78 protein-coding genes are annotated in these 115,343 nt (G+C 50.6%); 13 read left to right on the forward strand and 65 right to left on the reverse strand.

Going from position 1 to position 115,343, the window contains the following annotated elements; all coding sequences use genetic code 11:
* Positions 1 to 156 precede the first annotated feature (156 nt).
* Complete coding sequence (locus tag KQJ23_RS07195) at positions 157 to 354, forward strand: hypothetical protein (RefSeq protein ID WP_216478180.1); 198 nt, start codon at positions 157 to 159, stop codon at positions 352 to 354.
* An 81-nt stretch (positions 355 to 435) separates the two neighbouring features.
* On the opposite strand, the gene trxB is transcribed toward KQJ23_RS07195, so the two are convergent.
* Entirely contained in the window at positions 436 to 1,395 is a 960-nt protein-coding gene (gene trxB / locus KQJ23_RS07200; protein ID WP_216478181.1) for a thioredoxin-disulfide reductase, read from the reverse strand.
* A gap of 192 nt (positions 1,396 to 1,587) precedes the next feature.
* Positions 1,588 to 3,537, reverse strand: coding sequence for a heavy metal translocating P-type ATPase (locus tag KQJ23_RS07205; protein WP_216478182.1), 1,950 nt, complete (start codon positions 3,535 to 3,537; stop codon positions 1,588 to 1,590).
* Positions 3,538 to 3,813: 276 nt separating this feature from the next.
* On the opposite strand from KQJ23_RS07205, the gene KQJ23_RS24160 reads away from it, so the two are divergent.
* Entirely contained in the window at positions 3,814 to 4,197 is a 384-nt protein-coding gene (locus KQJ23_RS24160) for a tetratricopeptide repeat protein (protein ID WP_430522288.1), read from the forward strand.
* Between the two features lie 209 nt (positions 4,198 to 4,406).
* Here KQJ23_RS24160 and KQJ23_RS07215 read toward each other — a convergent pair whose 3' ends face one another.
* The 12 genes from KQJ23_RS07215 to KQJ23_RS07270 form a co-directional block, all read right to left on the reverse strand.
* On the reverse strand, positions 4,407 to 5,699 hold the full coding sequence (locus tag KQJ23_RS07215; protein ID WP_216478184.1) for a homocysteine synthase: 1,293 nt from the start codon (positions 5,697 to 5,699) through the stop codon (positions 4,407 to 4,409).
* Between the two features lie 188 nt (positions 5,700 to 5,887).
* Positions 5,888 to 7,846: an FAD-dependent oxidoreductase gene (locus KQJ23_RS07220; protein ID WP_216478185.1), complete on the reverse strand. Its 1,959-nt coding sequence runs from the start codon at positions 7,844 to 7,846 to the stop codon at positions 5,888 to 5,890.
* 157 nt (positions 7,847 to 8,003) lie between these two features.
* Entirely contained in the window at positions 8,004 to 8,813 is an 810-nt protein-coding gene (locus tag KQJ23_RS07225) for a MerR family transcriptional regulator (RefSeq protein ID WP_216478186.1), read from the reverse strand.
* Between the two features lie 167 nt (positions 8,814 to 8,980).
* Positions 8,981 to 9,652, reverse strand: a complete 672-nt coding sequence (deoC, locus tag KQJ23_RS07230) for a deoxyribose-phosphate aldolase (RefSeq protein WP_249529580.1) — start codon at positions 9,650 to 9,652, stop codon at positions 8,981 to 8,983.
* Between the two features lie 75 nt (positions 9,653 to 9,727).
* Positions 9,728 to 10,309 carry a peptide deformylase gene (gene def / locus KQJ23_RS07235; RefSeq protein WP_216478187.1) on the reverse strand — a complete coding sequence of 194 codons (582 nt, stop codon included), beginning with the start codon at positions 10,307 to 10,309 and terminating at the stop codon, positions 9,728 to 9,730.
* A gap of 223 nt (positions 10,310 to 10,532) precedes the next feature.
* Complete coding sequence (locus KQJ23_RS07240; RefSeq protein WP_216478188.1) at positions 10,533 to 12,608, reverse strand: beta-galactosidase; 2,076 nt, start codon at positions 12,606 to 12,608, stop codon at positions 10,533 to 10,535.
* 32 nt (positions 12,609 to 12,640) lie between these two features.
* Positions 12,641 to 14,227, reverse strand: a complete 1,587-nt coding sequence (locus KQJ23_RS07245) for an ABC transporter substrate-binding protein (RefSeq protein WP_216478189.1) — start codon at positions 14,225 to 14,227, stop codon at positions 12,641 to 12,643.
* A 58-nt stretch (positions 14,228 to 14,285) separates the two neighbouring features.
* Positions 14,286 to 15,212 (reverse strand): carbohydrate ABC transporter permease, encoded by a 927-nt coding sequence (locus KQJ23_RS07250; protein WP_216478190.1) that lies wholly within the window; start codon positions 15,210 to 15,212, stop codon positions 14,286 to 14,288.
* Positions 15,213 to 15,230: 18 nt separating this feature from the next.
* Positions 15,231 to 16,154: an ABC transporter permease gene (locus tag KQJ23_RS07255; protein ID WP_216478191.1), complete on the reverse strand. Its 924-nt coding sequence runs from the start codon at positions 16,152 to 16,154 to the stop codon at positions 15,231 to 15,233.
* A gap of 139 nt (positions 16,155 to 16,293) precedes the next feature.
* Positions 16,294 to 17,880 (reverse strand): response regulator, encoded by a 1,587-nt coding sequence (locus KQJ23_RS07260; protein WP_216478192.1) that lies wholly within the window; start codon positions 17,878 to 17,880, stop codon positions 16,294 to 16,296.
* Between the two features lie 106 nt (positions 17,881 to 17,986).
* Complete coding sequence (locus KQJ23_RS07265) at positions 17,987 to 19,714, reverse strand: sensor histidine kinase (protein ID WP_216478193.1); 1,728 nt, start codon at positions 19,712 to 19,714, stop codon at positions 17,987 to 17,989.
* Positions 19,715 to 19,821: 107 nt separating this feature from the next.
* Positions 19,822 to 20,079, reverse strand: coding sequence for a YqkE family protein (locus KQJ23_RS07270; protein WP_216478194.1), 258 nt, complete (start codon positions 20,077 to 20,079; stop codon positions 19,822 to 19,824).
* 199 nt (positions 20,080 to 20,278) lie between these two features.
* On the opposite strand from KQJ23_RS07270, the gene KQJ23_RS07275 reads away from it, so the two are divergent.
* Both KQJ23_RS07275 and KQJ23_RS07280 read left to right on the forward strand, forming a co-directional pair.
* On the forward strand, positions 20,279 to 20,848 hold the full coding sequence (locus KQJ23_RS07275) for a type II toxin-antitoxin system PemK/MazF family toxin (protein ID WP_216478195.1): 570 nt from the start codon (positions 20,279 to 20,281) through the stop codon (positions 20,846 to 20,848).
* A 328-nt stretch (positions 20,849 to 21,176) separates the two neighbouring features.
* The gene (locus tag KQJ23_RS07280; RefSeq protein WP_216478196.1) at positions 21,177 to 21,809 is read left to right on the forward strand and encodes a LysE family transporter; all 633 of its coding nucleotides are present in this window, start codon (positions 21,177 to 21,179) and stop codon (positions 21,807 to 21,809) included.
* 18 nt (positions 21,810 to 21,827) lie between these two features.
* Here the strand turns inward: KQJ23_RS07280 and KQJ23_RS07285 are convergent, their stop codons facing one another.
* Positions 21,828 to 23,174 carry an amino acid permease gene (locus KQJ23_RS07285; RefSeq protein WP_216478197.1) on the reverse strand — a complete coding sequence of 449 codons (1,347 nt, stop codon included), beginning with the start codon at positions 23,172 to 23,174 and terminating at the stop codon, positions 21,828 to 21,830.
* Positions 23,175 to 23,452: 278 nt separating this feature from the next.
* Between KQJ23_RS07285 and KQJ23_RS07290 the strand changes: the two genes are divergently transcribed.
* Positions 23,453 to 23,755 carry a hypothetical protein gene (locus tag KQJ23_RS07290; RefSeq protein ID WP_216478198.1) on the forward strand — a complete coding sequence of 101 codons (303 nt, stop codon included), beginning with the start codon at positions 23,453 to 23,455 and terminating at the stop codon, positions 23,753 to 23,755.
* Here the strand turns inward: KQJ23_RS07290 and KQJ23_RS07295 are convergent, their stop codons facing one another.
* A complete protein-coding gene (locus KQJ23_RS07295; protein WP_216478199.1) occupies positions 23,756 to 26,002 on the reverse strand; it encodes an ATP-binding protein in 2,247 nt (748 codons plus the stop codon).
* Positions 26,003 to 26,226: 224 nt separating this feature from the next.
* Between KQJ23_RS07295 and KQJ23_RS07300 the strand changes: the two genes are divergently transcribed.
* Positions 26,227 to 27,495: an MFS transporter gene (locus KQJ23_RS07300; RefSeq protein ID WP_216478200.1), complete on the forward strand. Its 1,269-nt coding sequence runs from the start codon at positions 26,227 to 26,229 to the stop codon at positions 27,493 to 27,495.
* Positions 27,496 to 27,571: 76 nt separating this feature from the next.
* Here the strand turns inward: KQJ23_RS07300 and KQJ23_RS07305 are convergent, their stop codons facing one another.
* Positions 27,572 to 28,504, reverse strand: a complete 933-nt coding sequence (locus KQJ23_RS07305; protein WP_216478201.1) for a manganese-dependent inorganic pyrophosphatase — start codon at positions 28,502 to 28,504, stop codon at positions 27,572 to 27,574.
* Between the two features lie 285 nt (positions 28,505 to 28,789).
* Between KQJ23_RS07305 and KQJ23_RS07310 the strand changes: the two genes are divergently transcribed.
* Positions 28,790 to 29,476, forward strand: a complete 687-nt coding sequence (locus KQJ23_RS07310; protein ID WP_216478202.1) for a response regulator transcription factor — start codon at positions 28,790 to 28,792, stop codon at positions 29,474 to 29,476.
* Positions 29,473 to 31,041, forward strand: a complete 1,569-nt coding sequence (locus tag KQJ23_RS07315) for a sensor histidine kinase (RefSeq protein WP_216478203.1) — start codon at positions 29,473 to 29,475, stop codon at positions 31,039 to 31,041. The genes KQJ23_RS07310 and KQJ23_RS07315 overlap by 4 nt, the downstream gene beginning before the upstream one ends.
* A gap of 67 nt (positions 31,042 to 31,108) precedes the next feature.
* Here the strand turns inward: KQJ23_RS07315 and hflX are convergent, their stop codons facing one another.
* The 29 genes from hflX to KQJ23_RS07460 all read right to left on the reverse strand — a co-directional run bounded on the left by hflX (position 31,109) and on the right by KQJ23_RS07460 (position 81,263).
* Positions 31,109 to 32,389, reverse strand: a complete 1,281-nt coding sequence (hflX, locus tag KQJ23_RS07320; protein ID WP_216478204.1) for a GTPase HflX — start codon at positions 32,387 to 32,389, stop codon at positions 31,109 to 31,111.
* Between the two features lie 453 nt (positions 32,390 to 32,842).
* On the reverse strand, positions 32,843 to 34,441 hold the full coding sequence (locus KQJ23_RS07325) for a glycoside hydrolase family 43 protein (RefSeq protein ID WP_216478205.1): 1,599 nt from the start codon (positions 34,439 to 34,441) through the stop codon (positions 32,843 to 32,845).
* Between the two features lie 146 nt (positions 34,442 to 34,587).
* The gene (locus tag KQJ23_RS07330; RefSeq protein ID WP_216478206.1) at positions 34,588 to 43,869 is read right to left on the reverse strand and encodes a family 43 glycosylhydrolase; all 9,282 of its coding nucleotides are present in this window, start codon (positions 43,867 to 43,869) and stop codon (positions 34,588 to 34,590) included.
* Positions 43,870 to 43,985: 116 nt separating this feature from the next.
* Positions 43,986 to 45,875 (reverse strand): substrate-binding domain-containing protein, encoded by a 1,890-nt coding sequence (locus tag KQJ23_RS07335; RefSeq protein ID WP_216478207.1) that lies wholly within the window; start codon positions 45,873 to 45,875, stop codon positions 43,986 to 43,988.
* Positions 45,875 to 47,080, reverse strand: a complete 1,206-nt coding sequence (locus tag KQJ23_RS07340; RefSeq protein WP_216478208.1) for a response regulator transcription factor — start codon at positions 47,078 to 47,080, stop codon at positions 45,875 to 45,877. The genes KQJ23_RS07335 and KQJ23_RS07340 overlap by 1 nt, the downstream gene beginning before the upstream one ends.
* 18 nt (positions 47,081 to 47,098) lie before the next feature.
* Positions 47,099 to 48,868: a cache domain-containing sensor histidine kinase gene (locus KQJ23_RS07345; protein ID WP_216478209.1), complete on the reverse strand. Its 1,770-nt coding sequence runs from the start codon at positions 48,866 to 48,868 to the stop codon at positions 47,099 to 47,101.
* A 126-nt stretch (positions 48,869 to 48,994) separates the two neighbouring features.
* Positions 48,995 to 50,038, reverse strand: a complete 1,044-nt coding sequence (locus KQJ23_RS07350; protein WP_216478210.1) for an ABC transporter substrate-binding protein — start codon at positions 50,036 to 50,038, stop codon at positions 48,995 to 48,997.
* Positions 50,039 to 50,113: 75 nt separating this feature from the next.
* Positions 50,114 to 51,139, reverse strand: coding sequence for a galactofuranose ABC transporter, permease protein YjfF (yjfF, locus tag KQJ23_RS07355; protein ID WP_346779360.1), 1,026 nt, complete (start codon positions 51,137 to 51,139; stop codon positions 50,114 to 50,116).
* A complete protein-coding gene (locus KQJ23_RS07360) occupies positions 51,136 to 52,146 on the reverse strand; it encodes an ABC transporter permease (RefSeq protein WP_216478211.1) in 1,011 nt (336 codons plus the stop codon). Before KQJ23_RS07360 ends, yjfF begins: the two co-directional genes overlap by 4 nt.
* Positions 52,124 to 53,653 carry a sugar ABC transporter ATP-binding protein gene (locus tag KQJ23_RS07365; protein ID WP_216478212.1) on the reverse strand — a complete coding sequence of 510 codons (1,530 nt, stop codon included), beginning with the start codon at positions 53,651 to 53,653 and terminating at the stop codon, positions 52,124 to 52,126. Before KQJ23_RS07365 ends, KQJ23_RS07360 begins: the two co-directional genes overlap by 23 nt.
* Before the next feature lie 207 nt (positions 53,654 to 53,860).
* Positions 53,861 to 54,862, reverse strand: a complete 1,002-nt coding sequence (locus KQJ23_RS07370) for an aldose 1-epimerase (RefSeq protein WP_216478213.1) — start codon at positions 54,860 to 54,862, stop codon at positions 53,861 to 53,863.
* 64 nt (positions 54,863 to 54,926) lie between these two features.
* Complete coding sequence (locus KQJ23_RS07375) at positions 54,927 to 56,807, reverse strand: beta-L-arabinofuranosidase domain-containing protein (RefSeq protein ID WP_216478214.1); 1,881 nt, start codon at positions 56,805 to 56,807, stop codon at positions 54,927 to 54,929.
* A 52-nt stretch (positions 56,808 to 56,859) separates the two neighbouring features.
* Entirely contained in the window at positions 56,860 to 57,717 is an 858-nt protein-coding gene (locus tag KQJ23_RS07380; RefSeq protein WP_216478215.1) for an MBL fold metallo-hydrolase, read from the reverse strand.
* A 65-nt stretch (positions 57,718 to 57,782) separates the two neighbouring features.
* A complete protein-coding gene (locus tag KQJ23_RS07385; RefSeq protein ID WP_216478216.1) occupies positions 57,783 to 59,201 on the reverse strand; it encodes a family 43 glycosylhydrolase in 1,419 nt (472 codons plus the stop codon).
* Between the two features lie 23 nt (positions 59,202 to 59,224).
* Complete coding sequence (locus KQJ23_RS07390; protein WP_216478217.1) at positions 59,225 to 60,988, reverse strand: glycoside hydrolase family 2 protein; 1,764 nt, start codon at positions 60,986 to 60,988, stop codon at positions 59,225 to 59,227.
* 143 nt (positions 60,989 to 61,131) lie between these two features.
* Positions 61,132 to 62,070, reverse strand: a complete 939-nt coding sequence (locus KQJ23_RS07395; protein ID WP_216478218.1) for a carbohydrate ABC transporter permease — start codon at positions 62,068 to 62,070, stop codon at positions 61,132 to 61,134.
* A 14-nt stretch (positions 62,071 to 62,084) separates the two neighbouring features.
* Positions 62,085 to 63,056, reverse strand: a complete 972-nt coding sequence (locus tag KQJ23_RS07400) for an ABC transporter permease (protein ID WP_216478219.1) — start codon at positions 63,054 to 63,056, stop codon at positions 62,085 to 62,087.
* Positions 63,057 to 63,172: 116 nt separating this feature from the next.
* Positions 63,173 to 64,924, reverse strand: coding sequence for an extracellular solute-binding protein (locus tag KQJ23_RS07405; RefSeq protein ID WP_216478220.1), 1,752 nt, complete (start codon positions 64,922 to 64,924; stop codon positions 63,173 to 63,175).
* 396 nt (positions 64,925 to 65,320) lie between these two features.
* Positions 65,321 to 66,286, reverse strand: a complete 966-nt coding sequence (locus KQJ23_RS07410; protein WP_216478221.1) for a glycoside hydrolase family 43 protein — start codon at positions 66,284 to 66,286, stop codon at positions 65,321 to 65,323.
* Between the two features lie 21 nt (positions 66,287 to 66,307).
* A complete protein-coding gene (locus KQJ23_RS07415) occupies positions 66,308 to 68,071 on the reverse strand; it encodes a glycoside hydrolase family 2 protein (RefSeq protein ID WP_216478222.1) in 1,764 nt (587 codons plus the stop codon).
* A gap of 63 nt (positions 68,072 to 68,134) precedes the next feature.
* Positions 68,135 to 70,573: a family 43 glycosylhydrolase gene (locus KQJ23_RS07420; protein ID WP_249529581.1), complete on the reverse strand. Its 2,439-nt coding sequence runs from the start codon at positions 70,571 to 70,573 to the stop codon at positions 68,135 to 68,137.
* 4 nt (positions 70,574 to 70,577) lie between these two features.
* Positions 70,578 to 71,417 (reverse strand): carbohydrate ABC transporter permease, encoded by an 840-nt coding sequence (locus tag KQJ23_RS07425; RefSeq protein ID WP_216478223.1) that lies wholly within the window; start codon positions 71,415 to 71,417, stop codon positions 70,578 to 70,580.
* A gap of 31 nt (positions 71,418 to 71,448) precedes the next feature.
* Entirely contained in the window at positions 71,449 to 72,342 is an 894-nt protein-coding gene (locus KQJ23_RS07430) for a carbohydrate ABC transporter permease (RefSeq protein ID WP_216478224.1), read from the reverse strand.
* Between the two features lie 95 nt (positions 72,343 to 72,437).
* Positions 72,438 to 73,817 (reverse strand): ABC transporter substrate-binding protein, encoded by a 1,380-nt coding sequence (locus tag KQJ23_RS07435; RefSeq protein WP_216478225.1) that lies wholly within the window; start codon positions 73,815 to 73,817, stop codon positions 72,438 to 72,440.
* Positions 73,818 to 74,044: 227 nt separating this feature from the next.
* Positions 74,045 to 74,968, reverse strand: a complete 924-nt coding sequence (locus tag KQJ23_RS07440; RefSeq protein ID WP_216478226.1) for an ArsR/SmtB family transcription factor — start codon at positions 74,966 to 74,968, stop codon at positions 74,045 to 74,047.
* A 165-nt stretch (positions 74,969 to 75,133) separates the two neighbouring features.
* Positions 75,134 to 75,940 carry a carbohydrate ABC transporter permease gene (locus tag KQJ23_RS07445; RefSeq protein WP_216478227.1) on the reverse strand — a complete coding sequence of 269 codons (807 nt, stop codon included), beginning with the start codon at positions 75,938 to 75,940 and terminating at the stop codon, positions 75,134 to 75,136.
* A 1-nt stretch (position 75,941) separates the two neighbouring features.
* On the reverse strand, positions 75,942 to 76,829 hold the full coding sequence (locus KQJ23_RS07450; protein WP_216478228.1) for a carbohydrate ABC transporter permease: 888 nt from the start codon (positions 76,827 to 76,829) through the stop codon (positions 75,942 to 75,944).
* Positions 76,830 to 76,904: 75 nt separating this feature from the next.
* Complete coding sequence (locus KQJ23_RS07455) at positions 76,905 to 78,251, reverse strand: ABC transporter substrate-binding protein (RefSeq protein ID WP_216478229.1); 1,347 nt, start codon at positions 78,249 to 78,251, stop codon at positions 76,905 to 76,907.
* Positions 78,252 to 78,530: 279 nt separating this feature from the next.
* The gene (locus KQJ23_RS07460) at positions 78,531 to 81,263 is read right to left on the reverse strand and encodes a glycoside hydrolase family 2 protein (RefSeq protein WP_216478230.1); all 2,733 of its coding nucleotides are present in this window, start codon (positions 81,261 to 81,263) and stop codon (positions 78,531 to 78,533) included.
* Positions 81,264 to 81,406: 143 nt separating this feature from the next.
* Between KQJ23_RS07460 and KQJ23_RS07465 the strand changes: the two genes are divergently transcribed.
* Both KQJ23_RS07465 and KQJ23_RS07470 read left to right on the forward strand, forming a co-directional pair.
* Positions 81,407 to 82,342: an ArsR/SmtB family transcription factor gene (locus KQJ23_RS07465; protein WP_216478231.1), complete on the forward strand. Its 936-nt coding sequence runs from the start codon at positions 81,407 to 81,409 to the stop codon at positions 82,340 to 82,342.
* Between the two features lie 106 nt (positions 82,343 to 82,448).
* On the forward strand, positions 82,449 to 82,880 hold the full coding sequence (locus KQJ23_RS07470; protein WP_216478232.1) for a DUF2500 domain-containing protein: 432 nt from the start codon (positions 82,449 to 82,451) through the stop codon (positions 82,878 to 82,880).
* 105 nt (positions 82,881 to 82,985) lie between these two features.
* On the opposite strand, the gene KQJ23_RS07475 is transcribed toward KQJ23_RS07470, so the two are convergent.
* Entirely contained in the window at positions 82,986 to 83,867 is an 882-nt protein-coding gene (locus tag KQJ23_RS07475; RefSeq protein WP_216478233.1) for an SDR family oxidoreductase, read from the reverse strand.
* 125 nt (positions 83,868 to 83,992) lie between these two features.
* Between KQJ23_RS07475 and KQJ23_RS07480 the strand changes: the two genes are divergently transcribed.
* Positions 83,993 to 84,979, forward strand: coding sequence for a helix-turn-helix transcriptional regulator (locus tag KQJ23_RS07480; RefSeq protein WP_216478234.1), 987 nt, complete (start codon positions 83,993 to 83,995; stop codon positions 84,977 to 84,979).
* 3 nt (positions 84,980 to 84,982) lie between these two features.
* On the opposite strand, the gene KQJ23_RS07485 is transcribed toward KQJ23_RS07480, so the two are convergent.
* Positions 84,983 to 85,612 (reverse strand): TVP38/TMEM64 family protein, encoded by a 630-nt coding sequence (locus KQJ23_RS07485; protein ID WP_216478235.1) that lies wholly within the window; start codon positions 85,610 to 85,612, stop codon positions 84,983 to 84,985.
* A 400-nt stretch (positions 85,613 to 86,012) separates the two neighbouring features.
* On the opposite strand from KQJ23_RS07485, the gene KQJ23_RS07490 reads away from it, so the two are divergent.
* A complete protein-coding gene (locus tag KQJ23_RS07490; protein WP_216478236.1) occupies positions 86,013 to 88,733 on the forward strand; it encodes an S-layer homology domain-containing protein in 2,721 nt (906 codons plus the stop codon).
* Positions 88,734 to 88,805: 72 nt separating this feature from the next.
* Here KQJ23_RS07490 and KQJ23_RS07495 read toward each other — a convergent pair whose 3' ends face one another.
* From KQJ23_RS07495 to KQJ23_RS07520, 6 genes are all read right to left on the reverse strand, one after another.
* Positions 88,806 to 90,038: an MFS transporter gene (locus KQJ23_RS07495; protein ID WP_216478237.1), complete on the reverse strand. Its 1,233-nt coding sequence runs from the start codon at positions 90,036 to 90,038 to the stop codon at positions 88,806 to 88,808.
* Between the two features lie 29 nt (positions 90,039 to 90,067).
* Complete coding sequence (locus tag KQJ23_RS07500; protein ID WP_216478238.1) at positions 90,068 to 90,679, reverse strand: TetR/AcrR family transcriptional regulator; 612 nt, start codon at positions 90,677 to 90,679, stop codon at positions 90,068 to 90,070.
* A 143-nt stretch (positions 90,680 to 90,822) separates the two neighbouring features.
* On the reverse strand, positions 90,823 to 91,551 hold the full coding sequence (locus KQJ23_RS07505) for a ThuA domain-containing protein (protein ID WP_216478239.1): 729 nt from the start codon (positions 91,549 to 91,551) through the stop codon (positions 90,823 to 90,825).
* A 196-nt stretch (positions 91,552 to 91,747) separates the two neighbouring features.
* On the reverse strand, positions 91,748 to 93,514 hold the full coding sequence (locus KQJ23_RS07510) for an alpha-glycosidase (RefSeq protein WP_249529582.1): 1,767 nt from the start codon (positions 93,512 to 93,514) through the stop codon (positions 91,748 to 91,750).
* Positions 93,515 to 93,727: 213 nt separating this feature from the next.
* Positions 93,728 to 98,536 carry an S-layer homology domain-containing protein gene (locus KQJ23_RS07515; RefSeq protein WP_216478240.1) on the reverse strand — a complete coding sequence of 1,603 codons (4,809 nt, stop codon included), beginning with the start codon at positions 98,534 to 98,536 and terminating at the stop codon, positions 93,728 to 93,730.
* 213 nt (positions 98,537 to 98,749) lie between these two features.
* On the reverse strand, positions 98,750 to 99,763 hold the full coding sequence (locus KQJ23_RS07520; RefSeq protein ID WP_216478241.1) for a LacI family DNA-binding transcriptional regulator: 1,014 nt from the start codon (positions 99,761 to 99,763) through the stop codon (positions 98,750 to 98,752).
* A 227-nt stretch (positions 99,764 to 99,990) separates the two neighbouring features.
* On the opposite strand from KQJ23_RS07520, the gene KQJ23_RS07525 reads away from it, so the two are divergent.
* Positions 99,991 to 100,491, forward strand: coding sequence for a GNAT family N-acetyltransferase (locus KQJ23_RS07525; RefSeq protein WP_216478242.1), 501 nt, complete (start codon positions 99,991 to 99,993; stop codon positions 100,489 to 100,491).
* A 182-nt stretch (positions 100,492 to 100,673) separates the two neighbouring features.
* Here the strand turns inward: KQJ23_RS07525 and thrS are convergent, their stop codons facing one another.
* The 11 genes from thrS to KQJ23_RS07580 form a co-directional block, all read right to left on the reverse strand.
* Positions 100,674 to 102,590, reverse strand: a complete 1,917-nt coding sequence (thrS, locus tag KQJ23_RS07530) for a threonine--tRNA ligase (protein ID WP_216478243.1) — start codon at positions 102,588 to 102,590, stop codon at positions 100,674 to 100,676.
* A gap of 221 nt (positions 102,591 to 102,811) precedes the next feature.
* Positions 102,812 to 102,973, reverse strand: coding sequence for a hypothetical protein (locus KQJ23_RS07535; protein WP_216478244.1), 162 nt, complete (start codon positions 102,971 to 102,973; stop codon positions 102,812 to 102,814).
* A gap of 81 nt (positions 102,974 to 103,054) precedes the next feature.
* On the reverse strand, positions 103,055 to 104,311 hold the full coding sequence (locus KQJ23_RS07540; RefSeq protein ID WP_216478245.1) for a hypothetical protein: 1,257 nt from the start codon (positions 104,309 to 104,311) through the stop codon (positions 103,055 to 103,057).
* A gap of 216 nt (positions 104,312 to 104,527) precedes the next feature.
* A complete protein-coding gene (locus tag KQJ23_RS07545) occupies positions 104,528 to 106,744 on the reverse strand; it encodes an ATP-dependent helicase (protein WP_216478246.1) in 2,217 nt (738 codons plus the stop codon).
* Positions 106,745 to 107,051: 307 nt separating this feature from the next.
* On the reverse strand, positions 107,052 to 107,225 hold the full coding sequence (locus tag KQJ23_RS07550; RefSeq protein WP_216478247.1) for a hypothetical protein: 174 nt from the start codon (positions 107,223 to 107,225) through the stop codon (positions 107,052 to 107,054).
* 76 nt (positions 107,226 to 107,301) lie between these two features.
* A complete protein-coding gene (locus KQJ23_RS07555) occupies positions 107,302 to 108,123 on the reverse strand; it encodes a class I SAM-dependent methyltransferase (RefSeq protein ID WP_216478248.1) in 822 nt (273 codons plus the stop codon).
* Between the two features lie 41 nt (positions 108,124 to 108,164).
* Positions 108,165 to 109,115, reverse strand: coding sequence for a VanW family protein (locus KQJ23_RS07560; protein ID WP_249529583.1), 951 nt, complete (start codon positions 109,113 to 109,115; stop codon positions 108,165 to 108,167).
* A gap of 383 nt (positions 109,116 to 109,498) precedes the next feature.
* Positions 109,499 to 110,920: an alpha-amylase family glycosyl hydrolase gene (locus KQJ23_RS07565; protein WP_249529584.1), complete on the reverse strand. Its 1,422-nt coding sequence runs from the start codon at positions 110,918 to 110,920 to the stop codon at positions 109,499 to 109,501.
* A gap of 17 nt (positions 110,921 to 110,937) precedes the next feature.
* Complete coding sequence (locus KQJ23_RS07570; RefSeq protein WP_216478250.1) at positions 110,938 to 113,403, reverse strand: glycoside hydrolase family 31 protein; 2,466 nt, start codon at positions 113,401 to 113,403, stop codon at positions 110,938 to 110,940.
* Positions 113,404 to 113,520: 117 nt separating this feature from the next.
* Positions 113,521 to 114,405 (reverse strand): carbohydrate ABC transporter permease, encoded by an 885-nt coding sequence (locus KQJ23_RS07575; protein ID WP_044482328.1) that lies wholly within the window; start codon positions 114,403 to 114,405, stop codon positions 113,521 to 113,523.
* 18 nt (positions 114,406 to 114,423) lie between these two features.
* Positions 114,424 to 115,314, reverse strand: a complete 891-nt coding sequence (locus tag KQJ23_RS07580) for an ABC transporter permease (protein ID WP_216478251.1) — start codon at positions 115,312 to 115,314, stop codon at positions 114,424 to 114,426.
* Between the last annotated feature and the right edge of the window lie 29 nt (positions 115,315 to 115,343).

The raw sequence follows: 115,343 nt of genomic DNA on the forward strand, positions 1-115,343 counted from the left end.
TTTGAATACACAAATAAAACTGACGTTAAATTGACTTATTTTTCAAACCTGGGCATCCAAAAATGAAATCAGGTTTGGTATAATAAAAAAACAGTTCAATATTGTGATATATGTCATTGCTTAAATCATTTTCAAAGTTGGGGAGCGGTTACTGCCATGACGATTGTTGATCTTTCGGATATTTCCATCGAATTATTTATCGCCGTGATGTTCTTTCTCTTGATTATCGCACCTTTAGTCAGTCTGGGAATTCTCCGGCTATTTCAAGGAAAGAAAAAGGTCGGACTTGGCCTGATCGGCAGCGGCGTGATCGGATACTTTATGTTTCAACTGATCGTCGGCTTGCTCGTGTAAGTTACAGACTCGATGAATTCGGCATAAACAGGGCCGCACTCAAGAATCGGAAAATTCCATCTCTTGAGTGCGGCCTTTATTTTAACCTATAATGCTATTCTGAGCTACTGCTTGATGCTCCTTGCTCTCCAGAAACTTCTCGCAATCCAGCGCTGCCATGCATCCGCTGCCTGCTGCAGTAATTGCCTGCTTGTAGCGCGTATCCTGCACATCGCCGCAAGCGAATACTCCCGGAATATTAGTCTGCGAAGTGCCTGGCGTTACCAGAATATAACCATTCTCATCAGTCTCAATTTGGCCCTCCAAAAAGGCGGTATTCGGATGATGGCCGATCGCGACGAAAACGCCGGACGCGGAAATGAATTCTTCCTCTTCAGTAGCATTATTTCGAACCTTGAGTCCGGTCACCACCCCGTTCTCGTTCACCACAACCTCCAGTGGAGTGCGGTTCAGCGCCCATTCTACTTTTTCATTCAGACGTACCCGATCCTGCATAATCTTCGAGCCCCGCAGCTCATCCCGGCGGTGTACCAGCGTCACCTTGGAAGCAAAGCGCGTAAGGAATCCGGCTTCCTCCAATGCGGAATCTCCCCCGCCCACAACAATAATCTCTTTGTTCCGGAAGAAGAAGCCGTCACAGGTCGCACAGGTACTCACCCCGCGGCCTACATTTTCCTGTTCGCCAGGAATGCCAAGGTACTTAGCAGTAGCACCTGTCGAGAGCACCAGACTCTCCGCAAGCAATTCGCCGATTCCTTCCACTTGCAGCTCAAATGGACGACGGCTTAAATCCACTTGATTGACCCAACCTGTACGGAACTCCGCACCAAACCGCTCGGCTTGCTTCCGCATATTGTCCATTAACTCCGGACCCATAATTCCGTCTGGAAATCCCGGAAAATTCTCAACCTCTGTAGTAGTCGTAAGCTGTCCGCCAGGCTGCGGTCCTTCAATCACCAATGGATTCATATTGGCGCGTGCCAGATAGATAGCGGCAGTCAGACCCGCAGGTCCGGTTCCGATAATAATGGATTTATACATCATAGACTCCTCCTCAGAAGCGAAATACAGTTCATATACCCATGAATAGAATAAAATTAGCTGAAAGCTGACTTTCTGAACTTTCATTATAAGATTAATTATGTGGACTGTCTCCTGCAGTGTCAACAATTCCGGCTGTAAGGTTGGGTGAAGTTTACATGAAGGAATGATGAAATGTCTTGCACATTCCGATTAACGCAGCAAGCGCAGTCCGTTCAAGATCACCAGGATCGTACTTCCTTCATGGCCGATAACGCCGAGCGGAAGCGGAATGTCCTGAATGAAGTTACTGGTAACAAGCAGCAAAATCACGGTTCCCGCAAAAATCAGGTTCTGCATAACGACTCTGCGGGCCCTTGCTGCCAGCTCCATCGTATCCGCAAGCTTGTCGAGCTTGCCGTTCATAAGCACGATATCTGCGACATCAAGTGCGGCACCGCTGCCTCCCTCACCCATTGCAATTCCGACCGAAGCCGTCGCCAGCGCAGGGGCATCATTAACACCGTCACCGATCATGGCCACCTGGCCGATCCGCTGTCCCAGCTCTTTGACCCGCTCCAGCTTCTCTTCCGGAAGCAGATCACCATATACCTCATCGATTCCCGCAGCGGCCGCAATGAAGTCCGCCGTTACTTTTCGGTCCCCGGTCAGCATGACCGTCTTGATCCCCAACCGATGCAGCCTCGAGATGGCCTCCCTTGCTTCCGGCCTGATTTCATCCCGAATTCCAAGAATAGCTGCATAGTTCCCATCACAGCTAATAGCGGATACCGTGTTTCCTTGCTCTGTCAGTCCGTGGATTACTTCTCTCAGTTGATCCGGGAACAGCAGATCCTGCTCATTCGCTTTTTCAATGATCCATGTTCTTCCGCCGACACTTGCCTGAATCCCCCGCCCTGGAAGCGACAGGATATCTTCCGCCGCCGGCAGCTCCAAGTTCTCCTTTTTGGCCTCCGCAAGGATGGCACGGGCGAGCGGATGCCTTGACCATTGCTCTATCGAAGCGGCAGCAGCCAATACCTCGCCCCGCTCCCATCCTTCCAAGGTGATCATCTCCGTTACAATCGGATTGCCTAAGGTCAGCGTCCCTGTCTTATCGAAAGCGGCTACCTTGACACCTGCCAGCCGATCCATTGAAGCAGCCGCCTTGAACAGCACGCCCCGGCGCGCGCTTCTGGACATGGCCGACAGCATGACCGGCATCACTGAGGAGACCAGGGCACATGGAGAAGCAACCACCAGAAACACCATGGATTTATAGAAGCTCTGCTCCCAGGACCATCCCAATATTACAGGTGACAACAGCAGCAGAACTGCTGTAACCGCAAGAACGGCTTTAGCATAAGTGCCTTCAAGCCGCTTAATAAACTGCTGCGTTTTGGGGGTTTCCTTTTCCGCTTGTTCAACAAGCTTGATGATTTTGGCAAAAAGAGTCCCTTCAGCAGGTGATTCGACGGTAACATAAAGTGCGCCATCCTCATTGAGCGTTCCGGCATAGACCTCATCTCCCCTTCCCTTGCGGACGGGAACCGACTCACCGGTAATTGATGCCTGGTTGACATAGGAATCCCCATTTTGAATCAAACCGTCTGCGGGAATGACCTCATCGGGTCTGATCAACAACAGGTCTCCAACCTCCAATTCCTCAACCCGGACCTCTCTCCTTACTCCGCCCTCGATTTTTACAGCTGTCTCGGGGCGAAGCGCGGCAAGCGCTGAGATGTCTTTTTTGCTCTGTTCACTGGCATAGGATTCCAAGGCACCGCTAAGGGCAAAGATAAAGATCAACATCGCCCCTTCATTCCAATAACCGATCGCGGCTGCTCCGGCAGCAGCGGCAATCATTAGCAGATTCACATCCAAGTCCTTTTCGCGCAGCAATGTCGCAACACCGTCTCGCGCTTTCGCAAATCCTCCCAGCCCGTAAGCCGCAATATACATACCGGTTGAGAGCCAGCCCGGGAGAGCCCACTGTCCCGCTATCCATCCGATCAGCATCATAACTCCGCTGCCCAGCGCCATCATCATTTCCCGATGACGCAGCAGCCGGGCGAATGATCTCCGATGCTTGCCCCCCGGATCAGGATTGCCCGAAGTTTTCGCCGTTGCTTCCTTCGGCTTTAAATATGCTTTCGCTTCCATTGTGATCTCCTCCTCGTTGTTCCCTCTAGCTAATTGATAATGAATACCATTGTTAGCCCCCTAAAAATGGCACATGCTGCCCCGGAAACTCCGGAGCAGCATGTTATTGAGAATGATAATCATTTTTGTACTAATACAATAAAATTGCGCGTGGGAAACTTTTATTTAATTTTATTGTATTCCTAAGTACCTGCAATGTAAACCATCAAATAGAAATAAATGAAAAAAAGTGAGATTACGCCGTGCGTTGCGAAACAAGTGCCGAAAAGCACTAAAATGATTGGTGGGCGGCTCGGGCGGCGAAATAAATGCCAAAAGGCATTAAAATTGCTGGCATGGGCGTTCGTGCGGCGAAATAAGTGCCAAAAGGCATTAAAATCGCTGGCGTGGGCGTTCATGCGGCGAAATAAATGCCAAAAGGCATTAAAATTGCTGGCATGGGCGTTCGTGCGGCGAAATAAGTGCCAAAAGGCATTAAAATCGCTGGCGTGGGCGTTCATGCGGCGAAATAAATGCCAAAAGGCATTAAAATTGCTGGCATGGGCGTTCGTGCGGCGAAATAAGTGCCAAAAGGCATTAAAATCGCTGGCGTGGACGTTCATGCGGCGGAATCCGCTGCTGGAGCCGGACCGAGCTTATTTTAGTGACAAATGCAGCTAAAGCTTAGAGGTTTGCCAAAACCAGCAAGCATGGAGGTAGGACGGCTTTTCTCTCGCCCATAATTTGATTAAGAAAGCCGCAGTTGGACGCAAAAAGAAACCAAGGAATCAAGCGAGAGAAGGCCGCTTAGCTCCTTGGTTTCTAAATGAATATCACTCTGTTTTGTTATTAAGGGTGTACAAAATTTTAGGGACACCCTCTTAATTGGATTAGACTTGGCTGGCGGCGATCGCCTGTTCCAAATCATAGAGAATATCGTCAATGGCTTCTGTCCCGACAGACAGACGAATCAGCTCAGGATTAACTCCAGCCGCCTCCTGCTCCGCTTCGTTCAATTGCTGGTGCGTTGTGCTTGCCGGGTGAATGATCAGAGACTTCGAGTCACCGACATTGGCCAGGTGAGAGAACAGCTTCACGCTTTCGATCAGCTTGCGTCCTGCTTCCAGACCTCCCTTTATGCCAAAGGTAAGAATCGCTCCCTGACCCTTAGGCAGGTATTTCCGGGCCAAGTCATAGGAAGGGTGGCTTGGAAGGCCGGCATAGCTTACCCATTCCACGGCTTCATGCTGCTCCAGGTACTTGGCTACCTTGAGAGCATTCTCGCTGTGACGCTCCACGCGAAGATGAAGAGTCTCCAGCCCTTGAATCAGCAGCCATGCATTGAATGGAGACAAAGAGGCGCCCAGGTCGCGCTGCAGTTGAACCCGTGCTTTAATAATATAGGCAAGCGGGCCGACGGCTGCGGTATAGACAACACCATTATAGCTTGGGTCCGGCTGAGTCAGTCCCGGGAACTTATCATTCGCGGTCCAGTCGAACTTGCCGCTGTCGACGATGACACCGCCAATCGAAGTACCGTGTCCTCCGATGAATTTGGTCGCGGAATGCACGACTATATCTGCGCCATAATCAATCGGCCGAAGCAGATAAGGGCTCGGAAAAGTGTTATCCACGATCAGCGGGAGGCCGTTCTCATGAGCAATCGCCGCTACAGCTTCAATGTCGAGCACATCACCTTTGGGGTTTCCAATCGTCTCTGCGTATACAGCCTTGGTCTTGTCGGTAATTGCCGCACGGAAATTTTCCGGATTTGAGGCATCCACGAATTTCACGGTAATTCCCAGCTTCGCCAGAGTAATCGCGAAAAGGTTATAAGTTCCGCCATACAAGGTAGATGAGGACACGATCTCATCCCCTGCCCCGGCTATATTCAGAATCGAGAAGGTAATCGCCGCTTGTCCGGAAGCCGTTGCCAAAGCACCGACTCCGCCTTCAAGCGCTGCAATGCGTTTCTCAAAGACATCATTCGTCGGGTTCATGATCCGGGAATAAATGTTGCCGAATTCCTTCAGACCAAACAAATTGGCAGCATGCTCAGTATCATTAAATACGTAAGAAGTGGTCTGATACAACGGAACTGCTCGTGAATTTGTTACGGGATCCGGCTCCTGCCCTGCATGAATAGCTAGGGTTTCGGGGGCAAATTGACGTTCTTCGGACATAGGGTAATCCTCCTTTAATTTGGCTATAATCGACCCGTCGGTCAAGTTGTTTTCACTATTCTCTCACAGAATGTTCAATTTGGAAATAGTAAATCCGATAATTTTTGTATGAATTAAAAAAATAAAAAAACGGAGCCGATGAGAACACAATGATTCCCGCAGCTCCGGCGTTACAGTCATGCTATAAATTATTGATTCAAGGCACCTGCCGCTGCGCTTTCGCCTCCGAGTCTCCCCGAAGTAAAGGCATATCCAAGCCCGACGCCATTTCCTACATACGTATCGTTGAAGAGGACGCCTTCGGATTCCAACCCTACAGCATACAACCCCTTCACAGGGACCCGGCTATCATTAAGAACCTGGAATTTCGTATTCACGAGTAACCCGCCTACAGAGCCCAGGTTATTAATTTCAGCTACGACTGCATAGTAAGGGCCTTCCTCGCCCATCGGCTCCAAATATTCCTTCGCCTTGCCGAACTCGCTGTCTACGCCGCTCTCCGTTGCCTCCACGTAACTATTGAACGCATCCTTGAAGACCTCCACATCCATACCCGCGTTGGTCGCAAGCTCTTCAATCGTATTTCCCTTGAATCCGTCACCGCTGGCCACCATAGCGTCAAATACTTGCTCCGCATTAGTCCATGGATTCTCCAATGTGAACTGGTCCGCGAAATCAGCATAGAATTCCGGCGGCATGCCCGGAAGCTTAGGCGCGTTTACGCCTGTCATCCCTTTCGCTGCCAGCGCATCCAGCTGGGACTGCGATACGATAACCAGATGATATGCTCCATTGAAAGCACTTGTGTTAGCTGCTGCAACAGCCGTCAATGTAGCCGCCTCGTCCCGGAATCTCGCACCGGACGGGCCAACGTTCATGAAATTCGGCAAGTAGGTCGTCATCACCGGATAGCTTGCCTCAAAGGAGGTGAATTCCTTTTTCAGATTGCCGGTCGCTCTTGCCAAGGTCTGGTGAAGCATTTGTCCGCCGAAATTGTCCGGCACCTTGGCTCCAGCCTCCCAGGACATTTTCAAGCCTTCGCCAATGTTCTGTCCGAGGCCGCCATTGACCCCTTCAAATCCAAAGCTTTCTTTAACCATTTCCTTGTTCCCGGCATAGCCGCCAGTCGCCATGATGACACTCTTGGCCGAGATTTCCAGCGTTGTTCCGTCTTTCTTCTCGGCTACCACACCTGTAACAGCACCATCAGCGCCAGTCATCAGCTTCTTGGCTGTTGTCTCCGTCAGGACTTGTCCGTCATGCTGCTCAACCGACTCGGCGAGCATAGCCCGCAGCAAGGTTTCCCGTGTCTCATAAGCAGGAAGCATATGCAATTGCTCACCGCCGAAATTAATGAAGGTGGTATTATAGCCCTTTTGATTCAACCAATCATAGGTTTCACCGGACTTGGTCACATATTGCCGGATGGCGGCCGCATCGACTCTCCAGTGATTATCAACGATCCAGTCAGCGATCTCCGTCTCAACCGCAACCTTCACATCATTTTCAAGCGCAACCGAGGAATTATAGAACTTCCCTGCCCAGGACAGGTTACTCGCGCCCCCGATTACGGCCGTCTTCTCAATAATAATAACCTTGGCGCCCTTGTCGGCTGCGCTCACCGCTGCCGAGACACCCGAAGCGCCTGCACCCACGACGACAACGTCTGCTTCAAGCTGCTCGACCTTGCCTTCTCCGGCTTTGGCTACCGTTCCGGCCTTCAAAGCTGCCAGATCTCCGCCTGCTTGTTTAACTGCAGCTTCAACGGCAGCCAGAAGCGCGTTACTTGTCTCGCTCGCACCGCTCACTGCGTCGATGGTGAGAGTCTGATGCGTCAAAATTTGCTCTTTGATCTGCTCAATGGCCGAGTCCCCCAGACCCGCTGTCTCAGATTGGCTAACAATCTGAATATCCTTGATCTGATCGGCCTGGTCCATCGTGACCTCAACCTTGATAGTGCCTTCCTTCCCCTCGGCTTCCCCCGTGTAGGTTCCAGCCTTGAAGCCCGTCTCCTGCTGGTTTGATCCAGCTTCCGTATTCCCGTCATTTCCGTTTCCCTGACATCCGGCCAACAGCCCGGTGATCAGGATAAGGCACAGACCGAATGCCAGAAGCGATCTGAACCTTTTACCGTTCCGAATAAACATACTCTCTCTCCCCCAAACTCTATTGTATGGCGACTACCAATGTGAAGTTTTTCACTTTATATAATGCGACTAAACCTCGCTGACTCCTTCACCCGGCAAGCCTATATTCGGAGTATAAACCTTAGTCCAACACCAAGGTCAAGCGTGCAATATGCTGTTAGATTGAAATATTTACTTCCAGATAGGAGCGCTTCTTTCCCCGTTCCTGCTCATTCATAATAATTCTTCCTACGATATCACCAGTGACCTGATAGCCCGAGGCCGTCAATTCTTCAAACATAAACTCCAGCGTCTCCTTCGTGATCGGACTGGACTGGGATTTTACGATCGCAGCGGACAGGCACGGGGTCGGGGGAATATATTCGACCTGATCATCGATCTCGATGCCGAGCTTGTGCACATCCTCTTCCGTCAAGGTTAAGCCCCAGCTATGCTTCCAATTCTTCGAGCTGTCTGTGAGCAATTCCTCCTGTTCAATCCGGAAACTGAAAAAGGCGAACGGCAAACAGTCCATCCATTGATTGACCAAGCGATTCATGCGCTCATTTTTCAAAAGCCGGTTATTCACTGTCTGCTTCAGCCGATACCATCCAGGCCGCTGCTTGATCCTGCATTGGAACAGCTCCGCATCCAAGGTGCCGATCTCCTGCTCTATCTGATTCATCTTATCAAGCAGCATCGTCTTTCTGCGGATTTCTTCCTCTAATTGCTCCCGGCTCCTTGCTATTTCATGGTTCACCCGGTCGACAGAGGCATGCTTCATAAGCTCGGCAACCTCGGGCAGTGGAATCTCCATGCTGCGGTACCATCGGCTCATCAGTAAATTTCTGGCGTCCAGATCACTATAATAACGGTAGCTATTATGATTATCCTTCGCCGGCTCCACAATTTGATGCTTCTCATACAGCCTCAGCGTATCCTTCGTAATCCCCAGAATCGTTGAAAACTCACCTATGCAATATTTCATCTTCTTCCTCCTGGTTCATCTCATTCTCCCAATCATATCATTCAGTCATCCGGACCGGGTATAACCTGCTTCACACCCGGCTCAGACCCTATTCCCCATTCCATGAAAAAAAGCGCCGCCCCTTCATTGCTGAGGGGACAGCGCTTCTACATCCTAAATAGCTTCAATTAGTAATCGCCCTTGCTCGCAAGCCCTTGGGCAATCGCCACACCGGCGCTCGTTCCAAGTCGGGTAGCCCCCGCCTTGATCATGGCCTGCGCATCCTCCAGACTGCGCACACCTCCGGAAGCCTTAACGCCGAACTCAGGCCCCACGGTCTTCGCCATCAAGGCCACAGCTTCAATCGTTGCTCCGCCTGTAGAGAACCCTGTTGATGTCTTCACGAAATCAACGCCGGCCTGAACTGCCAGACGGCAAGCGCGAACGATCTCTTCTTCGTTCAGCAGGCAGGTCTCGAGGATGACCTTGACCAGCTTGCCCTGCGCACTCTTCACAACGCCTGCCATGTCAGAACGCACGGCTTCATCATCGCCATCCTTCAGCGCCCCGATGTTAATAACCATATCGATCTCACCCGCACCATCGGCAACCGCTTGTGTGGTCTCGAAGGCCTTCGCTTCAGGAGCGGACGCGCCCAGCGGAAAACCGATTACCGTGCACACCTTGACATCGGAGTCCTTCAATTGCTCTGCCGCCAGCTTCACCCAGTAAGGATTTACGCATACAGAAGCAAAGCTGTGCTCCTTCGCTTCCTCTACCAGCTTGAGAATCTCCTGCTTGCCGGCATTCGCCTTCAAAAGCGTATGATCGATCATACCCAGAATTGCTTTCGTGTCCATGCTAATTCCTCCATAATAAATATTCTCCATTTGAAATCCTTCGTGATCAAAAGATGACCCTTTGAACAGCCTCTATTAATATAGGCTGGAAATCTGCACTCCATCCGGAAGCTTGAATGGATGCTCCTTGTTAATCCGGTCATAGAACATGATTCCGTTCAAATGATCTATCTCATGCTGCATCACAATCGCATCATACCCCTTGAAGCGAAGCTTCAATTCCTTGCCTTCCGCATCGTAGGCCTTGATCTGAACCTTCTCGTAACGAGGCACGAAGCCTTGAATTGCCCGATCCACCGACAAGCAGCCCTCGCTTTCCGGCAAATAAGTCATCGCCGCCGAGTGGCTGATGATTTTCGGATTGAACAAGGCCACTTCACGGTCATTGCCTTCATCATCACTGAGCAGCGCGGCAAACATCCGCTTGTTCAGACCGATCTGATTCGCGGACAAGCCTACGCCGGGGCGTAATTTGTATTTCTTAGAGAGCTCCGGATCCTGGCTATTCTTCAAGAACTGCATCATAGCCGCCATCTCCCCGCGGTCTTCCTCGGTCGGGGGAATGCTGACCGGCTCGGTAACGGTTCGCAGAATCGGATCGCCTTCTCTAATGATATCGTCCATTAAAATGATATAGTCATGGTTAAATTTGCTCATGATATGAATCCTTCTTCCACCTTCATCTGAATTTTCAAGCGTTCTTTTTCAGCTTCAAAATACCAGCATCAGCGTAGCATGACGATGGTAAAAAGTCAAAGCCGGCGCACCATACGCCGGCTTCTTTGAAGGTGTTCCCACCCAAGGAAATTCAGTTAAAATTCAACCTGATTAAAATAGTCACTTTGCGTGCATATATCCTCGCCCAGACAACCGATTCGGATTACACGTTGACAATCGCCTTGCGTTTAAGCACCACCGAGCCATGTACCGGCAACTGAAGACGACGCTCCACGATCTGCCCGCCCTCCAGATCTGAATACGCTCTATCATCCAGATCTACAAGAGCCTCCTGGCCCGAAAAATTAAGAACAAACAAGTATTCATGAGTCCCGTCCGTTCTCATCTCCACGCTGACCCCTTTAGGCAAAGAACTGTCCAGACATTTTAATACGCTTGCCTCAGACACTATTCTGGCGTACAGCACTTCATAGAACTCGTCTTCCTTCACACGGGCCGCCAGGTAATAAGCCTTGCCTTCACCAAAGCGATTCACCGTAAGCACGGGGTCACCGGCATAGAAATCCGAACCATACGTAGCCAGGACCTCGGCACCCTCACAATGAATTCTTTCGCATAGCTCATGCACCGCATAGCTGCCCTTGAGCCCGAGCGGATTATCTTGCTGGAGGATAAGCTCATTGTGATCATGATCATGCAGGCTGTCGATCTCCTCCGCCCAAATTCCTGTTACCTCCCGGAGCGGCCCCGGGCAGCCGGTAAGATGGCAGAGATCATGCTCATCCACAACACCAGACCAGTACGTTACCAGCAATATTCCGCCTTGCTTCACATACTCCGTCAGCTTCCTGCCCGTCTCCTCCCGAAGCAGATATACCATCGGAGCAATCAGCAGCTTATATCGATTCAGGCTATCGAATGCGCCGATAATATCAGTCGGCACGCCGAGCTGCCACAGCGCCCGGTAGTGCTGAACCACCGTCTCCTCGTAGTGGATTCCGCCATTCCGGGGGCCCTGCGCATCGAGAACGGCCCACCGATTATCCCAGTCAAAGAGGATGGCAGCCTCTGCCGGCACCGTTGTTCCCAGAACCTCCGTCAGCTCGCCAAGGGTACGCCCAAGGCTGGCCACATCCTGAAATACCCGGGTATGCTCATGGCCCACATGGTCGACAACCGCTCCATGGAACTTCTCGCTGGAGCCTCTGCTCTTCCTCCATTGAAAATACTGTACGGTATCCGAGCCGTGCGCAACCGCCTGCAAGGAAGACAGCCGATGCATCCCCGGCCGCTTCAGCTTGCTTGTCCTCTGCCAGTTGGTCTGGCTCGGCGTGCTCTCCATCAGCATAAACGGCTTCTTCTTCAGGCTGCGGAACAAGTCATGGTTAAATGCGAACCACGAGGCCACACCCGTCTCTGAGGACTCTGAATGCCAGGTCGGATAAGCATCCCAGGATACCACATCCACAGCCTTGGCAAATTCACGGTAGTCCAGGCCGTAGAAAAGATCCATCATATTCGCAGTGCACGGCAAATCAGGATTCACTGCCTTCAGCGGCTGAATCTCATGGCGGAAGAAATCAATCGTCTGATCCGAGACAAATCTCCGCCAATCCAGATTATGTCCATGAACCATCATTTCCCCGTGAGGAGCAGGAGACTCCACCTGGGACCAGGAGGTAAAGGTATGGCTCCAGAAGGTTGTCCACCAGGTCTGGTTCAGTGCTTCGAGTGTGCCGTATTTCTGCCTCAGCCAGCTGCGGAATGCGTCCTGGCAATACTCACAATGGCATTCACCGCCATATTCGTTCGATACATGCCAGCCGAGCACGGCCGGATGGAACGAATAGCGCTCCGCCAGCCTGGAGTTCATAATTCTCACCTTCTCCCGATAGACGGGAGAGGTGAGGCAATGATTGTGCCGCATCCCATGCAGATTACGTTGTCTGTTCTTCTCCACCCGCAGCACTTCCGGATACTTCTCGGACATCCAGGCAGGACGAGCACCGCTTGGCGTAGCCAGCCAGACATAGATGCCATTCTTAACCAGCAGATCAAGCACCTGATCCAGCCAATCCCAGGTGAATACTCCCTCCTCCGGCTCCAGCTTTCCCCAAGAGAAGATGCCCACGGACATCACATTGCAGTTGGCAAGCTTCATCAGCCGGATGTCCTCTTGCAGGATAGCCGGATCGTGCAGCCATTGCTCAGGATTATAGTCCGCCCCATGCATGAATACGGGCAGCTTGCCGCTAATAGCCGGAAATTTTATCGTCATGTCGTGTGTCCCTCCGTTACAATGGTAGGTCATTATTGCAATGCGGCAAGGAAAGCATCAATTTGCGCTTGAAGCTCGGTTTGAATCTTGTCAATTCCGGCGGACTTGAGCTGCTTGTTCAGTTCCTCCTGGCCCTTATCCAGATCAGCGATTAATCCATATTCAAGCGGGATTGCATAGCGCAGCATAACATTGCCTACGTTGGCTACCTCATTCTTCACCTTGGAATCATCAAATACGAAAGTTTCCAGCGGGAAGTGGTATACCTTCTCCTGCCATCCGGCAAGAATCTCATCTGCTTCAACCGGATAGGATGCGTCCGAACGATTCAACTGCGAGTTCCATCCCCAGTTGGAGAATCCGGTATAGTTGGCGGCACTTGGACCCGCGTTGTATTTATCGTCGCCCACGGGTTCATAATGCTTGCCGGCGATCCCGTACATCGTCAAATCATGAATTTCCTTATCGTTTTGCAGTAAATCAATCAGCATCAAAGAGCGTTCAACATGCTTGGATGTAACATGGACCGCCATGCCATTCTGGGTCGAAATCGCTCCGATCTTCTTCTTGTCCGGTGTGAGATCTACAATGGCCGCTTCATATTCCGGCTTATCCCGGCGCATTTCAGCCAGGTTGAAGGCAACGGTTCCCAGGTTTTGCGCGTAGGACCCGGTCTTGCCGGCTTTGATGTCCTGCCAGACATCGTTTTTGTTATTCACAATGTTTTTGGACCAGCCCTTGTTATCTGCAAGGTCTTTATAATAGTCCAGCAGCTGTCTGAACTCGGATGTATCATACACATTGAATACCTTCGAGGATGCATCCTCCAGCTTGTAGGCCAGCGGCATGCTATAATCCACAAGATTCCACTCATTCTGCTGCTCCAGCAAAATCTGATCAAGCTCATGCCACTTCCAGCCATCTGCCGGCTTGGCGCCGAAGGCATTGAACCCGCTCTCATTTGCCGCAATCGTCTTGACGTAATCCGCATAGGTTTCCGGGCTGTTCACCGGGTCGAGGTTATACTTTTTGCGCAAATCCTCACGAATCAGCACCACCTTATCGGTCACTTCCGTATTGTTGTTCGGAACCATGTACAGCTTCCCTTCTACCTTGGCCTGCTCCCAGGACACGGCCGGCATAGCCGCCCAAGTCTGAGGCATGTACGCGGACAGCAACTCCTCACTCAGCTCCAGAAAGCCTCCTTTTCTTGCCTGGTCGTTGTAAAACGCCCAGTTCGCTGTGTAAGCGATGTCAAAATCCTCATTGGCTGCGAACTTCAAAGGATACTTCTGCGTCCAGTCGGACCAATCCAGAAATTCAGCTTCTACCGTGGCGTTAATTTTTTCTTTTAGCAGCTTGTTCAATTCGCCGAATACTTCGTCATAATCCGCGGGCTTGCCCCCGACCAGAAGCATCTTCAGCTTGACCTCTTCGGACAGGTCTGGTCCGTTATTCTCCTCTTTCACCGTATTGGCGGCAGTGCTGGAGTTATTCTCCGCCGGTTTGTTGGACTGAGCATTAGTGCTCTCGCCATTCCCGCCGCAAGCACTGAGAAAGGCGGACACAGCTACGATCATCGCCAATAAAAACATGAATTTCGTGTTCTTCCGTCTCATGACAAAGCTCCCCCTAATCATTTGGATGGAATCTATTGATAACCAGGTTCCCCTGTGGTCATCCTTTCACAGCACCAATCGTCAGCCCCTGCACGAAATAACGTTGAATAAACGGATATGCCAGCAAAATCGGCCCGGTAGCTACGACTGTCATCGCCATCTTGAGGCTTTCGGTAGGAATATTGAAATTGACAACGGCTCCGGATTCCATCATCGCCTTGCGCATGCCGTCCATGTTGCCTAACAAGCGGTACAAATAGTATTGCAGCGGCATCAAATCCGAATTGGATATGAACAGCAGAGCATTGTACCAATCATTCCAGTAGGCCAGCGCTATAAACAGTCCAATCGTAGCCAGCGCCGGCTTCGACAGCGGCAGAATAAACCGGAGATAGATCTGAAAATCGCCGGCCCCGTCGATCTTCGCGGATTCGATAATCGCCTCGGGAATGCTGCTCATGAAGGTCTTCATCACGATAATATAGAAGACGTTCATAAGCATCGGCAGGACCAGAACCAGCAAAGTGTCCTTTAATTGCAAGTAATTCACGATGAGGAGATACCAAGGAACGAGTCCTCCGCTGAACAGGGTGGTAAAGAAGAAGAAAAAGGAGAAGATGTTCCGCCATTTAAAATCTTTTCTCGCCAGCACATAAGCGGTCATCGAGGTCAGGAACAATCCGGCCAAGGTGCCCAGCGCCGTTACTGAAATCGTCACCCCGTACGCCTTGAGCATGTCCGTCGGAAATTCGAATAAAATTTGGTACGCCTCCAGCGAGAAACGGGTCGGAAAGATCTGAAATCCGTTCTCCACAATGGCGCTCTCTTCGGTAAGCGAGGAGGAGACGACCAGCAGAAAAGGAAAAATACAGAATACGGCCAGCAAGGTCAGCATGAAATAGCCGATAATCGCGAGAATCAAGCGGTCGTGCTGTGTTGCTTTACGCCGTTCCGGCTTTAGATTCTGAGACAGAATCACGTTCATTGCAGCACCTTCCTTTCGTTAGAACAACGCATGATCTTTGTCGTATTTGCGCACCGCGTAGTTGGCGAGCATAATGGTCGCGAACCCGAGGACAGACTGATAGAACCCAGCCGCTGCGGACATTCCGATTTCATTGGACGTGATCAGCAGGCGGAATACGAACGTATCGATGACATCCGTAGACGAGAACAGCAGTCCGTTATTGCCGACCATGTTGTAGAACATCCCGAAGTCTCCCCGGAAGATGTTGCCGATTGCCAGCAAGATCAGAATGATGACCGTAGGCATCAGATTGGGAATCGTAATCTTGCGGATACGCTGAAAGATGTTGGCCCCATCAATCTCGGCTGCTTCATACATCTCGGTATCGATGCTCGTAATCGCAGCCAGGTACATGATCGTTCCATATCCAAGCGCCTTCCAGGCGGATACCAGCACCAGTATGACCGGCCAGTAGGCTGCCGTATTGTAAATATCGATCGAATCCATGCCAATTTTGTGAAGCAGCATATTGATCGTACCCACATCATAATTGAACAGATTGTAGGCAATGGCCCCCACGACCACCCAGGAAATAAAGTAGGGCAGGAACATCACCGTCTGGGTTATCTTGCGGAACCATTTGCCAGCAACCTCAAACAGGAGGATTGCAGCGAAAATTTGCAGTCCGTTATTCACCACAATGAAAGCAATGTTATAGAGTGCCGTATTTCTTGTGACGCGCCAGGCATCTCCCGAATTAAAAAAGAACCGGAAGTTGTCGAATCCATTCCAGGGACTGCCGAAAATGCCCCCGCTGTAATTGAACTGCTTAAAAGCCAGAACAATGCCCCCCATCGGGATATAGGCAAACAGCAGGAAAAACAGTACACCGGGAACCAGCATCAGCAGCAGCGTCCGGTATTTCTTCACATCGCTCCAAAAGCCGCGGCTTCTTCTCATCTTGCAGTTCTACTCCCCTCTTGTTGCTTCTGCCTTAATTATAGAAGGCTCGCCCTTATGCAAGTAATCCAGCGAGCCAACAATTTTTAATACTTTTTCTACAAAAATAAGGCACCCTGCGGGGCACCTGATGATGCTACTATATATTCTGTTTCTTCCGATATTCTCCCGGCGTCATCTCCATAACCTGCTTGAACTGCCGATTGAAATACAGAATGTTCTTGTACCCCATTCGCTCTGCAATTTCATAGATTTTAAGGGTCGGGTCACAGAGCAGCTGACAGATACGCTGAATCTTCAAGCTGTTCAGATATTCGCTGAAATGCTCTCCGGTTTCTTCCTTGAACAGATACCCCAGATAGTTAGGTGTAAAATCAAACCGGGCTGCTACCTCCTTGAGCGTAAGCTTCTGCTCCAGATTCTGCTCTACATAGATCATAATATCTTCAATAAGCTTCCGCTTTTGCCGCTGCTTCTTGACGTACAGCACCTCGGAAAGCTCAAAGAACCGTCTTCTCAGCCAGGATTTTATATCTTGGACGGTCTCGAACTGGAAGAGGATGAGCGGCTGATAAGCATCCCACTTCAGCAGCTCATACAGACTTTCACCCATCTGTCTTAGATCGGCGTGAAGCTTGGTTGTAATTCTCAGAATCAAATCATAAACCTCGTTCTTCCGTCCAGGCTTCAGACGCGGGTTAAACATCTTCTCAATACAGTCATCGATCCTTACCAGATCGTAGGCCATAATCGCCTGGAGCATTTCATCCAAAATAGCGTCGACGCTGGGCACCGGCGTATTCGCATCCGGCACCCATTCCACCACATCCAGCGAGATCAACCGATCCTTGCCTACCAGCCATTTCATGCTTAACGCAGCTTGTGCCTGACGGCATGATTCCCGCAGCTGCTCTTCGTCCCGGGCCAGCTTGCCGATCCCGATCGTCACTGTAAAGGGCGAAGAGGACCGGATCGCCTGGACAAGACCCTCAAGCTGGAGCGGGAATTCCCGTTCGTGCAAGGAGGACAACACTAGAAACTGGTTCGGCTGGCTTTTGGAAAAGGTGCCGAGCATATTCTCCTCCACATAGCAGCGTATAAATCCTGCAAGCTGGTGAATCTGTATGCTTTTTTCATCCTCGCTTAATTCGGACGCTTTCCACTCCAGATCATCAATCTCAATGAGGGCAGCCACTGTACCGGTGCAAAGCAACGGATGCAGAATACTTTGAAGATGCTTTCCAACCCTGCTTCCGGAATCTTCATCCGTAATCCAGCGGATCAGCAGCTCCTCCATCACCACCGACCATGCTGCCGTTGCCGAGGTAGATGCCTCCCGTTCCTGCTGTACCGTCTCGCACAGCGATTGGAGCATGTCGGTTAACTCTGAATCCTCTACCGGCTTCAACAGATATCCTGATGCGCCAAGCTCGATCGCCTTTTTTGCATACCCGAAATCCTCATGCCCGCTGATAAAGACGATCTTGATCTCAGGCTTGATCTCCTTGGCCCGACGGGCAAACTCCATACCGGACATAATCGGCATCCGTATATCGGACAAGATAATATCGACTCTCTCCTGTTCCAGCAGCTTCAAGGCCTGAAAACCGCTGTTGGCCGTCCCAGCTATATGAAGCGGATAAGACAGCGGGCCCGCGGCAATTCGTCTGCGAAGCCATTCCAAATCGACCGCTTCATCATCCACCAGCAAGATATTGATATCCATACGAGGCTCCTCCGAAGTCAATCTATCCATGCATTGAGCATAGCCTAATCCCTATATCCTGAACATATCGCTTGTCAATGAAAATACATACTTTCCCAACGATTCCTTAATTGTCCTCGATCCCCTCGGCTGGAGCTTCTTCCCTGATCGGCAAGGCGATGCTTACCGTCGTCCCACCGCCATATATGCTTGCAATAGACACCCCATACTCCTCGCCATACCTCAGCTTAATGCGCTCATCCACATTCTTGATCCCGTAGCCGCCCGTCTGCTCTCCAGGAGCAAAGAGCGACTGAATCCGATCAAGCCGAATTCCAATTCCGTTATCGATCACCTTGAACAGAATGCGATCTCCTGATCTAACTGCTGAGATGCGAATAGCTATGCTGTCGCCGAACCAGGCGTGCTTGAACACATTTTCTACGAAGGGCTGCAAAATCAGCTTCATGACCGGCATATCCTGGATATCTTCCTCGACGTCTATATAGATTTGAAAGCTGTCAGCATATTTGACTCTCTGGATCTCCAGATAGGTCTGCACTTGCCTGATTTCATTTCGGAGCGGAGTAATTGCTTGTCCATCGTTAAGCGTAAGCCGGTAAAACCTTGATAATCCCTGCACCATTTGCGTGACCTTCTCCGTCTCACCCAGATTAGCCAAGCTGCTGATGGCAGACAAGGTGTTGTAGAGAAAATGCGGATTAATCTGGGCTTGAAGCGCTTCTAGCTCCGCCTGCTTTCGCTGGATTCCCTGGACATACACCCGGTCAATCAATTCCTGAATATTGCCTGCCATCACGTCAAAGGCATCGGCAATATGGACAAATTCATCATTTCCTTTAAAGGCGATCCGCTTCTTAAAGTTCCCTTCCTGGAAGGAGCGGACAAAACGCACGATGCGAGCCATTTTCCGCCCGGATAGCCGGGCCACCATAGAACCGATCAACGACATTCCTGCAAAGCTGATCGCACACACCGTCAGGATGGATCGCTGGAGCTTCAGAGTATCCTTGGTCAGATAAGCATTCGGAACAAAGGTCTGAATCCTAAACTCTGTTCCCGGAATCGGCTCCTCCAGCCGGAGATAGTCCTGCTCCAATTGCGTCTCGCTCACTTCCCCGCGTTGGTATAACACGGTTGCAGGATCAGCGCTATCAACCAAGGCCAGCACAATCCCCTCCTCTACCGGAAAGGTGGCGAAGTCGCCGAACAGATCATCTAACGGGACGGTGATTCGTACGTACCCGATCACTGTTTTGTAATCGCTATATGAGACCAGCTTTCGAATATGCGATATATTTCCCAGCCGCTGATCTGTATCAATCTGGAGCCAGATATTGTCCAGCTCCGAATTCCTGTAGGTCCGATACCATTCGCTCTGCTCAATCTCTTCCAATGGCAGTATGTAGTAATCACTATCCTCAATCGGCGCATTGAGGTCATCTCCGCTGACCAGATTCAAATCACTGTTCACCGTATACAGCAATAATCTGATGCTATTGCCGAACAGCTTCAGCGGAGCCGTAATTTGCGGAACGATCTCATCCAGCATGACCAGATAGATTTCATAAGGCTCTCCCTTCGTTTGAAGCGCACGCTGAAAGGGCAGGCTTCCGAACAGTGTGTCCGACATTCGCTGAATCTCGTCCATTTGATAACGTATATTGTTCCTTGCCTGCTCCATCCCGGTTCGGATATTGCTCTCGGCCATCTCGGTTCGCGATTGAACGAGCATGTTGTAAGAGATATAACCGATGATCATATCGGTCACCAGGACCAGGATCAAATAGGGAATTAACATTTTGTATGTAAAAGGCATATACTTCCGCTTCATAAGGTCACCATGCGCATACAGCCCTCTCCGTCAGTCTGCGAACGCTTACATCCAAGATCGAAAAAACCGGAAGCGTTCACCCAATGGCCCTGCTTCCGGCATATTTTTTATTTGAACTTTTTCCAATCCATGCTGCTGTTCTTCAGCAGATGCTCGAAATCATTGTCCAGCCTTTTCTGTTCTGCTTTCCGCGCTTGCTCCGCTTTAAGCCTTGCCTCTTCCTTGCGCTTATCCTCTTCTTGCTGCAGAGCGGCAGCCTGCTCCTTCAGCTTCGCAATCGTTGTCTCCCCAAGCAGATCCTTCAGTGTTGCCGGCTTGTCCGCCGCCGGGGCAGGACGTGTTCCCTGTGTCTTTTTCTTCGCCATCTCTTCATCACCTCGAATTCAAGTGTAAATTATCATGAGTCCCCTGGCTTGTCAACTCATAACCGGGTCATCGAATGAGAATGATTAGAGTTAGGAAAAAAAAGAAGGCCAGCTTGTTTTAACTGTATAGAAATACGTGTAATTTAACATATATACGTCTACGTCGATGATGATTCAGGTGAGCCGGGAGGAGAAGATTATGAACAAGGAACATGAGCATGGAGCCTTAGGAGCCCCAGTCGAGAAAAGAGAGCGTATTTCACGGACGGAATATGCCAAGAAGCTGAAGACAAAGCAAATCCATGACTGGTTGCCTCTACAGCTGGAGATGGCGCATCATTGGATTGAGCATGAAAAGACACAGACAAAACGGAATATGGCGAGAGGCTCCGTACACTTTTGCCAGTTTGGGGAAAATATCGGGTGTGAGCAAAACGAAGAGCGTCCTGTCGTCATCATTTCAAATAATACAGTTAATTCTACATCGGGCAATGTACTTGTTGTTCCGCTGACTAAAAACCTGAAGATCCGCACCTTTCCAAAAACAGGACAGCCTATCCTGACCAAGGAAGGCAATCCGATCCCACGATTTCAAAGTCATTATTTTTTATTCAAAAATAAATATGATTTCCTCGCGTTCGACTCGGCAGCCAAAACGGAAGAAACCACATCGGTAAGCAAAATACGTCTTAAAGATCATCTGGGCTCGCTCGACGAAGAAGACATCAGCCGACTGGAAACCCGGCTTAAGTGGTCATTTGGATTGTAGCACTCAAGAATAGGTTGACTTTTTCAAATCGACAGGGTAGAATGAATATAAATTGATTCATTACGTCATCCACCCCGTCGTGGATAAACTCACACGTGCCCGCGTGTCGTTGAGTCCGAGAAGGAGCCGAAAGGCTCCTTTTTTATGTTATCTCCACACTTCTAACCTTTTTCATCTCTACGTTGGTATCTTTAAATTCCCTCTTGCTACCATTTACCCGCTGGAACAGACTTTAACCATTTTTGGGCCTGCGTATTTTTGTTTTTGTGATACAAGCCCCTCCCGTCGAATAGGATGTACAAGTATCACGACGTTGGAGGTGCGGCTGTTGAATCAAATGCTTGGTTATATCGTGCTCGGGCTGTCGTTGTCGGCCCCGATCGGTCCCGTCAATGCCGCCCAGCTGTCCAAGGGCATTCGGGGCGGCTTTATGTCAGCATGGCTTGTCGGACTCGGCGCAATGACAGCGGATGTTATTTATATGCTGCTGGTGTTCTTTGGTGTAATTCACTTCTTGAATATTCCGTTTATGCAGACCTTCCTGTGGCTGTTCGGCGGCTTCCTGCTCATATACACGGGCATAGAAAGCCTTAAGGATGCGGGAAAGCTTCAAATGGCGGATATGCGAGGCCGGGAGCCGCTGCTGAAATCCTTCATGTCCGGCTTCTTTATGTCGCTGGGCAACCCGCTGTCCATTCTGTTCTGGCTCGGCATTTACGGCTCCGTGCTTGCCCAGACGGCTGCCCAGTCCGGATTAGGGGATCTGATCCTGAACAGCTTCTCGATTATTCTTGGCCTGCTGATCTGGGATCTGACCATGGCAGGGTTTGCCACGATTTTCCGCAATTATGTGAGCGTACGTTTGTTAAAAGGAGTATCCGTGCTGTCCGGGCTGTTCCTAATCGGCTTCGGACTATATTTTCTGTTTGAGGCCCTTCAACTGCTGCTGCAAAGGATATAGTCATGAAGAATGGCTCCTTCAGCTCTGTCTCCCCGCCTGCTGCTTGCTCCATACTTTGCGCTGCATGAACCAGGCCACAATAGCGATTACCGCCAAAAATCCAAGACTGCCCCAGAAACCCGGCCTTCCCGGCCCACGTGCCAATGTACCGAAGACGGCTAGTACAATGAGGGCCAGACCGGTCACCCGCTTGATCCGTCCCTTGCTTCCTTTCCTCAGTACTCTGCCTGCGGAGAGCAGAATAAAGACCCAATTATAGAGCAGCAGCAAGCCGGCAGCTATCGTAACCGTCTCATAGATCGTGCCGGGGATGAGGAGGGACAATACGATGGAGGCGGCAAGGCCTATGGCTGACATGCCTAGAGCATATATAGGCCGGTCTTTCATCGCGGTTCTGGAAAAGACCGCCGGCGCATCGCGTTCTTCCGAGAGGGTAACGAGCATGGTCACGACCGCATACAAGGAAGCAACCATCGTCGAGAAGCCGGCGATGATCAATACCGCATTGAATACATGGGGAATAAAGGGCAATTGAAACTGGTGCAGCGCAGAAATCAGCGGGCTTTCCTTCGGATTCAGCTTACCCGGTGCGATCAGGGACAACACCAGTCCGATGGTCAGGCCGTACAGAATCGTCAGGAGCAGCAGCATGACCTTGCCGGCCTTCGGCGCTTCCTTGGGCTCCTTCATCCGAAAGGCCATCATGCCCATGACCTCAATCCCGCCAAAGGCATAAAAGGCGAAAATGAGGCTGGACCAGGCGCCGATCCAGCCCCCAGGCAGCCAGTCGCGATAGGCCTCGAGCCCTCCCTTCGGCCGCTCCCCGTGGAGCCAGCCCATCCAGGCCGCGCCGGCTATGATGATAAACATCACCGTCGCCGCCAGCTTGGCGACAGACAGAATATTCTCGGTCGTATCAAATCCCCGGTTACCCAGAAAAATGATCAGCAGCGCCAGGACCGCGAAGGCCGTCGCGCACAACCAGAGCGGCAGATTCGGCAGCCAGAACCGCGCAAACATCGAGATCGCGGTCAACTGGCTTCCCATGATGAGAATCTCCGATGACCAATAGACCCAGCCGCTGCTGAAGCCGGCCCAGCGTCCGAATGCCTGCTTGGCATAGGTCCGGAACGATCCCTTCTCCGGCTGCTGGGCCGTCATCTTGGCGAGGGATTCGAATACGGTATAGGTAGCAAAAGAAGCGAGCAGCAGACCTGCCAAAAAAGCCGGACCAGCTGCCTTTAGCCCAATCGCCGAACCAAGGAAGAAGCCGGTGCCGACGGTCGACGCAACTCCCAGCAAAGCCAATTGCCACCAGGCCAATCTGCCCCTCTCCCGATTCCCCTGTTTGCCTTTTCCCTTCACCCTATATGCCTCCAATGATTTCGAAATTTTCCTGATACGGCCGCTACTTCTCCGGTGTTTTTTTCATATTCGGTAAACTCTTGCCGAGGCCGAATGTAAAAGAGGATCGATATTGAACTGGAATTTATATTGTTGGAGGAAATCATGATTAAAATACATCGATTTCTTATTGCTGCCGTAAATCCGGATTTCTTTATTCCCTCTTCGCATCGGAGAGATTGAGACTCTCTCTGCTGTGTTATAATGGCTTAATTAGAGTGATCAGCGGAGGTACAACTATGGCGTTCGGCATCAACCGGCAAGAACTCAATCAATGGAAAAAGGCGGTCTCTCAAGGGGAGATCGCCTACTTGACCCACTACTGGCTCGATCCTCGGTTCCCCGGAATCAAAACCGTGACCAAGGTAGGGTGCAATGATCTTATACGTCTGGAGGACTGGTGTCTTCGGCACGAACTAAGTCCGGATTACATTCACCATCGTCCTCCCTTCCCTCACTTCGATCTGCTTGGACCGAAACAGCGGGAGATTCTGGTTCAGGAACAGCTTTGGGAGCAACTGAAGCGATTCCGTCTTCTCTGATCAAATATATTTCTGAAGCGTCTCGGAGATGACGGTGCTCTTCAGCGGCTTACAAATATAATCATCCATCCCCGCCTGCAGGCAGAGGTCCCTGTCCTCATTCAAGGCGTTAGCGGTTACCGCAATAATGACCGGGCAAGCCCCGGGCGCCAGAGTCTCCTTCAACACTCTGGCAGCATCGAGTCCATTCATTTCAGGCATATGCACATCCATAAAAATAATATCAAAGGCTTCATATGCAACGGCTTGAATAACCTCGTAGCCATTCGCCACCGTCTTGGTCGTATGCCCCTGCTGCTCCAGCATCTTCTGGAGTACAATCTGATTCACTTCGTTGTCTTCAGCGATCAGTACATGCAGCTTCCTTGCTCCCTGCTGCTGCTCCATACCGGATTCTGCATCCTCCTGCGGATAGACAGCGCCAAGCGTCACCTCGAATCTAAAGGTTACCCCCGGCCCCTGATGCTGCTCAACCCATATCTTGCCTTCCATCATCTCTACCAGCTTCTTTGTAATCGCCAGTCCCAATCCCGTACCTTCAAACCGGCGTGTCATGAATTGATCCAGTTGCGAGAACGGCTCAAAGAGAAAGGCGACCTTTTCCTCCGGAATCCCGATGCCTGTATCCTTGACGGCGAAGCAAAGACGAAGCCGCTGTGCGGTCTGACTCAGACAAGAGACCTCAACCGCAATTCCACCAGAATACGTAAATTTCAATGCATTTCCGATCAGATTCATTAAAATTTGCTTGAGCCTGTCCGGGTCCCCGATCACGAGTGCAGGAACCTCCTGATCGGCGTTAAAGGAAAGCGCAAGTCCCTTTTCGCTAGCCCGAATCTTCAGAATGTCTAATGTCTCGGATACAGCCAGACGAAGATCGAACACACTTTCATGAAGCTCACTTTTGCCGGACTCGATTTTCGCAAAATCAAGAATATCATTAATGATGGCCAGCAGGGTATCACCGCTCTTGCGGATAATCTCCAGATACTCCTTCTGGGTCTCCGTTAATTCGTTCATCTCGATCATCAGATCGGTCATTCCGATGATGCCGTTCATCGGTGTCCGAATCTCATGGCTCATCATCGCAAGAAATTCGCTCTTGGCCCGGTTTGTTCGCTCAGCTGCTTCCTTCGCGATCAACAACTGCTTTTGTTCCCGGATATCCTTCGCAATAATATAGAATCCGACGTTCTCGCCGCTGATAATAATCGGTGCGACGGTCGCCAGCACCTCCGCCTCCTGTCCATTCTTTTGACGGATGCTGTTAATGCTCCTGTCGATTGCCGGTGTGGAGAAATTCGACTTCGCCGCGGATAAAATATCCCGCAGCTTGCTTTCGCCGATGAACATCGAAAAGCGTTGTCCGGTCATTTTCGGAATATCGTAACCTGTCAATTTCTCGGCCATAGCATTGGCATTGATTACATGACCCTGGAGATCGAGCGAGAACACGGCGTCATGATTATACTTCTTCAACGAATTATATCTCTCTACCGTCTCCTGAAGCTTGCGCTCCACCCGCTTGCGGTCCGTAATATCCTGCACGGTTCCGCTCATTCTGACAGGGGTTCCGCTGCTGTCATAGCTTACGGTGCCCCGCAGATGCAAGTATTCTGTCTCCGTCTCGGGAATAGCATGTCTGAATTCGAAGTCAAAAACCCCGCTCTCAAGTGCCTCGCCAAGCGATTTGAGAAACCTTTCCCGTTCACGGGGCGAGAACTTGCTTAAAATCTCTTTCGACGTAACCATATTGCTGGCTTGATCGAACCGGAGCATCCGGAACACGTCTCCGAGCCAAATCACCCTGTCGTCAGACAAGCTCCATTCCCAGCTTCCTATCCGTGCCATGCCCATTGTCTCTTTCAGAATATCAATTTCGCTTCCGGAGAGAGAGGCTTCCCGCCCAACGGCAATGAGCAAGGGCTCTTTATCTGCCTCCTCAGCAATCGAGAAGTGAAAATCATAGGGCAGGTACGCCCCGTTCTTGTGCTTTAGAGTAAGCTTTACATCTCCATGCGCATTCTGCAGTATTTCCTGCCAGCTCCGCGTCTCATCCAGCAAGCCCCATTGCATGAACGGAACACCGATGATTTCCTCCGGCGCATATCCAAGCTTCTTCTCTACAGACGGCGAGCAATAGACTCCCATTCCTTGCAGGTCGCAGCAATAAACCAATTCCTCCATATGCTTCAGAATCATCGGACTCAAGTCTTCGCCAATCGCATATTCCCGCTTCTTGTCCATATTCAGCCTCCGACCATAGTTAAATGGATGTACTGGTCTACCCCTCTAATTATTATAATTTAACAGCTTAAAAGTAAAATTTATGTATATCTCATTTTTCCCTTTTCAAGATGCTTTCGTCAAGCTATGATTACTCTGGGAGAAACCGTGGATAGGTGCATGTTCAAAAAGTCAGCTTTTTGAACTACCTCTAAAAAGATAAAATTATATTAAGGTGGTATACGATGACTAACTCTGCTTCTATTCATTCCGCCCCGACGAGCTTGTTCAAGAACAAGTTCTATCAGACGATTCTGATCTCGAATATCTTTCTTCAGATCGGAATCTGGGTGCGGAATTTTGCAATTCTGATGTTTGTTACCGACCAGACCAACAGTGATCCGCTCGCTATATCCCTGATCTCGGTTGTCGAATTTGCGCCCATCTTTGTCTTCTCCTTTATTGGCGGCGCATTTGCTGACCGGTGGAAGCCCAAGCGAACGATGATCTGGTGCGACTTCTTGTCCGCTGTCTCGGTCTTTGCAGTACTGCTCACTCTTCTGTACGGCTCCTGGGAAAGCGTCTATCTGGCAACCTTTGTATCCGCCATTCTATCCCAGTTCTCACAGCCCTCGGTCATGAAGCTGTTCAAGCAGCATGTTCATCCGGATAAAGTACAACAAGGGATGGCGCTGTTCCAGTCTTTAATTGCTATCTTTATGGTGATGGGACCTTCGTTGGGCATCTTCGCTTACCATCAATTCGGTATTCATTTGTCGATTGGGGTAATGGGCGTTGCGTTTCTTCTGTCCGCCCTGGTCTTGTTCCGGCTGCCTGCCGATGAAGAGGAGCATACCGCGGCAAAAGAAAATAAAGGTTCCAGTATTCTTCAGGAGCTTCGCGACGGCTTCCGTTATGTATGGCAAAGCCCGGTTCTGAAGGTGCTCGGAGGGGCCTTTGCCATTGCAGGCTTCGCGATCGGCACCATTCAGACGCTTGGACTATTCCTCGTAACAGAGCGTCTTGGCCAGGATAAGGAGTTCCTGCAATATCTGCTAATGGTGAACGGCGTAGCGATGTTAATTGGGGGCGGCGTGATCATGACGCTCTCTCGGAAGATTCGCCCGCAAATTCTTCTGGCCTTTGGCACGGCGGTCAGCGCAATATGTATTATAGGTATGGGATGGTCCAACAGCATACCATTAACCTTGTTTTTGCAGTTTCTAAACGGTTTGACCTTCCCATGCATTCAGATCGGAATCAATACACTAATTCTGCAATCCACCGAGCAAAGCTATGTCGGCCGGGTAAATGGCGTGCTTAGCCCGATGTTCATGGGCATGATGGTCATTATGATGTCCCTGGCGGGCGTAATGAAAAAGCTGTTTCCATTGGTGGGAATTTACTCAATGGCCGGTATTGTGATGTTGGTTGGAGCGGTTATTCTCATTCCAATCTTCAAATACAAGCCTGCAGCACTGGATTCACAAGCAGCAGCTCCAGAAATGCACTAACCCCTCTCTACAAGAAAGAGTCCTGACAACCCTCATGCCTTCGCATGGGAGTTGCAGGACTCTTATTGCTGTCTGTTTAACGTTGGTTGAAAATATCGGTAAGGACAGGAACGATTTGAGATTTACGGGATACAACGCCCTTCAGCACGGCGGTATTGTTCTCCAGCTTTACCTGATAAGCTGCCTCAACAGCATCAGCCGCTTTTCCGAGCGCAAGCCCGACAGAATCATTGTTCAGAATGTCTGTCACCACGAACAGGAACAAATCCAGCCCCTTGCGGTCCACGATTGCATTCAAAGCCGTCTCAAGCTCAGCCTGGCGCGAGAGAACATCTTGAACGTCTACCGCATTAACCTGTGCGATCTCCACCTTGGAGCCGCCCATATCGAATTCCTTCGCATCCAGTGAAATCAGTTGCTCAATCGTCTTGTCGCTGAGATCGGCACCTGCCTTCAGCATATCCAATCCGTATTCCTCCGCATTTACCCCTGCGATTTCAGCAAGCTCGCGGGCAGCAGCCACATCCTGCCCGGTGCAGGTTGGAGATTTGAACAGCAAGGAATCAGAGATAATCGCGGATAGCATCAATCCGGCAATATTAGCAGGAACGGAAATTCCATTTTCCTTGTACAGCTTATTCAGAATCGTCGCGGTGCAGCCTACGGGCTCGGCACGATAGTACAGAGGTCCGCTGGTCTCAAAATTCGCGATACGATGATGGTCGATAACTTCGACTACGGTAAGCTTCTCAATATCGGAGACGCTTTGCTGACGTTCGTTATGGTCGACCAGAATAACCTTCTTCACTTCTTCCGAAGCCGATTCAATAACGCGCGGTGCCTGGAAGCCGAACTTGTCCAGCGCAAATTGAGTCTCGCCGTTCGGTGCGCCGAGAGCCACAGCTTCAGCATCCCAGCCGAGCTTCTTTTTCAGGTCCGCGTAGGCAATAGCAGAACAGATGGTATCCGTGTCCGGATTCTTGTGTCCGAAAATCAATACTTTTTCCATTCGATTACTCTCCTTTATGATTTCGCTTAGAAAAGTATAGCTCACAACCAGTTTTACAATCAAGACCTCTCCTTAGCGAAATGAATTTACATCACCGGATAAACCATGTACCATCTAAGTAATCTGTTGCCGCCGCAGGGCTTCGGCTATAAGTGTGAGTGTAAGCGAACCCTGCACAGACTCTATAGAGTTTCAGTTCCTGTTCAGGCGGCATTCAGCGGATGTTCAGCGATATCGGACATAATAGATGTAATTATAGTTTGCGTTGTACTGGAGGCTTGTACCATGAAGAACATCAAGGGTGTCAAAATTATGCTCGTCGATGACGAGGCACATATTACCCAGTTTCTCGAGCTCGGACTTGTAAATGAAGGCTTTGACATCCGGACCGCTGCCGATGGCATGACTGCGGTGAATCTGGCTATTGAATATCAGCCTCATGTCGTTATCCTTGATGTGATGATGCCGGGTATGGATGGCTGGGAGGTCTGCCGGCTCCTGAAGAAGACGCTGGGCAATGTAGCGATTATTATGTTAACCGCCAAGGACGAGGTGGAGGATCGGGTAAAGGGTCTTACGACCGGTGCGGATGATTATGTAGTGAAGCCGTTCAGCTTTGAGGAGCTGCTGGCCCGGATCGGAGCACGCCTCCGCAATCAGTTTCCCGCTTTATTCGGAGAAGTCAGCTTCGGGCCATTCAAGCTCGATGACCGGCGGAAGGAGATTCAGTATAACGAAGGCGTACTCGAACTATCTCCGACGGAGTATGAGCTTTTGAAATATCTTGTCATCAATCACGGCATTGTTCTCAGCAAGAGTAAGATTCTGGAGCAGGTCTGGGGATATGATTTTGGCGGCGAGGAAAATATTGTAGAGGTCTACATCCGTTCCTTGCGCGAGAAGCTGAATGATAAGGAGCACCGGCTGATCCGGACGCTCAGAGGCGCGGGGTACCGCGTAGACCTCCCATGAAGCCCGGCATCCATCGATGGTCCAAGAGGCTTCGGAACAGTTTTTCCCCCTCTTCTTTGCGAACCCAGTTACTATCCAGGTCATTAATTATTCTTGCTGTCCTGCTTCTGCTCATCGGTACCGTGCAATTCATTGTTATGAAAACCTTCCTGTACAGTAACCAGGCTGAGACACTGCAATCACAGATCCGCGGTCTTCCGAAGGAGCTCTTGGGCGAGAACAGCTGGATCATCCGGAACCGGTTCAAGAATGAGATGGGTACGGCGTTTGTCCCCCCCTCTGCATCGCCTCCTTACGATGAGTCCGAGGTTGGAGAGCGGAGGCCGTTCTTTTTCCTGCCGGACACCTCGATTGCGCTGATCAACGTTGAGAACGAACTGATCAATCCTTCCTCCAACGAATCCGGACTTCCTGCCCCGCAGCTGGCATCGGAGCAATACAGCAAGATTCGGAAGGAATGGGACATCCAGAATGTGAGGGCTTATCAAATCGCTCATGATCAGAATGGCAATGAGCAGCTTCTTGTGTTCCGTCCTGCCGACGGGCCTGGAGGGTGGGACCTGATGATTCAGATGGGCATCTCTACAGCGCCGTTGAAGGCTATTGCCTGGCGGCAGCTAACCATCTTCATCAGCCTGTCCCTCATCGCGCTTGGTGCCGGACTGATGTTCTATCTGCCGATTCTGCGCAAGACCTTGAATCCCCTCAATCAGATGGTACAGACGGTCGAAGAGTTGGATGCCGGCAAGCTGGACCGCCGTTTTGATACCTCTCTGGGGCAGAGCGAGATCGACAGGTTGGCGGAATCGTTCAACGGGATGCTGGAACGCCTGGAGGTTTCGTTTGAAAATGAGCGGGAGGCCAAGGAGCATATGCAGCGGTTTATCGCGGATGCCTCTCATGAGCTGCGGACACCGCTCACTTCGATTCACGGTTTCCTTGAGGTTCTGCTGCGCGGTGCTGCCGAGAAACCGGAACAGCTGAATGCGGCGCTTGGAAGCATGCTCGGTGAGGCCAAGCGAATGAAGAAGCTGGTCGAGGATTTGCTGATCCTTGCGAAGCTGGACCGTACTCCTGCTGTCAGCAGATCCGAGACTTCGCTGGATACATTGATCGAAGAGATGGAGCCGCAGTTGCAGATGCTGGCCGGAGAACGGAAGGTCACCTTCTCTCTGGCTCCGCATATCCGGGCTATGACGGATCGCGACCGAATCAAGCAAGTTATTCTGAATCTGTTCCACAATGCAGTACAGCACACAGACCCCGAGCTGGGAACCATTCATATTTCCCTAGCTGTCCTTGGAGGAAACTGGGCCGAACTCCGGGTGAAGGACAACGGTCCGGGGATTGCACCGGAGCATCTCCCCCATGTGTTCGAACGCTTCTACAGAAGCGAGGTCTCCCGGGTCCGCAACCGCCAGGGCGGCGCAGGCTTGGGACTTGCGATTACTCAATCAATTGTTGAGGTGCATGGCGGACAGATCGAGGTCGACAGCACGCCGGGTGATGGAGCAGCATTCATCGTGAAGCTGCCCATCCTGTCGGCGGATGTTCCCTCCAATTAAAAAACAGGGCCAGCCCGATCCTCCACTTCAGAGGCACTGGGCCGGCCCTATCTGCCGTTAGCAGATGTTAAGCTTCAATCTCTATCGGCTCCACGACATAATGCTCATATTTGCCATAATCGCTCTGCCTGCATTCCAGTGCAAGGCGCGTGCCTTCCTCTTCATAGCTCGTATGCAGAATATTCGCATGCTCATTCAGATAAGAGACGACAGCTCCTTGATCATAGGGAATCAGCATGTCGCAACGGATGTAATCCTTGAAGACCTGCCGGGAGATCAAGTCCGCCAGCTCATCCATGCCGATCCGGCTTTTGGCCGAGAGGTAGATCCGATTGTCCATCATTTCGGGGATCGCCTGCTCAGTCAGGTCCGCTTTGTTATAGGCATAGATGACAGGGATATCCTTGATGCCGATGTCCTCCAGTGTCTTGTTTGTAATATCGATCATGCGCTCGTACTCCGGGTTGGCGTAGTCCACGACATGGATAAGCAAATCCGCCTCTGCCACTTCCTCCAGGGTGGACCTGAACGCCTTGATCAGATGATGCGGCAGCTTGCTGACGAAGCCGACCGTGTCGGTGAGCAGAAAAGTCTTGTTATCCGCAAGCGGAATACTGCGAACCGAGGTCTCCAGAGTAGCAAACAGCATATCCTTCTCCAGTACCTGCTTCTCCTGCTCCGGATTAAACCGCTCCAGCATCGCATTCATTATCGTAGATTTGCCTGCATTGGTGTAGCCGACCAAAGAGACCACGGGAAAATCGTTCTTCTTTCGCTGCTTCCGTTGCGTCTGCCGATGCAGCGTCAGCGTCTCCAGCTCCCGGCTTAGCGCTGTAATCTTCTCTTCGATCCGCCGGCGGTCCAGCTCCAGCTTTGTCTCCCCGGCACCGCGGTTCTTGGTGCCCACACCGCCGCCCTGACGGCCAAGCGATTCACGCATCCCCACGAGGCGCGGCAGCATGTATTTCAGATGTGCAACCTCTACCTGAAGCTGCGCCTCGCGTGTCCGGGCCCGCTGATCGAAAATGTCGAGAATGAGCACGGTTCGGTCAATAATTTTGCAGTCCAAGTCCGCTTCCAGATTGCGAATCTGCGAAGGTGACAGCTCATCATTAAAAATGACCAGATTCCCGTCATTGGCTTCCAAGAGCGCTCGAACCTCTTCTATTTTCCCGGTGCCGATATAGTGGGATGAATTAATCTTCGCCAGATTCTGGACGAGCGTCGCCACGACCTCAATGTCACAGGCTTCAGCCAGATTGGCAAGCTCCTCCATGGAGTATTCAAAATCCTTCTGATGATTCAGGTTTACGCCGACCAAAACGGCATTCTGTATTAATTGTTCCATATCATATTCCTCCCTAGCGTTCATGAATAAGTTTAACCATTAAGGTCATGTTCAATCGCGCGGGAATGTGCCCTGCATAACAAAAAACACAGGCAGCAGCCTGTGTCGGAACAAACGAAAATAAAGGTGAGAAGGCCATGATTCGCGGCAAATGACACCCGCTCCCGGCAGCTTCTCCTTCAGTCGGCATATTCTATTCAAAAGATGAGTCCCTTCGTCATAGCATACCAATCCCGTTTGCCCTGCACAGGTGCAGAGCCTTTGAGCACTATTCAATTAGCCGCGCAAAGTGGAAAAACGGAATTTAATAATAATCACGAGGAACCCTCCGTTCGCTTAAGATAGTTCTACTGTAACATAAAGCGGTTCGCCTGACAATTTGCGTTTACAGTTCATGGCGGAAAAAGGGGGTCCTTAAAGCGTGTAATCCAAGCTGGCCTTTTGAACTGTCTCCTAAAGATTCCGGCAGCAAAAATAATCGAAGTCTGCCGCTTTCTTTTCCCCGCTTAAATCCTGCACGCACAGCCCGACAAATGCCCCTGTGAAGCCCCAGTCCGTAAAAAATCCGTTCACATGGCGAGTCGCATACTCATCCGAAAGATGTCCAAAAGGAAGAGAATCGCCAACCGCTGTCCAGCTCTCTCCGTCCGGCGAAGCAAAGAACCGGACCTCATGCTCCTGGATTTGTACTTTAAGATAGCAGCGGCCGCCCCAGTCACGGATGGGAAGGTCTTGGGCGAGCAGCTCATCGTAAGCTCCGTTGTCGCTAATCAGGACATTCAGGGTCTTTCCCAGCTTCTCATCGTGACTAATACGCAAATAGTAATAATTCTTGCTGTTGTAGTAGCAGACTAATCCGGCCATCTGCTGGAAATGCTCGGGGTCGAATTCAACAACCGTCTCTGCCTCAAACCTGAAATGCTGAATCCGCTTGGCAACGAGGCTCTGACTGAAATGCGAGTTCAGGGATTGTCTGCCGTAGAGACGCAAATTACCAGGACGCTCGGTCAGACTCAGCCAGCTGTCTTCGGCAGGCTCACGCAGTGTGGAATAATGCACATCCAGGCTAGTCCCGTCAAAGTGATCACATTCTACAGGCGCAAGGGCAGGTGCTGAAGGCAGTGCCGGACTCTGCACATTCGCCTGAGGGTGCCGCCCATTGACAGGACGAATCCAGCCATCCTCTGTCCATTCGCATTGTTGAATCCCCGTCTCTCTTCCCAAAGGCGACTGCTGCAGGCCCGGAAGCGGGCGTGAGCAGAGATGCACCATATACCACTCCCCGTTCTGCGTCTCCACCAGGCTGGCATGACCTGCCTTCTGCAGCGGCAGGTCCGGATTACCCTGCGAGGTCAGAACCGGATTCGCCGGGTCTACCTCATAAGGACCTGACAAGGAACGGGACCGGGCTACGGTTACCGCATGCTCATACCCGGTGCCTCCTTCGGCCACCATCAGGTAATACCAACCATTTCGTTTATAAATGTGCGGACCTTCCGTACACCCCAGCTCGGTGCCCCGGAAAATTACTTTCTTAGGGCCAACCAGCTTCTGCTCAGCCTCCGAATACTCTTGAAGCACGATGCCGTGAAAAGGATTCCTGTTCTTCCGATGATCCCAGATCAAATTAACAAGCCACTTTCTGCCGTCATCATCATGGAACAGTGAAGGGTCAAACCCGCTGCTGTTCAAATAGACCGGATCAGACCAAGGGCCGCGGATATCGGTTGCCGTAGTCAAATAGTTTGGCGTATCCTTGAACGCGCCGGCCAAGCTTTTGACATCAGTATAAATCAGATAGAATACGCCTTCATGATAGCTAAGGCAAGGCGCCCAGATGCCGCCTGAATTCGGGTTGCCGCTCATGTCAAGCAGACGCCGCTCCCCAAGCGGATGTCCGATCAGCTCCCAATGAACCAGATCCTTGGAATGATGCAGCTGTACTCCTGGAAACCATTCAAAGGTTGAAGTCGCAATATAATAGTCGTCACCAGCACGAACAATGGACGGGTCCGGATTGAACCCCTTTAGTATCGGATTGCTGATCGTCATATCTTCAACGCCTCCCGTAAAGAAGTGGATTTCTTCTTGTTTCTATCCCTCATTATGAGGTATTCCAAGGATACTTCAATAGGGGAATAAAAAAGGAACGGTCTCCATAAATCAGAGATCTAAGGAGACTGTCCCTTTTCTTCATCTTACGGTATCAGGTTGAATAAATGATAGATTATTATTGCCGCTTCAGCTCGTGTGGCAGAATCCTGTGGCGCAAACAGGTTATTCCCTTTGCCGTTGATGATGCCTGAAGCTTTCATCGCAGCAACTGCTTCTTGCGCATACGAGGAAATCTTCTCCTGATCGAGGAAGGAAGCACCGATTGAAGAAGGGCTGAATTGGATGCCGGCCAATTGCGCGGCACGATAGGCCATGGCAGCCATCTCCTGTCTGCTAATGTCATCGCTGACGCCGAAGCTGCCGTCAGGCTTGCCGTTTACAATTCCCAGCTTCTGCGCGCTTGCGACTGCTTCGTAATACCAAGCTCCTGTCTTGGCATCAGTAAAAGAGCTCGATGCTTTAGCATCGCTTAACTCTAAGGAGCGGATCAGCATCGAGACAAATTCAGCCCGCGATACCTTTGCTCCCGACTGGAATTTGTTATCACCGATTCCCTGAAGGATTCCTCTGGCCGCGAGTGCGCTGATTCCCTGACGCGCCCATGCGGCATGACCCAGATCATCAAAGGAAATATCTCGGTAGGCAACGGCGTAAGTGCCCAAGTCGGAAGCTGACAGCTCCGCCCTGCCTGGATCGGAATGATAAGCACCATTTACAATCATCCGCGGTCGTCCCTCGTCATCTATAAAGAATACAATGACATGTTCCGGATCTTGCCCTGACTCAAGCTTGTAATCCAATCCGATCCGAAGCGTGCGCGGAGCAAGCCCCGATACGATTTTGCCACCGTGCTCCAAGACAACCTCGTACGCAGCAATGACTCCACTTAAGCCGTCGACTCCTGTCAGATCAGGCCGTTCACCGTTCCTGGATACTTTCAAGGTGATTGTTCCGCTTGCTGCTAGCTCTGACGGAAGTGCGGACGGATCGAAGGCCATCCTGGCAAAGCCCAGGTCAAGACTCAATTGCTTGATTCCCTGCTTGGATGCAGCATCAAGAAGCTCCGCCTTCAAGGCAATAGCTGCACGGTCAGCAGTTCCTGACGCGGCAAAAATTGCAACCGTTCCATCTGCCGCTTTTGCAGCTGCCTGGATGAACAGATCAGCAGGCACTTCGTAGAATACGGCCCCATTCGCATCAGGCTTAGCTTCGATTAACTGCAGTGTGTTTCCATTCACCTGTCCTGCCGTATCCGAAGGCTTCGTTCCCGAACCCGGTATGCCAGGTGATGGGGAAGAAGGGCCGCCCGGTGTTGGAGATGTCCCTCCTCCGCCAGAAGCGGCTTGCTGCCCGGAAATAACTACAGTGATTTCCCCAAAGACGTCCGGGGTGCTTACGGAGGTTGCTCGTATGGTCGCCGTTCCGTTACCTTTGGCGGTTAATAGCCCGGCGAGCGAGAGATCTGCGTATGCATTTCCGTTGATGATCGACCAGTTCACACGCTTATCGCTGGCATCCGCCGGAAGCACTTCGGCAAGCAATTGCAGAGTCCCGCCCTTACTTGTAATACTCGCGACACCGCCGGCTCCGGATACCGCAATCCTCTCCACGGCGACCGGTTCAGGTTCAATGCTCTTACTGGAAGGCATCGGCTGCGGCGTAACCGTTGGTCCCCATACTTCCATCGCATCCGGTCCGCTCTCTTGCGGAACGAACTGAACGCGGTCAATCGCCAGCTTTCGCGGCTCAGTCTGACCCACGCGGTAGTGCGTATGGTAGACCATAAATAATTCAGATCCATCCGGCGAATAGATGAGGGAGTGATGGCCCGCACCCGGCACCAGTGTGTTTGACTTCATGATCGGGTTATATTCATACTTCGTCCATGGACCTGTCGGTGTTGGCGCTGTCGCATATCCGACCCCGTAATCCGGACTTTCAAAGTGATTACCCGAGTACGTCATATAATAGGTTCCATTATGCTTGATCACGAACGGTCCTTCATTGATCTTTGCTGCCGGCTGCTTCGTGCTTAGCTCCCAGTTTTGCGTAGGCGCAAACACAAATTGGACCGTGTCTTCCTTAATGGACTTCATATCTTCATTCATTTCCGCAACCAGGATGTGATTGTTATTGTTGAACCGAACAAAATACATATAACTCTTGCCATCATCATCCGTAAAAATATGCGCATCAATCTCAGGCGTATTCAGATGAAGCGGCGCCTGAACATCCTGTACAAACGGCCCTAAAGGCGAATCACTTGTAGCAACGGCAAGGCGTTCTTCTACGGCATAGTACATGTAGAAGGTGCCGTTCTTCTCGATCACCTCCGGCGCCCAGAACCGATTATTACCCCAGGTGTCTTCCTTGCTTAAGGCATAGCCTTGATCCTCCCAGTGTACCAGGTCGGTTGAGGTATAAGCCTTGATGCCGTTCTGCGTACCCGGCCAATCCGCCGTATGTGTACCGTACAAATAATAGACTCCTTCGTGGAACAGCACATAAGGATCGGCTATGCCCGGTAACAAGTCCGGGTTGGAGTAGGTTTGTTCCGGGAGTTGTTCCGCATACGAGCTTACCTTCACATTATCGAACTTCGCCTCGGCATTCCAGGTTCTGAAGCCGAGGGCTCCTGTGCCTGGATGAACACTGTCCGTCAAATCAAACTTAGGATAAGGATTTAAATTCAATGGATTATCGTTGATGTAAATCCGGATATGCTCATCATCCGCAACGACTTTGATTCTATAGGTCTGATTCAAATGGATCGGCAGCGGTCTGGCAGCAATCTCCCGCCAGATTCCACCTTTCATTTCCCCGAAGACTGCCGATTTGTTGGCTGCATTGATGCCTATATAATAACTGTCCAGAGCATCCGGTCCGACTGCGGCATTGGCAGTCCGGAAGATCAGCCCCGCTTCCGTTCCGCTAACCAAGGTGACATCAGCTTCATAAATGTAATCTGTGAAGTGCTTCCCCTTCAGCAAAGCCTTGAAGCCTGCTCCGCTATTCACAGTCAGAGCATGATCAGAAGAGATGGTCCAGGTTCCTCCGTAAGTCTCCCAATCGGAAATATTGCCTTGTTCAAAATCCTCCTCATATAAGACCTCCGGTACGGCGCTTGTGTCCTCCACCGTAATCACAGCTTGTGAGCTGTAATTGCCGCTGAGATCCTTCGCGGTAATTACCGTGCGTCCCTGTGCCTTGGCCTGGACAAGACCGGAGGCATTTACCTCGGCAATACTTGTATTTGATGAAGCCCATATTACATGGTCTCCGCTTGCCCCTGTATTGGTAAGCTGCAGGCTTTCCCCAACCTTCAGCGCCGCTGTCTTCGGCGTCACATCAACGCCGCCGGTCATTTCGCGGACCGCGAAATAATCGAAGGACGCTTGCTTGGAAACGCCGGATACAATGCTGTTGGCATAGAAGCCTACCTTGACGCCGCCAAGATCTGCCGTCACCGGATCCGATGCCTGAACCCATTGGTAGCCGTCCCAATAGAAGGTTGTATACACGTTGCCCATTTTGCGGATTTTGAGCGTCATGGTGTCTCCGCCCGGATGCGCAGCGTAGTTGCCCGGCTTGCGGTAGGTACGGTTCAACTCATAGGCCGTTTCGATAATCCGGCCGTTGCTCCATACATGCCCCAGCTTCACGAAATTGTCCGCATCCTTCCACACAAACATTCCCGCCTGCTCATGATTGGCCGTAATAGGCATGGTCATCTTGGCGATGATTTCAAAATCGCTGCTCTTGGATACCTCCCGTAAAAACACATTGTCTTGGGAGTTGTTATCCTGGTACACATCAGTGGCTGTCGTATTGATCGTCAGGGATCCCGGATTTTTACCCAGACTCCAGTTCGCCTTGTTTTCCTTTACAATGGACCAGGCGCTATCCAATTGGGAGGTGTCAAAATGATCAATCGTGAACCCGGTCAAGTCCGGTTCTCTTGCTTCGCCAAGCACGGTAATCGGGAGCTTGATCTTCAAACCGCTGTTTGACTTGCTCGTAATTTCGACTGTCGCCGTGCCTGGCTTAATGCCTGTTATGGTATAGAATGCCCTCCCGGTAGCCGTATCCTTCCCGCTCCAGGCAACCTCGGCCACCTGGCTGTCGGAGGAGACCGCTGTAAGCGTCTTGTCAGTTCCCGCAATCGGTCTTGCTGCTACTTCTACCGTAACAGAGGCACCCGCTCTGACGGAAACCGAGGTTTTATCGGGCCATAAGTCTTCAACCGGTTTACTGCCGGAATCTGCTTCAATCCGCTCCAGTACAATATAATCTACTTGAGCAAAATTCATCTTGCCGGCAATCCGCACCGTATTCGAACCGCTCTCCAGATGAACATCGATCGAGGATGGATTGTAGTGTCCCCAGCCAAAGCTCGGATGAGAAACACTCTGAGCTGCTCCATCGTTAATCCGGACGGACTGCTCGGCTAACCCGCTGCCGGAGGACCCGTTGTCAGCCATAACAATGAGCGTGTATTCTCCTCCGCGCTCTACATCCACGCTGAATTCAATATAGTCGGATGAAGTATCCAGTTTCCCGGCGACTTTGCCTCCCGAGGCATTGCCTTCGCTGACTATAGCAGCCTTGCCGCCCAAATGCGCATCCTCTGCCTCATATTGATACCGTTCGATAGCAGGAGTACCCGAAGGCTCCACGATGGCGGCACCATAGGACACCGGTGTCCCGAAATTAGGCGTGCCATCGGCGTTCCAGGTGAATTTCTGTGCCCGAACACTGCGGTTGGCCCAGCCTCCGCCGGAGTTTTTCACAGCATGGTAGACAAGCCAATCCTCCTTTCCGTCCGGAGATACCGTGAAAGTGTTATGGCCTGGACCATATGCCGTAGGTGCTTTAGAGAATACCGGACCGCTCTTGGTCCAGGAAGCCGGATCAAGCACATTTCCATTTGTATTCGTCAGCATGCCTAGCGCATAATCATCCGTCCAGCTGCCGCTTGCCGAATAAACAATGAAGATCTTGCCGTCCTTCTTTAGAAGCTCGGGACCTTCATTAATATAGGGCTGGCCGTGCAGCTCCCAGGCTTCTGCCGGGGTTGAGATCATGACTCTCGGTCCGCTGATCGTCCATGGATTGCTCATCGGTGCAATGTAAAGATTTTGCTTTACATTCACTGTGCCCTCCCAACCGGACCAAATGAAGTAGAGAGCGCCATCATCGGTCTGGAGAACCGCGCCGTCAATCGCCCAGCGATCTGTTGAATCGGTAATCTTCCCCTTAAAGGTATATGTTCCCTGCGGGTCCTGCGAGTTGGCTTCAAGCACATACATCCGGTGATTGGCATTGTCGCCGTCATCGGCGGCAAAATAGATGTACCATTTGCCGTTAATGTACTGAAGCTCCGGAGCCCATAGATCCTTGGAGTACATCATCCCGCTTGGCGGTGTATAGACGGTCACGCGCGGTGTCGAGCCGATATCCTGAAGCCTTCTGGCTTTCGCCACCACAATGGAGTTGTCTCTCATAGACTTTACATAATAATAGTAGCCGTCCTTGAACACGATGGATGGATCCGCCGATCCTCCCCCTCCGGAGACCTGAACAATCGGATTCGCAAAGGTAGTTCCCGTATCGACCTCTACATTCACGGTCGCGCTCATTCCCCCGTCAACCGCTGTAGCCCGAATCGTTGCATTGCCTTTGGCCACGCCCTTCACTACACCGTCAGAATTCACCGCAGCAATCCCCGGCTTGTTCGAGCTCCAGATCACATTCTGATTGGAGGCATCTGCCGGTGTAAATTGCGGGATCAGCTGCCGCGATTCCCCTGCTTTGAGCCGGATGGAGTCCTCTCCGAAGGAAATGGATTCGACTGCCTTATCCGCATAGACCGGCAGCATGGCTTGCTTGCCCGTTCCCGGTCCGGACCAGAGAATATGCAGGCTGGCATCGCCTGCAGCATGCACATACTCTATCTTCACCGCATACTTCTCATGAGCAGCCAATGAGAGGGTTGCCTTTACTTCTTCTCGTTGACCGGAGGTCTTGTCGATGATCTTTCGACCATCAACCCATACCCGGGCAATATGATCGCTATCGGCATAAATCGTATATTCGCCTGTCTCAGCCGGTTGGACTGTGCCGACCCAGCGGACGGAGAAATGATCCTTATCCATGCCGACAGATGCGTCCGGCGCACCGGTGCCGCGTTCATCGCCCAAATCGAAATCGATCGAAGGCGTTATTGATTTTTTTGCCAATCTCGCAAAGTTATCATCGTAATAATAAGAAACGTTATATACCGGGAGTTGATTGAAACGCTCCTCACCAATCATGGCCTTGATATCGTTGATATCCCATGGGTGACCGTCTGGATATACAATCCCGTGAAACGGCACCTCCATCTCTTCTTTTGCCGGATTTACGTCTGTCCCCCAATAGAATCGGGTATTATCCCGGCCAATGCCGAACTCCCACATCACGAAGCCATGCCCTTTCTTTCCAAAGCCGGAGACTACCCCCGGAACAGACTGAGTCAGCCGGTTCATGACCTCGTCGGCAAGCACTTCACGCGGATCGCCATACTCGGCAGGAATCGGATAATTCGATTCATAAGGATGGTAGGTAATGAAGTCGGAGAACGGGCCTCCTGAAAACTGTCCTCCTGTTGAGGACATGGCATGAATCGGACCAACCTCGCGAATCCAGATTCTGGAGTCATTCATGATCTGCTTGGTCACTTGATCCATCAGACCGGATTCCCCGTTGCTCGGTTCGTTAAATACGTTCCAGAAGGCAATGCGCTCATCATTCTTGAAGCGGCTGACAACACCCTTTACATAGTCCTCCAGCTTCTGCTTCACTACTCCGTCGGCGGCATTATACTGGGCCTTGTAAGCATCGCCCGGTCCTTCCACCCACTGACTGTTATGCTTGCCGAAGACCGGAGCCGGATAGTCGCCGTTTGGTTTGAGCTCCGGATAATCATTCCAGCAGTCATCGAACAGCACGACCTCCACCTTGATGTCGTATTTGTCTGCGATCTGCAGGAAATCCTCCATGTTGACAAGCAAGTTCTCCCGGTCGTATTCCCACAGCAAATTATGAATATAGACGCGCACCAGATTGATCCCGTACAATTGGGCATAGTACATTTCCCGGTCATTGATGTCATGGTCGTACTGATGCCACTGCTGAAGCTGGTTCACCGCGTTTGTCGGAACGAATACCGCCCCCTGTACCCAGGACCAGTCAAAGGAAGGCAGATTGGTAGGAACCGTTTCCGCAACGGACAAATTATCATAGGTGGCATCGATCAGGAAATTGCGGACACCGATCGCGCCTGTCGTATAAGTTCGGTCTACGACGCTGACAATCCACTCCTCATTGATGTAGACATCGATATTGCGGCCATCAGCGATAACCTTCATGCGATAATTGGTGTTTGCTGAAACCGGATAGGGGATGGAGGCAAGCTCCTTCCAGTTGTTATTGAACTTCCCCACCTGAACGCGTCCATTGATGCCGATCCCGGCATAATAGCCCTTCAGATTATCTGTCCCCACCGCAGGATCCTGTACCCGGAAAATCAATCCGGCATTGTGGTCATTGGTACCGCTGCCCAGACTGACATCAGCCTCATAGACAAAATTGCTGAAGCTGGTTGATGAGGCCACAGCCTTTGTCCCCGAGCCGTTCTTGGCAGCATATTTGCCATCGGTAACCGTAAACGTTCCCCCGTACGTTGTCCAGCCATCTGCATTCCCATCATTAAAGTCTTCAGTAAATGCAGCGGAAGGCAGCGGCGGATCTGCCGGGTCGACCGGCTCCTCAGGAATGTCCGGCAGCAGGGTTAACCCGGTATAACGGATATTGTCATAGGACACCAGCCCATTGTCGTTCCAAGCTCTCAAGCCTGTATTACCCCACATATACGTGCTGTCTGTAAAGGTATAGACCGGAACTCCATTGAGTTCAATATAATATGTGGTGCCGGCGCCGATGACCTTCAAATGGTTCGGGCTGTCCGGATTTACCGGCACGCCCAGCCTGGCAATTCCGGTCCAGCTTCCGCTGCCGTTATTGCCGGCCGAGTCCATTCTTCCAATCTCCAGGACGCCCGGATTGCCGATCCCGACAAAATAACCGTTCATTTTGTCAGGCCCTGCCCCCGGGTCGCTAACCCGGAATACAAATCCGCTGCTCTGCCAGCCCTCGTGCAGATCTATATCCCCTTCGAAAATGAAGCTCTCCTCATCAAGATCGATCAGCAGCTTATCTCCGGAGCTATCAAACACGGTGTACGCAGCCTCCGTGACGGACCATGCATCATAAGTAGCACCAGTTGCGGACCACTCGCCGCTTCTCCAGCCGTCAAAGGCAGTCCAGCCGCCTGCATCGCTATCGCTAAAGCCCGGCTCCAGCCTGACCTCGGCATCCCCAACGGTATATAACGCAGTCACCGTGTCCGAGACCATCTCTCCCGCTCTCTCCGCATAAGCCTTGATCATCTTCGCAGAGGATACAGGAATCGGAGAGCGGTAAATACGCGACCGGCGGTCAGGCTCGCTCCCATCCGTCGTATACCGGATGACTGCATCGTCCGCTGCGGAAGACAATGTCACGAGCTGAGAGCTTTCATAGTGTCCGCCTGCTAGACTGAACACCGGCGCACTTGTCTGAGTCCCTGCATATTCCTTAACGACGATATTATCAATCGTCGAGGTTCCCCACCAGGTACGCAAGCCAATGGCTCCGCCCTCCGTAATCTCTTTGCCGTCCTGATCGATATAATCAATCACCGGAGAATGCATGTCGTTCACAAATACCTGAAGGTGATTGCCCACTGCAACCACCTTCAGATGTCCGCTCGTCCAGGGGATTGAGACGGTCTGAAGCTCCTTCCACTCATTGTTGCCGGTAACCCGGCCCAGCATGGCCTTCTTGTCAACCCTCAAGGAGACATAGTAGCCGTTATAGCCGTCGGCAACATTCCCGCTCAGATGATCCGAGACTCGAAAGAGCACGCCGGTAGAGTCGTCATTATACCCCCCTACAGTGAAATCCGCCTCGTAGACCAAATCAGTGAACGAAGCGTCTTGATACACCGACTTGGTTCCGTCCGAGCCGGTTACTTGATATTGGCCATGATTTACCTGCCAAGCATTGCTGCCATTCGCCGCCGCATAAGTAACCCAGCCAGCGGCATCCCCGTCGTTGAAATCCTCCTTGAACACATTTTTAGGCGGATCCGATAGCGGAACCGGATTCGCGTCTGCAAGCGCATTCAAGGGTTGAAACAGTGAAAGGACGACTGAAACCGATATGAAGAGGGGTAGCGTCTGTCTGAGTGCTCTGCGGGTTGCCTTTTTCCATGAAAATAACAAGTCCCTTCCTCCTTCAATAGTTATTGATCGTGCTGCAATAAGCACAACTACATTATAAAAATCGCATGGCAAGGAAGTATTTATAAAATCACGGCATTTCATGTAATATTCCGCCCTTAAAAATCCCGGTTGTGCAACTCTCGCTTAGCGGTCTCCATCGGAAACAATCCTTCCGCGGTAATAATCTTCATAGGCAAATCCTTGCCGTCCATTAAGTCCCGTACCGCCTTCATCAATTGAGGTCCGAGGAGCGGGTTACACTCTACCGCCATGTTCAGCTTCCCGGCAGCCATGGCCTGAAACGCCGGCCTTGTCGCATCGATGGAGATCAGGATCATATCCTTGCCCGGAGCCAGTCCGTAATCCTCAATAGCCTGAATGGCACCCAGCGCCATATCGTCATTGTGGGAATAGACAATATCGATCCGGTCTCCGTATTGCTGCAGCGCTCGCTCCATAATAAGCCTGCCGCTTTGTAGCGTGTAATCTCCGTAATATGACGAAAGCAGCTCGTACTGGCTGTACTGCCGGATTACCTCATCGAAGCCCTTCTTGCGTCCGAGTGCCGGCGCCGATTTCTCTGTTCCTTGCAGCTCAATTATGCGGTATTGCTCCTTCTCCCTCACATTCTTGACGAGCCAGTCCGCAGCCCGGCGCCCCTCATCCGTCATATCCGAGCCTATATAAGCCGTCCACAGGGTATCGTCGCTGACATTCACTTCCCGGTCCGACAGAATAACCGGAATTCCTGCCTCTTTCGCCTCCTGTAGAACGGTCTCCCAGCCTGTTTCCGTCTTGGGCGAGAAGGCGATCACATCCACCTTCTGCTTGATAAACCTGCGGATAATTTCAATTTGCTTCTCCTGCGACTGCTCGGCGTTATCATAGACAAGTTCAATATCCGCTTCCTTGGCGGCCTCAATCACCGACTTCGTATTCGCCAGCCTCCAACTGCTCTCTGTACCCACCTGGGCAAATCCGAGCACAATTTTGTTCTTCTTGCTATTCGCCCTCTTTTCCGTTTGTCCGTTCAAGGCTTGCTTATCACCCTCAAGCCCTCCGGTGCCAAGACTGCTATCGGCAGTGATCTTCTGGCTCCTTAAGATAACTTGCTTCGGAATCCCCTTCTCCTTATTCAAAATATCGATCGCATAATTGACGGCCTCTTTCCCCCCAGTCGGGCTGGTGAATGTACCTGTAAGCTGGTTGTCCGAGATCAAATGATAGCTTCCATTCTCCGAATTCACGCCGTCAATGCCGATGATATCCAGATGGGGCAAGCCGGAGTTCTGGGCTGCGCGGTAAGCCCCCAATGCCATCGCTTCATTATGGGCAAACACAAGATCCACGTTCCGGTTGTCAGAAAACCAGCTGGTCAACAGATCCTCTGCTTTATCCCGCTGCCAGTCTGCCTGAAAGGTCCGGACGATTTGCACCTTCTCGGCATTTTCCACGATATCGCGGAACCCCATGCTTCGTTCCATCACGCTGGGCGAGCCCTCCAGCCCCTGGACTTCAACCACTCTTCCTCCCTGCTCCCCCAAGGTTTCCAATGCGAATTCCCCAGCCTTTTGGCCAATCATTTCATTATCTGTACCGATGTACAGGGAGTAATCGTATCCCGTCACCCCCCTGCCCATGACGATGACCGGGATCTTGCTGTAAGCCTCGGTAATCGCAGGCGTTAAGGCAACCGGATCATCCAGCGAGACAATCAGCAGATCGATTCCGTATTCAAGCAGATTCTTTACATCCTTCGCCTGCTGTCCGCTGGTCTGTCTGGCATCCATGAAGATCACTCTGACGTCATCCCGGCGCTCCACTTCCTCAAGAATCTCTTCATTCATAACCACCCGCCAAGGCTCCGACAGGTTGGGCTGCGATACCCCGATCAGATATCGCACCTCATTGCCGGTCTCCTTGCTGTCGAACCATTTGCATTGCCAAGCCAGAAGGCATACCCCCAGCAGGAAAAGCACCATGATTCCCCTTACCATTCTGCTCATCAGCGCTGCCCCTTCCGGTACATTAACGGTGAGATTCCGGTCACCTTCTTGAAGGTGTTGCTGAAATAATGCTGGCTGCTATAGCCGACCATTTCGGCAATTTCATAGACCTTGGCCGCCGGATCAGTCATCATTTGGATGGCCCGCCGAATACGCACCTCGGTTAAATAATCGATAAAGGACAGCCCCAGCTCCCGCTTTAATTGCTTGCTCAGATAAGTCGGGCTGACCTGGACGCCTTCTGCGACATCGCTCAATGACAGCTCCGGCTGATGATAATTGCGATCGATGAACTTCTTAGCCAGCACAACGACCGGAGACAGACTGCCTTTCTTCTTAAGCTCAGTGATCATTTCCATGTACTTGGCGGGTATTTCTTCAACCCCGTTTGACACAAAGTTCTGTTCATACAGCACGACTTTTTCAAGGATATTCTCAAGCTTCTGCTGGACCTTCTCTCCAAGCTCTATACGCTGCAAATGCACCGGACTCGCATACAGAACGACAATATGCCCTCTTTGATCCCCAAAGACAATGGCCTGCTCGGAACGAACAGCGTCTTCAACCACATTTCTGGAAGCAAATTCAAGCAAATCCTTGTCCCATTCCCGATGGGTATAACCGGTGTCCAGATGACTCATCACCTTCACGATCAGCATGCCGCAGGCTCCCTCCAGATGAAGCTCGAAAAAGTTCAGATTTCTGCGTATCTCCTCCTCCTGCTGAGTCAATCCCTCCAGCCAATTCATCAGGAACCGATCCCGGATCAGAGATGAATTGGACTGAATCTGATCCCCCAGCCATCGCTGCTCCTCCTCCTTCAGCCGGGACTGCTCCAGGCTCTCCACTGCCCGGGCAATAACAGACTCCAGCTTCGATTTGATAACCGGCTTCAGAATGTAATCGAACACCCGGAGCTTCAATGCCTTCTGGGCATAGGCGAATTCATCATAGCCGGTAATGACGATAACGATGCAGCGCTGAAGGAAAGGCCTCATTTGTTCAATCAGATCCAGTCCGTTAATAAAGGGCATGTTGATATCCATAAACAGAATATCCGGCTGAAGTCCTTCGACCTGCTCCAGAGCCCGTTGGCCGTCTTCCGCTTCACCCACAAGCTCAATGCCCCATTCCTGCCAGGGAATGATCTTGGCCAGCCCCCGGCGAATCTTCGGCTCATCATCAGCGATTAGCAGCTTCCACATGACTGATCCCCCCATCTGTCAATTCACTAATGGCAAGCGGACTACAATTACCGTTCCTTGTCCCAACGTACTGTCGATTGATATCCCATAGCTTGGGCCATAGGATAGCAGGATTCTTTCATGAACATTGAACAGTCCGTATCCGCTGTTGCGCTCCGATTGTCTAACATGCTGCAAATCCTCTCTCACCTGCCGCAGCTTCTCCTCCGTCATTCCGATCCCGTCGTCCAGAACCTCCAAAGTTAAGCTGTTGTCCTTTATTCGTCCGCGAATAAGGATTTTTCCCGTTCCCGGCTTCAGCTTGATTCCATGGTAAATGGCATTTTCCACAAGCGGCTGCAAAATGATCTTTACGACCTGATAACCTCTGATTTCCGCTGGGACATCCATCTCGTAAGTCAGCTTATTTTCATAACGAGCCATCTGAATGACCAGATAGCTCTCCACATGCTCCAGTTCCTTGCTTAGCCCGATAATCTCGTTACCTTTACTCAGGCCGATCCGGAACAGATTCGTAAGGGCAATAACCATCTCAACAATGTCTTGAGCATCACGATCCTGAGCCATCCATTGAATCGTATCCAAGGTATTGTAGAGAAAATGCGGCTTGATCTGGGCCTGAAGCGCTTTCAATTCTGCCTCGCGTTTCTCCCTTTGCTCGAGGTACACCATATTGATCAGATTCTCGATCTCCTGAACCATTTTGTTAAAGCTGTTGCCGAGTTGGCCTATTTCATCCTTGGACTTGCCGGGAAATCGAATATATAGCTCTCCTTCCTCGACTTTCCGCATCAGGCTCCTAAGTTTGTCAACCGGCCGCACAATGGAATTCGTGAAGAACCAGGAGACAATAAATGCGACAAGAAGCGTGAACATCGCCACGATTACCGTAGCCGTCTGCAGATCGGTGACCACCTTTAACAGCTCGCTTAGCGGGATCGTTCCGACGATTCTCCAGCCCGTGCCGTTGAAGCTATTGTAGAAAATCTGATACTCCTTGCCGAAGATCGGCTTGATCAGACTGCCCGATTCCCCCGTCAACCATTCTCCCTTGATCCGGTACACCAAGCGGTTTACCGGTGAATAGACAACCCCGTCCATTTCATCCATGATGAAAATGAATCCGCTCTTGCCCAGGGACACGGACTCGACGTTCCGTTCAATGAAATCCAGTCTCATATCGATCAGAATCACCCCGATGATCTCGGCGGTAACGGGGTCTTTGACTGCCCGGACGATGCTAAGTACCTGATCCGCACTCAGATTCGGCTGTCCCTTCATCTTGATATTCCGGCCAATCGGATGGCTGAAGAGATGCAGCTGATCCGGATTGCCGACAGCCGCCCGGTACCACTCCTCCTCTGTAAGCGGGTCTCTTGTGATCCGCTCCATCGTGTTACTGGCGTACAAATTGCTCCGGTTCACAACCAGGATTCCTGCGATTTCAGGACGCTTCAGCTCATAGAGCAGCTCCCTCTGCTTCACAAGAGCAACGAGTTCATCCAGGCTTCCCTCTTGCAGCTCCTTGCCCCGCATAAACTCGATTACGGTATCTTCCTTCGTCAAATAATGAATGACATTGTCCATTTCATCCAGGTAAATCTCTATATTTCTCTGGACCTGATTCATCATCTGGATCGTATGGGAGTGGGTCTCTTCTTCAATCGACTCTTTGTACAGGGCACTGCCCCAGAGCCCTAGAGTCAGAATCGAGAAGGTAACTGTAAAGACAAAGTACAAGAGCAGCTTGAATCTTATGCTTCGATTGACAACCACACCAATTCCCATGGCATCAGCCCGTCCTCCTGGAGTTTATGGATGCTTCATCACTCATCTTTCAAAACGCGAAAATGCAAAAGAGAAAGTTCTCTTTTGCAGAATCGCTTAACCTATTGTATTGGGACAACCTTCCACTTAGTACTGGCGATTCGGCAAAGCATCAATCGCCTTTTGGCCGAAATAGACATCTTCCTCGGATTTGATCCATTTCGGAAGCTCCTTGCCTGCCTGATAATCCAGAATTGCCTGCTTTAACTGAGGCCCGAGCAGCGGATTACATTCCACGGTCACATTCATCTTGCCTTCGGCAATCGCCTCAAATGCCCCCTTCACCCCGTCAACGCCGATGATCTTAATGTCGGTTCCAGGCTTCAGCCCGGCTTCCTCAATCGCTTGAATCGCTCCAAGCGCCATATCGTCGTTATGCGCATAGACGACCTGAATGTTCTTATCTTTTTTCAAGTAAGCCTCCATGACTTCCTTGCCCTTTGCACGCGTAAAGTCCCCGGTTTGGGAGTATACGATTTTGTAGCCTGCATTACCGGCAATCGCATCCTCGAAGCCCTTTTTACGGTCGTTTGCCGCGCTCGCTCCTACCGTGCCTTCGAGCTGCACGATATTCACCTGCGCATCGGCACCAAATTCATCAAGCATCCATTTGGCCGCATTTTCGCCTTCCAGAATGAAGTCGGAGCCGATGAAAGAGGTATACAGATCTTCATTCCCTGCCGTAATGCCCCGGTCGAGCAGGAATACGGGAATGCCCGCATCCTTGGCTTCCTTCAGCACCGTCTCCCAGCCGGATTCCACAACCGGAGCAAGCCCGATTGCATCTACCTTCTGAGCGATGAAGGAACGGATCGCTTTGATCTGATTCTCCTGCTTCTGCTGGGCATCGGAGAACTTCAACTCAAAAGCGGGGTCATTTCCGAAGGTATCCTTGATGGAGGCCGTTTCCGCATCACGCCATCCGCTCTCTGCACCGATCTGCGCAAATCCGACGACGATCTTCTTGCCTGCCGGTTCATCCGCAGGTGCGGTGTTCGCCGGCTTGTCGGCAGGCGCGTTATTTCCTTCTGCTGTATTTCCGGAATTGCTGTTGCCGCAAGCGGCAAAGAGCGTCGCAACCATCATGAGTGTAAGAAGACTCAGCAGTAAGCTTTTTCTGTTTCGTTTCATACCTTCCAATTCCTCCCCTTGAATAGGTGATGTAGCATTGCATCTTCACTATATCGATTTGAATACTCGGTGTATTTACATTTTCACGTCATTCTTTGCAATATTCCGAGCTATCTTCATCGGGGCTCCGCCGCTTTCTTTACGCATAACGATCAGCCGCTGCAACGCCATGAAGAGGAAGAGCAAGAAGCCTACTGCAATCTTGGTCCACCAGGAGCTGAGTGTTCCCTGGAAAATAATCATCGTCTGAATGATGCCGGTACACAGTACGCCAAGCATCGGCCCGAGCAAGTACCCGAACCCGCCCGTCAACAGAATTCCCCCGATTACGCAGGCGGCAATCGCATCCATTTCCATCCCCATCAGGTGAAGGGAGTTGCCTGACAGCATATAGAAGGTGAACACAATCCCTCCCAGGGCGGAGCAAAAACCGCTCAGCGCATAGACCGCAATCGTCGTTCCGCTCACCGGAAGCCCCATCAGCACTGCCGACCGTTCACTGCCTCCAAGCGCATAGACAGCCCGCCCGAACCGGGTATATTTTCCGACCAGAAGAGCAACCAGTACGAACAACAGGGCAATAACCACACTGATCGAGATGAAGCTTCCGCCAAACAGCCTGAGCTTGTAACTTGAAATAGCGGTGTAGGTTGCGTTGGTGATTACGATGCTCTCGGTTCCGATCAGATAAGCAATCCCCCGCCCCAGGAACATACCGGCCAACGTCACAATCCACGGATGGAGCTGGAACTTGCTGATTAAATAGCCTTGCCCGGCACCGAACACAATTCCGACCAGCAGCGACAGAACCATTACGAGGTAAGCATTCATGCCTTGCTGAAGCAGCGACGCCGAGATCATGCTGATCATGGCGACTACAGAAGCCACGGATAGATCAATGCCGCCGGTAATGATGACAAAGGCCATACCGGTCGCCACAATAATCAAGTAAGCATTATCAATGAACAGATTCAGAAACACCTGAAGGGAGAAGAAGCCGGTGTACATGAATGAGCCTGAGCCATACAACAGGATGAGCAGCAGCAGCGTCGCCAGCACAATAATGTTATTGCTGCTTATACGAAGTCCGGATTTGATCACGACGCCGTCACCTTCCTTTTACGAGCTGTCAGCTTCTGCCTGAATACATCGGACTGGATCAGACATACAAGGATGACGACGACGGCCTTCACCAACAGAATAGATTCCGGAGGGACGCCGAGCGAATAGATCGTAGTCGTCAAGCTTTGGATAAAGATAGCTCCGACCACCGTTCCTCCCAGATAGAAGCGCCCGCCGCGCATGGAGGTTCCTCCGATGACAACAGCCAATATGGCATCCAGCTCATACCACAGTCCCGCATTATTTGCATCCGCACTGCTGAGATTGGAGCTGTAGATAATTCCGGCGAGCGCAGCGAGTAGGCCGCAGATCGCATATGCCGTCATGAAGATAACCCGGGGCTTGACGCCGGCAAACTCGCTTGATTTGCGGTTCGCTCCAGTCGACTCGAGAAACAGGCCGAAGGCGGTCTTCGTCTTGAGCAGATAGATCAACAGGAAGACAATTGCCGCAATATAGACTGCAAAGGGGATGCCAAAGAGGAAGCCCTTGCCGATGAACTCGTAGCTGTCCCGGGTCGTTGTGAGAATTTGCCCGTTCGTGATTAGCTGGGCGATCCCCCGTCCTACCGTCAACAGAATCAGCGTTGCCACCATCGGCTGAATCCGCAGTACGGCTACCAGCATCCCGTTCCACAGTCCGCAGAGCAAGCCAACCCCGAGGGCGGCAAGGATCGCAACCCATAGGCGATGTCCGTCCAGCATGTAAATCGCCATCGAGCCGGAGATAGCCAGCACGGAGCCGACCGAAATATCAATTCCTTCCTTCGCGATCACCAGCGTCATGCCGAGTGCAATAATCATCAGCGGTGTCCCGCGGTTCAATACGTCCACCAGATTTCCATATAGATGCCCGTCGATCAGTTCTACCCTGAAAAAGCCGGGCATCACGATCAGATTGAACAAGTACAGAATCAGCAGAGCGAGGAGCGGCCAAACCACCTTAGGTGTCGGTGTTCCGCGCTCAAGCCATGCCGGCTTCTTCATATCGTTCTCCCCCCTCCGCAATCATCTGCATAATCCGGCTTTCATTCATTTCCATGCCGGATACCTCGCCGATTTGAACACGGTCTCGCAGAACGATAACCCGATCACAGCTATTCACTAATTCCTCCAGCTCGGCCGAAATAATCAGGATCGATATGCCGATGGCGGCCAGTTCGAAGATCAGTTTGCGGATCTCGGCTTTAGAACCAACATCGATGCCGCGCGTCGGCTCGTCTAGGATCAACAGCTTGGGCCCGGTGGCCAGCCAACGAGCCAATATGACCTTCTGTTGATTCCCGCCGCTCAAATTATCAATGCGCTGTTCTGTACTTGGCGTCTTTATCTTCAGTAGGTCAATGTATTTCTCGGCGATTTCCTTCTGCTTGCTGACCGGAATATAAGGAAACAAGCCATGCTTGGCTTGCAAGGCCAGCGTGATATTTTCGCGGATCGTAAGCTCGCCTACAATGCCCTCCGCCTTGCGGTCCTCGGGGCAGAAGCCCATCCCGCTGCGAATGGCCTTTTGCGGATAGATCGCTGCCAGCTTTTCTCCGTAAAGCTCCATAACACCCGAGTCGCTCTTGTCGATTCCGAACAGCAGGCGGGCTACTTCCGTCCGCCCGGAACCAAGCAATCCTGCAAGTCCGACCACTTCCCCTTCGTGGATCTTCAGGTCGAAGGTCTCAATGGAGCCTTTTTTGCCAAGCCCCTTTGCTTCCAGAAAAATTCCGGTCTGCTCGCCCCGCTCGCTCTTCTCCAATGCCATCTCTCCCGGATTCCATTCCCGCCCGATCATGTGGGAGACGAGCTGTGTCCTTGGAAGCTGCTTCGTCTCATACTCCCCAACCAATAATCCATTGCGCAGAACCGTAATCCGGTCCGATATCTCGTAGACCTGATCGAGGAAATGGGTGACGAACAGAATCCCCATGCCTTCATCCTTCAGCTTGCGCATAACGCTGAACAGCTGCTTGACCTCATTCGTATCCAGGCTTGATGTCGGCTCGTCCAGAATCAGAATTCCGCTGGAAATATCAACGGCTCTGGCGATGGCGACCATCTGCTGGACCGCTACCGAGTACAGGGACAGTTGCTGCTTGACGTCAAGATGCAGATCTAATCTGGCCAGCAGCTCTTCGCTGAGACGGTGCATTGCGTTCCAGTCGATCATGCCCCGCTTGCGCGGCTGTCTGCCGATATAAATATTTTCCGCAACAGAAAGATTGGGACAGAGATTGACCTCCTGATAGACCGTGCTGATGCCCAGTTGCTGCGCCTCAAGCGGTGATCTGGGATGAATCTCTCTTCCGCGAAGCTTTATTGTTCCGGCATCCTCCTTATGCACACCGGTTAGTACCTTGATCAGCGTTGATTTTCCCGCTCCATTCTCTCCCATCAACGCATGAATTTCCCCCTTTCGAAGACAGAAATCGACATTCGAAAGTGCTACGACACCGGGAAACTCCTTCCGTATTCCCTCCATCCGCAGCAAAATATCACTATCCATTCGCTCACCCTCTTTCTTTGTTCAATCTCATTTTAGAAAGTAGAGGGCGGCGCTGTATTTAGAATAATGAGTCTTTTTTTAAGCAATTCGGACTTTTAAAGTAAGAAAGCAACTATTCATAAGAAAAGCACATCCGGCATGAAACTCCCAGATGTGCTCGCTTGATCCTAATTCAATTTTTGTTCAACAGTTATCTACTATATTAAATTAACTACGGACATAGAGACGGCTGCTCTCCTCCCAGATCTCGCCGGGCTCAAGCCCGAACAAGCCGATCTCATCTGCTGCCAGGCCCGTATTCGGTGCATTGACCAGATTGATCTGCGGCTCCGGACAGAAGAAGCCTTCACGGGCTCCATTGTTCCAGATCATCCACTGCTTGTACGAGGTGCCCGCATCGTAGACCAGTGTCAGCCCGCGGCTCTGGTCGGTTAGTTCCATCCGGCTTCTTCCGTTCTGTGCCGCAGCCGTATAATGATTATCCATGCTCTCGAAGAATGGATAGACACCTTCGCCCTTCATCAGCTGTTCCTGGGCCGTAAGCGGCTGGAACTTGCCCGTTGGCAGCATCCGTTCATTCAGCTCCCAACGGTCGCCAATCGTCAGCTTCAGACGATAATCCGCAGCCGCGCTTCCCTCCGCGAACGGCGCATTGACCGAGGTATGAAAAGCGAGCAGGCACGGCATCGCTTCCTCTCCCGTATTCAGCACCAGGACTTGCTGTGAAAGCCCCTGCTCTCCCAGGCTGTAACGAAGCCGAATCTTGTATTTGTAGGGGAAGTATTGATAGGATTCATGCCGTTCATCCACGGACATGATCACCGACACGTAGCTTTCCGTTCCTGTAGTTCCGTAATCCTCCACCTGCCAAGGAATGTTATACAGAAAGCCATGCAGATGGTTGCCGGTCGCACTCTCATTTACCGGAAATTGATGAATCTTCCCGTTCCAAGGAAACTTACCGTCCTCATAGCGATTTGGAGGGAACAGTACCGGGATGCCATGGATCATCGGTCTTGCCTTGAACGATTCCATCTCCTCGGCAGTCGGTTCATGCAGCAGCTTAAGTCCCCGCTCTACGTCGCGGAATGCAATCAGATTCCCGCCGATTTCGGGCAGCAGGGCGGCCTCATAGCTTCCTGCCTTCAGCCAAATGGCCGTCTCTCCTTGATATTGTCCTTCGTAAGCCTTCAATTCCAATGCACACATATGCACCTCTCCTTTATCTATTCAATCCTTATTGCAATACAAATCCAGTTGAAAGGCTGCCCTTTCATACCCGCGTCTTTCGGAGCCCGATTAGCGGAAACTCACCGATCCGGAGCCGGGCGCTGCCATAAGGCACCAATTCCAGCGCTTTAACAGGCTGGCCTGACGTATCAGGATGCATTGGCGGTGTCCCGGCATTGTTGCCCTCCATCTTCCATTCCCGAACCAGCTGACCTTTCACCTTCAGTCTGACCGGTGCTTCAGCAGCCAGAAAAGGCTGATAAGGAATCTCATATTCGGTATGCTCAAATTCAGTATCTGCCAGCAAGCCGTATTTCCATGGAGAGGCAGGATAGACTTCCCAGTCATGGAACATTTCACGTTCCTGCAGCAGCATCCAGTTCTCCTTAACCGGAAGTACATACACGAGCGGTCCTCGTTCAATACTGGCGGCATACAAATTTCTGGTTGTTATGACCGGTGCAGCATTGAAATGAATAGTAATTACATCGCTGTCTCTCCATTCCCGCACCAGCTTCAGGTAGCCCAATTCCGCATGCCCCTGGGCAGACTCGCCGTTAATGGACACTACAGGAGCCGTACACCATCCAGGAATTCTTAAAGAAACAGCAAATGCATCCGGCTGCTCCAATTGAAGGGAAATTTGCACAGAATCCCTAAATGGATATTGCCCGCTTACTTCAAGCACCGCTTGTGTTCCTTTGCCTACCGTTGCGTTGACGGTACAAGGAGCATAAGATACTGCGGCGAGCCCGCCGCTCCGGTCCGACATCCAGAGATGGGAGGTTAGCTTAGGCCAGCCTTGATGCATGTTAGCTGTGCAGCAGCCAAAATTAGGCTCCAGCCCGAACAGATTGGCTTCCGGACCATTGCTCCAATTGCGGGGGGCACAATTACACATAATCTGGTTGACCTGTTGATCATATTGATGCGATGTCCAATCCGGAGAGATTGCCGCAGGGAGAGCATTGAAAGCCACCCGCTCCAGAATGTCGCCAAAGTGCCCGTCGCCAAAAATCCGAATCAGCTGCTCCATGGAGAACATATACTCTACAACCGCACATAATTCTACACCTTGACTCGGGTGAGTACCGGATAACCATTCATCTCCGGAGAACATGCCATGTGCCTGTCCATGATAGGTCATCAAAGCATCGATCCCCCGGATGACCGCCTGCCGGTCTCTCGGTTGCCCGCCAAGTTCATACATCACACCTGGCATTTTGATACCCATGGCGACATTGACCACATGCGTTGTCCAATCCCAGGACTCCACCTTCCTCCAGAATGGAAAATCATGAAAAATATCGTTCCATTCTGTAGTCTGCTCGGCTACCCGCTTCGCCAGCTCCAATAGCCTCTCATCTTCATTTCGCTGATACAGCCAGAGAATACTAAGCAGCATGTCCGCTCCTCTTGTCTGAGCCCATCCCCGAAGAGGCATTGCTTCCATGGTTCTGCCGGCAAAGCTGAAGAACTTCTCCAGAAAAGGCACTACCCGCTCATCATCGGTCGCCTCCGCATATTGGGTAAGTACTTTCAGCATGATCATATAATGCCACCAGTCCTGCTGCTTATCGACATCCTGATTGACCGTCTCAATCCCAGCCGGGCCGAAGGAACCGTCCTCGCGCTGACTGGTGAGTGCCCACTCGACCCAGCGCTTGGCCTTGGAGATTAAATTTTCATCCTCCAGCACATAAGCCAACGGGATCAACCCATCCAAATAGTAGGGGCCGCGTTCCCAGCTTTCTCCGCTCCCTCCGATCCAGCCGTTATCCGGCCCCACATCATTCCAATGCTCCTCCAGATGTCCCGTTAGTCCATCTGCCTGAATCCTGAGCTGATCTCTCAGCCACCCGGATGGCTTGATCGCTCCGAGCGGCAACGACTCGAACTTACTTCCGTACAGCTTCTCCTTCATTTAGCCATCCCCCGTAACTACTATTGTCCGGATTCATTATGCATGCCGAACCTCAAGCTTTAGTGAACGCACAGGCAGATACATACACGAAACGCTCGCCGCGCGCCATCACATGACATTTCTGCTCGGGATAATGCTCGTACAAATAATCAACAAAATAACCCGGCTTCTCGCTATTCCCAGCAAACACATCATAATGCAGCGGAATCACGGTCTCCGCGCCAATCCGGACTGCTAATTCTGCGGCCTCACGGTAGTTCATATTGCCGATGATTCCTTTTTCTCTGCGGAAATAATCGCGCCCGTTAATCGGCAGCATCGCCACGTCGGGAGCTATTGCGGCAAGCCGCTCTGCCAGCCCGGGATAGATCACGGTGTCTCCGGCATGATAGAGGGTCACGCCATTCAGCTCCAGCACATAACCAACGCTGCGTTCAAATCCGTTCTCATCTTGCTCAAGCTCTTCATGTGCAGCAGGAATGATCGTCAGGCGCAGCTTGGAGAACAGCTCCCTTGCTTCCCCCGCATCCGCCGTCAAAATACTAGCGCCATCCACACCCATTCGTAGCAATTCTTGCCGGCAGCATGCTGGCGCTATAATCGGTGCCTTCTTATTCCGGGCATGGAACACCGTCAGTGTCCCTTCATCCATATGATCATCATGCTCATGGGTAATCAGGCACAGGTCAGCCTGCGTAATATCCTCGGGAACAATCGGAGCCGGGTAGGAACGAACGGGACCGTTCCGATCCAAAAAGTCGGAGACATAAGGATCGATGTAAACCGTAATCCCGTCTCCCTTAATGATCACACTCTCCTGACCCAGGAACCAGATCGCCAAGGTGCCAAACGGAACCTCGGTGCGGTGCACCTCCTGGATCAATGCTGATCCTTTTCTTGCAGATTTCATCGTCAACCTCCTTTCTTAAACACTCAGCCTCTGCTGCTGAAGATGGTTTAATCCCAAAAAACTGCTTAATTATCGGCAGAGGAAGACAACGGCCTCAAATCGAAGAAATCAAGCTCTGCTTCTCCAGCTCCTTTTGCAAACCGAATCGTGTTGTCACCGGCCTGCAATTGAACTTTTGCCGTAGATAGGCCCCAATTATCCCAAGCTTTGTGAACGACATACAGCTCGTTCGGACTGCCTTCATTCACGCTCAGCAAGAAATGAGAGGTCTTTCCATCCATTGTACCATTAGCCGTTCTGGCGAGAAGCACATATTCCCCTTCTTGATCAACTTTCACATTGAACTCCGCATAGCTGCCTTCCTCGTTGAAATTGCCTGCTTTCTTGCCCCCGGAGCCTGTGCTGCTCTCCAATGCAGCTGCTCCGCCGCCGAAGGTTCCCTCCTCTGCTTCAAAGCGGATCCTTGCAGCTTCTCCCGCCGGCAGGGGGATCGGCTGATTCGGATCAACAGGCTCGCCAAGATAAGGGGTGTTATCCTCATTCCAGGTGAAGGTCTGCGCCCGAACTTCTCGGTTCCACCCAGCACCGTCATATTTAGCGGCATGGTAGACGATCCAGTCTTCCGACCCGTCAGGAGAGGCCGTAAAGGAATGATGCCCCGGTCCATGGATGCCGTTAGCCGACTTGAAGATCGGTTCATCCCGCTTATTCCAGGAGGCTGGATCAAGCAGGTTGCTGCCCGCTTCTGCGGTTATCAATCCCAGGCAGTAATCATTTGTCCAGCTTCCGCTTGCCGAATATACGAGATTAATGACTCCGTTGCGAATAATCACCTGCGGACCTTCGTTGACATTCGGAGAATGATTCGTCTCCCAGCTCAGTGTCGGTCTCGCAATTTCTACCCGCTCCGAATCGATCGTCCACGGATTGCTCATATGGGCAATATATAGAATTTGCCGGATATTGACGTCTCCCTCCCAACCGGACCATATAAAATAAAGCTCGCCCTCCGCTTGAAGCACGGTACCGTCAATTGCCCAGCGGTTAGTCTCATCGGTAATCTGGCCCTTCTGCTTCCAGAAGCCCTGGGTCGGGTCCTCCGAAGTGTTCTCCATAACATACATCCGGTGGTTCACATTGTCGCCATCGTCCATAGCGTAATAAATGTACCAAGCCCCATTGATGTAATGAAGCTCAGGCGCCCAGATGCCGTGCCCTCCCGTCGAGATCACCTTTTTGGTGCCGGTATCGAGCGTAGTCAAGTTCGGGGATTTCCAGACCGTGACATTGTCTCCTGTTGTCTTCGTGAAATAATAAAATCCGTCGGTATGTTTATATACCCAAGGGTCAGCCCCATCCTGCATGATCATATTGAAAAAGAGATTCGTGTTCCCCATCTTTTCCACCTTTCCACAGCCGATCGGGACCAGTAAAAACAGGCAGATCGCCGGCAGCAGTGCTTTTCTGATGATAAGCTTCCTCATGCCCTGCCTCGCTCCCTCCTGGTTTAATCCTCGATCGCTGCTTTTCGTGAATTAATTTGGCGAATAACTGCCGGATCAAACTTGGCTTTACGATCATAGGTGTACAGGCCGTTCACTTCCTGCTCTACATCATACAGCTGGGTGTAGCAGAAGCCGAACATTTTCGGGTGATCGAGTAGAGTATCAGTTAAGCCGCGATAGCGCTCGATGAACTCCTCTTCGGATTTCGGCCGGTCTCCATATCCCCAGGATTTCTCATCTTTTTGATCCGGGTTCCACCAAATGCCTCCGTATTCACTGATGAAGTAAGGCTGGCCTTCATACTTTTGTCTATCGGAGAACGTTACAAATACCTCTCCGTCAGTCTTCATCGGTTCATATCTGGCCTTGAAGGTTTCCGGATTTTGATCATAATCATGGATATCGAAAATATCTGTTACCACGTGGAAGTTGCCGCTGGTATCAATAACTGGACGGGTCGGGTCCATCTGCTTCGATACTTCATAAACAATTCTCAAAATCTCGTTATCCTGTTTCGTACCGTTACGATCCCATGTTTCATTGAATGGACACCAGCCAATCAATGCAGGATGGTTGAAATCACGCCGCATACCTTCAAGCCATTCCGGCAGGAAAGAGGAGAGTCCGGCCGGTGTCGTAATATCAAGGCCCCAGTTGGCATGCTCCCCCCACACGAGATAGCCCATCCGATCCGCCCAATACAGGAAGCGCGGTTCAAACATTTTCTCATGAAGTCTCGCTCCATTGAAGCCCATATCCAGTGAGAGCTCAATATCCTTCCGCAAATCCTCATCACTTGGAGCCGTGTAAATTCCGTCTGGATAGAAGCCTTGATCCAGCACCAGACGCTGAAATACCGATTTGCCGTTAATGCGGACCGCCATACCGTCAATCGTTATCGTCCGAAGTCCGAAGTAAGCCCGGACCTTGTCTTCTGTGCCTCCATCATGACGAAGGGTAAGCTCAAGGTTGTACAGCCGGCCGTTGCCAACCTCCCACAAATGAACCTCTGAAAGAGGAAGCGTCAGGAAGGCATAGGTGCCGGCAACCGCTGCCGAGACTTCGCCAACAGCCTTTCCTTCAAAGAAAGCAGCTGCGGTAACCACAGTCCCTGCGCTCCTGCCCTTGATCTCCAGCTCCAGACGGGCACAGGCATTGTCCGGGTCGGCCACTAGCTTCATATTAGACAAATAGGTCCCAGGCACAAATTCCAACCAGACGGTCTGCCAGATTCCAGTGGTCCGTGTATAGTCACAGCCATGGGAATAAAATCTCTCACTCTGCTTCCCCCGCGGCTGACGACCGGAACGGACATCATCTTCGGCCAGAACGGTAACGATGTTCTCACCGGCTGCAAGCTGTTCTGTAATATCGAAGCTGAAGGATGAATATCCGCCACGATGTGTCCCAACGGATACGCCATTAATCCAAACCTCTGTCTCATAATCCACTGCACCGAAATGCAGAAGGACCCTGCCGCCAGTCCAGGCTTCAGGGACTGTAAATCCTCTTCTATACCAGACGGCTGCCATAAAATCCTTATACTCCACACCTGACAGCTTGCTCTCGGGGCAGAACGGCACTGTGATTTCTCCGGTCAGATGATGATCCTTTTTGAAGTATTCACGTTCTTTTCCGCTCTTTCCATGATCAATCTCAAACTGCCATGAGCCATTTAGGTTAAGCCACTCGGATCGTTCCCAATGGGGTGTAGGATGTTCCGGACGAGGCTGTGTTTGGGAGGACTTCGCATTCGATATCTTCATATGTGTGTGCTCCTTTATTAATCATTTTTAGTGTAATTCCGTTCGTTGTGAAGCTCTATGCATACAGTGAAAAACTACCCCCGCCAATATTTAGGAGGGGGCATATAAAGGGGAATTATAGATAATAGAAGAAAATGATAAAATTAACCTTTGATGGATCCGACATATACGCCCTTGACAAAGTACTTCTGCAAGAACGGATATACCATCAGAATCGGCAAGGTCGATACGACAATGGCACAGTACTTCACCAGCTCGCGGAAGGCTGTTGAGCTCTCCGCGCTGTTGATCACCACGCCGCCGGCGCTGCCGATCGTTGTTGCCGTTGCATCGTTGGCAACGAGGATTTCCTTCATGAGCAATTGCAACGGGAATAAGCTCCGGTCTTTTAATAGCACCATCGCATTGAACCAGGAGTTCCAGTTCCCTACGAGATAATACAAGAAAATAACGGCAAGCGTTGCCTTGGACAGCGGTAAAATAACCCGAATCAGAGTGTTGGCCTGACTGGCTCCATCAATCGTTGCCGCCTCTTCCAGTTCTAGCGGCAGGGCCTGGAAGCTGGTTCTCATAATAATGATATTCCACGTACTTAACGCTGTCGGCAGAATCATCGACCACAGGTTGTTGTAGAGGCCGATATCCTTCATCAAGAGGAACCAGGGTATCAAGCCGCCGCCGAAGAACATCGTAATGGTAATCAAGATCATGATGAAGTTCTTGAAATAAAGATCGCGGCGCGAAAGAACGTAAGCCCCCATGATCGTCATCACCATATTGACAAGCGTTCCCAGGCCTACGTATACAATCGTGTTTCTGTAGCCTATAAGCAAGCTGTTATCCTTAAAGACCAGCTTGTATCCATCCAGCGTGAAGCCTAAAGGCTTGATCAGCGCGCCTTTATGAGCCACTAGCTGAACCGGATTACTCACAGAAGCGAACAAAATATGCAGTAGCGGATAGAAGCACGCGATTGTCAGAGCAATCAACAGCAAGATATTGACGACATCGAACACCCGGTCTCCGAAGGAGGCCGGCTTTAATTTGCTTTTCTTGAATCGAACCTGTTGTAATCGCGACATAGCCATCCTCCTTTCTACCAAAGACTAACTTCTGAGGTACGTTTCGCGACCTTGTTCGTAACCCAGAGAAGTCCGAAATTGATAATGGCGCTGAATAATCCTACGGCCGTCGAGAAGCTCAAGCTGGCTTCTCTCAGACCACGGCGATATACATATGAAGCAATAACATCGGCCGTATCATAAGTCAGAGGGTTGTAGAGGAGAATAATCTTCTCATGTCCGGAAGCCATAAGTCCTCCAATAGCGAAGATAAAGAGAATTACGATGGTCGGAGCAATCTGCGGCAGGGTAATATACCACATTTTCTTGACTCGTCCAACACCATCAATATCAGCAGCCTCGTAAAGTGCAGGATCGATGGTACTCATCGCAGCGAGATAGATAATACTATTCCACCCTATACTTTGCCAGATTCCCGAGAAGGTATAGATGGGCCTAAAGAAAGAGGAATACCCAAGTAATGAGGTATACTCTTTACCTGTGATCAATTGAAGAATTTGCGTGATAACCCCTTCATCGGCGGTAAAAATATGAATGATACCTGCTACAACGACGAGAGAGATAAAATGAGGCATGTACGTAATGGTCTGAACCGTCTTTTTAAATTTGCCATCACGCACTTCATTCAGCATCAATGCCAGAATGATCGGTGCTGTAAATCCAAAGACAATGCCCCATACGTTCAAGAGCAAGGTGTTCTTCACGACCCTCCAGAAATAGGGTCCGGTAAAGAAATCAATAAAATGCTTAAAGCCGACCCAATCACTTTCGGCAAAGCCGAGCAAGGGCTTGAAGTCCTTGAAGGCGATCATAACGCCCCACATTGGGCCATAGCAGAAAATAATATACCAGGCCACAACCGGTATAACCAACAGATAGGCAAACCAGTTCTTCTTGAAGTCCTTTTGGAGTGTATGCTTAAGGTTTTTGGACTTTCGAGCAGGGACGATTTTGTCAGCATTATTCTTGCTTGGTGCAATCTCCATTACCTATCACCTACTTTTCCTAACCTGAATTTGATTGAAAGGATGACGAGGGGCCAAGCTTCCGCCGGATTCCCCTCGTCGTTGTCCTATTCATGAATCTTCAGGTTAATTGGTTATTATCTGCTGTTATACCGGTCCAATGCTGCCTGGTGGATACTGAGGAATTCATCCAGTCCCATCTTCTTCGCTTCATTCAAGAACTTGTCGTATGAATCTACGGACAACTCGCCCTTAATAATCTTGGCAAAGTATTCACCGCGCAGGGTCGACAACTGATTGCCCAATTCCGCTTCACGCGAGGCCTCTTCCTGTGTGAATGTAATCGGAGGAACGGCTACGCTGGTGTCCATATTTTCAGTCCAGTATTCGCGAATGTCGCCGGAATAGCTTCCTTCCGCTACAATGTTCGGGTTGGAATTATGCTCGTCGCGAATGTTCGCCCAGCTGTGTCTGCGGTATTTATTAAGTGCAACAGAAATCGGTTGACCATCAGGATCGTTGTAGATGTAGCTTTCTTTATGGAAGTATGGCTTGCCGTTCTCATCGATCAAATGCACTTTGCCGTACTCGCCATAGTTATAAACTTCCCAGCCCTTTTTCGAGAAGGCAAAGTCAAGCCATGCCATAGCAGCTTCCACATTATCGGCTTGTGTCGTAATAGCCGCGGCCGTGCCTGTTCTCATAAAGTTTTTGTACGTTGTTGCCGACTTGTCCCCAGCATTCAGAACCGGGTTCAATGCGCCGACGAAGTCTATATCGTTCTGCGTCTTCCAATAGCTCCACATGGTGTCCGGGGAGTCCATCATGACCGCAGTATCATTAGAAACGGCACTTGCCATTCTTTGGCTGAAGTCGGCTGTTGCCCAGTCAGGATTCAGCAAGCCTTCTTTGTTCCATTGCTGCATCATTGTCAGATATTCCTTTGCCTTAGGCTGTGCAGGGCCCCATTGTACCTTGCCGTTCCCGTCCATGAAGGTCCAATCCCAAACGCCATAAGCACCGTTAAGAATACCCGTGAAAATCTGACCATAGTTGGATCCATAGTTCAATGGATTCTTATAACCCACTTCCTGACATTTCTTCAGGAATGCATACCATTCGTCGATCGTGTTCGGAACTTCCATGCCTGTCTTGTCAAGCGCTTCTTGCTTGATCAGCATCCCAAACCATGTCCATTCCGAGTAAGGAGCGATACCGTAGAAGCCTAACAGCCTTCCATCGTCCGTAACGGTCGTTTTTCTCCGCGTCTCATCGGAGTTTCTCCATGCGCTGTAGTTCGGGGCATGCTGCTCCATCAGATCTGTCAGGTCCAGGTAAGCCCCGTCGTTCACGCCCGCTTCCAGTCCGCCCGGATAGCGGCCCGGATCAATAATGATATCAGGCAGATCGCCGGAGGAGATCATCAAAGTAAAGGAGTCGGCTTCTTGTCCAAGCGGCGGTGTGATAAAATTAACCTTGATCCCGGTCATCTTTTCAACCATCTTTTGGATGCCGTGTGCATTTTGATCCGGAATATCGCTGTTCGCCGGCAGCCAGACATCCAGTGTTACACTTTCTTTGAACGGATAAGCAGAATAATCATTCGGAATAACTGTATCAAAAATATCGCCGAGATAAGTGTCGTTCAGCGTTGTGTTCACCTGTTCAATTTGCTCAGCACTAGGGGCCGCATTGCCGCGGATATCCGCGCTGATATCTGAAAATGTCGTTTCATTGCTCTTGTTCGTTTCTGTAACATTTGTAGAGCTGTTGCCGGAGTTATCTTTCGAAGCATTCTTGTCGGAGCTTCCACCGCAAGCTGTGACGGTTGTAATCAGCAATACCGATACTACCGCCAGATTAATCATGCGTTTTGTGAATTTTTCCATCTTTATCCTCCTTTTTCTTCTCAAAAGATCAAACAGCCAGATGTTACTGCTTTACCAATCCAACCACGGGTCTGGCAAGCCTCTAACTCTTGTCTCCTTCCCTGAAAGATATATCCCCTTTTTTTGCTGTTAACTCTTAGATACAAATTAATTATGTGTTTTAATACAATTATTTTGTATCTTTGGTAGAAGTATAAGATATAGATTCACTTCATGTCAACGCTTTCATTATGATTATTTAATTAATATTCGATTTACCCTATGACAAAAAGACAAAAAGCCCCTGGCACAATGAGCAATCATTGTGTCCCAGGGGCTTTTTTCCATAATGCTTTAATCTGATTCAGTTGTGTTCCATCCTCATAACAATACAACCAGCTCGATGCTTATTTTGCGCTATTCCCCGGAAGGTACAGAAATCCATTCATTAGCTGCTACCGGGATGCCAAAATCCGGAGTTCCATCCTCACTCCAATGGATCTTCTGCATCCGCGTGCTGCGGTTGGAGCCTTCGGACCGCTTCATTTCTGCCTCCGAATAGGAATATGCATGATAGACGATCCAATCTTCGCTGCCATCAGGGGAAACCGTAAAACTATTGTGGCCTGGTGCAAATACGCCCTGTTCGGGGTTTTTGAAGAACACGGGACCCTGATGCTTCTCCCATGCTGAAGGATCCAACAAGTCTGCATTTTCCGAGATGCTTGTCATCCCTAAGCAATAATCATCTGACCAGGTTGCACTTGCGGAAAATATAAGAAATATCTTTTCGTTCCGGCGCAAGAAGACAGGTCCTTCATTAATTGCCATTCCGCCTTGCTTCTCCCAAGCTTCCGTCGGTGCAGAGATCAGCACGTCCGTTCCGGTGAGCGTCCATGGATTAACCATTTTGGCTGCATAAATCGCTGATCCGTAGTCAGGGAAATGCCCGTAACCGGAATAGAAAAAATACAATTCTCCGCGATGCGGGAGGACTGTGCCGTCCAGTCCTGCATAAGCGGTATTGACTGCGCCTCTAAAAACCCATTCATCGGTCAGCGGGTCTTCCCCCTGAAGCTGAAGAACGCATACTCTCCGAGTATCATCGCCGCCCCCATCATTCGCGGTATAGTAGATATACCAGCAGTCTTCGATATAGTGCAGTTCAGGCGCCCATAAATTACGGGAATACGGACCTTCTGGCTCGGGCGTCCATACGGTTACCGGCTCGGCTTCCGCGAGGCCGGCCATACTGGAGCTGCGCCGCAAATCGATGCGGTTTCCCAAAGTTACGGCTAAATAATAGCTACCGTCCGTATGCTTGATCATCCAGGGATCAGCACCGTTAGGAAGGATCGGGTTTTGGAATGTTTTGTCGCTCATCATTTCTCTCCTTTCCCTAATTTAAGACAAATTAACTTCTCGAATGACTTCAAGCGGCACTTTCGGTTCACGGTTCTCTGTCAGCAAGCCGTTTATCTCCTGCTGAACGTCCGTAATTTGCGTATAGCAATAGCCTACTATATATTCCGTCGCCTTGATAGCCTGGTGAATGCTGCGGAAGCGGGATAGAAAGGCTTCCTTGGACGTCTCTTGCTTGCCGTATCCCCAGCCGGATTCCGATTGAAGCGCGATTCCTCCGAATTCGCTGACAATAATCGGCTGCCCCTTATAGGAATAACCGTCAGCAAAGGCATATTTCGCGTTATTAAAGGACTTGCCGTTATTTACGATTTCATCCTTATCCGCATAGCGTTTAAAGAACTCGTCGCCGGATTCCACATAATCATGCAAAGTCAGAATATCCGATACCGTGTGCTCCCAGCCATCATTCGTAATCACCGGCCGGTACGGGTCAAAGGATTTCGTCAAGTGGTAGATCGTCTCCGTAAATTGCTGTTGTTTTTTATCTTTAAAAATCTGCATGATTCCCCATGACTCATTGAATGGTACCCAGGTCACGATACTCGGGTGATTATACTGCTGACGAACAACCTCCATCCATTCAGAGGTGAAGTTCTGGACAGCCTGATCGTTAAATTCAAAGGTAGCCGCCATCTCCGACCAAACCAAAAGCCCTTTTACATCGCACCAATAGAGGAAGCGCGAATCCTCCACTTTCATATGCTTGCGGACTCCGTTATATCCCATTTGCAGCGTCTTGTCGATGTCTTCCAAAATTGCTTCTTCCGAAGGGGGAGTCAGATGGCTCTCGGGCCAATATCCTTGATCCAGCACAAGGCGCTGATAGATTGGAATATTGTTAAGCAATACCTTCCCTTTTTCGATGGAAATCTTCCGCATTCCGAAATAAGAATATACATGATCAAGCAGCTTTTCTCCTTGATAGAGGATAAACTCCACGTCATACAGATTCGGGTGAGCCGGAGACCACAAATATTGCTTCCAAGGGCCATTGGCCTCGTGAACCAAATCCACATCCAGTTGGAGCCAAGGGCGGTCTATAACCAGACTCGCTTTCTTCACTTGCTTCCCATTCAGGCTGATCCTTGTTTCCAAGCGAATTTCCTCGCCGGCAGCATAGTCGCCCTCCACTTGGTACTCGAACCGGACGGATCGTTCGTCAATATTCGGGGTTATTTTTACAGCATCGATATATACAGGCTCAACAACCTCCAGCCAGACCGATTGCCAGATCCCGGTTGTCTGTACATAAAAGCACTCGAAATTTTGCTCCACCCACCGCTGCTTGCCCCGGGGCTGGGTCGCGTCCATTTTGTCTTCCGCTTTTACAGTTAATTGATTGACCTCGCCTAGGGTGATATACGGAGTGATATCTAAAGAAAAGGCTGAGTATCCGCCTTGATGACTCCCTACATGCGTTCCGTTAATCCAGACTTTAGCCAAATAATCTACAGCCTGGAAGTGCAGGAGCACCCGCTTGCCCTCATATTCTTTGGGAATATCAATCTGACGGTTATACCAAACGCAACGGTGATGCTCCTCCCTTCCAATGCCGCTGGCTTTCGTCTCATACGTAAATGGAACGATGATCTTCAGCTCGCCCTGGAAATGATCTTGCCAGCCTTCCCGCTCACCTGAGTTGGCGTCGTCAAACCTGAAATCCCATTCCCCGTTCAGATTCGTCCAGTTTTCCCTCACAAACTGTGGGCGTGGATAATCTTTGATATACATCTTGGTTGCCATACAAGCTCCTGCTCCTTTATTGCACAATGACTTGTGCTTTATTTATACGATTATGCATCCCGTCTAGTCCAATGATTTGACAGTAACCGGAGAAAATAGCCATCCCTGCGATCCCGTGCGTATTCCGACGCGCCCTGTTAAGAATGCATTCGGGTCCATCCAGGTTAACAGCGGTTTTTCTGCCCCATCGATATATATGCCGATAGTCGCCCCTTCAAGCCTTACCCGGACGTCTGTAGGCTTGTTATTTCCAAGTTCCAGAAGCTCCGAAGCCATTTCTTCGTTGATTTCATAGTTAATCCGCTTCAGTTTCACCAGTCCATTATTGAAGGAAAGCTCATATCCCCTGAACGCATCCTTTACCTGATCCGGAAAATCGGATTCATTCGCCGTTCTGAACAGAAGCGAGGCTTCTGCGGATACCTCGTCCGTAGAGGTCAGCTGGAAGCTGACTTCGTAATCGCTCCACCCGGATTCTCCTCCAAACAGCTTGCCTTCCCGAGCTTCGTTTCGAAGGGTCGTCTGTCCCCCGGTAAAATCCCAGCTGCCATAAATCTTCGTGAAGTCGACGGTATGTTGTGATGGTACAGGATTTAGCAATTCGGTCTCAATATATCGAACGGTTGCTTCCCCTTTCTCTCTGGTCAGCGAAATCCATTGGGCTCCCTGGCCGAGATGGAATGAGCCTAGAGGAATCTTTGTCCATTCAGACTCTTCCGAGAAGTCCTCCAGCTTAAGCTGAATCTCCTTGCTCTTGTCCCCGGCCCGAACGGAAAGCTTACTTCCTGCCCCGTCCTTTGCCACCATAACGGAGATCAGATAATTACCTTCCTCCCTGGCATAGACCGGAAAGCTCAATGCCGAATCCTTCTGCAGCAGGGTTACCGCATAGCTTCCGTCCGGCGTATTCTCAGTACTAACGGAATACAGCTTGCCTTCATCTTCGCCCGAGATCCCGTGAACGGCTTCCATCGTTCCCGGAGCTTGTTGAATTACACTTTGATCACTGCTGCCGCCTGCTTCGTTCGAAAAGGCGGTATAGCCCAAAATCGGCTGCAGGCCGGCCGACCAGCGGTAACCGATTGTCCCCGCTTCCCCCTTCGTTTCTTCGCTGCCAATCAAGAGCAGGTTATCCCAATAGACCAAGGTCCCTTCTTTTGACGATTCCGTACGTAAAGTGTGATGCTTGGTCAGGTCCATTTCATCCGGTAATCCGGCGGTTTGAATGATCCGTTCCTGCCCCTGCTTTATCTCGAACAAGGACATGGACATCGTATCGCCGTCTACCCGAATTCCCCGGAAGTTGTCGGCATCGCGGTAAGAGAACAGCGTCTCAAATACGCTTGCTTCCGGATCAGCCGCTTCCTTGCTATTCAAAATTACAGCATTATATTCAGCCGTAAATCTGCTATTGGTGCCTTCCTTTGTAACCCAGGTTTCTTTGTCTTGCTGTTCCGTGCGTTCCCAGCGCTCTTCCTGCGGCATCCCATCCAAATGGTCATAAAATCCCGGCATTGCAGGCGCCTGAACGGGAAAGCCATGAGTAGGGCCGGCCACTGACATTTTATCCCCATTAAAGAGCAGCCGATCCATATTCATCATCCGAACCGGCGGTCCCTCGGCTGAACTGCCGATCAGATTGTGATATACGATATAATAGGAATCCATATCCGGACCCATGACGGTCGAACTATGCCCTAAGCCGTTAAAATCATCTTCCGTGGATATGACAATCGGATTGTTTTCCGGAATCGTATAAATTCCATTAGGCGAATCATGAGCAACGGCATAATTAACGCGGTATCCGCGGCTGAACACATGATTTCCGGTATAAGTAATGTAGTATCGGCCTTGGCGCTTAATAATCATGGAGCCCTCGGTCCAATGCCCCAGCGATGTATTCAGTTTATCTCCCACACCGATCGTGTAGGGATCTTCCATTAAGCTGGCCATAATACCGCCAGAGGCTGCATTTGTGAAATACCACTTCCCGTCGTCATCAATAAAAACAGAACCATCGATGCTTAACCCCAAATTCTCGGTTTCAATGGTAAACGGACCCGTCGGAGTGTCGCTTCGAAGCACATAATGTCCTTTGCCTGCCGGTGAAGTGTACATATAAAATGATCCGTTCCAGTACACGACCTCAGGCGCATAGGCCCCCTCGGTCAACGGCTCTTCCGTAACCAGGCCCTCATATTGCCAGTGGATGAGATCCTCCGAGCTCCATGCCTTAATGCCGACCCGCCAGTCTTTCGTGCTGCAGTATAAATAATATTTTCCATTAAAACGCATTACATAAGGATCCCCTATACCGTAATCCTCCCATTCCTGATCGAGTGTCATGGGATTTTGATAGGTTTGCTCCATTACAATCTCTCCTTCGAATGCCCGCTCGCTCTTGTGCTCACCGTCCCAAGCAAATACTACAATTACCGCCGCCGCAGCAGTTGCTATAAGACCCATTACCGGCAGTCTCCATGATTTTCGCATCCGCTTCATCGGATCAACCCTTGATACCCGTAATCGCGAGCGATTCTATAAAGTAGCGTTGGGCGAAGCAAAAGACGATAACCACCGGTAAAAGTGCGATGATCGAAGCGGCCATAAGCGACGGATAATTCGAAGTCGAAATGTAGTTGGACTGCATGCTTGCAATCAACACCTGGATGGTCTGACGCTCGGGCGTGTGCAGATAAATAAGCGGTCCGAGAAAGTCATTCCAAATCCCCATGAAGCCAAGCGCAGCCTGGGCTGCAATCGCCGGCTTAACGATAGGAAGCGCCACGGTCGTAAAGGTACGGAAATACCCGCATCCATCAATTTTGGCCGCGTCGATAAGATCGTTCGGAATGGAGCCCTGCATAAATTGCCGAAAGAAAAAGATCGTCACAATATTTCCGAACAAGCCCGGAACAATTAACGGGAGTAACGTATCAACCCATCCCAGCTCTGAAAATCCGATATATTGAGGGATCATTACGACAGAATAAGGGATCATCATCGTTCCCAAAAGGGCAAGGAAGATTCCTTCTTTAAACGGAAAGTCAAACTTGGAAAATGCGTATGCCGCCATAGCGGCAACAAACAAACCGACGGTCAGAACAGTCACTACGACGATAAGGCTGTTCATAAAACCGTACAACAATGGCGCTTTAGACCATACATCCTTATAGTTCATCCAGGTCAACGGATCCGGGATCCACTGGGGCGGGATATCAAAAACATGCTTTTGGCTCTTTAAGGATGTAGAAATCGTCCAAGCCAGCGGAGCCAGCATAATTACCGACCCCGCAATAAGTAGGAGATAGACGAGCAAATTGATGAAACGGCGTTCTTTTACCATACTTTTTCAATCCTCCTGTTCCTGCATGAGCTTAATCCTGGTAGACCCAACGTTTGGAGAAGCGGAACTGGAAAAGGGTCAGGATGAAAATCAGAATTCCCAATACCCATGCCACAGAGCTTGCATACCCCATGTTGAAATACTTGAAGGCTTCCTGGAAGATGTAATATACAATCGTCGCCCCGCTGTATTGAGGTCCTCCATCAGCTGCCAGGATGTACATTTGGCTGAAGGATTGGAACGTGCCAATGACCCCCATGACAATGACATAGAAATGAATCGGCGATAAAAGCGGAAGCGTAATATGCTTGAATTGATGCCAGCGGGAAGCCCCGTCCACTTGGGCAGCTTCATAATAAGTCGATGAAATACCTTGCAAGCCAGCCAAGTAAAGCACCATATTGCCGCCTACTCCGCCCCAAAGTCCCATGATGATAAAGGACGGTTTAACCCAGTTAGGATCACCGAGCCAGTTAGGACCTTGTATTCCAAAAATGTTCCAGATAAACTCATTGATAATCCCGTAGTCATAGTTCAAAAGCCATTGCCAGAGCAATGAAACAGCGATAATCGGTGAAATGACCGGAATATAATAAATGGTACGAAACAGTGCGATACCTTTTAACGGCCGATTCATCAGGATTGCTAAAAACATGGAAATAATCATGCCGATCGGAACCCCGAGAAGCAGGAACGCCGTGTTAAAGAGCGACTTGTAGAACTTCTCATCCGCAAACATATATTTGAAATTTTCCAAGCCCGAGAATTTGGCGGGCGTGAACATATCCCATGACATGAAGCTTAATCCAAAAGATGTGACAATCGGTACCAGGCTGAATATCAGAAAGCCAAGAATTGGCGGGGCAATAAACAGCAAAGACCAAATAATTTCTTTACGCCGATACCCCGGGGTTTTGTTCTTCATTCACTTTTCCTCCCTGTACTGAAAACGGAAAAAGCGAAAACGTCGCAAATTGAGCACCCGTCGTTTTCGCTCTTCCGCCACAGCATTAGCTGTCCTTACTTGTTGTTCTCGTCGTACAGCTTTTGCAGCTTAGGCTGCTCTTCTTTTACAAACTCTGCTGCTGTCTTCTGACCATTCCATACTAGACTTGCATCCTGCCAGAACGTGTCCAGCCATTTGGTGTTCTTGGAGGATACTTCAATTGGAGGACGTCCGTAATCTTCAATAATATCGATAAATACCTGACGCGATTGCGGCGACTTATCTACTTCCATGAACTCGCCCTTCGCCATATCAATCAAGTTCGGCACTGCTTGCCCCAGAACATAGTTTTCTCTTTGCGAGTCCGTATCGAGACTGAGGTAAGCCGCAAGCGCGAATGAATCTTCCGGATATTCCGTATTATTCGATACTACAAATCCGAGCGATCCAAGCCATGTTGCTGTTTCGCCTGTATTAGGACTTGCCGGCCATGCCGCAATGTCCCATCCGAAAGGCAGATCCCAGAAGCCTGGCTGATCCCAAGGTCCCATAGGGAACATTCCCACTTTACCTGCAACAAAGCGTGCATACCCGTTCTGTGCCTTCTCGTCGTCCGGAGAAGGACTGACTTTGTGTACCAAACTCAAGTCGGCTACGAATTGCATAGCTTCCGCAAATTCAGGGGTGTCAATCGTAATTTGTCCTGTGGCTGTATCCACCCAATCCCCGCCGTTCGCCCATACTGCGGATTCAAGCGTATAGGCAGCAACGCCAAATGTATCGATTTTTCCGCGTTCATTTGTAACTGTCAGTTTCTTGGCATCGGCGATCAAGTCGTTCCAAGTATACTCTCCAGCCTTAGCGCTAGGATATGGAAGGCCGGCTTGGTCGAATAGATCTTTATTATAGGCAAGTGCCCATGGACCAACGTCTTTCGGCAAACCGAACAGATCGCCAGATCCTACGTTCGTGCCGTCATACCGGTAACGATCTAGCCCTTCTTTCCAGACGTTATTTTGATCGACCGCGTCGCTGGAATTCAGATAAGATTCCAGATTCAGCAATACGCCGCTGGAGACGAGCTTATTGAAATGAGCACCGCCCGCATAAAATACGTCAGGCGTTTTCTTTGCCGCAATGAGTGTATCCAATTTTTGATAGTATTCTGCTGGAGGAACAACAGTATATTTTACTTTTTTGTTCGGGTATTTCTTCATGTAGGAGGCAATCAGCTTCTCAAATACGGCTTTCTCCGTGTCGCCGCCCCATCCCATAAATTCAATTTCGGACTTTGAATCACTGCTATTGCCTGTAGTTGCTTCTTTATCATTCTGCGATGGCGAATCTGCCGGCTTGTTCGCACTGTTGTTACCTGACCCACAACCTGAAAGCACCAACACGAAGCTCAATAACAAGGTTAAAGAAAGACTGATCCATTTTCCTTTCCGAAACATAATCCTTGTTTCCCCCTTTAATAAATTCTTAATAAACAAAATAATCGAATGAATCCGCTTTAATAATTCCATCGAATTCGTTTTGTTTCAATTATTTTGTTTATATACAGAATAATAAAGCCTGTTTATTTTATTGTCAACGCTTTCTTTCGGTTTTTTTGTTTCTTTTCCATAAAAAAAGTCCCGGAACGTTTTGTTATTACAAAACATCTGGAACTTTTTGGCTGTTAATTGTATTCCATTCGCATGATAATTCCCTGTGCATAGTCGCCAAATCCCCGCCCAAACAGATTGATGCCTCCCTGATGCTTAGCGTCCGGCTTAACCCCAATCCGGAGTGTGATGAACGGCTTATCCTCCAGATGAAGATCATAGAGAGAAGTGTCTGAGCATCTTTCCTTATCGACCATGCTCTTATGCAAATCGATCGACCAGGTTTTCAGCAGCCCGTGCTGAGTACTGTTGTCATACCACCATGACGGGTTCAGCTTGCCTCTGTGATCTCCGAAATCCCCTGGCGATATCCATGATCCGATCTCCACATCATTGACCCAGACCGTAATTTCGGAGGGCCAATCATTATTATAGTTCGGAGCCTCGGAGCAAATCTCCAGAGAAAATTCAAGGTTGTGGACCTGCGCGCCCACAGGAAGCCTTTTAGGAAACCGATACTCGATCCAGCCCTTGCGGAACCAGATAATTTCGGCCGTCCGGCTATCGGGAAGATAGAAATTGACCGGATCATCTTCTTGAAAAACCATCCCTGTGCCGTTAGCCATACCGCAAGTTGGAAGAATATCAAAGTTAATAAAGTTTCCGATCGGCATCTCTATCTCTTCCACTTTGCTCGTATTTTGATCATAAACACTAGGATTCAAAATGAGACGAACATCGTCAAAGTTTCGGCTGCATACCTTCATGGCTCCTCTTGTTGCCGGCTGAAGCTCCGTAACGATCAATTCGGCTTCCTCGAGCACCTTGACGTTGTTGGCTGCCGTGGATACAGGGATATCAAGCCTCTCGGCAATTTCAAGAACATTGAGATTAGGTCTTTCCAGCAACAATTTGATGATATTGACTCGGGTATGGGTACTCAAGGCATGTGCCACTTTTACTAACCGGTCGGAATCATTAATAGTCAATTCCAGCAAGGCATAGCCACCTTCTTATATTTTTTACAATATTATAAACACAAAAACATGTTTTTGTACAGTTTTATTGTAATGAAATGATATTGCCGTAATAATTCTGACACAAATTTGGGTGGGAAAATGAAAATAGCACACCCGCTGCGGGTGTGCTATTCACGCTGAAATTCATCCTTTTATTCCCGAGAGACTGACCCCCTTAATGATTTGACGTTCGAAGATCAGGAACAGAACCATGATCGGAAGCGAGGCCACGGTATTGATAACCATCGGCTTCACATAATCCTCCGTATACTGGTTCATCAAGGTCGGGATCCCCATCGGCAGGGTAAACAGGTTGTCGTCGGTGACGGACAGGAACGGCCAGAGAAAGTTATTCCAGGAGCCGATAAAGGTCAGGATCGCGATGGAAACTAGCGCCGGCCTGGTCAATGGAAGCATGATATTCACGAAGATTCGCCAAACTCCGCCTCCGTCCATCTGTACGCTTTCCAGCAGATCGTTAGGAATTCCATCGAAGAAGCTTTTTAGCACGATAATCGCAAAGGGGGAAGCCAGAACAGGAAAAACAAGTCCCATGTAAGAATTCAATATCCCCATATCTTTGGCAACCTGGTAGAGCGGAATAAGAGTTGCTTCCCCCGGAATCAGCAGACCCGCCAGAATGAAGAAAAACATGAAGGTTCTGTACCGGAACGGAACCTTGGACATGACGAACCCAGCCATCGCCGCAATCATGAGCGTCAACAAGGTCACGCACACGGCAATAAAGAAGCTGTTCCAGGACCATTGGATCAATTTGGTTTCTGTAATGATCTCCTGATAAACCGCAAGGGAATATGGCGGCGTAAACCAGTCGACCACGGATGTGATTTTCATGCCTTCCTTTTTAACCGAAACCACAAGCATCCACACCAAAGGAAAAGCAAACAGTAACGCCATGAATATGGAGAAAATCCGATAGAACCATTTCACCCTAGTTTGCCTCCTTCCGGTTGTTAATCCAATATTGCAGCCCTGATAGAACAAGAAGTATGACAAACAGCATATATGACATTGCGGAGGCGTAGCCAAGGTCATTTTTACGGAAGCCCGTCTGCCAAATCAACTGGATGACCGGCCTTGTCTGATCCAGCGGCCCGCCGCCGGTCATGACATAGATCTGCATGAACACTTTGAAAGAGGCGATAATCTGCAGCATGGTGATCGTCTTGGTAATCGGACTCAGCAGTGGCAGCGTAATTCTCCAAAATACTTGCGAATCACTCGCTCCGTCCAGTCGGGCTGCTTCATAGACTTCATCCGGTATATCCTGCATCGCCGATAAGTACAAAATAAAGTTGAATCCGACCGTCCACCATAACGTTAATAACGAGATAGCGATCCAGGCCAGGTGAGTCTCCGACAGCCAAAAAATCTCTGCTCCTTCAGGGAGCAGTTTGATCCAGTGAAGTAAAGAATTCACAAGACCCGTATATGGCTGAAACACAAACAAACCCAGGAAGGATGCCACGGCTACGGACAAAATGCTTGGAACAAAAAACACACTGCGGTAAAATCGCTGCAATCTGGAATTACGGTTGGCAATCAATGCAAGAACAATTGCCAATACAAGCATCAAAGGAGTGGTAATGAGGACAAATATTGTAGAATGCCAAATCGATGCCCAGAACTCATTATCCTGGAACATCCGCTCATAGTTCCCCGTGCCCACATAATCCATCTTCTTGATAAGCGTCCATTTATAGAAGCTCATCTCCACGCCTTTGATCATCGGCCAAATGGTAAACAGAAAATAGACAAGCAGAAAGGGGAACAGAAATAACAATGCCTGTACGTCTGCCCTTAATTTATTCATTTTCATAGCGCATTCCCTCCCAATATGACCGGCAGACTTTACAGCACAAGCCGCAAAGTCTGCCGATTCATCGCTGATCCGCTATTCGCTGAGCACCTTTTGGACTTCGGCCTCCATCTTAGAAATACCGTCAGCCGGAGTCATTTTGTTCGCCCATACTTCATTCAAAAATTTGAACATCGCCAAATCGCGAATTTGCCAATTCTTTGTGGAGGGTTTGCTGAATTTAACAGTAGATGCTACAGAGACGTAATCGCTGCGGTAAGGAAGATCTTTAAACTCTTGCTTTTCAAATACGGATGGCTTGGAAGGAATGTGTCCGGCTTTAGCCCATACCTGGCCGTTGTCAGCCAGCCAGTTGGCAAAAGTAATTGCTGCTTTCCGCTTCGCCGGATCTTCCTTCTTCGTTATCGGAAGAATGACGGTATGCGAATCCCCCCAGGTCGCTTCCTGATCGAACACTTTCGGAATTGGCATAGCGCCGAATTCCAGATCCTCTGTAGATTCCCAGGTTCCCGTCGCCCAGACTCCGGTCATCATAATGGCGGCCGTACCGCTTTGAAAATTTTTGTAGAAATCGGGATCGTTCACTTTGATTACTTTATGCTTATGGAATAAATCCTGAATGTACTGGGCGGCTTGAACCGCTTTGTCCGTATCGATTTGTGCGGCAGTCAGATCGTCCGACACCACGTCATTGCCGCCTAATTGGGAATAAAGCGCCCACCACAAGCGGAACGGGTCGTCGTTTGTATTCGACAGGGCAAACGGGGTCACTTTTTGCGGTAATTTCTCTTTAAGTGTAGTCAAGAAGGCGACAAACCCGTCAGCCGATTGTTCCAGAACCGGCTTGCCTTGCTCATCAAGCAATCCTGCTTCATTCAGCAGCTTTTTATTGTAGTACATGATGAATGGATGCGTATCGATCGGTACCGCATAATGAGTTCCGTCCATAATCGTAGCAGCCAGGATATTCTGATTAAAGGTAGACCAATCCACGCCAGCCTCGTCGGCAACGCCGTCGAGCTCGGACACTACGCCTTGGTCGATCAGATCCGGGAGACGAGACGTATGCGAAATCCCGATATCGGGGCCGTTTCCATTGCCCACGGCGGTGATGAGCTTCGTGTAATACTCTCCCCACTCCAGCTTGGTATTCTTGACTTGAATGTTCGGGTGTTCCTTGTTAAATGCATCGATCATCGCCTGCATATTGTCTCCGTCACCGCCGGAAAATAGCGTCCAGAATGAGAGCGTCACCTTTTCTTCTCCCTCGCTTGTAACGCTTCCATTATTATTCTCAGCTGCTCCGTCATTTGTGGATGATCCCCCGTTCCCCGCATTCCCATTACTTCCGTTTCCGCATGCGCTTAAAATCATTGAAAACAAGAGAACGAAAGTTACCAAGATTCCCAAGCTCTTTTTCATGCTTGCTCCCCCTTAAGTGGTTGATGAAGAGAAAAACATAAAATTGTTTTATTACATATTTTATGTTCATTTGAGAAGGGATTAGAACATAATGCCAGCGTTTTCAAACTATTTTTTAGTAATGAACAAAGGATTTTCCTCCCAATTACAAAAAAAATGTACCTAATTCTTGCTTTGCTTGTCCGCACTTGGAACAAATGGACAAGCAGAGACAAAAAAGCGGGGATGGCGATCAACGCCAAACCCGCTATGTCCAGATAGCATATTCCCTAATTAACTTTAGCTATATTTTACAGTAATATCCAATGGATAGCGCCCGCCGTTTCTTCCGTATAGCGTGACGCCGCCTTCTTCAGCCTGAAGCTCTAGACGGAACGATCTGCTTCGATTGAGTTCCAAGAGCAGTTGGACCGGAACTTCCAGCTTGCAAAGGTAGCCGTAGGAACCGGCATCATCGAGTTTGTTCGCCACAGGCTGATAGTGCCAGGACAGAACGCCTCTGGCGTCAGCCGGGTCATCCGGCAGCTCGAAGGAGCCAACCGCAATGCCGTCGATCAAGATATTCAGACGGGATGGATGTTTGCTTTCGTCAGTCATGTAGTACGTATTGGTGTTGTACTCTACTTGCGCATCTGCTCCATGCATCGCACCGATTCCCATATCCGTTGATTTGGAGCCCTCTACGTTACGGGCAAGCACACGTTTGGCCCCTGCTTCAAGCAGGATCTCAAGCTGGTCAATCGATGGCTTCGTCTTCGCATCCGGCAATTGGATCTCATACACAAAGCTTCCCTTGCCTGCTCCGTTGTGCTTAGCGCCTTGCAGAGAGGACCACTCATGCTGGAAGCTGTGCTCGGAATAAGCGCCGGGTTCAACAACAACCACGCCCTTCGTATCGTTGCCGCGAACATCAAAGGCAATAAAGTTGCGCATGACCGGATTGCCTGCAGTGTCAGCCAGTGTTACAGCCAAAACGGCGACTGCATCATGCTTCGGCATCTTGACCTGCAGCGTACCCAGGTCAGAGACGCCGAATCCGTCCCAATCCACTGGAATGCTTCCGCTGCTCTCGACCATGGTGGTGCCGAAACGGTCATAGCGAAGCTCCCACTGCACTTGCATTTGCTGACCATGGTGCTTATCCGAGTAGCTTGATCCCAGCAACGGAACCTCAGCCACAGCTTCTGCGTCCAGCGTCTGGCTAGGCGGAGCATCCAATACGATGAAGTCTGGAGAATGCAGATCCGCAATCGTCATTCCCGGCACCAGATCACCGTACCCAAAATCTTTTCCCGTTCCATCCAAACGATAATAGCCATTAAATTCATTCGTTACATCCCGGAATTCCGTGAACACGAAGCCGCACAGCTTATCATGCTTTCTGAACTCGTTCATCATATAGCGGTAATGCCAGGCCAGATCGCTGTCGCCGGCACCGCCGACGATTCCCCAGACGTTGCCACATTCGCTGTTCATAAGCGGCGCATCGGATTGAACATGTCCGCCGATGTAGTTGAACGTTGAGCCTGGATAAGTCTTGGCATCAACCTCATCCAAGTGCGCACGAACCTGCTCATACCCGTTAATATAGAAATGCCAGGTATTTAGATCACTTTCGACATGGTCATAGTTACACGGCGAGTTGTCTTCCACCAGGCGCGTTGGATCGAGCTTTTTCGCCCAAAGATATTGTTCCCGCACCCATGCCTGCGTCTCCGGAAGGTAGCTGCTCTGCTGCTCCGCTCCGCCGGTCACATCCATAGTCGATGGATCCGTCTTCAGTCCCCAGGTTTCATTGAACATAACCCATGAGAAAATCGATGGATGATTGTAATCCCGGTCGATAATCTCCAGCGCTTCGCTCTCATATGCCTTGCGTGCCTGTTCATCCGGATTGCCCCAGAAGCAAGGCATATCCTCCATCACAAGAATCCCGAGCTTATCCGCCCAATAGAGCTTGCGAGGCTCCTCCGGCTTAATGTGAATCCGGACAAAGTTAAGGCCCAAGCGCTTCATCAAGTATATTTCATCATGCATCTCTTCATCTGAAGGATACGTAAAAAATCCTGTCTGGTGATAAGACTGGTCGAGCGTACCGTTCAGGTAGACCGGTTTGCCATTCAGGGTAATCCAGCGATAATCGCGGTCTCCGAATCGCGCAGTGCCAATCTCCCGAATGCCGAAGTAGGTACTGACCTCGTCACAGCCGGATGCGCTGCGCAGGCGAAGCGTCCCCTCATACAGCTCCGGTGTTTCCGGGGTCCACAATCGCGGATGCTTGACCGCAAATGTGGTAGAGATGCGGTTTTCGCCTGTCTTCAACTCGACCACGATCTGATGCCGGACCTCTCCGTCGGCAAAATCAAGACTAAGCTCGGCTTGACCCGCTTGATCCGCATGGATCACAGCCTCAAGCTCTACTTTTCCGTCTATATACGTTCTGAACTTGGATTGTCCGATATATTGAGTAGGCCGCGCCTCAAGCCATACCGTCTGCCAAATCCCCCGGACCTCACCATAACCCTGCTTTCCGCGCGCTTGATAGTTATGATCCTGGTCTTCCGTTCTGATTACGATAAGATTCTCGCCCTCCGGAAGCCACTGACTGGTAATCTCAAATTCGAAGGAACCGTATCCGCCTTGGTGGGAGCCGACATGCTCTCCATTCACCCACACATGACACAAGTAATCCACAGCACCGAAGCGCAGGAAGAGTCGGCTGCCCGGCTCGGCAGGAGTCCATGACACCATGCGGCGGTACCAGCCAACTCCCTTTATATCCTTCCCAATGCCGGACAACGGACTTACCCAGGAGAAAGGCACCGTAATTTCGTCTTCAAAAGAGATGCTTCTGTTCTTGTTCCATTCTTGCTGAATCCCTTCATTATCCGTATCGAAACGGAACGACCATGCTCCATTCAGATTGTTCCAGTTCTCGCGTTGCCAATGCGGATGCGGAAATTCAGGACGGGGAATCAGTTCTGTTTCGGCGTTTTGAAGTGTTGTGTTCACGCTATACACGACCTCTCAGCTTATATTTGTGCTTAGTTTAGCACGCATATTATGATAACGCAATATATATTGTGATTTTACAATGAGAACGCTTCATTGTAGAATTAGAGTATCGTTAGATTTATGAAAAGGATGGTTTTTGAATGAACGAACCCGTGCAAGACATCATCCGTTACCCTGCTTCACGTATTCTCGATGTAGCCAAGGCACTGTCCGGGGATCTGCGTGTCCGGATTCTTGAAGCACTTGGAGATAAGTCGATGAGCGTCAGTCAGCTAGCGGAGACACTTGGAGTAGCCCAGCCGACTATTTCTATTAATGTGCAGACCCTGGAGCAGGCGGAGCTGGTCACTTCCACACAAGGAGCCAACAGAGAGAAAATCTGTTCTGTTACCTGCCGCTCGATCCAGCTTGAGCTCCCTGCCAAGCCAGGCGACGGCCTCCATGCCATTGAGGCGATCCATATGCCGATCGGCATGTATTCCCATTGCTCCGTCAGTCCCTCCTGCGGAATGGCGGCGAAGGATGGATCTGTGATTGGTTCGCAGGATGATCCGCGCGCATTTTATATGCCTGAGAGAGTCGACGCTTCTCTGCTGTGGTTTGCTGGTACCGGATATATCGAATATTACTTCTCTAACCCGCTCCCCCCCGGTGTCGCTCTGGCTGAGATCCGCATTCGCGCCGAGCTGTGCTCCGAGGCTCCAGCCTGCAATATGGATTGGGCATCCGACATTTCCCTTATCGTTAATGGCCACGATGCCGGTACTTGGACCTGTCCTTCCGATTATGGCGACCGTAAGGGCAAGCTGACACCTGAGCGTTGGAAGAGCGGTACAGAATACGGCATGCTGACTGAATGGCGCATTACGAATGAGGGGAGCTTCGTGAACGGGCTGACTTCGGCGGATACCACGGTTGATATGCTTCAGCTGTCCTTTAATCAGCCGATTGCGATTCGTTTCGAGGTCAAGGAAGATGCTCTTAACAAACATGGATTGAACCTGTTCGGAAGCTATTTCGGGGATCATCCTCAGGATATCGTGCTGGAATTTATTCGACGTGCTGACCAGGAGTAGTTGAAACATTTCCTTCCTTCCTGCGTAGAATGATCAGATTACATTTTTTAGCCAAGGTTTATGAGTCTGTCAGCTATGCTGTACATAAAAGGGGAGGGAATCATGGATGGATTCCAATTTTGGCTCGTTCAGCTCTGGCCCGGGGGCAGGCTTTGATTTTATGTTCACACTTGTTCCTGTGCTGATCGGGATTGTATTTGTCATCATCATTATTTCTCTGATAGGCAGCGGAGTCCGATATGCGAAAAATGCCTCGTCGCCTAAAAACACCCATTACGCCCGGATTGTCTCCAAGCGTATGGATGTCAAGAATACTTCGCACAGTCATGGCAATGACAACATGATGCACAGCACCTCGTCGCGTACGTATTATTACATCACGCTGGAATTCGATAACGGGCACCGCCAAGAATACCTGGATGTAAAAAATCTGTACGGCTTGGTCGCGGAGGGGGATGAAGGGTACGCCGCTGTTCAAGGGGACTGGATCGTCGCCTTCGAGCGGAATGTCAATCAGGGGCAGAGCTCATTCCGATAATCGATTTATATGAACATGGACAAACATTAACTGGTTTTCACAGCCCCGAGGAAGAGGGTGCCCCTCAGCATCTGCGACTGCTTTCGGGACACCCTCTCTTTAGGTTTAGTTGAGGGGCAGACCAAGCCGTTTGGCGTAGTTGCCCCAATGAGGACGTTGACCGTCTGCATCGATAAATCCATATTCCTCCGATAAATCCCAGCTGGTCAGCGCTCTTCCTGCCTTTTCCCGCACCAAAGGATCTGCGGCAAGTGCCGCCACAGCACGGCCGACGAGAAAAGGGGTCTCGGAGGCAATAAAGTGCGGCTCCTGCTTTGCAGCCTCCTGCCAGTTGTTCTCCGTAACTCCGAAGTGGTCGAGCATCTGCTCTGAACGGAGAAAACCCGGCGTGACGGCAAGCGCCGTTACTCCATGAGGCCCTAATTCCTCTGCCATGGCCTTTGCAAGGTGGATCGAAGATATTTTAGCCAGACTATAATATAGATTTCCTCTGTAGTTGTAGGTCGATCCATCCGTGATTTCAATCAGCAGACCTTCACGCCTTCTAATCATGAGCGGAGCGGCATAATAGCTGGTAATCAGATGGGCATGGACAGCCCTCTCCTGCATAAGCAGCCCGTCCTGCAGCGGTTGTTCCCAGAACGGAGTATCCCAATGGGTCAGATGTTCACCGCCCCAAATATCGTTCACCAGTATGTCCAACCTGCCGTCTTGCTCCTGATTCACACGCTCAAACAGCGCCTCTACTTCCGTTTCCAAAGTATGATCTGTTCGAACGGCAATCCCTGTACCTCCCCGCGCCGTGACCATTTCGGCCGTATCCTCAATCGTCTCTCTCCGATTTAAATCCGAAGCATTTCCTCGAATGCTCCGTCCAGTGCAGTATACGGCGGCTCCGGCTGCGCCAAGCTCGATAGCGATGGCCCTTCCTGCCCCACGGGTTGCTCCTGCAACAACAGCCACTTTTCCTTTTAACGGTTGATCCAATTCCAATTCCTCCTCAGTAAATGTAATTATCGTTCATGATCCTCAGTTTATCCTGCATATATGACATCCTATGTCTTATAAAGAATGATAAAATACGAGAAAGATGATCGAAAGGGGATAAAGACATGCGTGCTGACCGTCTGCTAAGTATTATGTTGCTTCTCCAAAATGGCGGAAAAGTGACCACCCGCGCACTGGCAGCCAAGCTGGAGGTGTCGGAAAGAACGATCACCCGGGATATGGATGCCTTAAGCGCTGCGGGCATTCCCATCTATGCCGAGCGTGGACCTCTGGGCGGCTGGAGGCTCACCGAGTCATACCGGACAACATTAACCGGCCTGGGCAAAGAAGAGCTCCTTGCCTTACTGGTCAACAGTCAGAGCAAGCTGCTGCATGATCTTGGCATCCTAAAGACACATCAGGAAGCGGCTTATCAGAAAATTGTGGCTTCTTCTCCCGCTTCTTTAAAGCAATATATAGATACCCTGCAGGAGCGAATCCATATTGATGGAGCTCCCTGGCACACGCAAGAGGAGCATTTCCCCTATTTAAGCCTGCTTCAAGAGGCAATTTGGACACAGCACAAGCTCGAAATGAGGTATAGAAAGACGGATGGAAGCGTGAATGAACGAATTGTCCAGCCGATCGGCTTGGTCGCCAAGGGAAATGTGTGGTATCTCGTTGCAATGGATGGACAGGAAAAAGCCGCCGGTGACGATACCATGCGCAGCTTCCGTATTTCCCGCATGCTCGATGCGCAACGATTAGAAGAGGGCTTTGAGCGGCCGGAGAACTTTTCATTGGCCCAATACTGGGAACGATCCACTGCAGAATTTAAGGCCAGTCTTCCCGCCTTTCCCGCCTGCATATGCATCACCAAACAACGGTTGACCCGCTTGAGCAGGAACCGCTATGTCAAAGTGATTCGAACATCATCATTACAAGAGCACAAGGAAGGTTGGGTCACCGCGGAGATCCAGTTCGACACGCTGGAATCAGCCAGGGAACTACTGCTTGGATGCGGCAGAGAGGCTAGGGTAATCAGCCCGCAAGAGCTCGCCGAAGCGATGCAGGCTGAAGCCAAAGCAATAGTGGAGCTATACAATAAGTAAAGATTAGATCTCGGTATCGGGGGCAAGAGGTACAGATGATGCTGTAAAATAAGCCTGCAGTCTCCGATTCATCCAGATGGAGGCGCCGATAAAGAGGGCAACCCCCGCCAGCTTCAGCGGCTGCTCCATAAAATCGGTCAAATTCGTTCCGATATACGAAACGCAAAAAACCATAACGGCCTTGCCAAGCGCAACTGCCACAGCAAAGGACGTGATCTGCATTCGGGTTAGCCCGGCCGCCATATTCACCAGCACGAACGGCCCAACAGGCAGCATGCTAAGAAGAAATACGAAATTAAATCCGTTCTTTTGCGCCCAGTTCATCAGCTTCCGAACCTTAGGCTTAGTAGCCCATCGTTGCATGTATGGCGTCCCCGCCGCCCAGCGGAAGAACAAAAACGTGATTAGGCAGCCTGACACCAGGCCGATCCACGAATACAAAAATCCGGCCCACATTCCATAGATCGCGGCATTCGCGCCAACAATCACCAGTGTCGGCAGCGGAGGAATAAAGGACTTCATAAAAGTTAACAGAATCCCCGGGAGCGGGCCCAAGGATCTGAAGGCTTCAAGAAAGGCTTCCAGTTGCTGTTCCGTAAAATAATCCATCAGGCTAAGTTCAGTGCCTAACATCGCTTCACACCTCTCTACACAGGGTCACACAATTATACTATAGGAATCCTGTGTTCCCAGCCAGCAATATCAACAAAGTTAAGAAGGAAATTTCCGCCGCATTCTAATTTACATGTTAACCTCACAGTACTTACTTCTACTATTTTTACTTCCCTCTACTCTTTCTCTTTTTTAAAATGATCATTTTCTGTTTAATGAATGATAAATAAGTCACATTTTTTATTGTGCAATCTAATGTTTCGACATAAAATGACGATATATATTAACACAAGTACTACTAACGTCCTATTAACCCTTCTTTTTTATTCCAATTTTGTCGAATTACTTGCTCTGAAATTTCGATCAGTATTCATCATACTGATCTTTATATATACACATGAATTGTTAAAGGAGCCCACCTATGACTAAAAGAACAAAGTCAAAAATACTTGCCGCACTTTTATCCTCCTCAATTCTTCTTTTCTCAGCCATCCCTGTCCCTTGGACTCTAACCGTTCATGCAGCTGGAACTTTTAAGGCAGCAACGTCGGCTGCGGAACTCGTCAATTCATTAATTGCACCTGACACCGGGATTACGATCAAAGGGGCTCCCATTTATAAAGGAAGCTTGTCGGCAGCCTCCACCTTTTCAAGTCTTGACTTAGGTTCCATGGATGGGGTCTCTTATTCCTTGCCAGCTGGAATTCTTGTCACTACCGGAAGCGGAACGCCGCCGGAATCTAATACTAGTGGTAACTATGGCGTAAGTAATAACTCAGGCAGTGATGCCGATGTAGAAGCCTTTGCAGGAGTGTCCGATTCACAGGATGCATTTTCTTTAGAGTTTTCGTTCACCGTCCCCGAAGGTTACCCGGCCATTCAAATGGCATTCATGTTCGGCTCTGATGAGTACCCGGAATATTTGAACGACGTCGTTGATGGAGCGGCCGTCATCGTCGATGGAATCAATTACGCAAAGTTCGCTGGTGATGTTCCGCTTAAAGTGGTAAGTGAAGCTGAAATGTTGCCTAACAATGGACTTAACATCGAATATGACGGTATTTCCGCGCCAAAGAAGATAACCGCACTACTGGACAGTGCGCGAACAGAACACACGATTAAAATTGTCATCGCAGACACCTCTGACACTTTTTACGACACAGGCCTATTTCTCTCCACTTTGAAGCCAAGCAAGGCAACGACTGGCGGAATCGCTGAAGAGACTCCGGTCCTTAGTGATGTTGCCACAGTAACCTCGGATACTTATACCGTTAGTAAGAACGGTACAAGCCAAGAGACCATTACAGACATTCCCGCAGGCACTTCAAAAGAAGCTTTGCTGGCTGCCTTAAGCAAGGATGAAGTGCACCAGACCTGGAACACGGACAATCTGTCCGATCCTATTGAAGCTGGAGACACTCTTATCGTTACCGCTCAAGATGGAGTAAGCGTCGTAACTTATACCTTGAGTCTGAAAACCGCAACGAGTCCAAGCAACATTGCCACCGTTACATCCGATACCTATCAAGTAAGCACGACCGGCCCGAGTGCAGGTAAAATTACCGAAGTCCCCGCTGGCACAACGAAGGAACAACTGCTGCTTGCCTTGACCAAAGGTGAAGAACATCAAACATGGAATACTGATGGACTTTCCGATCCTGTCAAAACAGGCGATACTCTGATCGTCACGGCTGAAGATGGAGTGACTGTATTTACTTACACGATTGTGTTGAAGTCTTCATCCAATACGGATCCGGGAAATACGGATTCCGGCTCGAACTCCGGCTCAGGTTCAACTACAACTCCGCGGAATCCGGGAAATTCAACTGGTTCCCAGGGCCAGAATAACGGAACTATCGTCCTCGTGAACGGGGAAAGAAAAGAGGCAGGGAAGGAAACTTCAACAGTACGAAACGGAGTGAAATCTGTCGAAGTCCTGCTGAATTCCAGTGCAATCGCTGCAAAGATTGAAGAGGTTTTGAGCAAAGAGAAGGAAACCGGCGTTATCGGCGATCACATCGTTGAGGTGCTCGTGTCGTCAGAGAATCCTGACCAATTAAGCGTGATTTTAAACGGAGATATTATAGATAATATGGCAAATCATCAATTCGATCTCTCCGTGAATGCAGGAAACGTGAAGTATATCATTCCGGCTGGAGAAATTTCCGCCACCGCAGTAATGCGTGGGCTTGGCGTGAATGCCGGCAACATCAAGAGCTACACTATTGATTTGAAAATAAACAAGGCCGATGCATCGGTTATTGAACAGATGCAAGGCCAGGCAAGCAGAAATGGGCAGCAGCTTCTTTCTATTCCAACCGAATTCGATATTGTTGCAACAGTAACGTTGGACTCGGGAGAGGTGAAGGAGATATCTCTGAACACATTTGCACAATATGTTCAAAGAGTCATGGAGATTCCCTCCTCAATCGACCCTAACAAAATTACGACGGGAATTGTGTTCAACAAAGACGGCACCTTTTCCCATATTCCAACCGAAGTATTTAAACAAAATATTCTATACTATGCCAAGCTTAATTCCATGACCAATTCCGCCTATGCGGTCATTTGGAATCCGCTAGAAGTTAAATCAGTCGAAAATCATTGGTCCAAAACTGCAGTTAATGATATGGCGTCCCGCCTGGTCATTAAAAATCCGGAAACCTTTACCCCGGACGTTGCAATTACAAGGGGAGAATTCGCCGAATATATTACTAAGGCGCTGGGCTTATTCCGCACAGATGTAGCAAATACCCGCCTCTACAGCGATGTAACGGAAGCGGGAGACCTAGCTGATGCAGCTACAATTGCAACCGCATACGGGATTATTACCGGATACCCGGATGGAGCCTTCCGTCCGGACGGGAACATTAGCAGGGAAGAAGCAATGACGATGTATGCCCGGGCGATGGATGTCATCCAGCTGCAAGAGGGTAACGGTACGCAGATGTCTGCGTTTAAAGATGCAGACCAGGTAGCGGGCTGGGCATATGAGTCTGTGAAAAAAACGGTCAGTGCCGACATTTTCAACGGCCGTACATTCACCACCCTTGCTCCGAAAGGAACTCTTTCCTTCGCGGAAGCGGCAACGGCTGTAAGAAATCTTCTCCTTGCCTCCAAGCTGATCAATGATTCCTTTTAGACAATAACCCTCACAAAACAACAAGAGGCTCTTCTCGGCAACCGTTCGGTTTCCGGAGAGAGCCTCTTTAATTTACAGATTAGCTTGCTCCACTTTCTTCGGCACATCCAATGGCGCTTGCATTCCCTGCAACGATTTGGCTCTTAGCGAGAGCACGAAGCAAAGGATCAATACAATGGCTGCCGCCACGTAGGGGTAATTGACATCAAGGTCAAACAAGGCCCCCGCAACGATCGGCCCCGCAATATTTCCCAGGCTCGTATAAGCCGAGTTGAGGCCTGCGACGTACCCTTGCTGCTCGCCAGCCATTTTGGATAATTGGGTACCCACCGCTGGACGAAGAATATCGATCGAGAGAAATACAATAAAGGTAACGGTAACGATCAGCCAGTAGCTGGATACGAACAAGGTTAGTGTAACGAACAAGCCGGCAATGAGCAGACAGATCGCAATCACCCGTCTTTCGCCAAACCGATTCAGGATCCATCCGAATATCGTCAACTGCACTACTGCGCCCGCAATTGACCCGAAGGTAATAATGAAGGCAATATCTGTCGGCGTAAATCCAAACTTATGATCCACGAACAATCCGAATACCGTCTCATAGTTGGCTAATCCAAATGCCAGCACAAAGACAATAATCAGGTTGAAGAAGTAGCGCTCCTTGCCCGAGTTCAGCAGTTGAGTCAGCAGGCTCTGCTTCTCGGCCAGATCCGCTCCGGCAGATGCCCGTTGTTCTGCTGTACGGGATTCCGGCAAAATAAACATAGTAATGACCGCCGCGACAGCCCCGGCAACCGCAGCTGCAAAGAACGGCACGCGAATACCGAATTCCGCCAGATAGCCCCCGATTCCCGGTCCAATAATGAAGCCTGTCGTAATCGCTGCGTTGATCAGCCCCATGCCCTTGGCCCGTTCCTCATTGGTGGTTACATCTGCAGCATATGCCATAACGGCAGGCATAATCAAAGCGGCCCCCACGCCTCCCAGCATTCTTGCCAGGAAGAGCAATACCGGCGAAACGGCAATCCCGAATATCCATTCCGAGAGCGCGAACACGATCATACCGGCAACAATGATTTTTTTACGCCCCAGAGAGTCAGACAATCTGCCGGCATAGGGAGAGAACAGTAATTGAGTCAGGGAAAAGGCCGCAACCAACAGACCAACCGTACTCCCCGTAATGTGAAGCTCATTCATATACGTTGGCATAATCGGAACAACCAGACCAATTCCCGTGAATACCAAGAATATATTCAACATCAGCAGGAGCATCGTGCCCCTGTTTCTTAATAATAATGACATAAAAAATCCTCCTCGATTCTGTAAACCAATCAGCCCGGTGTATGGGAGGTGGTTACCGCAGAAATTCCGTATAAAAAAACTTTCATTGCCTGATGATATAATTCAAGCACCGCTTCAGGCTTACGGTTGCGCGACATGTGACTCAGACCGAATAACAGACTTTCAAGGACAACGGCATATTCATCCGCCTGCTCCGCACGATACTCCCCGCGGTCAATTCCTTCCTGGATCAACCGGCGGTTCCATTCCAGGTGTCTCTCCACCATTCCGGTAATACGTTCTTCAATCTCGCTGGTCTTCTCTTCATTGAAGAATTCATCCGCCGCCTTGGTAAGAGGATGATTCAAATCATCATGCACCAGGACCTCCGCAAGTCCAAAAAGCTTCTCCGAGCTGGTCTTGAACTGGGACTCCCTCGCCTCCCATTTCTCCTCCCATTCCCGATCCCACTCATCAAGCAGAAAGAGAAATAAGCCCTCTTTGCTTTTGAAATGATAATAGAGGTTGCCTTTACTCGTTCCGGTTGCGGCAACAATGTCTTCGATAGAAGTGGCTTTATAGCCCTTTTGAGCAAACAACGTACGGGCGGCATCCACAATTCGCTTCCTCGTCTGTTCGCTTTGCAACTGCTTCTTATTCACACTTCACCACTCCAATCCCACGATCAGACGATCTATACTGAACGTTCGTTCTGTATTTTAACAGATAAAATTATTCATTTCAAGAGTCTCTTTATGACAGAAAAAGAGAGCGCAACCATTATGCGCTCCCCTTAAAATTGTCATTAACGGACTGATTCCAAAGGAGCAACCCGCCCGTAGGATACCTTGGCTCCTTCGCCCTTGACCGCCCAGCGAACACCATTAATGATCACACGCTGCACCTCGGCTTGATGATAGACCGGAAAGGTCTCATGTCCGGGTCTGAAATAGAATACTTTTCCCAGTCCCCGCTTATAGCAGCATCCGCTTCGGAACACTTCGCCTCCCTCGAACCAGGAGATGAACACCAGCTCATCTGGAGCCGGGATTTCAAAGCGCTCTCCATACATCTCTTCCTTCGGAATCTCGAAGTATTCTCCGAGTCCGGCGGCAATCGGATGGGCCGATTCAATGACCCAAACCCGTTCCTTCTCGCCGTCATCCCGCCACTTCAGCGAGCCCGTATTGGTTCCCATCAGAGCGCGGAAGATCTTTGAGGCATGTCCCGAGTGAAGCACAATCAGACCCATTCCCTCCAGAACACGCTGCCGGACTCTCTCCACTATCTCATCTGCTACATCCCCATGAGCGACATGTCCCCACCAAATCAGAACATCCGTCTCTTGAAGCAACGCTTCTGTCAGTCCATGCTCGGGCTCGTCAAGCACGGCCGTCCGCGCCGATATTCCTTCCTCTGCATTCAGGAACGTTGCGATTGTCGCGTGGATTCCTTCCGGATAGATGGCTCTGACACGCTCGTTATTTTTTTCATGCTGAAACTCGTTCCATACCGTTACTCTAATTGAAGACATGGCCCAGCCCCCTGCAGTAATAAATCCCTTACCTATTCTTATGAATGATTCTACGACTAAAAACGGGATTTGTCATGTTGCCTTGTTATCCTGTTTTGTTATCCACAAAGTTATGCAGATATTATCCTGAGTTATCCACTTATTAAGCGGCTATCCACAATGACATTGTTAATAATGTGTACAAATCTGCAAGGAATTACTTTATCCCCAGCCCCAGAATCCGGAATTGCTTCCCGTCCAGCTTAAAGCTTGTGGATTGAGGCCCCTTATCTTGTTCCGCCTGTTGTCCTGTCCACAAGTCGACTACCGATTTCCCGCTCCATGAAGCTGGCAGCTCAAATTCGACCGGCTGATCCCCCTTATTCAGAGCGACGAGAATCTCCTCATTCCCCGAGCGGCGGCGATAGATGACCAAACCTTTAGCATCGTCAGTCTTCAGAAATTCCATACGGGCGTTATCCGTCAATGCAGGCGAAGCCTTGCGGATCGCAATCAGGCGCTTAACAAAGGCGAGCAGCTCCTGGTTCTGTTTTTCAGGCTCCCATTCCATGCATGCCCGATAATAAGCAAAATCATCCCCGTCTCCTGTCAGGCCAATCTCATCCCCGTAATAGATGCACGGGCTTCCCGGATATGTGTAGAGCAGCAGGAATGCCAGCTTCAGCTTATTCAGGTCTTCCCCGCATACCGTGAGGATACGCGGTGTATCATGACTGCCGAGCAAATTGAACAGCACTCTGCTCACATTTTCAGGATAGATCTGCAAGTGGCTGGTTACCAGGCTGGCGAAACGTGTGGCCTCAATTTTGTCCTTCGCGATAAAATCAATGACCGCCTCGCCGAAAGGATAGTTCATGACCGAATCGAATTGATCCCCTTGCAGCCAAGGCATAGCATCGTTCCAGATTTCGGCTACCATATAGACATCGTCCTTGACACCGCGAACCGCATTGCGGAATTCACGCCAGAAACGGTGGTCCACCTCATTAGCCACGTCCAGTCTCCAGCCGTCGATATCAAATTCCTCGATCCAATGCTTGGCTACGTCGAGCAGGTACTGCTTAACTTCCGGATGGCTTGTATTCAGCTTGGGCATATAAGGCGTAAACGCAAAGGTCTCATATCGAGGCGCCTCTTCCCCATTGCCATAGCTCAGCATGTGGAACCAATCCGCATAGCGCGACGCGGCCCCGTGCTTTAGCACATCCTGGAACGGTCCGAAACCGTATCCGGCATGATTGAACACCGCGTCCAGCATAACGCGGATTCCCCGGTCATGGCAGGCCTTGACCAGCTTGCGGAATGTCTCCTCATCCCCAAATTGCGGGTCCAGCTTCATATAATCAATCGTGTCGTATTTATGGTTGGTCGGTGCTTCGAAAATAGGGGTCATATAAATACCCGTAATTCCCAGATCGCTTAAATAATCCAGATGCTCCAGAATTCCTTCGAAATCCCCTCCGAAAAAGCTGTCCGGCCCCGGCACATCTCCCCATACTGCATTCGTGTTGGTCTTGCGCGCCGGATTGCCATTTGCGAACCGCTCCGGGAAAATCTGATACCATACAGTATCCTTTACCCATGCCGGCGCATCAAATACGTCAACCGCGTTTAGATACGGGAAGCGGAAGAACCGGTTCTGCTCGATGTCCGCCGTAAATCCCATCTCTCCGAACACCCAGGTTTCCCGGTCATCACTCACCTCAAACTGATAGACGAAACGCTTATTTTCAGGCTCAATGGCAATGAACCAATAATCATACAGCTCATCAGCTGCCGCTTTGACCATTGGCAGCTTGTCGGAAAGCATCCGCCCTTCTGCCCAGCGGTAAGGATCGCCATGAATCAGTTCGACCCTGGTCAGGTCATTCTTTTTCGCCTGAAGGCGGATATGCAGTGTGTTTGCGTCGTAGGCGTAAGCAAAGTTGTTCTTGGGACGGTGAAAAATCGCTTCTTTAATCAAATTAATCTCCTCCTCAAAAATAGAAATCAGTATTGGATGAACAAAACAAAAAGACGAGCACACCCCCTTTGAATTCGGGGTTGTGCTCGTCGATCCAACATCCAATGGATGATTTCAGATGAACAAGTCAGGCATTGCCCTTATGTTTATAGTTTTAATATAGCCGCGATTCGAAGGAAACGCAACTACCTTCTTCATCCTTTCGAAATTCGATTACTTCAATTGCTCCAGCAGTCTCGAAATGACTACTACGCTCTCTGCGCGGCTTGCCGCTCCTTGCGGATCGAATGCTCCGCTGCCCTTGCCCTGGATCAATCCCAGTTCAGCTGCCGCTGCAACCGATTTCTCGGCCCACGGACTGATCTGATCCCGATCGGCAAACGAGACCGCACCGTTGCCTTCTGCGGCTGGCCCATTTCTGGATTCATAGGCCTGAACGAGCATCTTCACCATTTCCTGCCGGGATATGGCAGCGTTCGGAGCGAAGCTGTCACTGGAACGGCCGGAGATGATGCCGGCAGCGTGAGCGGCCCTAATAGCCTCCGCGTACCACTTCGTGCTGTCAACATCGTTGAAGGACGCTGATCCCGCAGGCTTCAAGTCAAGCGCCCTTGCGATCAATGCCGCGAACTCTGCGCGGGTAATCTGCGCTTGCGGTGCAAATTGCGCCTCAGCAACACCGTTCACCAGCAGTTGTGCAGACAGGCTCTGAATGGCTGCGTAAGCCCAATGTGATGTGCCGACATCCCCATAAGACTTGTCGAAGCTAAGCAATACAATATTCCGGCCTAGTCGATCAACCTGTACGGAGAAGATGCCGTTGTTTAATGCTCCTCCCGCATAAGTCAGCTGCCCGTCCTCTGATACATAATAAGCTCCGAGGAGTCCAGCCGAAGGCGCAGCAATCCCCTGCCATTCTACAACAATCGGTTCCGGCAATTCAGACAGTTTGTATTCCGTACCATCCTGAGCTATTGCCGACAGGCGTAGCGCAATCATTTCACCAGTTATAGCGAGGTTCGCCTTCGTACTGCTCCGTGCTTGGTCGATCAGCTTCTTCGTTTGTTCAGCCTCAGGCGATCCGAGCTCGAAAGAGAGCTGCGCTTGCGCCAGATCTTGTGTAGGCAGCAATCCCTTCAATGCTTCAATCACCTTGGCTGAGATGCTCAGTGCTAATTGCTCTTTTTGAATGGTTAGCCTGTTCTTTCCGTCCAAAGCGGAGGCATTGGCCGGAAGAAGCAACTGCTGCTTGCCCTTTTCCAGAGAGACATTTACAGTTCCGTCCTTTACTTGCAGATCAGGATCCTGGGCAGACGGCACCGACGGGGTGGTCGCCGCATTTCCCGACGGCGAAGCAGGCCCCTGGCTTCCGCCCGGGGATGGCGCCGACGGAGTGATCGATATGGCGGCTGACTTCAGCGACTCATTCTGATCTTTATCGACTGCGCTGACGGCAAAGCTGTAGGCAACACCGTTGGTTAACCCGGTTATTTCCTTACCAGGCTTGTTGCCTGCGGAGGCCGGAATCGTGTTAATCTTTACTCCGTCTTGATATATATAATAGGACTCAAGATCATACTCCGTATTGGCAGTCCATTCCAAGTAGGCCTTACCGTCTCCGCCTCTACCCGTCAATCCGGCAGGCGCATTTGGCGCATAGGTATATATTTCAAAATCATCGATAGCAGCCCAGTTTCCAGCTTTGGCGTCGGAGAATACCGCAAGCTCCATTTGCCCGTTCGTCACTTTGATTTGATCGATCGCGAACGAGCTCCAGGTACCGCCGCCGGCCGACTTCATATCCTTGGTCAGCTCAGATCCGCCATAATTTTTCACTTCCAGCTGGAACTTGTTCTGACCGCCACCGGTTCTGGCCCATACCTGAACCTTATAGGTGCCGTTCGGCAGCTCAAGGGTCCGGTACGTGGATTGCACATAATCATCGCCTGACCAGTGGGTCAGCTTGTAGCTTCCGCGCGGGTTGTCATCGTCAACGAAATTCGCAACCGGCTGTGCTTCCGGATGCCACTCTGACCAGCCTTCAAGGCTTCCCTTTTCGAAGTCCATATTGTCGAATTCCAGCTTGGTGCCCGAAGCTGTTGGGGAAGCCGCGACAGCTTCACTATACGGTGATTCGTTGCCATTCTTATCTACTGCGGATACGGCAAAGATATAATTCTCTCCCGGAATCAATCCCCGTACCGTGTATTGTGTCTGCGTTATCGTATTGATGGAGCCGATCAGCGAGCCGTTTCGATAAATGTTATATTTGGCAAAATCACGCTCCAGATTCGGCTCCCAATAGAGCGTAACCTGTTCAATGCCCGCTTCTGCCCGCAGTCCTTGCGGCGCTGCCGGAGGCACCCGGTCCTGTCCAGTCTCGGTCGTTGCGCTCACACTGCGCGTTACCGCCGACTCACCGTCTTCATTGAAGGCGGATACCGCATAATGATAGGTTGTGCTTCCTAGAAGCCCCGTGTCGGTAAATGTGGTTGTACCTGCAGAGACAATCCCCACCTCGGCAAAATCCACATAGACGTCATCGGTAACTGTAGCCTGGGACAGATCTGTCAGCGAACGATAAACCTTATACCCCGTTGCCTCTTGTACAGGTGTCCAGTCCAGCTGAATATCCTGGCCCTCGTATACGCCGGCTGTCACTGTCTCCGGTTCAGGCGGCGGATTTATGCCGGTTGGCTTTGCCGGAGCCTTAGTCGTAACCCGGTACAGCTCGAAATCATCGTAATTGGCCCATTCAGACCTCGCCGAGCTTGATTTTACCCCGATTTCAAGCTGGCCGTTCGTCACACGGATGTTCTCAATCGTAAACTGCGTCCAGTCTAAGTACATGTCTCCCATGTCCGCAGCCAGATTCGGACCGCCGTAGTTCTTCACTTCCAGCTTGGAATTGATATTATCCGCTTTATTCACCCAGACCGATGCCTTGTAGGTTCCGTTAGGCACCTTGACGGTTCGGTAAGTATATTGCTCATACCCTTCGGAGAACCAGTGGTTCAGCTTATACTCTCCGCTTCTCCCTCCCCCAGCTTCCACCTTGTGCGCGGTTCCCTTCGTGTTCCAGCTGCTCCAGCCGGACAGATCGCCTAGCTCGAACCCGCCGTTCAGACCGATGTAATTCATCGTATCCAGGTAGGAGGTCTTAGAGAATTGGAACCAGTTCAGGCGCACAGATCCATCCATAACAAGGTAGAGCGTGTGAACTCCGTTCGCACCTTCGATGGAGGCCGATTGCGTCGTCCAGTTCTGCAGCCCGCCCGTCGATGATAGATCCGCACTGCCGATCAATTGGCCATTCGGGCTATCCAGTCTGAGCTCGATACGAGACTCGCCCTCTGCCGCTACCCGAAGTTGAACACTGGCCGTACCGTCGACGAACTCCACATTCGAATAAGCTAGATAACCTTGTCCGGACAAGCTTACACTTTTGCCTCCGCCAGCATCGGTTACGACAGCTTCGGAGACTCCATACGAACTGCTCAAGGCATCGTAATCCTCAGCCTCCACCCGGCTGTACGGAGTTACCATATCGGGCCCATTGCTGCCTGGCGTACCTTCCCAGGTAAACGTAGCTACCGCACCGGCAGGAAGGGTATAGACGAAGCTTTCGTTCCCCGAGCGAACCTTGAATTCCCGTTCCGCCCTGGAGGAATTCAGCACGATCAGGGCTTTGGTGCCATCAGGATTTAGGAACGCCACATTCTCGATGCCGCCGCTTCCGAACGTGTTCGTCTTGATGCGAACGGCTCCCGGCTGCACGAACTTGCTGGCATGTCCAAAGGAATAATACTCCTCGTTGTAGGTCACATTCTTCGATTGTCTATCCACCGTCACGATACCGCGGCAATCCTCGCAGCCGCCGACATATGGACCATTATCCTCATCAAGCGCAAAATTCCATTTTAGCGAGGTTTTCGCCCAGTTGCGAGTTGCCCCGATGATCAGATTCTGCACATCCCAGGCGAGGTTATCGCCGAAATTCGGCGCGAATTCACCGCCCGAGCTTTCCGTGAAATAGATGCCCTTGTCCGGGAACCGGTCATGAACGATCGACTGGCTCTCCACATTGCCGGCATAGCCGTGGAAGGCAGAACCGGCGATGTAGCTATACACCTCGTTATCGCTCAACACTTCAATCGGATAATCGGGATTGTCCCAGTTATGGTCCCAGATAATGATTTTCGTGGATAGCTTGGCCGCTTCCAAGGCTGGACCCAGCACTTTGACGAAAGCAGCCTGGTCTTCCGGATCCATTTTCATGCCCGAATAGTTATCCGGCTCGTATTGCGGCTCATTTTGCAGCGTTACGGCATCAATCTCTATGCCTGCTTGCTTGTAAGCCTCAATAAACTTCACAAAGTATTGGGCGTACACGTCATAATATTCTTGCTTGAGCTTCCCTTTCATCAGAGAGCCCGATGTCTTCATCCAGGCCGGCGCGGACCAAGGCGAGCCCATGAATTTCAGATCAGGATTAATCTCCAGCGCCTGCTTCAAAATCGGAAGGATATAGTCCATGTCATGCTCAATGGAGAAATAGTCCAGATTAACATCTGTCGTCACTCCCCCGGGTAAGTCGTTATAAGTATACTTATCTAATGCAAAATCGCTCGCGCCCATCGGAATCCGGATATAACTGAATCCCGCCCCTTGCGCCGGATCGAACAGCTTGCGCATGGCTTCTTCTCTTTGAGCTGCATCGAGCTGCTCAAACAGCAGCCAGGCCGATGAATCGGTCATTGAGGCTCCAAAGCCGTCAATTTCCTGGTATTTCACATCTTCGTCCACATTAATCGTATATTCTGTCGGCGTATGATCCGGCTGGAAAGCGATATCATTTTGCGGAGTTAAAAGATTACTCTTGTCCCCCGTCGTCAGCCATACCTTTACCGGCTCTCCTGGTGCAGCCGCGGTAGGGGACGCCATTTGAGCAAATAGGGATGTGACCAGCGCAGCACTGAGCGCGACGCTTAATAACTTGTTTATCTTTTTCTTAAGCTTCATTGTGTTCCTCCTTGTTTCAAATGAATGTAATCGATTACAATAGAATTCGAAATAATCCCGGATCATTCGTCAAAAAAGAGTCCTTCAATACCTGTCAGGGACAACCCCACGGGCGAAAACCCCCTCCTTTTTCTAATATTAATCCTAAATACCGTCACTATATCATCAATTGTAATCGATTACAATATGGAGTATAAAAGAAATTCCTGCAATTTATTTCACAAATTTCGAGGACTCTCTTACCAGCAACTCGGAGTCCACCTTGAATACCCTTTGTTCCTTGAACTGATTCTCGTTCATCTGGTCTATTAGCTTCTCTGTTATTAATGCACCCATTGCGTATTTCGGTTGGTTGACCGTGCTTAGCCGAGGCGAAATGTATTTGGATATCCGGTTGTTGTCGACACCTACGATCGCCAGCTCCTCCGGAATCCGAATCCCCATTTCCGCGCAGGCCCGATATACGCCAAGTGCCATCTCATCATTAGCTGAATATACGGCGGTGAAATCCACTTCCTTTTCGATCAGGCGCTTAAAGGCATGATAGCCGCCTTCTTCATTAAAGTCGCCGTTCTCAATCAGCTCTTGGCGGAAGGGCAGCCGGTTCTCCCTGAGCGCCTTCATATAGCCCTCCAGACGTTCATAACTGTCCAGGGCATCCGGGTATCCACTCAGAAAGGCAATGTTCTTATGGCCTTGCCCGATCAGATGACCGACAACATCCATGGAGAACTTGACATTATCGGTAAAAATGCAAGGCACACCGGGGTGCTCAATATATCGGCCCACTACGCCGATGTTATAATTCTTATCCACCAGATTACAAATCAGCTCATCGGAGATCGATCCGTTAATCGAGACCAGAATCATCGCATCCACCGTCCGGTTTAACAGCAGCTCCAAATATCCAAGCTCCTCTTCCTTCTGATTCTGGGCATCGCAAATGATGACCTTATAATCTCTGGAATAGGCCATATTCTCAATTCCTTTTACAATCTCGGCATAATAGGACACGTTAATATCCGAGACGATCACACCGATCATCATCGTCTTCTTGGATCGCAAGAACTTGGCTGTCGCATTCGGATGGTAATTCATCGCTTCGATTGCTTCCTGAACCTTTCTCCGGGTCGCTTCGGTGACCAGACCGCTGTTGTTCAACACGCGCGATACGGTTGCTACCGATACATTGGCTACCTTTGCGACATCTTTAATCTTGATATCCATCCGTTTTTCCTGCCTTTATCATGACATTCACTTTCCGATTCCATATTATAGCATACCCCATTAAAATTGACTTCTATCGTTCGCGCGAGAATGAACTATTCGGCTATTCAATTGTAATAAAAGATATTGATAGGGAGACAGTGCCCGTTTAAGATCTACATAGTTTACAACAGTTCACTTCCGTGACTCAGGGATGACTAAATGAAAATGAGGTGGAGGATTAGTATATGAGCGTTGAATTTAAAAAAGTGAGCGAATTTCCGCGGGGAACACTTTTGGCATTACTGACTGATGCGTACTTATTTGACGGCAGATACGAACAAAGCTGTCATTCCGATTGGCAGGATTGTGATGATTTTTTCTTTGAACATTCACAGATTGCAGATAAATGCGCATTTATCACGGCATTGGACGATGAGCCCATCGGATTTGTGGTCTGGGACCCGAGGAATATGCCGGAATACGCGGAAATTGGACATAATTGCATCCTTTCAAAATACAAAGGTCATGGATATGGCAAGCTGCAGCTTCAAGAAGCGATGAATCGAATCCTCCAAGAGGAGACAAGAAAAATCATTGTAACCACCAATGATGACCTAATCCCTGCTCAACGAATGTATGAAAGTGTTGGATTCAAAATGCATCAGAGAAGGAACAGTCAGAATGTTGCGGATTTTATCGGCGAGCACATAGATTATGTATATTCTTTAGAAAGGAACCAGACATAGCCGTATTACAATCGCAGCAGGGTGTTATAGAAGGAGGGATCGCTAACGCTGGCGAGAGCGCCCCTCCTTCATGGATCAGAAAAGCTTTGAACAAGCACCTTGCATCTACTGCATATTTACCCGAACCACAGCCGGAGTAAAGCCGATTCAAGACCATGTCCCCAACGGCTCTTTTTATCGGTTTAAACTTGCTTCTGCTTGATTTCCGATACGATTCGCGCGATCAGCTCCCCAGACTCTATAAGCCCTAAATCGCCCTCTCCGCGCCTTCTTACAGATACGGTTCCCGCATCGGCTTCCTTATCGCCCATGACGAGCATATACGGCACCTTCTCCAGTTGAGCCTCACGAATCTTATAGCCCAGCTTCTCCTGACGGCTATCCAGCTCGGTCCGTATGCCGGCTTCTGCTAACGAACGTTTGACCTCCAGCGCATATCCCAGCACCTGATCGGATACCGGAAGCAGCTTCACTTGCACGGGCGCCAGCCATAGCGGGAATGCTCCTGCATAATGCTCAGTCAGCATACCGATGAAGCGGTCAATAGAACCGTAGACAGCACGGTGGATGACGACCGGCCGATGCTTCAGTCCATCCTCCCCGATATAGCTCAGCTTAAATTTCTCGGGCATCTGGAAGTCCAGTTGAATCGTGCCGCATTGCCAGCTCCGCTTTAAGGCGTCGAGAATATGAAAATCAATCTTGGGGCCATAGAATGCCCCATCCCCCTCATTAAGCACATAATCGATTCCCCGCCGCTCCAGCACGTTGCGCAGTGAGGATTCCGCCCGTTCCCAGAGTTCCTCCGAGCCCATGGAATCCTCTGGCCGGGTAGACAGCTCAATCTTGTACTCGAAGCCGAAAACCCGATACATATAGTCGATCAGATCCATGATCTGTCCAATCTCCTCTTCGATTTGCTCTGGCAGTACAAATAGATGGGCATCATCCTGACAGAAGGTGCGAACCCGCATCATGCCTCCCAAAGCACCGGACATCTCGTGCCGGTGAACCTGGCCGAATTCCGAAATCCGAATCGGCAGCTCGCGATAGGAGTGCAGACTGTTCTTATAAATCAGCATATGCCCCGGACAATTCATCGGCTTCAGGGCATACTTGGTCTCATCCACCCAACTAAAGTACATGTTGTCTTTATAGTGATCCCAATGACCCGACTGCTCCCAAATCCGGTTGTTCATCATCAGCGGGGTGCGAACCTCTTCATAATCACGCTGCCGCTGAATTTCACGGGCAAAGTCTTCAAGAATCGTCCGGATCGTCATTCCCTTAGGAAGATAGAACGGCATGCCGGGAGCTTCTTCCGAGAACATGAACAGCTCCAGCTCTTTACCGAGCTTGCGATGATCCCGGCGCTTTGCTTCCTCGAGAAATTGCAAATGCTCCTTCAACTGAGCCGCACTGGCAAAGGCAGTGCCATAGATACGCTGAAGCATCTCATTGTCGGAATTCCCCCGCCAATAGGCCCCCGCAACACTTAACAGCTTGAACGCCTTGATCCGCCTAGTTGTCGGCACATGCGGCCCCCGGCACAAATCAACAAATTCACCCTGCTCATAAAGAGTAATCACTTCCTCTTCCGGCAGATCATGAATAAGCTCCACCTTGAGTCTTTCGCCCTGCTGCTCAAATAATGCGAGGGCCTCCTCGCGGGAAACTTCTCTGCGGGTTATCGGGAGGTTCTCCTGTATAATTGCATTCATTTCCCGCTCGATCGAAGCAAGATCCTCCGTCGATAGCGGACGCGGCAACGCCATATCATAATAGAACCCGTCCTCAATAACGGGACCGATGCCCAAGCGGACCGCTTCTTCTCCGAAAATCCGCTTGACTGCCTGCGCCATGACGTGGGTACAGCTATGTCTCATGATTTCCAGTCCATCCTGGCTGTCCAAAGTCAAGATCTCCAAATGGCTGTTCTCCACAAGAGGACGATCAAGGTCGGCTACCCTGCCGTCAACCTTGCCGGCCACGGCCTGCCTAGCTAATCCGGTCCCGATCAGACCTGACATTTCCCGGATTGTCGTCCCTTGCTGCACCTCCTTTACAGTCTCATCCGGCAATGTGATTTGAATTACCATGATCATCCTTCCTCCATTCTTCGATTATTGAATTTGAACGCCTGGCTATTCGGGACAAGTGCACGCAAAAAAGCACTCGTCCACTTAGGGACGAGTGCGTTCGACTCGTGGTTCCACCCTGCTTCGGTCTTGACCTGCAGTTCATCTCTTCCCCTCAGCCAATATAGCTAAGCAGGAGGATTCAGAAGTCAAAGACCCTCATCAGTATCTGTTAACGGGGATCAACCGGTGATGCTTACTCGCCGTCTGGTGCAGGGAAGTATTACAGCCTTCACACCAAACAGGTTCAACGCCACAGCTCCAAAGGGGTAATCGCCGACCGTTGCCGGAGAAGCTTGCAGCCAGTGCTCCTCTCTCTGTGCAGCCCGTATATCGGAAATCATGTCTTCGGTCATCGCCTGAATATTGATATTGTGTACTACAATAATCCAACCATACGTCCGAAGTCAAGCGTCATTTATAGCTTAACCGACACTCTCGCGGTACCATTCCGTTACAACAAGCTCTACGATGCGCCGGGCGGTATCCTTCCGGAACGGCAGGACATGACCGTGATAAGGATAATACATCAGATAGCTGTATAATGTTTCATAGCCTCCCTTTTCCCACTCCTCACGATGAGGCAGATAGCCCGTGCAGCCATTCGTGTAGCCATTAAGGAACAACAGCTGCGACTCGACTCTGAGAGAGGCTTCAAGCGATATTTCACAAAAAATCTCATCCGGCAAGCCGCAAAAACAACCTTCATTTAGGAAGAAAAACTGGACACTCGTCTCCTGGATTTGGCTCACGATGCCAGCCTGTCTAAGTCGTTCGCACTCGTCCAGCCAGGACGCCCCCTCTATTCCAAACCGAGCTCGCGCCTCATCGGCGATTTGCAGTGCCTGCTTCTTTGAGGGCACGTCAGAATGAAATTCGATCTTCCTGCTATACAGGGAGAGGCGCTCTACTTGGCTCGGTTCAAAATGAAGCCGCTTAGCATCTTGCAGAATCAGGTCGGAAATTCGCTCCACATCCTGCAGCGTACCTCCGTTAATCGTGTTTACTCCTCTAGGCTTGAGATTTCCAGACGCTCCTTGAAGCAGCATGACCGGACATCCGAATTCATCCGACAGCTTGTCTCGGGTCATCCCGAAATAATCGCTTGATATATCCGTATGCTCCATCAGGATATTGGGATGTGCGCCGATCCTTAGAATCAAGGCCAACGGGCGGCCGTTAGCCGCATTAACGATTTGGAGCGCTCCGAGGCGCTTATCTGCAAGCGAGCATCCATCCCTCCGATTTTCGGCTAATTCCGAATACGTGACCGACCAACCGATCAAGCAGGGCTGCAACTGGAGCAGCGCTTCCCGGGTAGCCTCGGCTACCTTGCTGCACAGCAGGGTGAAATATCTCTGTCCATTTAGCGGTGATAACGGAGCGGGGGCAGAATGGGTATGTGAGAAATTAAGCATTACCCTGGTTACAGGAATGCCGAGTACTTTCGCTGTTAACGAACGCAATTCATCGGATAGCTTCGCAGTCAGTCCAAGACTGTCTATCGCGATCAAACAGCTGCGCTCCTGTCCGAGCTCGAACAGAACGATCTGTGCGCTTAGGCGATGCAGGATGCCTCTCGCTTGGCTGTCTTCCCTATAACCGCCAATCAACTCAACCGGAAAATCGGGGGTAATATCTTTTTGCGATAATGCGGCTTTGCAATGATAGGTTAGATTCATTGAGCTCTCTCCTTAGTTATTCTTTGGATGGATCAAGCCTGAATCAGGGCCCCTTTTCTATCCTCTTCATGCATTCCCGGCCCTGTCAGGCTATGCATGAAGATTTAACAATAGCTAGGTTCATACCTATCACTCCCGGATCATTTCTGATTCTTATTCCTCATATTACCATGAGGATGTCATCTTTCCGGGGATAAAAGATCACATGCAAGTCATTCACTCCATACTCAGCACCTCTAAAAGCTCCATCTCAAGACAGACTCGGAGGGACAAGGTGCGGATGTCTTGACCGAACCGGATATCGATCAGATCCCCGTTCATTCCGATCACCTCGCCCATTCCGAAGCTGTGGTGTCTCACGCCGTCTCCGGCCTGCAGGGCCACCGTCCGGGCGCTGCCATCAGACGTGATCGTGTGCTCCGGCTTCACAAGAGAACGGACATGGGAGACAAACCGGGACTCGCTCGTCTTCTCCCCTCCCCGCTCCCGGCAGAAGATCAGCTCCAGATGGAATTTTGCCCGGGTCATACCGACATAGAACAATCGGACCGCTTCCTCCAGCGGGCTCTCGTTACCGGACGCATAAGCCTTTAAATCCTCACTCGACGGAATGATGCCGTCCATCAAATCAATCATGTACACCTGATCAAATTCAAGCCCCTTCGCGCTGTGAAAGGTCGACAAGGTCACGGCGGGCACATCCTCTTTGCGTCTCTTTGACGTCTTCAGGGCGGCCTCCAGCGTCTTTAGCCTGGCCGCGAACGCTGTCATCGTCTCCTGCGTCTCCGCAATCTCCTCCAGAGTATTCAGAATTTCGACCATGTGCTCTTTGCGGTGGCCCTGCCACTCGCACAGCCTGTCGAGCCCCTTATCATATCCCAGCCGCTCCCGAATGACCCGAATGGCCGGAAGCGGCGGCATTCCGCTCATCTCTCGGAAGGTATCGCGGACCGTCTCCAGCGGTTTGATCTGGTAATCCTTCAGAGATACATGATGAAGCAGATTATCGAATACCGGTTCCTGATTTTCGATGCCAAGCAGCTCGGCCATCTGTTGCTTGCTGATGTATCCGTTCATTTTCAGATGGATTTTGCTCAGCAGGTCCGGACGCTTATCCGTGAAGGTCATCCGCATAAAGTTCAATATATCCTCGACGACCCAGTGGGAGAAGAAACGATTATCCGTATCCTTCATGTAAAAAGGAATCCCCGCATGGTCCAGCGCGTGAATGACCGCGATCGAGGAGGCATTGTTCCGGTACAGAATGGCCGTGTCGGCAAGCTTGTCCCTGTCCACACTCCGCAGTGCCTCTATGAGATAGGCCGTTTGCGCCCGGGAATCGGCGGCTGTATGGATGCGTACCGTGCCTTCATCCTGATTGTCCGTGAACATATTCTTGTCGTAGCGCTGCTTGTTGCGCCGGATAAATTGGTTGGCTGTATCGACGATAACCGGTACGGAGCGGTAATTCTGCTCCATGAACAACACCTTCGCCGCCGGGTATTGCTCGCGGAAATTCAGCAGGTATCCCGGTTCCGCTCCGCGCCAGCTATAAATCGACTGGTCGTCATCTGCGACCACGAACAGATTGCCGTGCCGCTGCGCCAGCTTGGCGAGAATATCGTGCTGCACCAGTGAGGTATCCTGGCTCTCATCTGTCAGCAGATAGTCGTATCTGCCCTGATAGACCGCCAGCAGCGCAGGGTTCCGCGCAAGCAGATCATTGGCCATCGTCAGCATATCGTCATAGTCGACGAGCAGGCATGAATGGCCGCTGCGCTTAAAGCGCTCGTACTCTCGGAGCAAGCCTTCCGCTTGCGGGATGCTGATTTTGACGGTTCCCCACTCGTCTTCGGAAAGCATCTTGTTTTTGACATAGCTGATATAAGTCGTCAGTTCCTCCATCTGATCATCCGTCAACGGTTCTCCGGTCAACGATTTGTACAGATGCCGCAGTATAGCCTGCTTATATAAGGGAGGTTGGACGGCGTGTCCCGTGGCGGCAGAAGCATTCCTCGCATCATTCCGGACAGCCCCCTCCTTCGGGGCATCTGCTCCGCCTTCAATTATCAGGAACGAATCCGGCTGATTCCCGTAATATTCTCTGACAATTTCGAAGGAGAGGCTATGAATCGTCGAGAATTGCACCTGGGATTTCTGCCCCGGAAAATACCTGACATACCGCTCCTTCATCTCGACTGCAGATGCTCGGCTGAAAGTAACAGCTTTGATCCGGGACGGATGGGTGCCCAGCTCGTGTACCAGATACCCGATCCTCATGAGGAGCGTAGTCGTCTTGCCGGACCCCGGAGATGCAAGAAGCAGGACGGCCCCCTCCGTTTGAGTGACCGCCTGCTTCTGAATTTCATTTAATGTTACGCCCAGGTCTTCCTGGATCCGGGTGAAATAATCTGTGGCCAAACTTGTATTCATGATCGCATATCCTTTCTGTCCACAGGTACTCAAATTGCCGGGACCGCCATATCCACTTTCGGGCTCGGCCGGTGCCCGGCTCCAGCGTTGGTGATTATCCGCCTGTTATCTTATGGGCTCAGACAGTTATCTGTAAAACTTTGAACTTATAGGATTATATCAAACTTCAGGCAAAAGAGGGGGCTTAATTCGCTCCATTCCAGTACCAGTTCAGCATCGGCTCTAAGTATTTGGCCCGGTGCTGCAACAGCACAAAAAAACGCCAAGAATCCGTCATCCGGTTCTTGGCGTTATCATTCATGACTTATCATACAATCTCTGCATTTTTCAACGCGTGCTCCCAGCTGGGAAAGTAAAACAAGGCACTGCGCATCAATTGGGGATCATTCTGCTTCACTTGCTTCTTGTTGACCGAGCCGCCTTCCATGTGCAGCTGTCTGATCCGGTCAAGAACTTGATCTGCGTCGAGTGTAATATCCATCCCATCACCCCCTTGCTTCCATCATAGCCAAGACAAGGGGGATCTATGCACCCGCAACACTCGCCGTTTCAAGCCTCTATTTGATTCCGATGCGCATCCGGTAACCGAATCTCAGGGGTCTCCGGCTACCGTCGAACAAATCCCTAACGCTAGCTTCAAATGACTCTCTAGCCGGAGCAAGCGCATCCGGATGCAGCTTCATTACCGTCTGCAGCCCGCCTTGACTCAGCGCCAATCCGATAAAACGCTCCGCGTCGCACTCCTCCTGATGATGGCACACAATTTCCCGGGTATAGCGGAACACTCCGCTCTCGCGAAGCACCGACAGATGCTTCTCCTTATCGCGCTTCACGGCGCCGCTGCCCGGCGTCTCCAGCTGCGCAAGCAGTTCGTCTCCCGCAGCAATCAACCGGGCATACTCCTGTTCAAGCTGCCAACCGATCACCGGCGGCCAATCGCAATCATAGGCAGCAAAGACGCCGCCGGGTTTAAGCACCCGTTGTATTTCCTTCAAGGTACTGACCGGCTCCATCCAATGGAACGATTGGGAGCAGGTAATAATATCGGCCGACTCGTCCGCAGCCTCCAGCTGATTGGAGAACCCTTTTACGAAGCTGATTGTATCTGCACCGCTGCTGCGCAGCTTGGCCTCTGCCTGATCTCTCATCCCGTCATTAGGCTCTACTCCGATGACACGCTCCGCATGGCCGTTCCAGACCATTGTCGACAAGCCAGTTCCGCAGCCGATATCCATAACAAGTCGCGGCTTCCGTCCCAAATAACTTTCAAGAATCTGAAGAACTGCCCTCGGCGCCTCTGGACGATACTGATCATACAAGGCCGCAAATCCGGTAAATCTCTCCACATTTTCTTGTCTGTTTCCCGCAGGTATATTCATCTTCCGCTTCTCCTCTCCCGAATTGTTATCATTATATCATTTCAAGAAGGAGGTTGAAGCTGATCTCCAGACTCGGCATTGGTTTCTAACCGAATTTCATCCGGCATGCGCTTAGGCTTGGAAACACCCGGAACTTCCCGAGGATAGAATTCGATCATCTCCGAAGAATACACCGTAATTTGGACCCTGCCCTGACCTGAGAATGTTCGGAGCAGCACAGGCTGATTATATGGATTACGAAAAGCAAAATCAGGACCTCCCCAGCTGACCGTTGCATCCCGTCCGGAAGGGACATAAGGAACATGCCTGCTGTGCGAATAACGATGGACAATCTGTAATCCGGCACGGTCAATCGCATTAAATAGAGTGGAGGAGACTTGGCAGATACCGCCTCCAATCCCTTCGGATAATTCTCCCCGTACGATAACCGGCGCCTGCATATAACCTTTTTCCCGTGTTCGAATTCCCACCGTTTCATTGAAGGAAAACGTCTCCCCGGGGAAAACAACCGTATTGTCGATGGCCTTTGCCGCCAGATGGATATTATGGGAACGGCTCTGGTTGCGGGAATTATAATAAGTCACATAATAGCCGATTGCCTTTTCTCGTAGCGGAGCTAATATTTCACTGTCTACCCGCGGATAAAGCGCCCTTCGAGGAACCTCAACCGCTGGAGAGCCTTCTCCATACATAAAACCATAAAACAGCTCAGCAAAACGTTCTTCATCCAGCGTATAGCCAATAACCTCCGGAATGATCGCCCCGGAATTGCCGAATCGGGCGTTCTCTGGCTGCTTGTACACTACAGGAACAAGACTTTTCATCAGCGAATCCAGTTTGGCTTGATCCACAAGGGGCCAGACTGGTTGCTCATATTCCTGTCGCTCCACATTAGCTACCGTCTGCTCTTTAAAGTTAATGGATAAGTGATCCGGCATTGTGTTGTGAAGCGCCAGTATTGTTGATACAGCTGTGGCTGCAATCCATTTCAAGCGTATGCACCTTCGATCCAAGTCCAATTTTGGTTAGCTTGACCTGAATCTCTATATCTCATACCACTGGAGTAATACAGCCTATAAAGCAGCAGAAGACACAGGGAAGAGTTATTCCGTCGTACCGGATTAGTTGACCATGAGCACTCTAAGTCAATCACAACCGGTTCCACTTTTGGCTAGAAGGCAGCAGAATAAGTGGGACGAACCACTATTCGCTACAATCCAGCCGATCAAGTGCCTGAAATGCATTAAAATTGCCGGGGTGATGGCTCACGCGACGAAATTAGTGACAAAAGGCATTAGAATTTCCGAGTATCACGAAAGCCGCTCGAGGGAGGTAAAATCAATCATCCCAGAGCGGCTGTTCCATTTCTGTCCCACTATTCAGCTTGGGTATAAATCAGATATTCCCAAGGTTCAAGCTCCACCGTCAGTTCAGCGCCCAATGAGACCGGGGCGCCATCCGGGAAGGAGGAGTAAGCTCCAGCGAGGGGTTCGGTCTGAATCTTGCCTTGTATCGCCTCTTCGGACAGGTTCATAACCACAATTACTGTACTGCCCTCCTTCTTTCTGGCAAAAGCCAGCACCGGCTCTCTCTCCGATTCAAGCCGCTCGAATGTTCCGCCCGCCTTGCCGTTCCAGAGCGCAGGATGCTCATGCTTCAAGCCGATCAATTCCCGGTAGAAATCCTGCAGCACCAGGTCATCCCAGACGATCTCGTCCTTCTCGAAAAATTGCAGCCGCTTGTTGAGTCCTGCTTCCTGGCCGGAATAGATAAGCGGCATGCCCGGCATCGTGAAGGTCAGGACCGCCATCGGCTTGACGGCCTCGCCGAGGCGCTCGTATTCCGTTCCGGTCCATGAATTCTCGTCATGGTTCGAAGTGAAGTGCAGCGGATAGGTGCCGCTCGGATAGCCCGTGGTCAGACGCTCCCCATAGCGGAGCACCTGTTCCTCATGGTTCTGCCCTTGCCCCTTGGCGATGCTGTTCATCAGATTGTAGAACTGCCAGCCGTAATTGGCATTGAAGGCATAGCTGAGCAGCTTGATCTGCTGATCATCCTCAGCCAGCATATAGACAGGCTTAAGCTGCTCCAACGACATGCGGGCTTCTTCCCAGAAATCGGCCGGAACTCCGCCCGCATAATCGCAGCGGTATCCGTCCACATCGAACTCCTCCACCCAATATTCCATCGCATCCAGCATGGCGGCCCTCATCTCGGAGTTATCAAAGTTCAGGTCCGCCACATCCGACCAGTTCGTTCCCGGCGGTTGTACGACGTTGCCCGCTTCATCGGTCGTGTACCAGCCGGGATTGCCCAGCCATTCATGATCCCATCCGGTGTGATTCGCCACCCAATCGAGCACGACCTTGAAGCCTAGATCATGAGCCTCCTTCATCAGTGCTCTGAAATCCTCTTCAGTTCCGAATTCCGGATTGACCGCTTTATAGTCCCGGACAGCGTAATACGATCCCAGCGAGCCATTGCGCTTCACTTCCGAGATCGGATGAATCGGCATCAGCCAAAGAATATCGACGCCAAGCTCCTTGAGCCGGGGCAAATGCTCGGCGAAAGCGCGGAACGTCCCCTCCTTTGTATATTGCCGCACATTGACCTCATACATCACGGCTTGATCCGCCCACTCCGGAACCGGAGCAGACCGGGATACGAGCTCCTTCTCTCCCTGAGGCTTCTTGTCAACTTCCCCTGTGTCTCCGCCGGAAGCCCCTCCACAGGCGCTGAGCCCCAGGATTGAAATCATGAGCGGAACGACAACGAGCCATTTCGTCGGTTTATTCAAAGCATTAACCTCCCGGTTTATTTCTGGTGAATCCGAATTTCCATGTCTGACGACGGGCGGGAAATCCATAATGTCAATTCTTGCTCGGCTTCATCATAATAAATATCAGGGCTGTTTGACGCTTTAAAGACTCCGTCCGCTGAAATTGCGCCTACGGCGACTTCTCCCGGCAAGAAGGGCATATGCTTGAACCGCAACCGCCAGGTATCCTGTGAGGTCCCATAGCCGGAATGCAGCGCATCGATGCGCAGCATGACCACACTCGCCTCTTCCTGAAGCCGGAAGCGGCGCAAACTGTAGGCACCAGCTTCATAATCCAGGGTCAGCCCGTCATCCTCATACAACTCAAAATGACCTGTCGACTCGTCCCCCGAGCAATACACATCAATCATTAGCTCCCTCTGTGCTTCAAGGGCCGTCGACTCTACCACCGGCTGATGCGGCACAATCGCTCCTGCCTTCACATAGAGCGGCAGGCGTTCGAGCGGAGCCTCCGCCAGAATATGCCGCCCGCCTTCGTACCGCTGACCGGACCAGTAATCGATCCAGGTTCCCGCGGGCAAATAAACGGCCCGGCAGGTCGTCCCCGGACGATATACCGGTGCGGCAAGTAATTGCTCACCCAATAGGAACTGGTCACACAGATTCGTGACATTCGAATCCTCCGGATACTCCAGCACCAGCGGGCGAATGACCGGAAGTCCGGTTTCGGACGCTTCCCGGAATACAGAATAGATCAGCGGCAGCAAGCGATATCTCAGTCCGATATACTCACGGCAAATCTCCTCCGCCTCCGGGCCAAAGCACCACGGCTCCTGGCGGATCGAACGAAGCTCACTGTGATTGCGGCAATACGGAAACAAGGCGCCCATCTGCGTCCAGCGGACGAGCAATTCTCCGCTCGCATGGTGAGCAAAGCCGCCGATGTCGGGCCCGGCAAATGCCACACCCGACAGCCCCAGGTTCAGCACCATCGGCATGGACATCGCCATATGCTCCCAGAAGCTGCGGTTATCTCCCGTCCATACCGCGGCGTAACGCTGAATCCCGGCATAACCGGCTCGTGTCAGCACAAAAGGACGATGTCCGTTCAGGTTTCGCTTCATCCCTTCCGCCGTCGCCTTGGACATTAACAGTCCGTACAGATTATGGATCTCTCCGTGGCTGACTGGCTCCCCGTTATTGCCGTGCACCGTATCCAGATCCATCGTCATCGACGGATTGAATACCGCCGGCTCGTTCATATCGTTCCAGATTCCTTCGATGCCCATCTCCGTGTAGAAGCGGTGCAAATCTCCCCACCATTCCGAGGCGCGATCCTCCGTAAAATCCGGAAAGACGCTCATCCCCGGCCAGACCGGCCCGACGAAGGGCTGACCATCCGGCTTCAGGCAGAAATAGCCGTTCACTGTCCCTTCCTTGAACACCGGGTAGTTCATGTCCAGCTTCACGCCGGGGTCGACAATCGGTACAATCCGGATGCCTAATCCCTTAAGCTCCGCAATCATCCCCTTGGGGTCGGGGAACCGCTCCGGATCAAAGGTAAAGACCCGGTAACCTTCCATATAGTGAATGTCGAGATAGATGACATCACAGGAAATCTGCTTCTCCCGGAACGTACGGGCCAGCTCCAGCACCTCCTCCTGCGACATATAGCTATAGCGCGACTGATGATACCCGAGCGCCCAGTGCGGCGGCAGCTCCATCCGTCCCGTCAGGGATGTATAGCGCGAGACGACGCCCTTCATATCCGGTCCCGGAATGAAATAGTAATCCATGCTTCCTGTTTCAGTCTGCATCAGGAAGCTGTCCGTGTTGCTTCGCATATCAAAAAACGTTCTTCCCGGATTGTCCAGGAACAAACCGTACGTGTAGTCTTCCTCATGAACGACGAGCAGCGGAATGGATTGATATAATGCCTCAATCTCCGGCACATGCGGCGCATAGACATCGCTGTTCCACATTTCATAGCGCTCGCCCTTCTTATCGAGAGCCCCCGTCTTTTCACCAAGTCCGTAGAAATGCACCGCTTTCCCCGCCGTAAACAGTCCGGTGACAGCCAGGCTCTCATCCCATGCCAGCGGAGCTTGATCCGCAATGAATTGGCGGCTGCCGCTCATAAACGAAATCCCGCCATCCTGCTTGCCGATAGACAGAATCGCCTCGCTGGTCAAAAGTGTATACTTGTCTCCCTCTTCCATGAGCTGCGCCTCCGGCAATGTCCCTTCTGAATTCTCCTGCGGTACAACCGCAACGGTAGATTTCATCGAGAGAACTGCATCTTCGCCGGCAACCCCCGGAAAGAGCTTAATACGAATCATCCCGCGCGGAAGGATCCGGATAACCAGACTCCCGTTCTCTGCGCTGATGATCAAGTCCTGCTCCTGCCTTCGGACAGACTGAACCGGGCCGAGGGTCTTGGACCCGATCGTTCGGCCGATCGCCTGCACCTTATCAGGACTGATTGCTTCACTTGTCAGCATGTCTCTGCTTCCTCCTGCCAATTACTCTATAAATTTTGATGATCGGCAAGCACGTAAATGCTCCCTAGCTTTTATCTAAATCAATCATTTGCCAATATTAGAAAATGAGCCGCACACTCAACCCTTGACCGATCCGAGCGTGATGCCTTTGACGAAATATTTTTGCAGAAACGGATAGATGACCAGCAGCGGCAGCATGGAAATAAAGATTTTCGCCGCATTCAAGGTCTGGTTCGATAGATTGGACATCCGTTTCACCGATTCCTCATCCATCTTGGTCGGGTCGATGACGACAGCTACCTGCCGGATATAGGATTGCAGCGGGTAATGATCCGCCTTGTTCATCAGCACGAGCCCCTGGAAAAATTCATTCCAGTGATACACAATGGTGAACACCAGCACCGTAGCCAGCACCGGCATCGCCAGCGGCAGCAAAATGCTGAACAGAATCCGCCAAGGTCCTGCGCCGTCGATCAAGGCTGATTCCTCCAGCTCCTTAGGCATATTTCGGATGTAGTTCATGACCAGAATCACGTTAAAGACCGGCAATCCTCCGCCTAATACGAGCCCCCAGATGCTGTTGATCATGCCCAGTGACTTCATCGTCAAATACCATGGAACAAGTCCGCCGTTAAACAGCATGACGAAGATCAGCAGCCACATGATGATGTTTCGCGGGCGAAATTCCTTCGATGTCTTCGAAAGCGGATACGACATTAACAGAATCGCAAAGAACGAGATGGCCGAGCCATAAGCGACCCGTTGTACCGAGATAAAGAAGGACCTCAGAAACTGGCTGTCATTCACAATGGTCCTGTACGAATCAAAGGTAAAGCCCTTGGGCCATAAAAATACAGTCCCTGCCGCAGCCGCAGCTTTGTCGCTGAGTGAGATGGACAGGGTATACCACACCGGCAAGAGGCACAGCAGCATGGTCAGAATCAATACAACGACATTCAAGCCGTTAAACAATCGGGATAACGCCGAACGTTCGGTAACCATATGACTTCATCCTTTGTCTTAAAAAATCCGGTAGTTGGCGAACCGGTACGCCAGACTGTAAGAGACCGTAATCAGAACAAATCCGACCACCGATTTCAGCAAACCTACAGCGGTGGCAAGCCCGTATTGCATATCGATCAGGCCCGCACGATACACCCAGGTGTCGATAATGTCTCCTGTCGAATAGACGGACGGGTTGTAGAGGTTGAAAATCTGGTCGAATCCGGCATTCAGAATATTGCCCAGACTCAACGTGGCGAGCAGAACGGCTACCGGCAAAATGCTCGGGATCGTAATCTTCGTCAGCCGCTTCCACTGAGAAGCCCCGTCGATGGCGGCCGCTTCGTACATTTCCGGATTGATCGAGGTCAACGCCGAGAAGAAAATGATCGCATTGAAGCCGAACTCCTTCCACACATCGCTTCCTACCAGAAGGGCCGGAAACAGTCTTTCATTTGTGAAGAACATCATCGGCTGTACGCCTAATACTTCCAACAGCGAGTTAACCGGGCCGTTATAAGAGAAAATATCCAGCATCATCCCGGCCACGATGACCCAAGAGAGAAAGTGGGGCAAATACACTGCAGTCTGTACCGTCCGGGTAAAAAGCTTGTGCTTCACTTCATTCAGCATCAGCGCAAAAGTGAGCGGAACAAGCAGGTTGCCTACCATTTTCGAAAAGGCAATCAAGATTGTATTTCTGAAAATCAGCTTGCTATCGTCAAGCTCGAACATATATTGAAAATTCTCCAGCCCGACCCACGGCGACTTCAGAATACCGAGCCCCGGATTAAATTCCTTGAACGCCGTCAGAATGCCGTACATGGGCAGCAGATTGTAAAAGAAAAGCCAGATCAGACCCGGCAGCAGCATCAGATAATAATGCTTGTTAAAGCCTTTGTTCAGCATGCTTCATATCTCCTTATTAGGATGTCAAG

Origin of the sequence: Paenibacillus brevis (genome assembly GCF_018919145.1) — a bacterium.
Classification (GTDB): Bacteria; Bacillota; Bacilli; order Paenibacillales; family Paenibacillaceae; genus Fontibacillus; species Fontibacillus brevis.

What these genes read in the sequence shown, in the direction of transcription:
- KQJ23_RS07255 (WP_216478191.1), bottom strand. Translation starts at nt 16,154, where the DNA reads ATGAGAAGAAGCCGCGGCTTTTGGAGCGATGTGAAGAAATACCGGACG.
- KQJ23_RS07455 (WP_216478229.1), bottom strand. Translation starts at nt 78,251, where the DNA reads ATGAAAAAGAGCTTGGGAATCTTGGTAACTTTCGTTCTCTTGTTTTCA.
- KQJ23_RS07450 (WP_216478228.1), bottom strand. Translation starts at nt 76,829, where the DNA reads ATGAAAATGAATAAATTAAGGGCAGACGTACAGGCATTGTTATTTCTG.
- KQJ23_RS07465 (WP_216478231.1), top strand. Translation starts at nt 81,407, where the DNA reads ATGAACGAACCCGTGCAAGACATCATCCGTTACCCTGCTTCACGTATT.
- KQJ23_RS07370 (WP_216478213.1), bottom strand. Translation starts at nt 54,862, where the DNA reads ATGTGTGCATTGGAATTGAAGGCTTACGAAGGACAATATCAAGGAGAG.
- KQJ23_RS07540 (WP_216478245.1), bottom strand. Translation starts at nt 104,311, where the DNA reads ATGAATCTAACCTATCATTGCAAAGCCGCATTATCGCAAAAAGATATT.
- KQJ23_RS07505 (WP_216478239.1), bottom strand. Translation starts at nt 91,551, where the DNA reads ATGTCTTCAATTAGAGTAACGGTATGGAACGAGTTTCAGCATGAAAAA.
- KQJ23_RS07205 (WP_216478182.1), bottom strand. Translation starts at nt 3,537, where the DNA reads ATGGAAGCGAAAGCATATTTAAAGCCGAAGGAAGCAACGGCGAAAACT.
- KQJ23_RS07485 (WP_216478235.1), bottom strand. Translation starts at nt 85,612, where the DNA reads ATGTTAGGCACTGAACTTAGCCTGATGGATTATTTTACGGAACAGCAA.
- KQJ23_RS07580 (WP_216478251.1), bottom strand. Translation starts at nt 115,314, where the DNA reads ATGCTGAACAAAGGCTTTAACAAGCATTATTATCTGATGCTGCTGCCG.
- KQJ23_RS07300 (WP_216478200.1), top strand. Translation starts at nt 26,227, where the DNA reads ATGACTAACTCTGCTTCTATTCATTCCGCCCCGACGAGCTTGTTCAAG.
- KQJ23_RS07335 (WP_216478207.1), bottom strand. Translation starts at nt 45,875, where the DNA reads ATGAGCAGAATGGTAAGGGGAATCATGGTGCTTTTCCTGCTGGGGGTA.
- KQJ23_RS07385 (WP_216478216.1), bottom strand. Translation starts at nt 59,201, where the DNA reads ATGAGGAAGCTTATCATCAGAAAAGCACTGCTGCCGGCGATCTGCCTG.
- KQJ23_RS07425 (WP_216478223.1), bottom strand. Translation starts at nt 71,417, where the DNA reads ATGGTAAAAGAACGCCGTTTCATCAATTTGCTCGTCTATCTCCTACTT.
- KQJ23_RS07435 (WP_216478225.1), bottom strand. Translation starts at nt 73,817, where the DNA reads ATGTTTCGGAAAGGAAAATGGATCAGTCTTTCTTTAACCTTGTTATTG.
- KQJ23_RS07350 (WP_216478210.1), bottom strand. Translation starts at nt 50,038, where the DNA reads ATGAAACGAAACAGAAAAAGCTTACTGCTGAGTCTTCTTACACTCATG.
- KQJ23_RS07395 (WP_216478218.1), bottom strand. Translation starts at nt 62,070, where the DNA reads ATGTCGCGATTACAACAGGTTCGATTCAAGAAAAGCAAATTAAAGCCG.
- KQJ23_RS07265 (WP_216478193.1), bottom strand. Translation starts at nt 19,714, where the DNA reads ATGAAGCGGAAGTATATGCCTTTTACATACAAAATGTTAATTCCCTAT.
- KQJ23_RS07375 (WP_216478214.1), bottom strand. Translation starts at nt 56,807, where the DNA reads ATGAAGGAGAAGCTGTACGGAAGTAAGTTCGAGTCGTTGCCGCTCGGA.
- KQJ23_RS07520 (WP_216478241.1), bottom strand. Translation starts at nt 99,763, where the DNA reads ATGGATATCAAGATTAAAGATGTCGCAAAGGTAGCCAATGTATCGGTA.
- KQJ23_RS07480 (WP_216478234.1), top strand. Translation starts at nt 83,993, where the DNA reads ATGCGTGCTGACCGTCTGCTAAGTATTATGTTGCTTCTCCAAAATGGC.
- KQJ23_RS07390 (WP_216478217.1), bottom strand. Translation starts at nt 60,988, where the DNA reads ATGAAGATATCGAATGCGAAGTCCTCCCAAACACAGCCTCGTCCGGAA.
- KQJ23_RS07315 (WP_216478203.1), top strand. Translation starts at nt 29,473, where the DNA reads ATGAAGCCCGGCATCCATCGATGGTCCAAGAGGCTTCGGAACAGTTTT.
- KQJ23_RS07345 (WP_216478209.1), bottom strand. Translation starts at nt 48,868, where the DNA reads ATGGGAATTGGTGTGGTTGTCAATCGAAGCATAAGATTCAAGCTGCTC.
- KQJ23_RS07555 (WP_216478248.1), bottom strand. Translation starts at nt 108,123, where the DNA reads ATGAATATACCTGCGGGAAACAGACAAGAAAATGTGGAGAGATTTACC.
- KQJ23_RS07515 (WP_216478240.1), bottom strand. Translation starts at nt 98,536, where the DNA reads ATGAAGCTTAAGAAAAAGATAAACAAGTTATTAAGCGTCGCGCTCAGT.
- KQJ23_RS07575 (WP_044482328.1), bottom strand. Translation starts at nt 114,405, where the DNA reads ATGGTTACCGAACGTTCGGCGTTATCCCGATTGTTTAACGGCTTGAAT.
- KQJ23_RS07260 (WP_216478192.1), bottom strand. Translation starts at nt 17,880, where the DNA reads ATGGATATCAATATCTTGCTGGTGGATGATGAAGCGGTCGATTTGGAA.
- KQJ23_RS07240 (WP_216478188.1), bottom strand. Translation starts at nt 12,608, where the DNA reads ATGACGATAAAATTTCCGGCTATTAGCGGCAAGCTGCCCGTATTCATG.
- KQJ23_RS07380 (WP_216478215.1), bottom strand. Translation starts at nt 57,717, where the DNA reads ATGAAATCTGCAAGAAAAGGATCAGCATTGATCCAGGAGGTGCACCGC.
- KQJ23_RS07325 (WP_216478205.1), bottom strand. Translation starts at nt 34,441, where the DNA reads ATGACGATCAGCAATCCGATACTAAAGGGGTTCAATCCGGACCCGTCC.
- KQJ23_RS07215 (WP_216478184.1), bottom strand. Translation starts at nt 5,699, where the DNA reads ATGTCCGAAGAACGTCAATTTGCCCCCGAAACCCTAGCTATTCATGCA.
- KQJ23_RS07305 (WP_216478201.1), bottom strand. Translation starts at nt 28,504, where the DNA reads ATGGAAAAAGTATTGATTTTCGGACACAAGAATCCGGACACGGATACC.
- KQJ23_RS07310 (WP_216478202.1), top strand. Translation starts at nt 28,790, where the DNA reads ATGAAGAACATCAAGGGTGTCAAAATTATGCTCGTCGATGACGAGGCA.
- KQJ23_RS07360 (WP_216478211.1), bottom strand. Translation starts at nt 52,146, where the DNA reads ATGAAGAAGCCGGCATGGCTTGAGCGCGGAACACCGACACCTAAGGTG.
- deoC (WP_249529580.1), bottom strand. Translation starts at nt 9,652, where the DNA reads ATGGACACGAAAGCAATTCTGGGTATGATCGATCATACGCTTTTGAAG.
- KQJ23_RS07340 (WP_216478208.1), bottom strand. Translation starts at nt 47,080, where the DNA reads ATGTGGAAGCTGCTAATCGCTGATGATGAGCCGAAGATTCGCCGGGGG.
- KQJ23_RS07490 (WP_216478236.1), top strand. Translation starts at nt 86,013, where the DNA reads ATGACTAAAAGAACAAAGTCAAAAATACTTGCCGCACTTTTATCCTCC.
- KQJ23_RS24160 (WP_430522288.1), top strand. Translation starts at nt 3,814, where the DNA reads ATGATTGGTGGGCGGCTCGGGCGGCGAAATAAATGCCAAAAGGCATTA.
- KQJ23_RS07535 (WP_216478244.1), bottom strand. Translation starts at nt 102,973, where the DNA reads ATGATTTCCGATATACGGGCTGCACAGAGAGAGGAGCACTGGCTGCAA.
- KQJ23_RS07365 (WP_216478212.1), bottom strand. Translation starts at nt 53,653, where the DNA reads ATGGATAGTGATATTTTGCTGCGGATGGAGGGAATACGGAAGGAGTTT.
- KQJ23_RS07400 (WP_216478219.1), bottom strand. Translation starts at nt 63,056, where the DNA reads ATGGAGATTGCACCAAGCAAGAATAATGCTGACAAAATCGTCCCTGCT.
- KQJ23_RS07420 (WP_249529581.1), bottom strand. Translation starts at nt 70,573, where the DNA reads ATGAAGCGGATGCGAAAATCATGGAGACTGCCGGTAATGGGTCTTATA.
- KQJ23_RS07245 (WP_216478189.1), bottom strand. Translation starts at nt 14,227, where the DNA reads ATGAGACGGAAGAACACGAAATTCATGTTTTTATTGGCGATGATCGTA.
- KQJ23_RS07495 (WP_216478237.1), bottom strand. Translation starts at nt 90,038, where the DNA reads ATGTCATTATTATTAAGAAACAGGGGCACGATGCTCCTGCTGATGTTG.
- KQJ23_RS07430 (WP_216478224.1), bottom strand. Translation starts at nt 72,342, where the DNA reads ATGAAGAACAAAACCCCGGGGTATCGGCGTAAAGAAATTATTTGGTCT.
- trxB (WP_216478181.1), bottom strand. Translation starts at nt 1,395, where the DNA reads ATGTATAAATCCATTATTATCGGAACCGGACCTGCGGGTCTGACTGCC.
- KQJ23_RS07250 (WP_216478190.1), bottom strand. Translation starts at nt 15,212, where the DNA reads ATGAACGTGATTCTGTCTCAGAATCTAAAGCCGGAACGGCGTAAAGCA.
- KQJ23_RS07290 (WP_216478198.1), top strand. Translation starts at nt 23,453, where the DNA reads ATGGCGTTCGGCATCAACCGGCAAGAACTCAATCAATGGAAAAAGGCG.
- hflX (WP_216478204.1), bottom strand. Translation starts at nt 32,389, where the DNA reads ATGGAACAATTAATACAGAATGCCGTTTTGGTCGGCGTAAACCTGAAT.
- KQJ23_RS07195 (WP_216478180.1), top strand. Translation starts at nt 157, where the DNA reads ATGACGATTGTTGATCTTTCGGATATTTCCATCGAATTATTTATCGCC.
- KQJ23_RS07550 (WP_216478247.1), bottom strand. Translation starts at nt 107,225, where the DNA reads ATGGATATTACACTCGACGCAGATCAAGTTCTTGACCGGATCAGACAG.
- KQJ23_RS07220 (WP_216478185.1), bottom strand. Translation starts at nt 7,846, where the DNA reads ATGTTTATTCGGAACGGTAAAAGGTTCAGATCGCTTCTGGCATTCGGT.
- KQJ23_RS07295 (WP_216478199.1), bottom strand. Translation starts at nt 26,002, where the DNA reads ATGGACAAGAAGCGGGAATATGCGATTGGCGAAGACTTGAGTCCGATG.
- thrS (WP_216478243.1), bottom strand. Translation starts at nt 102,590, where the DNA reads ATGGTAATTCAAATCACATTGCCGGATGAGACTGTAAAGGAGGTGCAG.
- KQJ23_RS07470 (WP_216478232.1), top strand. Translation starts at nt 82,449, where the DNA reads ATGGATTCCAATTTTGGCTCGTTCAGCTCTGGCCCGGGGGCAGGCTTT.
- KQJ23_RS07415 (WP_216478222.1), bottom strand. Translation starts at nt 68,071, where the DNA reads ATGGCAACCAAGATGTATATCAAAGATTATCCACGCCCACAGTTTGTG.
- KQJ23_RS07525 (WP_216478242.1), top strand. Translation starts at nt 99,991, where the DNA reads ATGAGCGTTGAATTTAAAAAAGTGAGCGAATTTCCGCGGGGAACACTT.
- KQJ23_RS07405 (WP_216478220.1), bottom strand. Translation starts at nt 64,924, where the DNA reads ATGGAAAAATTCACAAAACGCATGATTAATCTGGCGGTAGTATCGGTA.
- KQJ23_RS07270 (WP_216478194.1), bottom strand. Translation starts at nt 20,079, where the DNA reads ATGGCGAAGAAAAAGACACAGGGAACACGTCCTGCCCCGGCGGCGGAC.
- def (WP_216478187.1), bottom strand. Translation starts at nt 10,309, where the DNA reads ATGAGCAAATTTAACCATGACTATATCATTTTAATGGACGATATCATT.
- KQJ23_RS07410 (WP_216478221.1), bottom strand. Translation starts at nt 66,286, where the DNA reads ATGAGCGACAAAACATTCCAAAACCCGATCCTTCCTAACGGTGCTGAT.
- KQJ23_RS07545 (WP_216478246.1), bottom strand. Translation starts at nt 106,744, where the DNA reads ATGAATACAAGTTTGGCCACAGATTATTTCACCCGGATCCAGGAAGAC.
- KQJ23_RS07570 (WP_216478250.1), bottom strand. Translation starts at nt 113,403, where the DNA reads ATGCTGACAAGTGAAGCAATCAGTCCTGATAAGGTGCAGGCGATCGGC.
- KQJ23_RS07275 (WP_216478195.1), top strand. Translation starts at nt 20,279, where the DNA reads ATGAACAAGGAACATGAGCATGGAGCCTTAGGAGCCCCAGTCGAGAAA.
- KQJ23_RS07225 (WP_216478186.1), bottom strand. Translation starts at nt 8,813, where the DNA reads ATGAAATATTGCATAGGTGAGTTTTCAACGATTCTGGGGATTACGAAG.